Source organism: Arcticibacterium sp. GJ41-1, assembly GCF_055808875.1.
The window spans coordinates 1563751-1679093 of sequence record NZ_CM147888.1 but is presented as its reverse complement, the minus strand read 5'-3'; the positions used below and the strand labels follow the sequence as shown (position 1 = coordinate 1679093).

General features: G+C 37.5%; 102 protein-coding genes and 1 pseudogene (2 of these 103 only partly in view). 47 read left to right on the top strand and 56 right to left on the bottom strand.

All coding sequences use genetic code 11. The features are described 5' to 3' along the window. Together AC0L6O_RS06725 and AC0L6O_RS06720 are read left to right on the top strand one after the other, a co-directional pair. Nucleotides 1–680, top strand: partial view of an SMP-30/gluconolactonase/LRE family protein gene (locus tag AC0L6O_RS06725; RefSeq protein ID WP_473307277.1) — the 3' portion only. The gene continues 196 nt to the left of window position 1, outside the view; only the last 680 of its 876 coding nucleotides appear in the window; the start codon falls outside the window, past its left edge; its stop codon occupies nucleotides 678–680. 34 nt (nucleotides 681–714) lie between these two features. Next, on the top strand, nucleotides 715–2295 hold the full coding sequence (locus tag AC0L6O_RS06720) for a serine hydrolase domain-containing protein (protein WP_473307276.1): 1581 nt from the start codon (nucleotides 715–717) through the stop codon (nucleotides 2293–2295). 134 nt (nucleotides 2296–2429) lie between these two features. Here AC0L6O_RS06720 and AC0L6O_RS06715 read toward each other — a convergent pair whose 3' ends face one another. After that, nucleotides 2430–3491: a serine hydrolase domain-containing protein gene (locus AC0L6O_RS06715; RefSeq protein WP_473307274.1), complete on the bottom strand. Its 1062-nt coding sequence runs from the start codon at nucleotides 3489–3491 to the stop codon at nucleotides 2430–2432. 152 nt (nucleotides 3492–3643) lie between these two features. After that, nucleotides 3644–4753, bottom strand: a complete 1110-nt coding sequence (locus AC0L6O_RS06710) for a helix-turn-helix domain-containing protein (RefSeq protein WP_473307273.1) — start codon at nucleotides 4751–4753, stop codon at nucleotides 3644–3646. Nucleotides 4754–5008: 255 nt separating this feature from the next. On the opposite strand from AC0L6O_RS06710, the gene AC0L6O_RS06705 reads away from it, so the two are divergent. From AC0L6O_RS06705 to AC0L6O_RS06690, 4 genes are all read left to right on the top strand, one after another. Further along, nucleotides 5009–7612, top strand: a complete 2604-nt coding sequence (locus tag AC0L6O_RS06705; RefSeq protein WP_473307271.1) for a glycoside hydrolase family 3 C-terminal domain-containing protein — start codon at nucleotides 5009–5011, stop codon at nucleotides 7610–7612. Between the two features lie 298 nt (nucleotides 7613–7910). Continuing rightward, on the top strand, nucleotides 7911–8489 hold the full coding sequence (locus AC0L6O_RS06700; RefSeq protein WP_473307269.1) for an RNA polymerase sigma factor: 579 nt from the start codon (nucleotides 7911–7913) through the stop codon (nucleotides 8487–8489). Then, nucleotides 8479–8787 (top strand): hypothetical protein, encoded by a 309-nt coding sequence (locus tag AC0L6O_RS06695; RefSeq protein ID WP_473307268.1) that lies wholly within the window; start codon nucleotides 8479–8481, stop codon nucleotides 8785–8787. Before AC0L6O_RS06700 ends, AC0L6O_RS06695 begins: the two co-directional genes overlap by 11 nt. Nucleotides 8788–8842: 55 nt before the next feature. Further along, nucleotides 8843–9367: a hypothetical protein gene (locus AC0L6O_RS06690; RefSeq protein ID WP_473307266.1), complete on the top strand. Its 525-nt coding sequence runs from the start codon at nucleotides 8843–8845 to the stop codon at nucleotides 9365–9367. A gap of 2 nt (nucleotides 9368–9369) precedes the next feature. On the opposite strand, the gene AC0L6O_RS06685 is transcribed toward AC0L6O_RS06690, so the two are convergent. Together AC0L6O_RS06685 and AC0L6O_RS06680 are read right to left on the bottom strand one after the other, a co-directional pair. Beyond that, nucleotides 9370–9825, bottom strand: a complete 456-nt coding sequence (locus AC0L6O_RS06685; protein WP_473307265.1) for a tRNA (cytidine(34)-2'-O)-methyltransferase — start codon at nucleotides 9823–9825, stop codon at nucleotides 9370–9372. A gap of 33 nt (nucleotides 9826–9858) precedes the next feature. Beyond that, nucleotides 9859–10233 (bottom strand): hypothetical protein, encoded by a 375-nt coding sequence (locus tag AC0L6O_RS06680; RefSeq protein WP_473307263.1) that lies wholly within the window; start codon nucleotides 10231–10233, stop codon nucleotides 9859–9861. A 124-nt stretch (nucleotides 10234–10357) separates the two neighbouring features. Here AC0L6O_RS06680 and AC0L6O_RS06675 point away from each other — a divergent pair, with 124 nt between their 5' ends. The 3 genes from AC0L6O_RS06675 to nhaA all read left to right on the top strand — a co-directional run bounded on the left by AC0L6O_RS06675 (nucleotide 10358) and on the right by nhaA (nucleotide 13753). Continuing rightward, the gene (locus tag AC0L6O_RS06675) at nucleotides 10358–11791 is read left to right on the top strand and encodes a nucleoside hydrolase-like domain-containing protein (protein WP_473307262.1); all 1434 of its coding nucleotides are present in this window, start codon (nucleotides 10358–10360) and stop codon (nucleotides 11789–11791) included. Between the two features lie 49 nt (nucleotides 11792–11840). Continuing rightward, complete coding sequence (locus tag AC0L6O_RS06670; protein WP_473307261.1) at nucleotides 11841–12233, top strand: hypothetical protein; 393 nt, start codon at nucleotides 11841–11843, stop codon at nucleotides 12231–12233. A 215-nt stretch (nucleotides 12234–12448) separates the two neighbouring features. Beyond that, the gene (gene nhaA / locus AC0L6O_RS06665; protein WP_473307259.1) at nucleotides 12449–13753 is read left to right on the top strand and encodes a Na+/H+ antiporter NhaA; all 1305 of its coding nucleotides are present in this window, start codon (nucleotides 12449–12451) and stop codon (nucleotides 13751–13753) included. A gap of 19 nt (nucleotides 13754–13772) precedes the next feature. Here nhaA and AC0L6O_RS06660 read toward each other — a convergent pair whose 3' ends face one another. After that, entirely contained in the window at nucleotides 13773–14909 is a 1137-nt protein-coding gene (locus tag AC0L6O_RS06660) for an MFS transporter (protein ID WP_473307258.1), read from the bottom strand. A 111-nt stretch (nucleotides 14910–15020) separates the two neighbouring features. On the opposite strand from AC0L6O_RS06660, the gene AC0L6O_RS06655 reads away from it, so the two are divergent. From AC0L6O_RS06655 to AC0L6O_RS06640, 4 genes are all read left to right on the top strand, one after another. Further along, nucleotides 15021–15971: a ThuA domain-containing protein gene (locus tag AC0L6O_RS06655; RefSeq protein ID WP_473307257.1), complete on the top strand. Its 951-nt coding sequence runs from the start codon at nucleotides 15021–15023 to the stop codon at nucleotides 15969–15971. Between the two features lie 126 nt (nucleotides 15972–16097). Then, the gene (locus tag AC0L6O_RS06650) at nucleotides 16098–18503 is read left to right on the top strand and encodes a DUF1549 domain-containing protein (protein WP_473307255.1); all 2406 of its coding nucleotides are present in this window, start codon (nucleotides 16098–16100) and stop codon (nucleotides 18501–18503) included. A gap of 2 nt (nucleotides 18504–18505) precedes the next feature. Next, entirely contained in the window at nucleotides 18506–19936 is a 1431-nt protein-coding gene (locus tag AC0L6O_RS06645) for a DUF1501 domain-containing protein (protein WP_473307254.1), read from the top strand. A 138-nt stretch (nucleotides 19937–20074) separates the two neighbouring features. After that, nucleotides 20075–20758, top strand: coding sequence for a membrane or secreted protein (locus AC0L6O_RS06640; protein WP_473307253.1), 684 nt, complete (start codon nucleotides 20075–20077; stop codon nucleotides 20756–20758). A 195-nt stretch (nucleotides 20759–20953) separates the two neighbouring features. On the opposite strand, the gene AC0L6O_RS06635 is transcribed toward AC0L6O_RS06640, so the two are convergent. Next, on the bottom strand, nucleotides 20954–21364 hold the full coding sequence (locus AC0L6O_RS06635) for a GNAT family N-acetyltransferase (RefSeq protein ID WP_473307251.1): 411 nt from the start codon (nucleotides 21362–21364) through the stop codon (nucleotides 20954–20956). Nucleotides 21365–21370: 6 nt separating this feature from the next. Next, nucleotides 21371–22234, bottom strand: a complete 864-nt coding sequence (locus AC0L6O_RS06630) for a protein-glutamine glutaminase family protein (RefSeq protein ID WP_473307249.1) — start codon at nucleotides 22232–22234, stop codon at nucleotides 21371–21373. A 245-nt stretch (nucleotides 22235–22479) separates the two neighbouring features. Between AC0L6O_RS06630 and AC0L6O_RS06625 the strand changes: the two genes are divergently transcribed. After that, nucleotides 22480–22977, top strand: coding sequence for a UpxY family transcription antiterminator (locus AC0L6O_RS06625; protein WP_473307247.1), 498 nt, complete (start codon nucleotides 22480–22482; stop codon nucleotides 22975–22977). On the opposite strand, the gene flxY is transcribed toward AC0L6O_RS06625, so the two are convergent. Genes flxY through flxA form a run of 22 tightly spaced genes read right to left on the bottom strand, consistent with a single transcriptional unit; the run spans nucleotide 22960 to nucleotide 45901 of the window. Next, the gene (gene flxY / locus AC0L6O_RS06620) at nucleotides 22960–24255 is read right to left on the bottom strand and encodes a flexirubin biosynthesis putative acyl-CoA ligase FlxY (protein ID WP_473307245.1); all 1296 of its coding nucleotides are present in this window, start codon (nucleotides 24253–24255) and stop codon (nucleotides 22960–22962) included. The genes AC0L6O_RS06625 and flxY overlap by 18 nt on opposite strands. After that, nucleotides 24252–25925, bottom strand: coding sequence for a C45 family autoproteolytic acyltransferase/hydolase (locus tag AC0L6O_RS06615; protein ID WP_473307243.1), 1674 nt, complete (start codon nucleotides 25923–25925; stop codon nucleotides 24252–24254). Before AC0L6O_RS06615 ends, flxY begins: the two co-directional genes overlap by 4 nt. Beyond that, a complete protein-coding gene (locus AC0L6O_RS06610; RefSeq protein ID WP_473307241.1) occupies nucleotides 25922–27157 on the bottom strand; it encodes an NAD(P)/FAD-dependent oxidoreductase in 1236 nt (411 codons plus the stop codon). The genes AC0L6O_RS06615 and AC0L6O_RS06610 overlap by 4 nt, the downstream gene beginning before the upstream one ends. Further along, the gene (locus AC0L6O_RS06605; protein WP_473307239.1) at nucleotides 27151–28668 is read right to left on the bottom strand and encodes a phytoene desaturase family protein; all 1518 of its coding nucleotides are present in this window, start codon (nucleotides 28666–28668) and stop codon (nucleotides 27151–27153) included. The genes AC0L6O_RS06610 and AC0L6O_RS06605 overlap by 7 nt, the downstream gene beginning before the upstream one ends. Beyond that, complete coding sequence (locus AC0L6O_RS06600) at nucleotides 28669–32517, bottom strand: MMPL family transporter (RefSeq protein ID WP_473307237.1); 3849 nt, start codon at nucleotides 32515–32517, stop codon at nucleotides 28669–28671. Between the two features lie 7 nt (nucleotides 32518–32524). Next, nucleotides 32525–33691: a DUF2062 domain-containing protein gene (locus AC0L6O_RS06595; RefSeq protein WP_473307235.1), complete on the bottom strand. Its 1167-nt coding sequence runs from the start codon at nucleotides 33689–33691 to the stop codon at nucleotides 32525–32527. Continuing rightward, complete coding sequence (locus tag AC0L6O_RS06590; RefSeq protein ID WP_473307234.1) at nucleotides 33688–34053, bottom strand: ApeI family dehydratase; 366 nt, start codon at nucleotides 34051–34053, stop codon at nucleotides 33688–33690. Before AC0L6O_RS06590 ends, AC0L6O_RS06595 begins: the two co-directional genes overlap by 4 nt. Beyond that, complete coding sequence (gene lolB2 / locus AC0L6O_RS06585; RefSeq protein WP_473307233.1) at nucleotides 34054–34653, bottom strand: flexirubin biosynthesis protein LolB2; 600 nt, start codon at nucleotides 34651–34653, stop codon at nucleotides 34054–34056. A gap of 7 nt (nucleotides 34654–34660) precedes the next feature. Next, nucleotides 34661–35305, bottom strand: a complete 645-nt coding sequence (lolA2, locus tag AC0L6O_RS06580) for a flexirubin biosynthesis/transport protein LolA2 (RefSeq protein ID WP_473307231.1) — start codon at nucleotides 35303–35305, stop codon at nucleotides 34661–34663. Beyond that, a complete protein-coding gene (locus tag AC0L6O_RS06575) occupies nucleotides 35289–36077 on the bottom strand; it encodes a polysaccharide deacetylase family protein (RefSeq protein ID WP_473307229.1) in 789 nt (262 codons plus the stop codon). Before AC0L6O_RS06575 ends, lolA2 begins: the two co-directional genes overlap by 17 nt. Further along, a complete protein-coding gene (locus AC0L6O_RS06570) occupies nucleotides 36071–37129 on the bottom strand; it encodes a beta-ketoacyl synthase chain length factor (protein WP_473307227.1) in 1059 nt (352 codons plus the stop codon). Before AC0L6O_RS06570 ends, AC0L6O_RS06575 begins: the two co-directional genes overlap by 7 nt. Continuing rightward, nucleotides 37130–38329, bottom strand: a complete 1200-nt coding sequence (locus tag AC0L6O_RS06565) for a beta-ketoacyl-[acyl-carrier-protein] synthase family protein (protein ID WP_473307226.1) — start codon at nucleotides 38327–38329, stop codon at nucleotides 37130–37132. Nucleotide 38330: 1 nt separating this feature from the next. Then, nucleotides 38331–38591: a phosphopantetheine-binding protein gene (locus tag AC0L6O_RS06560; RefSeq protein ID WP_473307224.1), complete on the bottom strand. Its 261-nt coding sequence runs from the start codon at nucleotides 38589–38591 to the stop codon at nucleotides 38331–38333. A 24-nt stretch (nucleotides 38592–38615) separates the two neighbouring features. Beyond that, on the bottom strand, nucleotides 38616–39191 hold the full coding sequence (locus AC0L6O_RS06555; RefSeq protein WP_473307222.1) for a 3-oxoacyl-ACP synthase: 576 nt from the start codon (nucleotides 39189–39191) through the stop codon (nucleotides 38616–38618). Then, nucleotides 39184–40311 (bottom strand): beta-ketoacyl-[acyl-carrier-protein] synthase family protein, encoded by a 1128-nt coding sequence (locus AC0L6O_RS06550; RefSeq protein WP_473307220.1) that lies wholly within the window; start codon nucleotides 40309–40311, stop codon nucleotides 39184–39186. The genes AC0L6O_RS06555 and AC0L6O_RS06550 overlap by 8 nt, the downstream gene beginning before the upstream one ends. Next, nucleotides 40308–40727, bottom strand: a complete 420-nt coding sequence (locus tag AC0L6O_RS06545; protein ID WP_473307218.1) for an acyl-CoA thioesterase — start codon at nucleotides 40725–40727, stop codon at nucleotides 40308–40310. Before AC0L6O_RS06545 ends, AC0L6O_RS06550 begins: the two co-directional genes overlap by 4 nt. Further along, entirely contained in the window at nucleotides 40724–41188 is a 465-nt protein-coding gene (locus AC0L6O_RS06540) for a hotdog family protein (RefSeq protein WP_473307217.1), read from the bottom strand. Before AC0L6O_RS06540 ends, AC0L6O_RS06545 begins: the two co-directional genes overlap by 4 nt. Then, nucleotides 41173–42063 (bottom strand): LpxL/LpxP family acyltransferase, encoded by an 891-nt coding sequence (locus tag AC0L6O_RS06535; RefSeq protein ID WP_473307216.1) that lies wholly within the window; start codon nucleotides 42061–42063, stop codon nucleotides 41173–41175. The genes AC0L6O_RS06540 and AC0L6O_RS06535 overlap by 16 nt, the downstream gene beginning before the upstream one ends. A 6-nt stretch (nucleotides 42064–42069) precedes the next feature. Continuing rightward, a complete protein-coding gene (locus AC0L6O_RS06530) occupies nucleotides 42070–42327 on the bottom strand; it encodes an acyl carrier protein (RefSeq protein ID WP_473307214.1) in 258 nt (85 codons plus the stop codon). 5 nt (nucleotides 42328–42332) lie between these two features. Further along, nucleotides 42333–43559 carry a beta-ketoacyl-[acyl-carrier-protein] synthase family protein gene (locus AC0L6O_RS06525; protein WP_473307213.1) on the bottom strand — a complete coding sequence of 409 codons (1227 nt, stop codon included), beginning with the start codon at nucleotides 43557–43559 and terminating at the stop codon, nucleotides 42333–42335. Nucleotides 43560–43619: 60 nt separating this feature from the next. Next, a complete protein-coding gene (gene flxB / locus AC0L6O_RS06520; protein WP_111372368.1) occupies nucleotides 43620–44363 on the bottom strand; it encodes a flexirubin biosynthesis SDR family reductase FlxB in 744 nt (247 codons plus the stop codon). Continuing rightward, complete coding sequence (flxA, locus tag AC0L6O_RS06515) at nucleotides 44360–45901, bottom strand: flexirubin biosynthesis tyrosine ammonia-lyase FlxA (protein WP_473307211.1); 1542 nt, start codon at nucleotides 45899–45901, stop codon at nucleotides 44360–44362. Before flxA ends, flxB begins: the two co-directional genes overlap by 4 nt. Before the next feature lie 279 nt (nucleotides 45902–46180). Here flxA and AC0L6O_RS06510 point away from each other — a divergent pair, with 279 nt between their 5' ends. The 6 genes from AC0L6O_RS06510 to AC0L6O_RS06485 all read left to right on the top strand — a co-directional run bounded on the left by AC0L6O_RS06510 (nucleotide 46181) and on the right by AC0L6O_RS06485 (nucleotide 56768). Continuing rightward, nucleotides 46181–46777, top strand: coding sequence for a hypothetical protein (locus tag AC0L6O_RS06510; protein ID WP_473307209.1), 597 nt, complete (start codon nucleotides 46181–46183; stop codon nucleotides 46775–46777). Between the two features lie 181 nt (nucleotides 46778–46958). Continuing rightward, nucleotides 46959–48101, top strand: coding sequence for a 1-acyl-sn-glycerol-3-phosphate acyltransferase (locus tag AC0L6O_RS06505; RefSeq protein WP_473307207.1), 1143 nt, complete (start codon nucleotides 46959–46961; stop codon nucleotides 48099–48101). Then, nucleotides 48088–49161, top strand: coding sequence for a methyltransferase (locus tag AC0L6O_RS06500; protein WP_473307206.1), 1074 nt, complete (start codon nucleotides 48088–48090; stop codon nucleotides 49159–49161). The genes AC0L6O_RS06505 and AC0L6O_RS06500 overlap by 14 nt, the downstream gene beginning before the upstream one ends. Nucleotides 49162–49209: 48 nt before the next feature. After that, nucleotides 49210–51624: a DUF5686 and carboxypeptidase-like regulatory domain-containing protein gene (locus AC0L6O_RS06495; RefSeq protein ID WP_473307205.1), complete on the top strand. Its 2415-nt coding sequence runs from the start codon at nucleotides 49210–49212 to the stop codon at nucleotides 51622–51624. A gap of 420 nt (nucleotides 51625–52044) precedes the next feature. Further along, nucleotides 52045–54957 carry a M16 family metallopeptidase gene (locus AC0L6O_RS06490; RefSeq protein ID WP_473307204.1) on the top strand — a complete coding sequence of 971 codons (2913 nt, stop codon included), beginning with the start codon at nucleotides 52045–52047 and terminating at the stop codon, nucleotides 54955–54957. Nucleotides 54958–55187: 230 nt separating this feature from the next. Next, complete coding sequence (locus AC0L6O_RS06485; protein WP_473307203.1) at nucleotides 55188–56768, top strand: hypothetical protein; 1581 nt, start codon at nucleotides 55188–55190, stop codon at nucleotides 56766–56768. Nucleotides 56769–56972: 204 nt separating this feature from the next. On the opposite strand, the gene AC0L6O_RS06480 is transcribed toward AC0L6O_RS06485, so the two are convergent. From AC0L6O_RS06480 to AC0L6O_RS06450, 7 genes are all read right to left on the bottom strand, one after another. Then, complete coding sequence (locus AC0L6O_RS06480; RefSeq protein WP_473307202.1) at nucleotides 56973–57344, bottom strand: VOC family protein; 372 nt, start codon at nucleotides 57342–57344, stop codon at nucleotides 56973–56975. Between the two features lie 150 nt (nucleotides 57345–57494). Then, nucleotides 57495–57902 (bottom strand): hypothetical protein, encoded by a 408-nt coding sequence (locus tag AC0L6O_RS06475; protein ID WP_473307200.1) that lies wholly within the window; start codon nucleotides 57900–57902, stop codon nucleotides 57495–57497. Between the two features lie 263 nt (nucleotides 57903–58165). Then, entirely contained in the window at nucleotides 58166–59527 is a 1362-nt protein-coding gene (locus tag AC0L6O_RS06470) for a DNA recombination protein RmuC (RefSeq protein WP_473307199.1), read from the bottom strand. 312 nt (nucleotides 59528–59839) lie between these two features. Then, nucleotides 59840–61096 (bottom strand): DUF6161 domain-containing protein, encoded by a 1257-nt coding sequence (locus tag AC0L6O_RS06465; protein ID WP_473307198.1) that lies wholly within the window; start codon nucleotides 61094–61096, stop codon nucleotides 59840–59842. Nucleotides 61097–61381: 285 nt separating this feature from the next. After that, complete coding sequence (locus AC0L6O_RS06460) at nucleotides 61382–62371, bottom strand: MBL fold metallo-hydrolase (protein WP_473307197.1); 990 nt, start codon at nucleotides 62369–62371, stop codon at nucleotides 61382–61384. A gap of 389 nt (nucleotides 62372–62760) precedes the next feature. Then, a complete protein-coding gene (locus AC0L6O_RS06455) occupies nucleotides 62761–63438 on the bottom strand; it encodes a CPBP family intramembrane glutamic endopeptidase (protein WP_473307196.1) in 678 nt (225 codons plus the stop codon). Nucleotides 63439–63440: 2 nt separating this feature from the next. Then, entirely contained in the window at nucleotides 63441–64613 is a 1173-nt protein-coding gene (locus AC0L6O_RS06450; protein WP_473307194.1) for a metallophosphoesterase, read from the bottom strand. Between the two features lie 213 nt (nucleotides 64614–64826). Between AC0L6O_RS06450 and AC0L6O_RS06445 the strand changes: the two genes are divergently transcribed. After that, nucleotides 64827–65645, top strand: coding sequence for a sensor histidine kinase (locus AC0L6O_RS06445; protein WP_473307193.1), 819 nt, complete (start codon nucleotides 64827–64829; stop codon nucleotides 65643–65645). Then, nucleotides 65642–66334 (top strand): LytR/AlgR family response regulator transcription factor, encoded by a 693-nt coding sequence (locus tag AC0L6O_RS06440; protein ID WP_473307192.1) that lies wholly within the window; start codon nucleotides 65642–65644, stop codon nucleotides 66332–66334. Before AC0L6O_RS06445 ends, AC0L6O_RS06440 begins: the two co-directional genes overlap by 4 nt. Before the next feature lie 37 nt (nucleotides 66335–66371). On the opposite strand, the gene AC0L6O_RS06435 is transcribed toward AC0L6O_RS06440, so the two are convergent. The 3 genes and pseudogenes from AC0L6O_RS06435 to AC0L6O_RS06425 all read right to left on the bottom strand — a co-directional run bounded on the left by AC0L6O_RS06435 (nucleotide 66372) and on the right by AC0L6O_RS06425 (nucleotide 69093). Then, nucleotides 66372–67841, bottom strand: a complete 1470-nt coding sequence (locus tag AC0L6O_RS06435) for a M20 family peptidase (protein WP_473307191.1) — start codon at nucleotides 67839–67841, stop codon at nucleotides 66372–66374. Between the two features lie 69 nt (nucleotides 67842–67910). Next, nucleotides 67911–68072, bottom strand: a pseudogene (locus AC0L6O_RS06430) (LytTR family transcriptional regulator DNA-binding domain-containing protein); the annotation flags it as partial. 112 nt (nucleotides 68073–68184) lie between these two features. After that, the gene (locus AC0L6O_RS06425; RefSeq protein WP_473307190.1) at nucleotides 68185–69093 is read right to left on the bottom strand and encodes a TIGR01777 family oxidoreductase; all 909 of its coding nucleotides are present in this window, start codon (nucleotides 69091–69093) and stop codon (nucleotides 68185–68187) included. A gap of 158 nt (nucleotides 69094–69251) precedes the next feature. Here AC0L6O_RS06425 and panD point away from each other — a divergent pair, with 158 nt between their 5' ends. The 3 genes from panD (at nucleotide 69252) to AC0L6O_RS06410 (ending at nucleotide 71495) form a co-directional block, all read left to right on the top strand. After that, a complete protein-coding gene (panD, locus tag AC0L6O_RS06420) occupies nucleotides 69252–69602 on the top strand; it encodes an aspartate 1-decarboxylase (RefSeq protein WP_473307189.1) in 351 nt (116 codons plus the stop codon). A gap of 71 nt (nucleotides 69603–69673) precedes the next feature. Then, nucleotides 69674–70663 (top strand): lysylphosphatidylglycerol synthase transmembrane domain-containing protein, encoded by a 990-nt coding sequence (locus AC0L6O_RS06415; protein ID WP_473307188.1) that lies wholly within the window; start codon nucleotides 69674–69676, stop codon nucleotides 70661–70663. Nucleotides 70664–70787: 124 nt separating this feature from the next. After that, complete coding sequence (locus AC0L6O_RS06410; RefSeq protein WP_473307187.1) at nucleotides 70788–71495, top strand: zinc metallopeptidase; 708 nt, start codon at nucleotides 70788–70790, stop codon at nucleotides 71493–71495. A gap of 275 nt (nucleotides 71496–71770) precedes the next feature. Here the strand turns inward: AC0L6O_RS06410 and AC0L6O_RS06405 are convergent, their stop codons facing one another. The 3 genes from AC0L6O_RS06405 to AC0L6O_RS06395 form a co-directional block, all read right to left on the bottom strand. Continuing rightward, the gene (locus tag AC0L6O_RS06405) at nucleotides 71771–75652 is read right to left on the bottom strand and encodes a 3-coathanger stack domain-containing protein (protein WP_473307185.1); all 3882 of its coding nucleotides are present in this window, start codon (nucleotides 75650–75652) and stop codon (nucleotides 71771–71773) included. A gap of 319 nt (nucleotides 75653–75971) precedes the next feature. Continuing rightward, nucleotides 75972–76520 carry a CvpA family protein gene (locus tag AC0L6O_RS06400; protein WP_473307184.1) on the bottom strand — a complete coding sequence of 183 codons (549 nt, stop codon included), beginning with the start codon at nucleotides 76518–76520 and terminating at the stop codon, nucleotides 75972–75974. Nucleotides 76521–76594: 74 nt separating this feature from the next. Further along, the gene (locus AC0L6O_RS06395; RefSeq protein WP_473307183.1) at nucleotides 76595–77047 is read right to left on the bottom strand and encodes a GatB/YqeY domain-containing protein; all 453 of its coding nucleotides are present in this window, start codon (nucleotides 77045–77047) and stop codon (nucleotides 76595–76597) included. Between the two features lie 112 nt (nucleotides 77048–77159). On the opposite strand from AC0L6O_RS06395, the gene AC0L6O_RS06390 reads away from it, so the two are divergent. Then, nucleotides 77160–77879 (top strand): pyridoxine 5'-phosphate synthase, encoded by a 720-nt coding sequence (locus tag AC0L6O_RS06390; protein ID WP_473307182.1) that lies wholly within the window; start codon nucleotides 77160–77162, stop codon nucleotides 77877–77879. 13 nt (nucleotides 77880–77892) lie between these two features. On the opposite strand, the gene AC0L6O_RS06385 is transcribed toward AC0L6O_RS06390, so the two are convergent. Further along, a complete protein-coding gene (locus tag AC0L6O_RS06385; protein ID WP_473307180.1) occupies nucleotides 77893–78807 on the bottom strand; it encodes a glutaminase in 915 nt (304 codons plus the stop codon). Between the two features lie 323 nt (nucleotides 78808–79130). Here AC0L6O_RS06385 and AC0L6O_RS06380 point away from each other — a divergent pair, with 323 nt between their 5' ends. Further along, nucleotides 79131–80375 carry a hypothetical protein gene (locus AC0L6O_RS06380; protein WP_473307179.1) on the top strand — a complete coding sequence of 415 codons (1245 nt, stop codon included), beginning with the start codon at nucleotides 79131–79133 and terminating at the stop codon, nucleotides 80373–80375. 77 nt (nucleotides 80376–80452) lie between these two features. Here AC0L6O_RS06380 and AC0L6O_RS06375 read toward each other — a convergent pair whose 3' ends face one another. After that, nucleotides 80453–82222, bottom strand: a complete 1770-nt coding sequence (locus AC0L6O_RS06375) for an alkaline phosphatase (protein WP_473307178.1) — start codon at nucleotides 82220–82222, stop codon at nucleotides 80453–80455. Between the two features lie 199 nt (nucleotides 82223–82421). Between AC0L6O_RS06375 and AC0L6O_RS06370 the strand changes: the two genes are divergently transcribed. Together AC0L6O_RS06370 and AC0L6O_RS06365 are read left to right on the top strand one after the other, a co-directional pair. Beyond that, the gene (locus tag AC0L6O_RS06370; protein WP_473307177.1) at nucleotides 82422–83471 is read left to right on the top strand and encodes an alkaline phosphatase; all 1050 of its coding nucleotides are present in this window, start codon (nucleotides 82422–82424) and stop codon (nucleotides 83469–83471) included. A gap of 193 nt (nucleotides 83472–83664) precedes the next feature. After that, complete coding sequence (locus tag AC0L6O_RS06365) at nucleotides 83665–83940, top strand: hypothetical protein (protein WP_473307176.1); 276 nt, start codon at nucleotides 83665–83667, stop codon at nucleotides 83938–83940. 204 nt (nucleotides 83941–84144) lie between these two features. Here AC0L6O_RS06365 and AC0L6O_RS06360 read toward each other — a convergent pair whose 3' ends face one another. From AC0L6O_RS06360 to AC0L6O_RS06350, 3 genes are read right to left on the bottom strand one after another with little or no spacing between them, the layout of a single operon-like run. Beyond that, complete coding sequence (locus tag AC0L6O_RS06360) at nucleotides 84145–84540, bottom strand: response regulator (RefSeq protein ID WP_473307174.1); 396 nt, start codon at nucleotides 84538–84540, stop codon at nucleotides 84145–84147. A gap of 16 nt (nucleotides 84541–84556) precedes the next feature. Continuing rightward, nucleotides 84557–86065 carry an ATP-binding protein gene (locus AC0L6O_RS06355; RefSeq protein ID WP_473307173.1) on the bottom strand — a complete coding sequence of 503 codons (1509 nt, stop codon included), beginning with the start codon at nucleotides 86063–86065 and terminating at the stop codon, nucleotides 84557–84559. A 15-nt stretch (nucleotides 86066–86080) separates the two neighbouring features. Continuing rightward, nucleotides 86081–87238: an ABC transporter substrate-binding protein gene (locus AC0L6O_RS06350; RefSeq protein ID WP_473307172.1), complete on the bottom strand. Its 1158-nt coding sequence runs from the start codon at nucleotides 87236–87238 to the stop codon at nucleotides 86081–86083. Between the two features lie 740 nt (nucleotides 87239–87978). Here AC0L6O_RS06350 and AC0L6O_RS06345 point away from each other — a divergent pair. The 15 genes from AC0L6O_RS06345 to AC0L6O_RS06275 all read left to right on the top strand — a co-directional run bounded on the left by AC0L6O_RS06345 (nucleotide 87979) and on the right by AC0L6O_RS06275 (nucleotide 100158). After that, complete coding sequence (locus AC0L6O_RS06345; RefSeq protein WP_473307171.1) at nucleotides 87979–88206, top strand: hypothetical protein; 228 nt, start codon at nucleotides 87979–87981, stop codon at nucleotides 88204–88206. An 86-nt stretch (nucleotides 88207–88292) separates the two neighbouring features. Continuing rightward, the gene (locus AC0L6O_RS06340; protein WP_473307170.1) at nucleotides 88293–88697 is read left to right on the top strand and encodes a DoxX family protein; all 405 of its coding nucleotides are present in this window, start codon (nucleotides 88293–88295) and stop codon (nucleotides 88695–88697) included. Nucleotides 88698–88908: 211 nt separating this feature from the next. Further along, complete coding sequence (locus AC0L6O_RS06335; RefSeq protein WP_473307168.1) at nucleotides 88909–89349, top strand: thioredoxin family protein; 441 nt, start codon at nucleotides 88909–88911, stop codon at nucleotides 89347–89349. A gap of 1 nt (nucleotide 89350) precedes the next feature. Then, a complete protein-coding gene (locus AC0L6O_RS06330) occupies nucleotides 89351–90331 on the top strand; it encodes an FAD:protein FMN transferase (RefSeq protein ID WP_473307167.1) in 981 nt (326 codons plus the stop codon). Further along, complete coding sequence (locus AC0L6O_RS06325) at nucleotides 90328–90540, top strand: DUF4266 domain-containing protein (protein WP_473307165.1); 213 nt, start codon at nucleotides 90328–90330, stop codon at nucleotides 90538–90540. Before AC0L6O_RS06330 ends, AC0L6O_RS06325 begins: the two co-directional genes overlap by 4 nt. A gap of 10 nt (nucleotides 90541–90550) precedes the next feature. After that, nucleotides 90551–91864: a DUF3570 domain-containing protein gene (locus tag AC0L6O_RS06320; protein ID WP_473307164.1), complete on the top strand. Its 1314-nt coding sequence runs from the start codon at nucleotides 90551–90553 to the stop codon at nucleotides 91862–91864. Between the two features lie 16 nt (nucleotides 91865–91880). Beyond that, nucleotides 91881–92837, top strand: coding sequence for a VOC family protein (locus AC0L6O_RS06315; protein WP_473307163.1), 957 nt, complete (start codon nucleotides 91881–91883; stop codon nucleotides 92835–92837). A gap of 26 nt (nucleotides 92838–92863) precedes the next feature. Then, the gene (locus AC0L6O_RS06310; protein WP_473307161.1) at nucleotides 92864–93589 is read left to right on the top strand and encodes a siderophore-interacting protein; all 726 of its coding nucleotides are present in this window, start codon (nucleotides 92864–92866) and stop codon (nucleotides 93587–93589) included. Between the two features lie 269 nt (nucleotides 93590–93858). Further along, a complete protein-coding gene (locus AC0L6O_RS06305) occupies nucleotides 93859–95250 on the top strand; it encodes a fasciclin domain-containing protein (protein WP_473307159.1) in 1392 nt (463 codons plus the stop codon). Between the two features lie 280 nt (nucleotides 95251–95530). Then, nucleotides 95531–95992: a YceI family protein gene (locus tag AC0L6O_RS06300; protein ID WP_473307158.1), complete on the top strand. Its 462-nt coding sequence runs from the start codon at nucleotides 95531–95533 to the stop codon at nucleotides 95990–95992. Nucleotides 95993–96248: 256 nt separating this feature from the next. Then, nucleotides 96249–96695 (top strand): hypothetical protein, encoded by a 447-nt coding sequence (locus AC0L6O_RS06295; protein ID WP_473307156.1) that lies wholly within the window; start codon nucleotides 96249–96251, stop codon nucleotides 96693–96695. Nucleotides 96696–96927: 232 nt separating this feature from the next. After that, nucleotides 96928–97368, top strand: coding sequence for a hypothetical protein (locus AC0L6O_RS06290; protein WP_473307155.1), 441 nt, complete (start codon nucleotides 96928–96930; stop codon nucleotides 97366–97368). Between the two features lie 399 nt (nucleotides 97369–97767). Next, on the top strand, nucleotides 97768–98718 hold the full coding sequence (locus AC0L6O_RS06285; RefSeq protein ID WP_473307153.1) for an SDR family oxidoreductase: 951 nt from the start codon (nucleotides 97768–97770) through the stop codon (nucleotides 98716–98718). A gap of 9 nt (nucleotides 98719–98727) precedes the next feature. Beyond that, complete coding sequence (locus AC0L6O_RS06280; RefSeq protein WP_473307152.1) at nucleotides 98728–99639, top strand: helix-turn-helix domain-containing protein; 912 nt, start codon at nucleotides 98728–98730, stop codon at nucleotides 99637–99639. A gap of 3 nt (nucleotides 99640–99642) precedes the next feature. Further along, nucleotides 99643–100158: a hypothetical protein gene (locus tag AC0L6O_RS06275; protein WP_473307150.1), complete on the top strand. Its 516-nt coding sequence runs from the start codon at nucleotides 99643–99645 to the stop codon at nucleotides 100156–100158. 129 nt (nucleotides 100159–100287) lie between these two features. On the opposite strand, the gene AC0L6O_RS06270 is transcribed toward AC0L6O_RS06275, so the two are convergent. Continuing rightward, complete coding sequence (locus AC0L6O_RS06270) at nucleotides 100288–102648, bottom strand: ATP-dependent helicase (protein ID WP_473307149.1); 2361 nt, start codon at nucleotides 102646–102648, stop codon at nucleotides 100288–100290. A gap of 439 nt (nucleotides 102649–103087) precedes the next feature. Between AC0L6O_RS06270 and AC0L6O_RS06265 the strand changes: the two genes are divergently transcribed. Together AC0L6O_RS06265 and AC0L6O_RS06260 are read left to right on the top strand one after the other, a co-directional pair. Then, nucleotides 103088–104890, top strand: coding sequence for an asparagine synthase-related protein (locus tag AC0L6O_RS06265; RefSeq protein WP_473307148.1), 1803 nt, complete (start codon nucleotides 103088–103090; stop codon nucleotides 104888–104890). Beyond that, nucleotides 104863–105516, top strand: a complete 654-nt coding sequence (locus AC0L6O_RS06260; protein ID WP_473307147.1) for a hypothetical protein — start codon at nucleotides 104863–104865, stop codon at nucleotides 105514–105516. The genes AC0L6O_RS06265 and AC0L6O_RS06260 overlap by 28 nt, the downstream gene beginning before the upstream one ends. A 718-nt stretch (nucleotides 105517–106234) precedes the next feature. On the opposite strand, the gene porU2 is transcribed toward AC0L6O_RS06260, so the two are convergent. The 8 genes from porU2 to AC0L6O_RS06220 all read right to left on the bottom strand — a co-directional run bounded on the left by porU2 (nucleotide 106235) and on the right by AC0L6O_RS06220 (nucleotide 114810). Beyond that, nucleotides 106235–109429 carry a putative type IX secretion system sortase PorU2 gene (gene porU2 / locus AC0L6O_RS06255; RefSeq protein WP_473307145.1) on the bottom strand — a complete coding sequence of 1065 codons (3195 nt, stop codon included), beginning with the start codon at nucleotides 109427–109429 and terminating at the stop codon, nucleotides 106235–106237. Nucleotides 109430–109552: 123 nt separating this feature from the next. After that, entirely contained in the window at nucleotides 109553–110896 is a 1344-nt protein-coding gene (gene accC / locus AC0L6O_RS06250; protein ID WP_473307144.1) for an acetyl-CoA carboxylase biotin carboxylase subunit, read from the bottom strand. A gap of 21 nt (nucleotides 110897–110917) precedes the next feature. Then, a complete protein-coding gene (accB, locus tag AC0L6O_RS06245; protein WP_473307142.1) occupies nucleotides 110918–111388 on the bottom strand; it encodes an acetyl-CoA carboxylase biotin carboxyl carrier protein in 471 nt (156 codons plus the stop codon). A gap of 90 nt (nucleotides 111389–111478) precedes the next feature. Next, nucleotides 111479–112048 (bottom strand): elongation factor P, encoded by a 570-nt coding sequence (gene efp / locus AC0L6O_RS06240; protein WP_473307141.1) that lies wholly within the window; start codon nucleotides 112046–112048, stop codon nucleotides 111479–111481. A 23-nt stretch (nucleotides 112049–112071) separates the two neighbouring features. Beyond that, the gene (locus AC0L6O_RS06235) at nucleotides 112072–113058 is read right to left on the bottom strand and encodes a beta-ketoacyl-ACP synthase III (RefSeq protein WP_473307140.1); all 987 of its coding nucleotides are present in this window, start codon (nucleotides 113056–113058) and stop codon (nucleotides 112072–112074) included. A gap of 33 nt (nucleotides 113059–113091) precedes the next feature. Beyond that, a complete protein-coding gene (gene plsX / locus AC0L6O_RS06230) occupies nucleotides 113092–114033 on the bottom strand; it encodes a phosphate acyltransferase PlsX (RefSeq protein WP_473307138.1) in 942 nt (313 codons plus the stop codon). Between the two features lie 42 nt (nucleotides 114034–114075). Then, nucleotides 114076–114261: a 50S ribosomal protein L32 gene (rpmF, locus tag AC0L6O_RS06225; RefSeq protein WP_341226971.1), complete on the bottom strand. Its 186-nt coding sequence runs from the start codon at nucleotides 114259–114261 to the stop codon at nucleotides 114076–114078. A gap of 21 nt (nucleotides 114262–114282) precedes the next feature. Continuing rightward, nucleotides 114283–114810, bottom strand: a complete 528-nt coding sequence (locus AC0L6O_RS06220; RefSeq protein WP_473307136.1) for a YceD family protein — start codon at nucleotides 114808–114810, stop codon at nucleotides 114283–114285. 213 nt (nucleotides 114811–115023) lie between these two features. Between AC0L6O_RS06220 and AC0L6O_RS06215 the strand changes: the two genes are divergently transcribed. Next, nucleotides 115024–115343 carry the beginning of a type III pantothenate kinase gene (locus AC0L6O_RS06215; RefSeq protein ID WP_473307134.1) on the top strand. Its footprint extends 439 nt past the window's final position, so 320 of the gene's 759 nt are visible here — the first part of the coding sequence; the start codon lies at nucleotides 115024–115026; its stop codon lies off the right edge, out of view.

Genomic DNA, 115343 nt, shown 5'->3' with positions numbered 1-115343 from the left:
TAACCTGTATTGGTGTAGGTCGTGCGGCCGACTTTGACGGAGACGGCTATATTGCTAAAATTGGCCCAAATGGAGAAATTATTGACAATCATTGGGTTAAAAACCTAGACGACCCAAAAGGTTTAGCCTTAGTAGGTTCTACACTTTACGCTACAGACCTTAATAAGCTGGTATCAGTAGATGTTAACACTGGCGAAACCACCATAGAAATAGTAGAGGGTGCTCAATATTTGAATGATGCTGCCTCTACTCCAGATGGCGATATCCTTTTGACAGATTCTGATTTAAACATGGTGTTTCAAATATCTGATGGTGTAACTAAAGTAATCATTGCCGACACTACACTAGGTCGTCTTAACGGCGTATTCCATGAGAGCAACAGAAATTTATTAGCAGGTTTTAACTCTGGAAAAATCTACGCTCAAAACGGTTCAGAACTAAGTGTACTTGCAGACGGAATGCCAAAAGCAGATGGTATTGAAGCCATAGGTGATGGTTATTTCATTTCTTGTTGGAGTGGACATATCTATTATTTGGATAAAAACATGAATAAGACTTTACTAAAAGATACATCAGCCGAAGGAATTGGTGCAGCTGACCTTGACTATATTGCTGACAAAAAACTTATGGTAGTACCTACATTCTTTGGTAACAAAGTAATGGCTTATCACGTAAAATAGGCTTTAGCTCCCCTTTCAAAACCAACCCTATATAATGACTACAAGAAGAGAATTTCTTACTAAAGGCTCTTTAAGCCTTTTAGGACTAAGTGCTATGCCAGCTCTATTAAGTCAGTGCCAATCTTCGGATAGCAATGACTTAACAGATGCTTTCAGTTTTCCTAGAGTTAGCCCAGAGTCTGAAGGGATAGAATCCGAGGCTATTATAAACTTTCTTTCGGCTGCTCAGAAATCAGGTTTGGAATGGCATAGTTTTAAAATTCTTCGTCGTGGAAATGTATTGGCAGAAGGGCACTGGGCACCATTTAAAGAGGAATACAAGCACACCTTGTATTCCTTAAGTAAAGCTTTTACCAGTACGGCCATCGGTTTGGCTGTTAAAGAAGGACTTATTACCGTGGAAGATTCTGTTATTTCATTCTTCCCTGAAGAACTGCCAGATATTATTGATGCTAAACTTCAAAACATGAAAGTCAAGCATCTGCTCACTATGAATTCTGGTCATACCAATGGCACTATGGATAACATGAGAACCAAATCTGGAGAACAAACTTGGGTTAAGTCATTTTTGGAACAAACCCCTGTTCATGAACCAGGAACTCATTTCTTCTATAATACGGGAGCTACCTATATGCTAGGAGCTATTATTCATGCAAAAACGGGTCAAAATTTAGAAGAATACCTTAAACCAAGATTCTTTGACAAACTGGAAATAGTAGGGTACGATTGGGAAATTTCACCAGAAGGATTAAATACTGCCGGTTACGGACTTAGACTAAAAACAGAAGACATAGCCAAGCTTGGCCAGTTTTATCTTCAAAACGGAACATGGAACGGGGAAGAAATACTCTCTGCTGAATGGGTGGCTGAAGCCAGCAAAAAACATACAGAATCTCAAGAAGGTGACGGAGACTGGTCGCAGGGCTATGGCTACCAGTTTTGGCGATGCAAACCAGAGCCAGGATTTTATAGAGGTGACGGAGCCTTCGGTCAATATTGCATCATAATTCCTCAGTATGACATGACCATAGCGGTTACATCGGAGTCTTTTGACATGGGAAAATCTATGCAGGTGATTTGGGATACCATCTTGCCTGCGGTGGAAGGTGAGCCCTTAAGAGAAAACAAAACTGCTTTGCGAGAACTTAGGTCTTTATGCGAAAACCTAAGTATTACTACGCCTTCCGTTAATGCTAGTTCTGATAATGTTAGCGAGATAAACAAACAAGTTTTTAAAGCTACAGAGAATAATTATGGCATAAAAAGTATTCAATTTGATGTAGCTGACGACCAAGGTACCCTCAATTTTGACACCATAGATGGTAAAAACACCATGCATTTTGGTATAGAAAAATGGATAACCAATGATGTTTACACGGTCAATAATTTCCCCGTTGCTAACAGAATTCATATGCCATCACTTATAGCTGCCACAGCCACTTGGCTAGATGACAATACGCTTCAAATCACCCGGAAATTTGTAGAAGCGGTACATGGCGATACACTAATCTGTCATTTTGAGGATGATAAATTAGACATTAGCTTCAAAAACTCTATCTCTCAAAATACCCATAATGGAGAGGATGAACGAGCTAACTTAATTGGAACAATCTAACTGACTTAGTCATGTTATGATACGTAAATAGATTCCATAGGAAACAATCAATTCCAAAGTCCTAAAAGAAAAAGTGCACTATTTGATATTCTCAAACGGTGCACTTAAACTCCCACTTAAAATTTCCAAAATTTTTATTCATATAAAACAGAATACATCTCATTAAATATTCTGTTTCTTAGTTTACTATTTCGTTCATTTACAAAAATGATAATACCTAAGTCCTTTTCACGGTCATAGGCAAATACAGATGACTGCCCCATCGTATCCCCAGTTTTAGCAAAAAGCTTGCTTTCTTCGCTTCCTATAATATTAATTCCCAAACCGATTGACCTATTCTCATCTTCATAAAATACCTTTTCTTGTAATTTAGCTGCTTCACTTATTGATGTCTCGCTACTTAAAATAGCTAAAATATAAGTTATCATATCCTTAGTAGTTGACTTTACCAATCCCGCTGAGGCAACGCAATTCCATACAAATGGCTCTTGCTCCCCACCATCTGGGTTATAGCCTTGAACAATTTCTTTTGGGTCAAAGTCACTTAATCTTGTATCCTGTAAGTTAATCTTGTCAATAATCTTTTGGCGGAACAAAGACTCGTAAGAAACCCCATAAACCTCCTCAAGCATTTGACCAATTAAAACAAAACCAATGGTTGAATACCTATAATTTCCATAATCAATAAGCGAATCGCTACTATTCACTATCTCTGCTAAGAGTTCCGGTGTAACCTGAGCAGTAGGTTGTTGAGCATTTTCACTGATAAGGGCTGGAAAATTGATATCTACCAAGCCGGACTGGTGAGAAGCTAAATCAGACACTCTAATGGTATTAAGAATAGCATTTGGAAGCTTATAAGCCTTCGGTAAATATGTTTCTATATAGTCATCTAATTTTATTTTATCTTCCATGACAGCTTGAGCCAGAAGCTGGCCCGTAATTGCTTTAGTGATGGAAGCTATTTCCCATATAGACTCCTCCGTAACCTTTGGAGACTTTGCTTCTCGAGCGATTCCGCCAAAGTTAAAATATTCTGTATTCCCCTTTTGAACGAGACCCACACTTATAGAAACCTCAGGATTATCCTGATGAATAGTAGAGATTAAATCTTCAAACTGAGCTTTTGTACTTTGAGCACAAATAGAGAATGATACAAATAAAAGAGCGATGATAACCTTAATTGAACGTGACATTTGCTTGTTGTTAAATTGAAAACGGAATACGTTTCCGTTTGATGAAACAAATGTGCGAAATCAAAACAAAGCTCACGACCGAATGATAAAAGTCGAACGCATTTCTTAAAGTTCGATTAATTCACCACGCGTACGACTACTTACAAATCACTCTATATATGCAACTTACGATACAAAGTAGGCGTAGTACCTGTGTGTTTTTTAAATGCTGTATTAAAGGAAGATTTAGAATTAAATCCAACTTCGTATAGTATTTCAAGCACGGTCAGTTCCTTTTGAGAAGGATTTTGAAGTATTTTTTTTGCCTCGTCTATTCTGAACTCATTAATATAATCAAAGAAATGTTTTTTTAAGCTTTGATTTAAAAGCAAAGACAGCTCACGTCTTGGAATACCTACAGCCTCAGAAACATTCTTAATCGTAATGTTGGAATCTAAAAAAGGCTTTTTATTCTTCATATACCTCTCTAGTCTATCCAAATTCTCTATAGGTATATTACAATCTTGATTAGTATTTAAGATCTCCAAACTCGAATCTATACCCCTAAACAGAGATGGATACTTGAGAGCTTTAAACAAATACCAACAAATAACCACTAATTCAAATACTAATAGAACCACCCTCAACATTTCACTTACTTCAGGACTTGAGGAGAACTTAAAAATGTTCTTAATTAAAGCTACGCTAAAAAATAAGCTTAAAGAGAAGGTTAATTGAAACAACCAAGAATATGCTTGCAACTGCTCACCAGCATAATTTTCTACATACAAGCGTCGTGTTTTCAAAAGAATTCTGAAACAAGCAAAAAGATAAGCTGCAATCTGAACATGAAGGAGAACAGGAAATACTTGAAAAATATTTATTCCTTGGCTAGCATTTAAAGCCATTGCCTTTTCTTCAGTACTTAATATAAAATAGCTGGGAAAGAGAATCATAATTATACATAAGAAAGGCAAAAAATGGAAAAGGTCTTTTGTTTTTAGCCTAAAGTCTGACTGACAAACGGAGAGAATATAAAAATAAAAAACAGGAAGTTGCAAATAGATTAGCATAACTCTAAACATGCTTACATTCCTAAAAAAGTTGGTGTCAGGTAATCCTATTACTCCTGATACATCTATCGCTGTAAGGACAAGAAAAGTTGCAAAAAGTGAATTACTAAGCCTTTTCTCTGTTTTCAGAGTTAATAGAAATATCGCAAGTAATAAAGATATCGCTACGGTAAAGAGCGTTAAAGCACCAACTGTTACATTAAAATTCATTTAAACCAATTTGCATAAACGTAAAAATAGTTTTTTATGCACTTGATTCTATCCTAATTGGAAAAACAATACTATTCTGGTGCCAGACTACCTATAAAAATCCAGCAAGCATTTAACCCAAATTTTAAATAAGAGCCATTCACTATATTCATACTACTTTTCTTTAGTAGACTGGTCTGGAATACGAGTTGCATTATTGACGATAAAAAAAATACAAACATTTTTGTACTTTTACTTTTCAACCTTATACCTAATATGAAATCATTCAACCGATTGCAAGGCCTATTCTTGCTCTTTCTTGGACTTTTAGCTTGCCAAGAAAAAACAAATTATCAATTCCAATTTCAAGACCCCGATTTACCCATTGACCAGCGTGTTGATGATTTGGTGAGCCGAATGACTTTGGAACAAAAAGTCTCCCAAATGACCAACGCCTCCGTGGCGATTGACTCCTTAGGAATTCCAGCTTATAACTGGTGGTCTGAAGGTTTACATGGAATGGCACGTGCTGGAAAGGCTACCGTTTTCCCTCAAGCTATTGGCATGGCGGCTACTTGGAATGAAGATTTGATATTTGACGTAGCTACGGTTATTTCAAATGAAACAAGAGCCAAACACCACGATTTTGCTAGAAAAGGAAAACGCTTTCTTTACCAAGGTTTGACCCTTTGGTCGCCCAATATCAATATTTTCAGAGACCCACGCTGGGGACGAGGACAAGAGACCTATGGCGAAGACCCATTTTTGACAGGTTCATTAGCAGTACCTTTTATCAAAGGTTTACAAGGCGACAATCCTGATTATTTAAGAACCGTGGCTACCATAAAGCACTTTGCGGTACACAATGGTCCAGAACCAGACAGACATCTCTTTGACGCTAAAGTAAGTTTGAAAGACTTTAGAGAAACTTATTTACCACAATTTAGAATGGGCGTGCTAGAAGGCGGAGCCTACTCTGCCATGTGTGCTTATAACAGATTAAACGGCGAGCCATGCTGCGGTAGCAAAAGCCTTTTGACAGGAACACTAAAAGGTGAACTAGGTTTTGATGGTTTTATAGTTTCTGATTGCTGGGCAATAACAGACATCTGGAAGTATCATAAAGTGGTAGCATCTGAAGCCGAAGCGGCTGCGTTAGCCGTTAAAGCTGGAACTGATTTAAGCTGTGGAGAAGAGTATCTTTCCCTAGTAGATGCGGTGCAAAAAGGCTACATCACCGAAGAAGAAATTGACATATCTGTCAAACGACTTTTCAAAGCTCGTTTCAAACTCGGCATGTTTGACCCGATAGATAGAGTGGCTTATGCCCAAATCCCTTATGACATAGTTGACCAAAAAGAACACCAAGAATTGGCTCTTAAAACAGCTCAAGAAACAATGGTGCTTTTGAAAAACGAGAACAATACGCTTCCACTAAAAAAGGATTTAAAGAAAATAGCGGTGATAGGTCCAAATTCTGACCAATGGCTCATGCTACTTGGAAATTATAACGGTGTGCCGTCAAAAGCAGTAACACCACTAGAAGGTATCAAAAACAAACTGGGTGCTAACACTGAAGTGGCTTTTGCCCAAGGTTCTGAATATGCAGAGGGTCTACCAATGTTTTATACGGTACCTGAAGAAGCTATAAACGGAGACATAAAAGCCTCTTATTTCAATAATAGTAAACTAGAAGGCGAGGTTATTTATGAAGAAAACATAAAACACTTAGATGTAAACTGGAACGACAAAGCTCCTCGTGAAGATTTAGATGATGACAATTTTGGTGTGCGATGGGAAGGAAAAATCACCGCTCAAAAAACTGGTTACCATCAGTTAGGTGTGATTACTACTTGCAATACGCAACTCTATTTTGAAGGAAAAGAAGAGGCAAGAACGGTGTATCATTTCGGTGACGAATATGGCGACCCACGTTTAAGAAAGTCAGAGCCTATTTATTTAAAAGCAGGTCAGACGTATTCCTTTAAAGTAGATGCAGGAGAAAACTATGCTGACGCCATGGTGCAGTTAGTTTGGGCCGAGCCAAAACCAAACTTAATGAAAGATGCCATAGCAGCAGCCAGCAATGCAGATGCCGTTATTATGTGCATGGGACTTACGCCTAGAATGGAAGGTGAAGAAATGGACATTAAGGTAGATGGTTTTAACGGTGGCGACCGTACCAAATTAGGTTTGCCAGCAGCTCAGTTAAATTTGATAAAGAAAATTCAGGCTCTTGGAAAGCCAGTGGTTTTAGTCCTACTAAATGGCTCTGCTCTGTCTATTCCATGGGAAAATGAGCATGTGCCTGCTATTTTAGAAGCATGGTATCCTGGTCAAGCAGGTGGTACTGCCATAGCCGATGTTATTTTTGGCGATTATAATCCTTCTGGGAAATTGCCTGTAACTTTCTATAATTCGGTAAATGATTTGCCTGCTTTTGCAGATTATCAAATGACCACCCAAACTTACCGTTTTTTCAAAGGTGAAGCTCTTTACCCATTCGGGCATGGGCTAAGTTATACCACTTTTGACTTCTCAGATTTGACCATTCCTGTGACAAGTAAACCTGGTGAAGAGGTTGAAATTAAAGTTACTTTGACCAACGCAGGTAAAGTGGGCGGGGACGAAGTGGTGCAACTTTATGTGGCCAATAAAAACAGGCCAGCAGATGCTCCTATTAAGAATTTGGCAGCCTTTAAACGCGTTCATTTAAAAGTGGGTGAGAGTAAAATTGTCAATTTAATAATCAGAAAAGAGGCTTTTCAAACTTTTGACGCAGACTTTAATCTTGTCAATGTACCTGGTGACTTTGAAATTTCTATTGGTAACTCTTCTGCTACAGATGCTTTGAAAGGTGGGATTAGTGTAAAAATCTAAGTGGCTTATTCATATCATTGGAAAAATTATAAAGGGAATGGCATACGCCGTTCCCTTTTATATTGATTTAGAATTAGACCTTCGCTCATAGCCAAAAACAAGTCTTTTAAAATATATCAAAGAACACCGCAAGTTTTTTGAGTAACTTTCATCTAAGTATTAAACAAAGGATATTTAGTATGTGAGTTTGATGTCTGATACACGATGATAGGTGATACTTAATTTTGTTCGTGGAGAATAAAACATCGAGCATCCTACATCAGACAAACACATTAACTATCTAAAAAACGAGACTTTTTTGAACGAAAAAGACATTATACTTCAGCTCCAAAATGGGCAAGAAGCTGCTTTTCGACATGTTGTGGAATTGTACCAAGACCGTGTATATAATACCGTGGTCTCCATCACCCATAATACTGCCGAGGCTGAAGATATATGTCAAGAGGTTTTTATAGAAGTGTATCAGTCGGTGGCAAAGTTTAGGGGCGATGCCAAACTTAGCACATGGATTTATAGGATAGCATCAAATAAATCTTTAGAGTTTTTGCGAAAAAATAAGACACAGAAACGCTTCGCCTTTGTCAAAAGTATATTTGGAATAGATAACCAAGTGCAGCATCAATCTGTTGACTTTCAGCACCCAGGAGTGCAGTTAGAAGACAAAGAAAGAGCTAGTAAATTGTTTGAAGCTATTGGCAAACTGCCAGACAACCAACGTGTAGCGTATACCCTTCATAATATAGAAGGGCTTAGCTATCAGGACATTTGCGACACTATGGAGCTTTCAAAATCGTCTGTAGAATCATTACTCTTTAGAGCTAAACAAAACTTAAAGAAATTATTGGAGAAATTTTACGAAGAAGAATATGGAAACTAACAAGAACGAAGAAATAGAAAAAATACTAGCAGTGACAGACCACATGCAAGGGGCCGAAATGCCTGCCTTTTTCTATACTCGATTAAAGGCTAGAATGGAAAACGACTTGGTGGCTAATCCAAAATTCAACTGGATTTTGAAACCCTCTTTTAGTATTCCTCTTATAGCTGTGGTCTTAATGATTAATGTATTCACTGTGGGGCAGTTGCTTCAAAAAAACACTGATACACAGTCTTCTGTAGAGTCTTTCCAGTCGGAATATAACCTTAACTCCGATTACGGATTAGAAATATACTAGGCTAACCTTAAGCTTCATGGGGAGCTTGGTTTGTAAAAAAAAGAAATTTAGAAAAATGAAAAGAATAGATGTAAAATGGCTCTGGCTTTTAGGCTCTTTATTGGTCCTAAATCTAGCTCTACTTATTTACCTTTTGCTAGGTAATAGTAAACCGCCTTTAAGAGAAAATCATCCGCTTTTAGAACAAATCCTAAACTTTGATACTTCACAAACGGAACAATTTGAAGAGCTAAGGATGGTTCATCATGAAAAGGTAAGTAACAAAAATGAGCAAATTAAGACTTTGAAAGGGAGGCTTTTTAGTAAAATTGAGAATAGTAATGAAGAAGATGATACCGCTGCCATAGCTCAAAGAATAGGCAAATTAACCGGAGAAATTGATTTATTGACACGTCAGCATTTCCAAGAAATCAGAAAAATATGTAATGAGGAACAGCGAATTGCTTTTGACAATTTTTTAAAAGAAATCTTAAATGGCAATAGACCGCAAAATCCTCCTGCTTTAAATGGAGACAGACCGCAAGGGCCACCTCCAGGCGGAAGACCACCGATGGAAGGAATGCCACCTCCACCAAGATAGTTTTAGCTATTAACTTGCCTTAAACCTTCAAAAACAGCCACTGCCACGGCATTGGCCAGGTTTAAACTTCTAATATGCTCGCTGTATAAAGGTATTTTGTAAAGTTGCTCAGCGTGAGCGTCTGTAATCTCTTTCGCTAAGCCTACCGACTCTTTCCCGAAGACGAGAAAAGTATCATTTTCATAAGGCAAATCCCAATGGCTTTTTTCTCCATGTGACGAGAAGAGAGCCATTTTTTTATCTGCGTTCACTTTGAAAAATTCTGCCACATTTTCATAGTAAATCACCTCCAAATGCTCCCAATAATCTAAACCAGCTCTTTTCAATCGCTTATCAGAAATTTCAAAACCAAAAGGTTTTACTAGGTGCAATGTGGAACCCGTTCCTAAACATAGTCGCCCTATGTTTCCTGTGTTATTCGGAATTTCAGGTTCTATCAAAACTATATTGAATGCCATTTATAAATGTTTGAAGCTATAAAAGTATATAGATTACTTGAGCAATTTCCCAAAAAGTACCAAGCTAAAAAGTATGGCAAAAATTACATAGATAATTGTAAGAATTGCCAAGCCTCCAAATTCCTGCGATTTCACAACTAACTTAAGCAAAGCAATCCCTGCAATAGCAAAGTGTGAGAAGTTCCCCAAAGCCACAGGCCTGCCATAAATCCCGCCAATAAGACTTGATTTACCCATCCAGTTTACCATGGCAAAACCAAAGTAAAGAGCTCCTAAAATTTGAAGAATGATAGTGTTTCCCATTTCTAAGCCCAAGAAACCAACTATTTCACCAGGAAGAAAAGTAAAGACTATAGCAGCCAAACCTAAAAACATTGCCGAAGAAGTCATGATTAGTTTGGAATTCATATGCTTAATTAAATGATATAGAGCTCAAAGGTAGCACATAATAAATGTCATAAAAACACTTCATTTCGTGTTCAAATATTATCTTTAACCAGAAAATTTATTCAAACCTTTTAAAACTATTGAAATGCTAGATTCTAAACTTAAAAGCAAGGCTATCTTCTTGCTGGTCTTTTCCTTATGCCAAATAACACTGAGTTCTTTTGCTCAGGAAAAACCCAGGATATTGGTTCTTACAGACATTGAAAATGAACCAGATGATGCCATGTCTTTGGTAAGGTTCCTTACTTATGCTAATCAGTTTGACATTGAAGGTTTGGTGGCCACCACTTCTATTCATCAAAAAACAGAAATAGCTACTTGGCGAATAAAAGAGATAGTGAAAGCCTATGGTGAAGTAAGAGATAATCTTGAAAAACATGAAAAGGGCTACCCTACCGAAGCTTTTTTAAACACGCTCATTACGGAAGGTAAAAAAGCCTATGGCATGGATGCCGTAGGAAAAGGAATGGACTCTCCAGGTTCTGAATTAATTATAAAAGCTGTTGACAAAGCCGACGACAGACCGCTTTGGGTAACTGTATGGGGCGGACCAAACTGTTTGGCACAAGCCTTATGGAAAGTGCGTGAAACGCGTAGCTCCAAAGAATTAGCCAAATTCGTTTCAAAAATCAGAGTATACACCATATCAGACCAAGACAACAGCGGCCCGTGGATTAGAGAAAACTTCAAAGAGCTCTTTTACATAGCCAGCCCTGGCTTTCACTCATTTGGAGGTTACCATAACGCCACCTGGACAGGTATAAGTGGAGATAAATTCCATGGTCGATTTGCCGGGGCTGATTTTGAGATTGTGGACAACCCTTGGCTCGACACACATATTAGAACTAAAGGCCCTCTAGGTGCCCAATATCCTCACATGGATTACCTAATGGAAGGAGACTCTCCAAGCTTTATGTACTTAATAAACAATGGATTGGGTAGCTTAGAACACCCAAACTGGGGCAGCTGGGGTGGTAGATACGAGTTTTACCAACCACGTACAGAAAGATGGTTTATGCAGCCTGAAACACGTCCGCTATGGAACAATGCTCAAGATGAAGTATTTGGTAATGACGGAAGCTGGCATACTAACAATAAAGCAACTATTTGGCGATGGAGAACGGCTTATCAAAACGATTTTGTGGCCAGAATGGACTGGACTATTAAAGATTATAAAGACACCAATCACCCACCAGTGGCTAAGCTTAACTCACCTGCCAGAGTCACTGCAAAAAAAGGCGACAAGGTAATACTAAGTGCCACTGGCTCTACAGACCCAGATGGTGACCTACTTTCTTATAATTGGTTTTACTATCAAGAGCCGGGAGAATTCAATATTTCAACTGCCCGAACAGGCAACCCAATTAAAATTGAAAACCATAACCAAGAAAACGCTGCGATAGTCATTCCTCCTAAAGCTCAAAGATTAGGTGACCTTCACGTTATCTTAGAAGTAACCGATAATGGTACTCCTGCCCTAACTAGATATCAGCGAGTAATTATTAAGGTAGTGGAGTAAGATACAACCATTCTGAGAATTAAGACGTTATAGTATAAAGAGTCAGCTTATGAAAACTATTATCATCTTAATTCTCAGTTTAGGTTTTATAGAATCCTGTTCGGAAGAAACCATTTCATCTAAAACCAGTACAGATTTGGAAGGTAAATGGTCTTTAGAATCAGCAGTTTGCTTTTGCTACTTTGAAGATGATTTAGACTTTAGTGAGCACACTGTAAGTTTTAATAACAGTTCACAAAAACTCACCATCACTAATCCAGAAAATACTTTTTTCGTCTCTAAATCCGATGAATACAATTATAGCATAGATGGCAACCTAATTACCATCGAAACTGTTGGTGGCTATTTTTATGAGATAAAAGATGGCAAACTTATACTTACCAGAGACGACAATCCACAAATTGCAGATGATGAATTGACTTTAACTTATATTAAAGATTAGGTCATTATTTGCTATAATTCCTCCATACACAAAACTTGCTCCTAATCAAGTTTTCAATGTTTTAGGCTCTTCTTTTTTGCTCAAAAAATGATAAACTCCAGATAACCCTTTTTGGTCTTTTCTTGGCTCAAAATCATGCCGATTCCCGTGTAAATATCAACGTTTTACCCGAAATTAGGGATAAAGAGATTCATTGATAAACACGACAACAAAACATGATAAAAGAGATATTTCTCACACCCTTTCAGAAATTTGCAAAAATCCAGAGTGCCAGTGGTATTTTACTATTCACCGCCACCGCTATTGCCATGATTTGGGCAAACTCCGCATTTAGTGAAACCTATCAATCTCTGTGGGAATATAAAGTCGGAATTAGTTCAGAAGACTTTGAACTTAAAAAGCCGCTTATACTCTGGATAAACGACGGTCTCATGGCCATCTTCTTTTTTGTAATAGGCCTTGAAATAAAAAGAGAGCTTCTGGTAGGTGAGCTAAATTCTATTCGCAAAGCCACCTTTCCGCTCTTTGCAGCCATTGGTGGTATGGTCACGCCATTTGCCTTATTTTACTTTTTAAATGATTCTCCAGAAACTGCCAACGGTTGGGGTATTCCTATGGCCACCGACATTGCTTTTTCTTTAGCCATTATTAAATTATTAGGAGAAAGAGTACCACTTAGTTTAAAGATATTTCTGACCGCCTTTGCTATAATTGATGATTTAGGTGCGGTCTTGGTAATTGCCATTTTCTATAGTACAGGAATTGACTGGTATTTGATACTTTATACCCTAATTCCATTTTTACTTTTATCATACCTGTCTTTTAAAGGCTACTATTCTGGTATGATAACTTTAATCTTGGGTATCATCGTTTGGTATTTATTCTTAAAGTCAGGTATTCACCCTACTATCGCAGGTGTGCTTCTAGCTTTCACGGTGCCTATAAGTCAAAAAATCAACATCGCTTCTTTTAAGCATAGGTTGCTTCAGATTGTGAAACGTATCAGCAAATCTGAAGACCCAGATGTGCCAGTGCTGTCAAAAGAGCAAATAGTACAGATAGAAGAGCTACAAGAGGTAGCAAATAAATTTAACTCTCCACTTCAAAAGCTCGAACATCAATTGCATGGATGGGTAGCCTATTTTATTATGCCTGTTTTTGCTTTGGCCAATGCTGGAGTAATCTTCGGGTCCAACATGGTTTTAGATGTACCTCTAATTGTAAATCTTGCTCTAGCACTCTTCGTTGGTAAGTTCGTTGGTGTCTCTTTATTATCTTACATCAGTATTAAGCTGAAACTAGCAGAGCTGCCAGAAGATGTTAATTACTTCCAAATAATAGGGATTTCTATTTTAGCAGGTGTGGGTTTCACTATGTCAATATTCATAGCAAACCTGGCCTTTTCAGGTAGCCCAACCTACATGGACTCTGCAAAAGTGGGAATTATAGCAGGTTCTGTAATCTCAGGTATAGTTGGTTTCATTATTCTAAGAATTAGCAAAAAAACTACCTCAGAATAAATGACGGTCAAGCCTTAGACTATGCTTTTTCATCAATGAATTTCCAAACCAAATATAGCATTAGGCCGAAAAGTAACAACACTGCAGATAGGGCTAAGCGTAAACCAAAAACATCTGATAGAAAGCCGATGCTTGGAGGGCCTACAAAAAAACCTGTATAACCTATGCTGGTAGCCATGGCTATGCCTACCGCGGGTTTTACGCCTTTGGTGTTTCCTGCTAAAGAAAAGATAATAGGAACAGCTGTAGCAACGCCTAAACCTACCAAAAAGAAGCCTAAAAATGCGGTAAAGACTGAAACGTGAGCCAAAGCAATCCCTAGACCGATGATTGCACAAATGGCATCATATTTCAATAATTTTTTCCTGCCGTAGTGTGTGGTTAATTTGTCACCAAATAACCTACCAAGCGTCATTCCGCCAGCATAAACCCCAAACGCTATCGCACTAAAAGTAGGCTCTTGCCCCACTACTGTATTCATGTAAATAGCAGACCAATCGGTCATAGAACCCTCCCCTATCATGGAGCATAGAGCAATAATCCCTAAAGGAATAATGGCTTTTGACGGCCACCTAAAACCACTGGACTCTTCTGATTCGTCTGTAGCTTCTTTATCACTTATCAAATAAAAAGAGGCTAGCAATACAATGAAAAAACAAGCAACACATAAAACAGTTAAATGTGTTAAAAGACTAATACCAAAGTGTGAAAATATACCACCGCTACCAGCTCCTAAAGCCATTCCAATACTAAAAACGGCATGAAAAGAAGAAATAATAGGTTTGCCCCATAATCGCTCTACATAAACTGCCTGCCCATTAGCACATACGTCCATAGAGCCCGTGGCGGTGCCCAAAAGGAATAGAAAAACACCAGCAAAAGCTACATTGGGATATAGAACTATAAAAGGCGTAAAAACACAGAAAAGTATACCTGAAACCCTCGTAATACCATCAGAACCATATTTTGTAGTTAGCCACCCCGTAAAAGGCATAGCGGTCATGGCACCTGCAGCTACCAAAAAAAGTAGTGTTCCTAAAACGCTATTACTAATATTGAAAAAGGACTGTAACTCAGGGAGCCGAGCCATCAAATTGGCATATAAAAAGCCATTGACAAAAAAGAAGGCAGACACTGCCATTCTACTATTTCGCATCTCTGAAACCTTTGGGTTGTAATTTTGAAATGCCAAAATTAAGAGCATATCTCAGGAAAGAACATTATTTTTGATTAAGATATTCAACCAATCATATAATACCCTCTTAATATGAAATTTAAGCAAGCCATACTTAGCCTAGCATTACTTTTAATAGGCATTACTTCACAAGCTCAAATAAAAACGCTGATTGTAGATGGTCAAAATAATCATGAACAGTGGCCTAAAATCACGCACATGATGAAAAATTACCTGGAAGAAACCGGCAAATTCAAGGTAGATGTAAAAAGAAGTGCTTTCACTTGGCAAGGCGAAGAATTCATAAAAGCCTTTCCTATTCCTGGAACAGAAAACACCGAAGCTTTGCCAAAATCTAAAACAGACCCAAACTTCAAACCTAACTTCAAAGCATACGACCTCGTGATATGTAATTTCGGATGGAATGCCGCTCCATGGCCAGATGCTACACAAAAGGCATTTGAGAAATACATCAAATCTGGTGGTGGCTTAGTAGTCATTCATGCTGCCGACAATTCTTTTCCTGAATGGACCGCCTATAATGAAATGATAGCGATAGGTGGCTGGGGTGACCGTACCGAAAAAGACGGGCCTTATGTTTACTATGATAATGACGGCAAACTGCAAAAGGACATGACTCCTGGAAAAGCCGGCCATCATGGTGCACAGCATGAATATCAAATTCAAATTAGAGACACCGAGCATCCTATTACCAAAGGAATGCCCCTAAAATGGCTTCATACTAAAGACGAACTTTACGATAAATTAAGAGGGCCAGCAAAAAACATGAACGTACTGGCCACCGCATACTCCAGCAAAGATTTTAGTGGAACAGATAGACACGAGCCTATGCTAATGACTATTGATTACGGCAAAGGGCGTATTTTCCATACTCCTATGGGCCATGTAGATTATTCAGTTTCTTGCGTGGGCTTTATCACAAGCTTACTAAGAGGTTCTGAATGGGCTGCTACTGGGAAAGTGACTATTCCTATTCCAGCGGACTTCCCTACAGCAGACAAAACTAGCCAGAGAGCGGAATAAGTCTAGAACAGTTAAGGACGGTTTAATAAACTATTCAAACTAAGTTTGAATAAGGCATTTTATGCCCTAACCCTATTAAAAGACTATAGTATCTATGTTTGGTATTAAGAGTCTTCCTAGAAATTTATGTTGAATTTAATCTTACTTTTCTTAACAGAAAGTGCCGAATCATCAGAGCCTTTTTGGTTGTTTTCCTTTTTTGGAAGACTTCACCCCATGCTGGTTCATTTTCCCATAAGCCTTCTATTACTCGCTGCTCTTTTTGAACTCTTAAGTTTTAAGAATTTCCATTCAAAACTTAGACCTAGCATAAACCTAATTCTTATTTTGGGTGCTGCAAGTGCCATTGTATCCGCCGCTTTTGGTTTACTGTTGGCACAAAACGAAAACCTTGACGGTGAAGTTTTATTTATTCATCAATGGGCAGGAATTAGCACCAGTATTTTAAGTCTCGTGCTTTTGTTTTTAATGCATCAAATACTAAGAAAAAACGAAGTCAAATTCATTTTACCCTACCGTATAGTTTTATTCTTAACAGCTATTGGTGTTTCTGTAGCAGGACACTTTGGAGCCAGTATGACGCATGGAGAAACTTATTTGACGGAAGTATTACCTGGTCAAAATGCTCATTTAGCAAGCACTGGAAATCTTTTAGCTTATCAAGGCGATACCCTGAGCGAAGCAAATCAGCTTAAACTTACCAATGAAGTCAGAGCCATTTTTGCTCATAATTGTTATAAATGTCATGGCTCCGCCAAACAAAAAGGAGAATTACGTTTAGACGAAAAGGCTTTCGTTTTTGAAGGTGGTGAGTCTGGTAAGGTCATTATTCCAGGAAACGCCAAGAAAAGCGATTTATATCAACGAATCATATTACCAAAAGGACATGATGATGTAATGCCTTCAAAAGGTAAAACATTGACTGAAAACGAAATTGCACTCATAGAACTATGGATTAACAAAGGAGCTATTTGGCCCGATGGTGCTTTGCAATCCTCTATTTTCAGAGTGGCAGCATTAGCTCCAAGAAATCCAGCATTGCCAGTCAAATCAGAAAACCTTAGCAATCCTATAGACTTATGGGTGAATGAATATTTCGAAAAGAATAAAATTAAATGGGAACAGCCAGTAGATGATGGAACTTACCTAAGACGCTTATACCTAGATATAGTGGGGCTTATTCCTTCAAATGCCGACCTCAATGAATTTACAGCTGACACTCGCCCTAACAAGAGAGAGATTTGGGTTCAAAAACTGCTTGACAGAAAAGATAGCTATGCCCAGCACTGGCTCACCTTCTGGAATGATGCCCTCCGAAATGACTATTCAGGAACGGGCTACATAACTGGCGGGAGGTATAACCTAACCGATTGGCTTTATAAATCTTTACGTCAAAACAAGCCCTACGATGCATTTGTCAAAGAATTACTTAACCCAGATGATGCCTCAAAAGGCTTTATAGCCGGAATTCAGTGGCGAGGCACTGTCAATGCCAGTCAAAGAACAGAAATGCAAGCCGCTCAAAATGTAGGGCAAGTACTTCTTGGACTTAACCTTAAATGTGCCTCTTGTCATGACAGTTTTGTGAGCGACTGGAAACTGGAAGATGCTTATGCATTTGCCAATATCTTCTCTGAAGAACCTTTAGAAATTAATCGATGCGAAGTTCCTATGGGCAAATTTGCTCCTACTAGGCTTCTTTGGCCTAGCTTGGGAGAAATAGACGGAGAAGCTAGCCGAACAGAAAAACTAAAGCAGTTATCAGAAAAAATGGTGCAGCCTGCCAATGGTAGACTTTACCGAACCATAGTCAACAGAGTTTGGAAACAAATGCTAGGCAGAGGCATGGTAGAACCCGTAGACGAGATGGATAATGAACCTTGGAGTCAAGATCTATTAGACTGGCTTGCTGTTGATTTTGTAAATAAGGGTTATGATATCAAAAAGCTTATTTACCTCATTTCCACTTCCAAAGTTTATCAAATGCCATCTCAAGGTTTTGAAAACTCCACTTTAATGGTAGATGATGCCTATAAATTTAAAGGCATGGTCAGAAAAAGAATGACTGCCGAACAGTTTTCAGACGCTGTAAGTCAATTATTTGCTCCAGTTTTTAAGGTGGATGAGGTAAAATATGAACCCTTTGAATTAGTAGCTTACCTTCCAGAAGAAAAGAAAGCAAGAGCGTCTTTGGTTCAAAACAACACTTTCCTGACAGCCTTAGGTAGACCAAACAGAGAAGTGGTAAGCACCAGCAGAGATTCGCAAGGAAACCTGCTTCAAGCCTTAGAAATGACCAATGGAGAGCAATTAAACGAAGTACTAAAAGAAGGTGCCAAAAATTGGCAAGCGAAATACCCTGAAACAAATACGCTTATTTCTGAAATGTTTAAACAGGCTTTGGCCCGAGAGCCAAGTCAAAAAGAAAGGGAGATAGCCCAAACATCATTGGGGAGCAAACCAACAATAGAAAGCATTCAAGACTTTATGTGGTCGGTGGTTTTACTACCAGAATTTCAACTAGTTTATTAAGTATGAAAAAATATTGGGACAGACGAGATTTTATCAAGCAAAGTGCTGCAGCCGTGGCTACCATGGGCATGGCATCACCTATTTCCAGCTTACTATCCTCTTGTTCGCCAAATAAAGGATTGACCGCTACAGCGGATTCTGTCATATTACTTTTTATGGCTGGTGGCATGGCTCATACAGAAACCTTTGACCCAAAAAAGTACACCCCGTTTACCAAAGGCATGCAGTCAGACAGTGTATTGAGCACTTTCAAATCTGTACCCACCGCACTTGATGGCATCCACTTCTCCGAAGGTTTGGAGTCTATCGGGGGCATTATTGACAGAGGCAGCTTAATACGCTCTTACGTAGCAGCAGACTTAGGACATATTTTACATACACGTCATCAATATCATTTTCACACCTGTTACGAACCTCCGCAGTCTGTCACCGTGCCGCACATGGGCTCCTGGATTTCCAAGGAATTAGGACCTCTGAACAAAGTCATTCCTTCTTTTATTAATATTGGGCAACGTTTTGAAGTAGGCGAAGGCGAGGAACTGAAAGCCTTTCATAGTGCTGGTTTTTTGGGTAGTGAACATGGTCCATTTCTTATCCCCGACCCCACTTCAGGTTTGGATAGCGTGAGGCCACCCGTTGGCATGTCTACCAAAAGATTTGAAAGTAGAAACCAACTATACAATCAACTTTTAAGCGAATCTGCCATGGGTGAGTTTGGCAGCGATTATCAAAAAGAGTCTTTAAAAAGGTCTATGGAGCAGGCTTATATTCTGCTTAATTCTCCAGAAGCTAAAGCCTTTGACATCAATTTAGAACCTAAAGAAAGCTACGACACTTACAATACTGGGAAGTTTGGTTTAGGCTGCCTAATGGCGAAAAGATTGGTGGAAGAGGGAGCCAGATTTATAACGGTAACCTCAGAATATGAGCCTTTCATGAACTGGGACACTCATGACAATGGACACACCAGAATAGCAGAAATGAAAAAGCGAATTGACGCTCCTATTTCTCAACTCATTAAAGACTTAGAAAAAAGTGGCAAATTAGATAGCACTATTGTGATAGTGGCGAGTGAGTTTAGTAGAGATATGCTCACAGAAGGTAGACCAGACCTAAAGGTGAAAGACCAGGTGGAAGTTCCAGATATTATCAATGACATGAAAAACTATGGCATGCACCGCCATTTTACAGATGGCTGCTCTATGTTACTTTTTGGTGGTGGTATAAAAAAAGGACACGTTTACGGCAAAACAGCAGACGAAAGACCTTGTAAATCTATTGAAAAACCTATCAGAATTGACGGCGTTCATCAAACCATATATCATGCTTTGGGCATTTCTCCTGACACGAACTACGAAATAGAACAAAGGCCATTTTACACCACCCCAGATGGTAAAGGCTTGGCGGAGCTGGATTTATTGGCGAAGAAGTAAGTGGGTTCATTGGTATACACCCCCTAGGTATCTATGATTTTAATCCCCTACCCAAAGCATCTTAAATTTTATAGAAACAAAGCAGCATTTACTGTTTATCTTAGTCATATTATTCTTTAACTCTTAAAGACATTCATCATGACTACTTCTAAAACGTCAATTACTTTCAAACTAGCTTTAATGCTGCTTTTAGGAATTACGCCATTACTAAAAGCTCAAAAGGTTTATCAGTTTTCTACAGAAAATAAGCAAGGACAAGAAGAAATACATCGCCTTTTTGTGGATGACCATTACCTCATCGAGTCTGTCTTTATAGCTTCGCCAGCTACTTTTATAAGTACTAAAGGTGGTTTCTATAAAAAAGAGAAAAACACATACCTTGTCAATTTTGAATTCAACTCAGAGTTCGAAAAAGATGGACAGAAATCTCACTCTTATAAAGAAGACGCTTCATGGAAACTGCAAAAAGAAACAAATCTAGCCTTAAAAGGAAAATGGCTAATGGGTGGCAGAATAAATGAAGAAGGGCTTAGCAGAAGAGATACCAGCGGTACTCGGAAAACAATGAAAGTACTTTTCAACGACTATTTTCAATGGATAGCCTATGACACCAAATCCATGAAATTCTCTGGTACTGGTGGCGGTAAATACCTGATTGACAATGGAAAGTACGCGGAGAAAATAGAATATTTCTCACGTGATAACTCAAGAGTAGGAGCTGAACTTAGCTTTGATTATGAAATAATAAACGGAGAATGGCACCACAAAGGATTAAGCAGCAAAGGTGTTCCCTTTCATGAAATTTGGATAAAAAGAAGGTAAAATAGCAAATATTTTACGCTTTCAAGGACAGTCAAGGACGGTTCAAAAACTTTGATATATTACATTTGAACATCGAATTATGACAACAAGATATTTAAGATCTATAACATCAATTTGATTTATTCAACCCTATAAAATTTCGAGTAAAGGCATGGTTGTGGCGTTAAGTCATAGCCATGTTTTTTTTATTTAAGCTCAAAAAAGTTTTTCTAAAATCACAAAGTCAATACCTCCCTTTGTGTACCTCTTTTCTGTTTCTATCAAACCAAACTTCTGATAATATGCCGTCTTATCTACACGAGCATTGCACCATAGTTTTTCTATAGCCCGCTGTTTACATAATACCAGTATATGCTCCAAAATCTGTGTTCCGAAACCCTGCCCCTGTTCAGAAACCTTGGTGGCCAGTTTTCTAAATTGAACTTCATTCCCTTTAAAAAACAATGAAACCACTGTCACTAGGTCTTTATCTTTAAAAAGGCCTAAATGCATTCCATCTTTATCTTCCTCAAGTTTGACATAATCAAAAGGCATATTTGGCCACATGACGGTATGTCTCAAATCCCAAGTTTCGGATGCCTCTATTTCTTTAATTTTTATTTCCAAAGTCGCTCAATTGAATAATTCCCAAAGCCTGTTACTCCAGTGATTATACCTTTCGTTATAAAACTGCATTAAGGCATCATTAGTCTCGTCTGATAAATCTACTGGTTTGGGCAAAAAAGTATAGTTAACCAGCCAGTCAAAGTTAGTTAACAATTGCTCTAAGAAAACCCATTCTGTATCGTCAAAGCTACCTTTCCCTTCATGAATTTTCAAGGCTAAATCATTAATGGCAAGCCCTCTTTGAACGTAGTCGTCACCCACATTAAGATACCAGAAATTTCCCGTAATGATAGAAGGCAAATATGTAGGTGGATAATATTGCCCCAAGGGCTTCTCGGTATTTTCTTCTAAAAAACCATCTAGCGAGTTAAAAAGATAACAATCTACATCAGTCAAAAGATATAGCGATTTAGGACAATTTATTCTTTCTAACCATTCTTCTTGAAGCAAGAGTCCTTCGGGATTAAAAGATTGGTCAATAACCAAAGTCTCAACATTTCCCTCTTCATTATACGCTGTAAAATATGGAGCTACATGATAACCCCAGTCTGTAGTTTCTGAAATGCCAAATGGGTCTGGGATGTTAAATAACTCATCTGACAAGAGCGAATATCTAGCAGGAGCAAAATTCCATATTTTACCAGTAAAAATCCCCTCCTTTCTGAGCAGTAAACAGATAAAGTGAGCTCTATCTTCACAAGAACCATTAATGTAACGATACTCAATATTTTCAGACTTAACCATTTCAAAAATCTTCGCCCTCATTTCAAAAGGTAAAGGCTCTAAAAACGGAACATAGGGAGACGAAGCAAGAAGTGAGCTATAATCCTCTGGACTAATTAAATCGCGACCTTGGTCTGAAGTAAACATTTATTGTTAAAATATTTCGATGATTATCTAATTATGTAAAGCCTTGAAATTTGAATACGAAACTAAGACTTAAACAGATTATATACCCGAATCCTAAAACAATTAAACCAACATTTTTTCAGAATATAATGATTGCATTTATAAACTTGATTTTGACAAGATTTTAAATCATTTCAAATAAAGCCTCTGAACTTGTCTCTGTAAAATAAACCACTTAGATTGGTTCATTAAGATTAAAAACAGAAATGAACTGGTACGTATTATACACCAAACCGAGAAACGAAAAAGTGGTAGCCGAAAGGCTTCAAAACATTGGATTGGAAACATACTGCCCTGTTCTTAAAACAGAAAGAAAATGGTCTGATAGAAAGAAAGTGGTAGAAGAACCACTTTTTAGGTCTTACGTTTTTGTAAGACTAGAGGAACATTTACGGAATAAGGTTTTTGCAGTACCTGGAGTGGTACGTTACCTTTTTTGGCTAGAGAAACCTGCTATTGTAAAAGACAAAGAGATAGTCGCCATAAAAAACATGCTTAATGACTTTGAACACTCCGACATTGTCACTGAAGAATTTGAGGCTAACGACAGAATAAAGCTTAAATCTGGTCCGCTAATGAATATAGAGGGACGTGTAGAATATCAAAACGGACACAAAATTGAAGTACTATTGCCTAGCCTTCAACTCAAACTAGTGGTGGATACTCGCAGAACCAAGGTCAGTAAACTAGGCAAGGGTTCTTAAATCGTGAAATAGCACTGGTTTCCTGCTTAGTTTAGGATTTTTAAGTTTATCAATAAGCCCTACATCTTCAAACTTAATTTTGGGTGCTACCCTCAGTTTTGCTCTAAAATGGTCTTTGATTTCCTTTTCAAAACGTGGTGAATTGTCTTTACTACCTACTTTCACCACTATTTCGTCCGTTCCTAACTCATTGGTAAATACTTCAACCAAATAGTTTTGGATGCCATTAATGTCATTCAAAATATCATATAAAGCAGGCGGATACAGCGTGGTTCCTTTATACTTTATCATTTGTTTTTTACGCCCTATGATAGGCCCTAGTCTGATAGTTTTTCTGCCACAGCTACAGGCATCTTTATAATGGTAACATATATCGCCAGTTTTAAACCGTAAAAGCGGCATGCCTTCCACACCCAAAGTGGTAATCACCACTTCTCCTGCTTCGTCTTCTTTTACAGGCTGGTTCTGCTCATCTAAAAACTCAACAATAACCAACTCTGGATGGTGATGCCCTCCTAGGCCAGCTTCACACTCGGTAAAGGCTGTACTCATTTCTGTAGAGGCGTAAGTCGAGTAAAGTTTGATGTCCCATTTCTCCTTAATTTTTTCACCGAGCGTACTCAATGTAAAATCCTCATTTCGTAAAGATTCACCTATACAGATGGCCTTATTTATCTGCGTAGCTTTATAGTCAATGCCATTTGCCTCCGCATACTCAATAAGCTTTAAAAGGAAAGACGGAACCGTGACAAAAGCCGTAGGATTAATGCGTTTCAGGGTATCCCACTGTAATTCTGGAATGCCACCTCCTACCCTAACCACACCCGCTCCCAATTTACGGATGCCCATAAAATAGGCTAAACCTGCCATAAAACGCTTATCCATGGTGGTCATTAGTTGGTAAATATCGTCTGTGGAGCCCTGAGCACAGGCAAATGAAATGTACTCGTTATAGGCCAGTCGCTCTAAATCTTTATCGGTCAAAGGAAAGGTTACAGGGTCGCCCAGTGTACCAGAGGTAGTGATATAATCAATAATTTCACGGGGTGTAACACATACAAAATCCTGATTCCTAATTTGTAAATCTTCTTTATTAGTCACCGGAATACTTTGAAGAGCTTCTAAGCTATTGATGCTTTTAATATCAATATTGTGCTCCGCAAATAACTCTCTATAATAAACCGACTTCTCGCTTAAATATGCCAATAAGTCAGGAAGTTTTCGCTCTTGAAAAGCACGCTGTTCCTCCAATGATTTCAACTCTATTTCTGGAATCATTCCTCTTCTTTAATTTCTTTTATGGCTGCCAAAACCTTCTCTTTCTCATAGCCAGTGGCTATTTCTTTTGTCAATGCCTTATTATAATATGCCAAAGCTCTTTCTCCCTCCCCTCTTTTATTTAAATAATCTGCTATTAAAATATAGGTATCAAAATACTCGGGATTACTCGCCTCTAAAAGCTTAATTTCTTCTTCTGATATGTCAGTTCCGCTTTGCACTTTAGCCTTTAGCTTTTTGAAGGTTTTAAATTTTTGATATTGTTCTGATTTTAAAAATGGGTCTTCCGCAATATTCAAGGGCTTTTCATAAAGCTCAACTTTAGTTATCAAAGTATCTGCTAAAGCAAAAATCTTATTTAAATCATAACAAACGAATTCACCTAATTGATAAGGATTGGTAGAAACCCAAACCTGCAGTTTCTCTGGTTTAAAAACTACCGAATGGTGGGCTATCAATTGATTAATAGCCATTTCATTCCCCATGCCGAGGTTTTTACCCTTAATCCCTGTTTGATTTCTTAATATAGAAACGGCATCTGGAACCGTCAGTTTTGGACGTTCATTAACCAGTTCCGTCATTAAGTCAAATCTATAAGCTGATGAACTTTGGCTAATGTTGTTCAGGTTGATTTTATCATTTTTAAACACCTCACCTTGAAAGTGGTTAGAGCATATTTGATAGTCATTTGCCCTTCCTTCGTACAAATCTGTTTTTGTTGGGCTTACTTCAATAATCGCCGTTTTACCATCTTCTGCCGAACCTATCAAAATAGACTCCGAGACAAATACTTTTCTTTTTTGAGCGATAGCGTAGGCTTCTTTGATGTTCTTGGCATATTGCAATATTTCTCTTGCCACTAGAGATATTGGCGTAGCCGCCGTCGTAGGAATTTCAGATTCAGAGGCGTTTAAAGTAACCGTCAATCCTTTTTCATTCATGCCAGAAACCGCACCAATCATTCCGGCCCAAGAAACCATCATGAGCTTGTATCCTTTATTCGGATTGACAAAATTGACCACCTTGTTTTTGGCGAACTCTTCGCCCACAAAGAAATCAAAGTTTCTTCCTACCAATAATGTACTATCCGCTGTTCTATCTCCCCAAGCCGCAAAAGAAGTACAGCCTACTTTAAAGTTTTTGCCTTGCAAAGCATGCCCAATATCATGAGCGGCATGATAATTCAGCATTCTATGATACTTTGGAGCTATATAATCGTATTCGTCAGAGGCAAAAAGCGATTCTCCGTATATCTCTTCTTGATACTCTTGTGTAATATGATGGTCAAGGTCTTTATTAAAATAAGCAATGAAATATTTCATTTGACGCAGTAAAAACTGAGACGGAATCATTTTGTTTATTTGATTCACAAAGGCCTCTTCTTGCTGAGCTGCTAGTTCTTTTTGGAGCTTGCCCTCCATTACGCCACGCTCAAAACCACCACCTTTTACATATAATTCCCAAAGACCAGTCTCACTTTTCTTTAACCAGTTATCTCCTATTTTGTAAAAGTCTTTGTCTATTTTCTCTCTGTCTTTCTCTAAGTAATTTGAAAATTCTGGTTTGGGTTCATCTATTTTGACCCAAAAATAAAAGCATAGCATCAGCACCGCTAGTAAAGCAATCAAGCTCCCTAGTAGATAGGCTCCTATTTTCCAAAACTTCCTCATTTTGTAGGCTTATTTCGCATTTCTAAAAATGAAATTAGAGAGTTTAGTGCCCTCTTTGGTTTTCTAACAAAAGGGTTTTCCATATCCCATACGTACCCTGCCAAAACAGAACAAATCTGACGTTTTATATCAAAATCAGGTTCGGGAGCAAAAAAAACCTTTTGTAAATCGCCACTATACCAAGCGTCTACATAAGCTCTAAAAACCTCAATACCCTTCTTCATGTAAGTGCTATAATCTTCTTCCCAGTTCACCTTTTTCCCTTCTAAAAAGTCCGCAACCAAATCGCCTGCTAAATGACCAGACTCCACCGCAAATGTTACTCCAGATGAAAATATAGGGTCTAAAAACTCCGTGGCATTACCAACTAAGACAAAACCGTCCCCATATAGCTTTTTACAGGAAACAGCATATCCTCCTAATTTTTTAGGGTCAAAAATCAACTCAGCATCACCAAAACGAGCTTTCAAAAAATCATTGCTTTCTATGATTTCATGAAACTGTTTTAGAGGCTCTCCCGAAAACGAACTGAAATATTCTGCACCCGAAACTATACCTAAAGACGTGCTTCCATCTGAAAATGGTATAATCCAAGCCCAAGTATTATCTTTTAAAATAAGAGCTATGATTCTGGTTTCATCTGTTCTTTTCTCATCCTTAACATGAGCAAATAAACTTTGCTTTGGCAGTAGTGTAGATGCTTGTTCTAAATCAAGCATTCTTGGAATAACTCGTCCATAGCCACTAGCATCCACTATATACTTAGCCGCTATTTCAAACTGACTTCCATCAGCACAATCTACTTTTGTCACCGAGGCTGTTCCAGAAAACTCTATTTTTGATACCGCGGTTTCATAGAGCACATTTACACCCTTTCTTTCAATTTCGTCTGCCAGAGCTTTATCAAAATCGGCTCTCTTTACTTGCCATGTCCAATCCCAACCCGCTGTAAATTTCTCACTAAAGTTAAATTCACAAACTTCATCTCCATGAACAAATAGAGCACCATTTTTTTCTTGAAAACCAACTTCCTTAATAGCATCTAAAAGTTCTGCATCATCTAAATGCCCCATAATTCTAGGCAATAGACTCTCACCTATCACAAAACGTGGAAACTTCTGTTTTTCAACCACAGTAACCTCAAAACCACGCTTTTTAAGAATAGCTGCCGCCAAACAACCCGCTGGCCCTGCTCCTATTACCAGCACATCTGTCTGGATTTGGCTTAACATCTATTGATTTTCTTAATCAAATAATCTTGTCCTAAAATAGCTTCACAGGTTCTAACTGCTCCCACTGTCACACCTAAAATGCCATGCATATTTAAGTTTTGACCTGTAAAAAACAGGTTTGGTATTTTTGTGATTGGTGATATAAACGTTTTCAATGGTTCATTATAATCCTTAGAGATTCCATAAAGGCTACCATCATCTGTTCCTATATAATCTCTATAAGTTAGTGGAGTTCCTGCGGTAAATGATTTCACACAATTTCTAAGCTCGGGAATTCGCCTATAAATCACATTTAAGAGCTTTTCTGCCCTTTGTATTTTAAAGTCTTCATAACTCTGTCCTCTACTTTCGCGAGCATGAGGTATGGTACTAAAAGTATCTTGCCACGCTGCCACCTCTTCAAATTTCATATAACTCAGCACGGTCAAACTATCGGCATACTCTGTAGGTTTTGAAGACCTTGGCACAAACACACAGTAAGAGTCGGGCCACATTTCTCCCTTTACATTCACACTATGCCATACATCCTCTCTTGAGAAATGATAGTAGTTATAATTCTTATACTTAAAAGTGCCTGGCTTAAGCACCACATCTAAAACAAAAGCTGAAGATGAATTCTTCAAATTTTCAACCCTTCCTCTGTAAGCTTTTTTAATACGACTAGACACCAGCATTTTCATGGTATTAGCCGGATGAATATTAGAAATAAAGTTTTTCCCTTCTACCTTTTCTCCGTCTGCCAAGAGCACATATTGTACCTTACCATCTTTCTCTACTATTTCCGTTACATGGGCATAATTTCTAACCACCCCACCTAGCTTTTTGACGTTTTTGGTCAAATATCGTTCAATTTGTGAGCCACCATCTATGCATTTAAAAGAGCTTTCTATGTAGGTATTCACCACCAAAGCATGTACGTAAAGGGGTGTTTTCTCGCCATCTCCGGCGTAAAGCGGATTAGAACCCGCCAATACCATTTGAAGCTTTTTGTTTGCAGTAATTGACGCTATAAAATCCTTGGCATTTACATCCAAATACTTAATTCCTAAGCCTCCATCGATGTTCGCTTCTCTTAGCCTGTACATTGGAAAGTAATCACATACCTCCCTGATTTTCTTTGTATAAAGCTCTATGGATGCCCTTTCTTCAGGAAAGTCTACAGCTAGCTGCTCCACAAAGTTTTCATAACCCTGTGCATGTTTATATTCTTTAGGGTCATTATCAAACGAGATTCTGTCAAAGCCATTCTCATCCATTTTATGGAGATTAAGCTTATCCATTATCTCAAAATACTTGAAAAACTGGTTAAGATTTTGCCCTTCCTCTAATCCTCCTAGATAATGAACGCCTGTATCAAATATGGCCTTATCTCTCACAAATATCTGGAGGCTACCGCCAAATTGACGGTTCTTCTCTAAAACGCAAACGCTGAAACCTTCTTTACTTAAAATGTAGGCAGACTCTAAACCTCCTAAGCCGCTTCCTATTATTACGTAATCAAATTGTGCCATTTATTTTCTTAAAACGTAAATCACGTTTGAGGTTCTTTTGGTATTATCAATTCGCTCAAAAGTCAAATTGTTACGTTTTGCTATATCTTCAATAAATCTTCCAGACAAAAAATCTAATTTATTGCTCGTCTTATTAAAGCCAAAATTGGTGGAGAAAAACTCTGTCAACTTGGTTCCTTTATGTCTTTCTTCAAGGTCACTATCGCCATCTCTAATTAATATTAAACCATCAGGATTTAAATTTTCTATGGTTTTAGTCAACAGTTTTTCTTGTTCCGCATTTGGCAAATAATGCAGCATATCACTCAAAACAAAAGCATCACTTTTAGGAAATTCACTCGTGGTAGCGTCTGCCGTTTCAAATGTTATTTTGTCTGTTTTGGAGAAACAATTATTAGCTACCTCTATTTTACTTTCGTCATAATCGGTAGCATAAATTACCCGCTCGCTGCTCCTAAAGCCGAGCATTAAAGGCAAGAAACCATAACCACAGCCTATATCTGAAATCACGCCTTTCTTGGGTAAAATTTCATCAAAAAGCCTATAACTATCTTCCAGTCTCACTTTAATTTTCATGTACCATTCTAAAACTGGTCCTTTATAGATGTAGTTGGTTCGGAGTCTGTCAAAGAAATAATCGACGGTTTCTCTTTCCGCTCTTAAGTTAGCGTATTCTTCTTTAAAATAAGCACTTATGAGTTTTGTTCTTTGACCGTAACCTTTTCCGAACTGTTCATCATCAGGGCTTATTCTTGGTAAATACTTCACCGTAATTTCACCAGGTTTTAGTAAGAAATTGTCTTCTCTCCCTTGAACGTAGGCTGTCCCGTGAAAAATAATGGGAACAATGTCTAACTCTAATTTCTCTGCTAAGAAGAAAGCACCCTTATGAAATCTTCTCAGTTTTTCTGAAGGTGACCTAGAGCCTTCTGGAAAAATAGCAATGGAATAACCCTCGGCTATCAATTCACGAATTTGAACCAAGTTTTCGTCATATCCTGCCTCCTTCGGAATGAAACCGCCCATTCTAACAATTGGCCCCATGAAAGTATTATTCCAAACCCAGTCGTTCACCATCAAAATAAGCTTTGGACTTAATGACTGCATGAGCAATGAATCAATCACCGAGTGATGATTAGTAATCACCATGGCAGGTTTTTCAAAAGTCTCTTGTAAAGGGTTTACTTTTCTTTTGGCCACATGCACATTGACATAAATCATGGACTTGGCTCCCCAATGTCTAATTTGGTGAAACCAACGTTTTCTTACTTTGAGCGGAAGCGGTAAAAGCTTTAAAATGATTAAGCCGACCAACATCACTATGATACAGCCAACTGCGAAGTAAACAAATGCAAAAATGGAACGGATAAGACTTAAAAGTGTGATAGGAACACGCTTCTTATTGGTTCGTTTGGTAATCAAAAAATTATACAATGCTGGCTGAATGGTATTTGAAACCAACAGTACCGAGAACATCCCAAGTACCGCAATTAGACCTATCGATTTTAAAGCTGGATGCTGTGCAAAAGCCAAAACGCCAATACCTATAATGGTGGTAAAAGCAGATAAGAAAATAGAAGACTTATAGTTTGAGAGGTTCTTCTTACCCGTTTTATATTCATTGCTAAGTGCATCGGTAATGAAAATACTGTAATCATCTCCGAGCCCAAAAATAAAGGTGGAAATGATAATATTGATAATATTAAACTTCAAGCCAAAGAGCCCCATCAGACCCAAGATTATAAGCCAACTCATTATCATTGGAATGTATGTTATGAGAGCCAACTCTATTCGTCCGTAAGAAATCAGGAGAAACGCGAAAACTAGCAGCGAGGAAATACCTAAAATGAGATTAAAATTGTTCCTGATGCTTAACACAAAACTATTGGTCAAATACTTTTTGCTAAAAATCTCAATATCATTATTGCTTTCAAAGGCATCAATAATCTCTTTCTCATAAGCATTTGGAGCTTTAATAGTAGTAATTACAGCATTTCCATTAGAGATGTAGTTCTCTAAAATACCGCTACCAGAAGCCCCATAGGTATCTTGATTAATAGGTTCAACAGGATTATCTAATAATTGATAAAAGGAGTCAAAAGCATTTGAATTGAATTTGTATTTACTGCCTTCCGCTATTAAACTTTGTTTGACTTTCGCTTTCTTTTCTGAAGTCCAAAAGCCATTCCAACGGTCTATTCTTTTGAGTTGCTCCGTTTCAGAAAGTAAGAGAGCATCTACTTGGGTATATTTATTAATCTTTCCTTCTTCTTTTAGCTTTTGAAGAAGCGGCATACTGGCTTCGGTATGAAAAAGAGCTTGGTCGAGTTTATCTGCTTTGGCAACTAAATAAATGGTAGCTGTACCATAATCATGACTTAAACTGCTTAAATGCTTTTCGGCATTTCTAGTTTCTTCAGACATGTAATTCATCTTCATCATGTCTGATTCAAACGCCACCTTTTTAGAAGTAAAAAGAGACATAACTGTCAACAAGATAATAAGACCAATCAGCCATTTATTCTTCTCAAAAGGGTATTTACCAATCTTAGATATGAAGTTTTCTTTTAACTGAAAATGCTCACTTTTCTTATACTCGGTAAGCAAATGCGGATACAGCACCAAAATAAATAAGGCCGTCCCACCCAAGGTCAATGCCGCAAATATCCCAAAGTCCTGAAGAGCCTCTGAATCAACAAAAAGTAGGCTTAAAAATGCCCCAATGGTGGTAAAGCCACCCAATGTAAGCGGAAAAGCCAAGTCTTTAATGGTAGCTACCGCGGAATTAGTATGCTTAAAATGAGCATAAAAATGAATGGCAAAATCTACCGAAATACCTAGTACCACAGAACCCGCCCCAATAGCAATGACGGATACACTTTCACGCAGTAAATAGAGAATTCCAACTGAAAAAAGAACACCAAACAGTACTGGAATAAAAATCACAAAGAAAGAACTCCACCTTCTGAAAAAGTAGGTTATCAATACAAAGAGAGCAATTATAGTAATACTCAAAGTGACAACAATGTCTTGCTTTATTCTGCTAGCATTTCCTGTAGCCACCACTGCAGTTCCGAAATACTCTGTTTCGATACTCTCCTCCTGAAATTGACTTTGAGCAAAAGCAATGGCTTCATCAATATGCTCCATCAACTTCTTATTCTCCGCCGTGTTTTGAGAAAATACGTTTGGTTTAATAAAGCAAAGTAGGTTTCGCTTGTCTTTGGTAAAGACAAAACCTTCATCTAATTCAAAATTGTCTTCTACCTGGAGCGACTCTAATTTCTTTAAAACTGGCCCAGAAATGCCCAAAGGGTCTTTAAGAATATTCTGTTTTATTGCCATACCAGATGGCGACATCAAATTCTTGAAATTATTCCCCATTGACTGTGCAATGGCAGCGGGCTGAATTTGCTCTTCTAAATGAGCATAGTCCTCCTCTTCAAGGAAAACTGGAAGGTTATCAAGGTAAACTTCATTGACCGTCAGTAAGCTCTCATCTTCCATTTTGACCGACACTTCGGCAATCAAATTTTCTGAAGAATCAAGACTTAAAAGTTTCTCTGAAAAAACTTCGGCATACTCCTTTAAAATGTACTCTTGGTCTGTAATTGTAGAGTCAGAAAAGAAAATATTGACGGCTATATTATCTAAGCTTTTTAGATTTTTGAGCGTCTCATTGATGGTTCTTATTTTCCCTGTGGAAGGCATCATTTTGGTGATATCCTCTTCCAGTTTTATTTGCGAAGCATTATATGCTAAAAAGGCTGTCAGTAAACCACAGAATACAAACAAAAGACTTCGATGCCTTCTGAAATACTTAAATAAGGATGTAAAAAATAAACCCATGCTGAACTTATGACTTACTGCGTCTACTAACTTTTACCGCAATAAGCGTGGTGATACCAAACAAAAAAGCCATCAAAATAGCAAAAACAAAGCTACCAAAAATATAGGCAGGTAGCTGCTCTTTGACCGTATCTAAACTTAAGGCTGTACTAAAAATTGGTTTATTCTGACCTAGTAAGATTTGCCCTGTTTTTAGGCTCCCAATTAAAATGAGCGGAATGAAAGGCGGAATACTAATATTGGCCGCTAAAATCACAATGGCTTTATTGAGTTTTAATAAATGGGATAGGAAAATAGCAGTCATTAACTGATAACCCCATATTGGAATAATGCCCATAAAAACGCCGAAAGCCACGCTGAGTGCCTTCCTCATGGCCGTTTCCTCTTTATTCAGCAACTTCTCTTGAATAAACTTCCGTATAGTTTCTTTGTTCAGATTTTTAAAGAAACGTACTGGGATATACCAAAGAAAAGCCAGTGTTACCAAATATGTATTCAGTACACTTATTCTAAAGAAGTCTTTAAAAGGTCTAAAATGAGAAACACGCTCATCACCTTTGGCATAAAAAACTTTGATAGGAACGGGTAAAACAGGCACATTCTTCCAAGCCATTTTCACCATAATTTCAATTTCAAACTCGTACTTGGTGGTAAAAAGCTTCATACCCTCCAACTCCTTTAATGGATATAACCTGAAACCCGACTGCGTATCTGGCAAATCAATACCTGTTTCGAGATTAAACCAGAAATTTGAAAACTTGTTTCCAAAGGTATTTTTCTGAGGCATATTTTCCTCTTGCAAATTCCTAGCTCCCACCAGCATCGCATTAGGATGCTCTTCAATAGCCTCTAAAAAACGAGGAATATCATCAGCAAAATGCTGACCATCAGAATCTATAGAAATGGCATATTTAAAACCTCTCTCTTTTGCTCTTAACAAACCCGTTTTTAAAGCAAAGCCCTTGCCTTTGTTTGGACTGTATGAAATATTCTCTATCTCCGAAAATGTGTCTAATATAGCTCCAGTGCTATCTGTAGAGCCATCATTTATGACAATAATATTCGAGGTGTATAGTGAAACGTCTTGAATGACAGTGGCAAGCGTTTTCTCATTATTGTATGTTGGAATCAACACACAACAAGACAATTCCTCCATTTTTAAAGTATAATTCACTTTAGAGAATAGGTACTTTTGGTTGAAAAAAACTTTGTGCCGTTTGCCCTTAAAGTACCACTAGCTTTCAGCGAACCATCTTCTTGGCTGCTATACTTAAGTTCAAAACTTAAAACAGCATTTTCAAGCGGATTAAGCACCGACATGAATTTTAAGTTAACGTCTTTGACCAATTGTAATTTAGTCTCTGTCAAAACCTCCAACACCTCTTTAAACATTTGCACTTGACATACTCCAGGCACCACGGGCATATCAGGAAAATGCCCTTTATAAATATCGTGGTTAGGGTTTAATTCAATATCCACTACAGTGGTTTCACCCTTTGCGATGTTCTTAATTTGAAAAAAACTATCTAAAAGCATTTATGATTTCTTGAGATTAGTCAAATCTATTTTAAGCCTAAATCCATAATGTTGGATAGAAATATTTTCAGAAAAACCATTGATATGATTATCCAGTGTGAATACAATTTTCTGCTTGTTATTCTCCGTATGCTCTATTCGCATCAAATCCTCCTCTTGAAAATAGTAGTTCGCCTCTTCTCCGGTGCTAAACTTATGCACCAGCCTTCCTTCTTTATCTTTAAAAATTTCTGGTGTTTTATTTTTCAATCCGTTCATTAAGAGCAATTCCATGTCTTTCTGAATGGTCTTCATAAAAAGTGGTCTGTCAAACTGAGGAACAGAATAATGAACAATAGTCTCTTCTTGATTTATCTCAAAGTCAAAAAGCTTCATTCCCATTTCAGTGGTAAAAATCACGCGGTATGTTCCTTGTTCTGTTTGCTTAGTAAGTAGCAGTCCGCTGAAAGATTTGGTATAAAGTTTAATGTTTGCCTTAAAGAGGTAAGAGTTGTATCTATCCTCAAAAATAGGTTTCAAAACGGGCTCCTTATCGCCTTCATAAGGCTTTAGCCCATTATAATGTCCTACTCGGCAAGCCGTCAAAAGGAGTAAAAGCAAGATTTTATTAAACCTTAAACTTGGCATCCGATATTGGAACGTTGTTTTTTCTATTGATGAACTTAATATTGGTATAGTCTCCTCCCGGCTCTGTCATTCTTACATTTTCAATTTCGTAAGATGATTTATCTACCTTCATCTGAATAGTTTTCAGAAACTTTTGTGTGGTGCTATTTACTGGAGTGAGTTCTAGTAAATAAGCCGACGAACTGCTATAGTATTTGACCTGATACTCAGGATTCTCAAAGAGATTTCCATTAACCACGCTCATCATCATGTCATTAATGCCTTTAAACATCTTGTTAGAATTGACATTATAGCGGCTCACTTTGCCATCATTTTTGATGTACATTTTACCACCTGTAAGCACTATAACATACTTAAAAGGAGATGTGTATTCCCAGCGAAGTTCGTTTTGTTTTTTGAAAAAGAAACTGCCTTTACTCTCTATTTTTTCCGAAAGAACACTCAAATATTTTTCCTGAATGAAATCACTTTCGGTCGTGTTTATCTTCTTATTTTCGGTCAATAAGTTCTTTTTAAGACTACTTGGGTCTTTTAAAACATTAAAACCAGCAGGCACTTGGGCGGTAGCCGCTAGACTTATCAAAATCCAAAAACTTGAAAGGTATATTTTAATTTTTCTTGACATATGCTTTTTCAGCCAACATTTTATCCAAAGGTACGATTTCAACATTTTGATTCTGACAATAAATCAAGATGTTTTCTAAAACCTCCCTTGTTTTCAAAAACGTATCATGTAGCAGTATTATTTCTCCTCCTTTTATTTGACTCAAGACCCTTTCCGTAATTTTCTCTGCCGAATCAGACGTGGTATCTAAAGAACGAATGCTCCAACCTATGGTTTTAAAACCTAGTTTATTGGCAGCCTGAGCTATTCTTGGCGATGTTACACCAAAAGGTGGCCTAAAAAAAGCTGGTTCTTTTCCCGTGATTCCAGCTACTAAAAGGTTCGTGTGTTTTAACTCATTCTTAACAACTTTGACTGACTTAAAAGCAAAAGTATTGACATGCGAAAAGCTATGGTTTCCTATCAAATGCCCTTCCGAGTGTATCCTATCTAAGACTCTTGGATTTTCTGGAATGTTTTTACCGATGACAAAAAATGTGGCTTTGACTCCGTACTTTTTTAGCGTCTCTAAAATCAAAGGTGTTACCTCTGCATGTGGACCATCATCAAAAGTCAGGGCAATCTGCTTTTTGGAAGCATCTCCTTTACAGTAAATCTTCATAAAAAACTGCGAAGAAATATTTGAAGAGCCCCAAGCTATCATTCCTCCAAACAAAAAGAGCGGTAAAACCGCCCAAATCCATGCTAAACCCGTGTAAAAGTGCAAAGCCAATAAAAGCCCAGTCAACACTAAAAAGAAGGCTCTATAAAATTTAAAACCCAGACTTAGCATTTTTCTAAAAGGGTCAATGAATAATTTTCATTTCTAGAGCCATTTAAAATCAAAACTCTATTTAAAGACCTTGGCCTTATAGCCGATGTCAAAACATAATCAGGAACTAATTGCTTTTTAAGCATATTAGCCACCAAATACATAGCAAAACTAGTACTAGTGGCATATTCTCCAGAAAGGTGCTTAAAATATCCGCTGGCTTGTCTAGCAAATACAACTTCTTTTACTTCTTCAAAAATTGGGTCAAATCTACTATCCCCATTAATTCCATAAAGCACTAAATCAATTTCTGAAGGCTCTATATTTTTAGCATCTAAAAATGCTCTTACCCAGCTATTAATCTCGTCCGTATTCCTTGGCTTATAGAGCATGTCAACTCCCAAAACTTTAGCGTATGATGTGGAAGAACTTTTACTCGCTAAAGTAAAAAAAGCTGCTCCTTCTCCACTATAGGCTCCTTTTGATTTTGACATCAAAAGGTCTTCTCCTACCTCTTTTTTCCAATAGCCTAATCTATCATAAAGTGTATAAAATCCGCTTGTCATATCGTCATGTCCTCCTATGAGCACATTCTGGGCATCACCTTCCGACAGTTTCATCAAACCATCCAAAAGAGCATTTTCAAATGAAAAAGCTCGCTGAACATAAGTGAAATTATAGTTATGACAGGCTAAAAGCAGGGCTATTTGTGCCCCAAGCGTATTATGTGTCGATTGAATAAAGGCCGTTGGCGTGAGTAACTGTTCGTCGTTATCAATAATGGCATTCAGAAACTTCTCTGTGTCATCCAAACAGCCCATGGCCGTGCCCGTAATGATGGCATCTGGCATAGCAACCTCACTTTCTTGCAATGCTTTTAAAGCAGCAGTCACACCCATCTTCACCATTCGCGACATTCGTCTGGCTTTTCCTGGGTTTATGTAGTTTTTGTAAACTGGCTCTATGCACTTAACTTCAGAAGAATTGACCAAAACGGGCAAAGCTTCCACATTTAAACCATCAAGAGAATCTTGCGGAGAAATAGCACCAATACCGTTTATAAATACTTCCACTTATACTTTTGAAAATAATAGCGATGTGGTGTTTCCACCAAAGCCAAAAGAATTAGATAACACAAGATTCACCTCAGCATTCTCTACCAATTTAAGATTAGGCTTAAAGGTCAATTCCTCCATCTGGTTTTTATAATGCAAATTGGGATATATCAAACCATGTTTAATAGCCAATACCGAAAATACTGCTTCAATACCTCCACAAGCCCCTAAAGTATGTCCAGTAAATGATTTGGTAGAACTTATTGGCGGTACGTTTTCACCAAAAACTCGTTCAATGGCAGTACCCTCACTTAGGTCGTTTACAGCTGTTCCTGTTCCGTGAGCGTTAATATAACTTACATCGGAAGGTTTAACATTTGCCAATTTCAATGTTTCTGAAATGGCTAAATAAGCTCCTTCCCCCGTTGGAGAAGAGGCTGTTTGATGATAAGCGTCATTGGTATTGGCGTAGCCCACCAGTTCTGCTAATCTTTCTTTTCCGGCTGATGCTTTTTCTGATTCTAAAACCACAAAACCAGCACCTTCGCCCAGATTTAAACCCTTTCTATTTTGGTCAAATGGCTTGCAAAGTTCTTCATCCAAAATCATGAGGGTATTAAAACCATTCATGGTAAATTTGGAAAGAGCATCCGTTCCGCCTGCCACTACCCTATCCAAGAAACCACTTTTGATAAGTCTAGCTCCTAATAAAATGGCATTGGAAGAGGAGGAACAAGCTGTGCTTATGGTATTCAAATAGGCTTTGATACCCAAGCTATCTGCTATTTTCTCGGTGCTGTACCCTCCTTCGTGTGATTCAATTTCTGATAAGAATGCACCCGATTTAGATAAGTCTAGGTAGGCCTTCCAGTTTTGCTCGGTGGTGCTCATTCCGCCCACGCTAGTTCCAGATATTATGCCTGTTTTAAATGCAGAAACATCATCTATTCCTGCATGCTTAAGAGCTTCTTGTGCTGCAATAAGGCCTAATAAGTCTGTTCTAGAATGAGGGATTTCGGGAGAAACACCTGCTTTAACTTTTAGCTCTTCCGTAGTGAATTTGACTTCGCCTACGGGCATGTGAGCCAACTTTGTTTCTATGTTTTTAAGCGTTCCTATTCCAGTTTCACCTTGCAACAAACTGCTCAGTGACTCCGCCACATTGCTACCTATGGCAGAAATGGCTCCTAAACCAGTAATAAAAACTCTTTTTGACACGCTATGAATTTACCGCGTTTTCTTCAATGTATTTCGCCATCACATTGATAGACTCAAAAATGGCTCTTCCATCTTCTGGGTTTACCACCTTGATACCATAATTTCTTTCTAATAAAACTATCAACTCCAATGCGTCAATAGAATCAAGTCCTAAGCCATCACCAAAAAGAGGTGCATCATCTTGAATATCCGCTGGACTTAGGTCTTCTAGGTTTAAGGCTTCAATAATCTGAAGTTTCAGATTTACTTTTAAATCGCTCATATCTTACGTTTTATACTATCTTTTCTAAGAGGCCTTTTCTATGGTATAAAGAATAGCCTTATAATTATTTTCATAAATCTCAACCCAACCCGCTATAACACACTCTGCTTCGGAATTATCTAAAAGCCCATGGGCATAAGACTCCAAAAAGGTGGCGTCATAATCCTCAAAAATAAAGAAACTTTGCTCTCCTGTAAATTTAAATTTGATGGCAATTTCGCCCAAAACAATGTTGGCGAGGGTATAAACAAAAACCGCAGGACTCGGAAAATAGGCGTCCTTGTCACTTATAGACTCTTGGTGCTTCGTATCTGTTGACAGCGAAGAAGAACTGTTTGAAAGAATCAAGGCTACATCTTCTGGCTTATAGTTTTGGTCTATTGCTTTGCTACGCATCAAATACTCCGCAGCTAAAACACCCAATTTGCAAAGCTCATCCATCTTATAAAATTTAGGATAAGCCAAATCTAAGTCCTTGTAAATCTCTTTTAGAAAAACACTATTTTCTGGGGTGTCGTCAAATTGAAAAACTAACTCATTATTGACACGCACCTTTCCTTCTGCTATAATTACTTCCGCCGTTTTGATGTAATTACCCATTTTTTCTAAAAAGAATAGAGCCGTTAGAACCCCCAAAACCTGCACCTAATTTGATACATGTTTTTAGATCTCTTGATTCTGTTTTGCTAATGATATTTATTGGCTGAGAAACACCGTTTTCTTTATGCCTCAAAGTACCCACCAAAGTGTTTTCTTGCATAGAATGAAGCGTTATAACAGATTCTAAAACACCCGCAGCACCTAATGTATGTCCAAAGTAGCTTTTCAAACTATTCATAGGAACCGAAGAAAGTCCAGCCCTCGAAACTGCAAAAGATTCCATTTCATCATTATATGGCGTGGCGGTACCATGCCCAGAAACATAATCAATTTCTGAAACGGACACTCCTGACGATTTTAATGTTTTCTGAATACTCAACAATAGGCCTTCACCTGTTCTGGATGGGCCTGAAATATGGTTAGCGTCATTGGTAGAGCTTCCGCCCAATATCGCTAAATCGCCTTCTCCTTTTTTGAGAATTATGGTAGCACAGGCTTCCCCCAAGTTTATACCATCTCGGTTTTTATCATAAGGTTTGCAAATACCAGGGCTTAAAGCTTTAAAAGACTGAAAACCAGAAACTATAAAAGGTGAAAGTATATCAACCCCGACTACGACCACTTGCTCATATTGACCTGCTTTAATAAGACGCTTCGCCAAATTAAGAGCTAAAATACCTGAAACACAGGCGTTTGAAATAATGTACGTTTGATTCGGATTCTTGAAATATGATGCAAGCATTGCTCCAGTATTCCAGAGATATTTCTTTTCAGGAGCAAAACCTTTAGTGTTTTCCGTATCAAGGATATCTACATTTCCTTTGGTAGTAGAAAGTACAATCGCCGTCTGTTTACTGGTAATATCAATGCTGGTATCTTGACTTAAAGCTTCCTCAACAGAGAGGATTAATAGCTGCTCTAAAAAAGTATAATGCTCCGAATCTGTAATTTTCTCGGCTACAGCTGCTCTATCTATCTTCGCTCCGAAAAAAGGCTCTACATAAGGCTTTTCATCTACTAGCCTTACGCCAGATTTCCCTTGACAAATAGCATCAAAATTTGCTTTGCTAGTAAAACCTAAAGGTGAAATGATATTTTTAGCTGCTACAAAAACGCTCAAACCAAGCCGTGTTTAGTTTTCCATTCTTCAAAAAACGGAGGATTGGTAATATGTAACTGCCCTGCCTTCGTCATAAAAACCTGCGTAGAACTTCCGGTGGCCACTATTTCATCTGTATCCACTTTGAATATCTTAAAATCAAAAACGATTTTTGCCGCAGGCGTAGGTTTAAAAGTAGTTTCTATGCGAATACTTTCGCCATAACTTACCGTTTTCTTATAGTCTACGTTTAGTTTGACTATTGGCGTAGCAAAACCCTTTTCGTAAACATCCATATAACCTAAGCCATGCTCTGAGCCAAAGGCCTCTCTGCCATCTTCAAAAAACTTAACATAGTTGCCATGCCATACTATACCAAGAGAATCGACTTCGCTAAACCTTACCTTTACTTCTGTATTATTGACTAAGGTTTTCATTCCTCTTTTAAAAATATTTTCATCTCGCAAGACGCGACACATTTCTCTTTTGAAAACACTTTGCCTTCAATAATGCTAACACCAAAAACCACATTAACAACCTCCACAGTCGTTTGGAGCACCTCTCCTACTTCTGGTAATGCATCAATGCTTAGTTTTTTTATACCACCTATAAAACCAATGGGTGGCTTTACATCTTCACCATTTTTATTCTTTTCAGAAACTATATAACCCACTCTTAAAGCCGCTGTTTGGGCAATATTCTCAATCAAACCTGGCTCGGTAAAAAAGCCGTTTTCTACAAAAATGTTATTGGATGCTATCTTAAAACCTGAAACCGTTTTAGTATCATCATTATACCACAGCGTGTCCACCATTTCAATAGGCGGTTTCTGCGGAATAAGTTTTGACACCTGTTCTCCTTTTAGGATAGGATTTGAATTTATTAGTTCTGTTTCCAAAATGGGTAATAGTTAAACCACTGCGTGGGGTATTTTTTGACCATTTTCTCTAATTCTATGATGTAAGCTCCTAAAAGCTCATGAAGCACTGGACCGGGCTTCCTTTCTCTTTTTACCTCAATAGGTTTCGAGGCATAAAAATGATAATGTTTATTAGTCTCTTTCATGGAAAAGGCAAAAGTCACAGGAACACCAAATTTAGCAGCTAAGTAAAATGGCCCTTCAGGAAAATCGGCTTCCTGACTCATAAAAGTAGCATTTAACACTGGAGCACCTTCTCTAAACCTGTCGCCGTGCAGCACTAAAAGCTCATTATTTTTAAAGGCATTATTAAGAGCAATGATATGCCCCATATCACCATCTTTTATCGGAATAATATTGACATTTTTATTCTTCTGAACGCCGTCAAGATAGTTTTTGATATTCTCATGCTCATTTTCATACATCAGAATATTGAACTTGGTATCCAGCCTATTTAAAAGTTGCCCTGCAATTTCCCAGTTTCCTACATGAGCACTTATTAAAATGCCTCCTTTACCACCTGCTACAATTGCATCCAAGTTATCAACCCCGTCGTGGTCAATGCTAAAATTAGTTTTTACACCAGAAAGTAAAGCTACTTTATCAAGCAAGGTTTGACCAAAAACATAATAGTTTTGGTACATGCTAGAAAGTGTTTTAAGCTTCCCAAAGCTCAGAATCTTATGGAAATAAAAGAAGCTACTCCTATTTGATTTCCAAGCAAACAAGAAGTAGTAAAGAGCTACAAAACGAAGGATAAAATAAGCAAAACCAAGACCTACATTATTCAGTACGAATACAAAAATCTTAATCCCGAAAAGGTTAGCATTGGTTTTACCTTTCCACTGACTCATCTTTTATTAAGCTGCTTCTTTTTCAGCCACTTTAGACTGTGCGTAGGCGTAAAAATCTTGGAACGTAACAATGTTCATAAAGTCTTCTGGCACTACTTTAAAACCAAACGCATCTTCAATGACCACCACAAGGTCAACGTAATCTAAACTGTCTAAATCTAAGGTCTCTTTCAAATTTGCATCAGGCTGAATTTTCTCTTCTTCTACCTCAAATTCCTCCACTAAAAAACCATTAATCTTAACAATTATCTCCTTTTCGGTCATTTTTTCTATTGGTCTATTTTCTTAATTATCAAGGAGGAATTAGTTCCTCCGAAGCCAAAACTGTTGGACAAAAACAAATCTATGTTTCTTTCTGTGGTTTTGGTAACAATATTTAGTTTTTCTGATGCTTCATCAGGGTTTTCAAAGTTGATATTTGGAGCTATGAAGTTGTTTTGCATCATCAAAATAGAATAAACTATTTCGCTGGCTCCTGCCATCCAGCACTCATGCCCAGTCATAGATTTGGTAGAACTAACGGGTGTTTTATAGTCGCCAAAAACTGCCGCAATAGCTTCCGCCTCCGCATAGTCACCACCTGTGGTAGACGTAGCATGTGCATTTATGTAATCTATTTTTTCTGCAGAGATGCCGGCATCCTTTAATGCCATTTCTAAAGAACGAACTTGGCCGTCTACATTAGAATTAGAAATGTGCTGACCGTTTGAAGAGAAGCCATAGCCTACTACCTCCGCCAAAATAGGAGCACCACGTTTTACCGCACTGTCATAATCTTCCAAAATCAAGGTGGCCGCTCCTCCACTGGGCACTAAGCCGTCACGGTCTTTATCAAAAGGTCTTGAAGCTTTGGTAGGGTCATCTTCTCTTATGGAAAACGCACTCAAGCCATCAAAACTACCAAAAGCAAAAAGATTGACCTCTTGAGCACCTCCACAAACTATATGTTTCTGCAGCCCCCATTTAATCATTAAATAAGCAAGCCCTATTGAATGTGAACCACTGGCACAGGCTGCACTTATGGTAAAATTGATTCCTTTAAGTTTGAATATGGTAGACAGGTTCATGGTCACGGTACAGTTCATCGACTGAAAAATTGACCCAGAACCTACTAGCGTAGTATCTTTTTTCTCTCTTATAATATCAACTGCTTCTGTTACCGCTTTGGCGGAGCTATCATTTCCGTACAGAATCCCGACCTCGTTTTGGTCTAAGAAATCCATATCCATTTTAGCGTTTTCTAGAGCTTCTACGGTAGCCATGTACGCATACTCGGCTTCTTCCGAAAGGCCTTTTCTGGCTCTTCTGTCTAACAGCCCTTTGAGTTCAGGCTTTTTCACCACGCCTGTAAGACCAGACCTAAAACCCCATTCTTTTCGTTCTTGGTCTAATCCTATGCCTGATTTTCCCGCAAATAGCGATTCTTTAACCTCCTCAATATTGGTTCCTAGGCAAGACCAAGCTCCTATTCCCGTGATGACTACTCTGTTATTCATGACTGTTTGAAGATGAAATACTTATGCAAATTTATCAATAAAAACGGTTCTCTATCAAAATCAGCTATACAAACCACCATTTATCGACAATACCTGACCCGTTATATACGATGCTTTTGGAGATGCTAAAAAGCAAACAGCGTCTGCTACTTCTTCTGCTGTTCCAAATCTATTTAGCGGAATGAGCTTTTTGAAATCCTTTTCGTCAATATCTTCGGTCATGTCTGTTTTGATAAAACCAGGAGCTACCGAATTTACGGTAATTCCTCGTCTTCCCACTTCCTGAGAAAGGGCTTTGGCGGCAGCTATCATTCCTCCTTTGGCAGCTGAATAGTTGGTTTGGCCAGGCATTCCTTTTATTCCAGAAAGAGAAACCACGTTTACTATTCTACCATATCTATTCAGGTGCATGCCTTTTAAGACCAATCTGGTTACATTATAAAAGCCACCCATGCCTATATTAATGACAGAATCCCACTCTTCGCGGCTCATAAACATCATTAATTGGTCTTTTCTAATTCCAGCATTATTAATTAAAACTTCAATGCGTTTGTCCTTATTTTCTTCAATCCACTTCTCTAAAACTTGATTAACATCTTCTTGATTAGCCACATCAAATTTCATCAATTCTCCATCACTTCCTTTTTCTCTAACCAAGGCTAAGGTTTCTTTGGCAGCTTCTTCGTTTGATTGAAAATTTATTAAAACGTAATAGCCCATTTCAGCCAGCTGTACACTTACCGCTCTTCCTATTCCCCGAGAGGCTCCTGTTACCAAGGCATATTTTTGTTTCACTTCCGTCATATAATAGCTGGATTATTTACCTGAACAAATGATATAATTTTATTTAGTTTCTGATGCAAAGTACTGTCTTCAATGAATTTAGGCACCAAAGTCCTTACTTCGTCAAATACCTTTTTCGAATTTTCAGAAAGTTTATCTTCAATTTCTAAAGCGTCAATGGCTTGAGCAATGGAAAGCAACTCAATAGAAAGCACCTGCAGTGTATTATTTATAACCTTATTACATATCAAAGCCGAATTAGTCCCCATGCTAACCACATCTTGATTGTCGTTATTGCAAGATATGCTGTGCACGTACATCGGATTAGATAGTGTTTGATTTTCTGCTGTAGTTGAGGTAGCCGTAAATTGTGCTGCCTGCATCCCCAAGTTAAGTCCAAGCTTTCCTAGATTGACAAAAGGGGGTAAAATACCATTAAGGTTCTTATTAAACAGGAAGTTAAGCTGCCTTTCAGACAAAACACTGAGCTTGGTCAAAGCTATTTTCAGCTTGTCCATTTCTAGCGAAACATAGTCGCCGTGGAAATTACCTCCATGCCAGATATTTTGATTTTCTTTATCTACTATCGGGTTGTCATTGACCGAATTAGCTTCATTTTCAATGACCGTTTTGGCATACGAAAAAGTATCTAAAATAGGTCCTAAAATTTGAGGAATACATCTGATAGAATAGTATTCCTGCACCTTATCTTTTAGTACCTCTTGTTTTGTTATTTCTTTATTGAAAAGGTGTTCTTCTCTTTTTCTTATAAGCTTACTGCTGTCAAGGCTCTTTTGCATGGCAGCAGCTACGGCCTGCTGTCCTATATGTGGTTTTACGGCATTCAGTTCTGTAGAATAATGGTCGCTGTAAGACTCCACCATTTCTATTATTTGTAAGGAAGAAACCAAACTCCAATTAATAGCCCTTTGGGCCAAAATCAGATTAAGCATACCTATTCCCGTCATTACAGAGGTGCCGTTTATCAAAGCAAGCCCTTCTCTAAGATGAACAGAGATTGGTTTCAAACCGAGTTCATTATAAACCTCAGCCGTTGGTCTGAAAGTACCTTTATACTTTACTTCACCCTCTCCTATTAAGTTTAGGGCTAAATGAGCCAATTGCACTAAATCGCCACTGGCACCTACCCCACCATGTTCAAATATTTGAGGGTAAACCTCATTATTAATAAGGTCTTTAAGAAGAATAACCACTTCTGGATGTACACCAGAATAACCTTGAATTAAAGAGTTAAGGCGACATATCATGGCCGACTTCACCTTTAAATCATCCAATGGCTCACCCATTCCTGCACAGTGACTCCTTATAAGATTGTACTGAAGGTCTAAAAGGTTTTCTTCGTCCACCTTATATTGTGCCATTGGCCCAAAACCTGTATTTATACCATAAATGAGCTTATCTTTTGAAAACCCTTTTAAAAACTCATGGCTTTCATTGACTTTCAGGATTGCTTTTTCATCCAATTCAATTTTTTCATTCTCGAATAATATGGATTCAAAATCCTTTAAAGTCAGCTTTCTAAAACCTATTTTAATCATATATTATTTTGGGCATTTGGCATGGCTTCGCCCGGTCAGTCACATTATTTTTTTTTGACTTACGCGTAAAATGCGAATCTAAATAAAAACTAAAGTATCACATTAGGAAATCGGCATTTTATAAACCTTAAGCATTTCCAAAAAGAAGATAATCAGACAGGAAACAGCCCTTTAAACCCTTATAATATGACCATTAACCGTAAAATAGATAACTCCGCCCCGTCTACCTCTTTTCAAGAGTAATTTGTACTTTTGACTCAAACGAACCAAACTTATCAAATGAAAAAAATCGCACTGTTTTTGTTATTAACAAGCTTTGTAGGCTTTACTGCTCTAGCCCAAACTCCAGCAAAAAAGGGTAAATACAACTTCCTCAAAGGAGAGAAAACACTGAACTTGGAATTTGAATATGACAACATGAATGTTGGCAAAAAACTAACTGAGGAGGAGTATGTAGCTAAAAAAGTGGCAGAATATAATGAAGACGAGGCTGGAAGGGGTGAAAAATGGAAGGCAAGCTGGTTTGACTCAAGAGAAGAACGTTATGAGCCTAAATTTGTGGAGTTAATTAATAAATATCTATTAAAGGTTAATCTAGAGGCCGATAAAGGTCTGGATGCCAAATATACGCTCATTGTAAAATCTGTTTTTACAGAGCCTGGTTTTAATGTTGGCGTAGCAAAAAAGCCAGCTTATGTAGATTATGAAATGACATTTGTGGAAACAGCGACCCAAAAAGTGGTTGCCTCTTATTCCCTTTTAAAGATACCTGGCTCTCAAATGATGGGCTTTGATTTTGATGCTGGAAGCAGAATAGCGGAGTCTTATGCTAAAAGCGGAAAAATGATGGGTGCTTATATTTCAAAAGCTCTTTAGTAGAAATACTAACAAATTTAGTCTAAAGTATGATTTCCAATGGCTTCTAAAACAAGCTTTTGGAGATCATACTTTTTTATTTAAATAAGGCTAGCATGCTGTTTATTCAAGAAGACTGTCGTTTTTTTGTAAAAACGAAGAGATTAGATCTAATTTGAAACAAAATATTTTCCAATAATACATGGATTTCGACTTAAAAGAAATGAGCCCTTATACCGATAAGGATGTTTCTGAAGTATTGCCAAAAATACTGAGCGATCCTTTGTTTGCCCTTATTTCAAACTACCTATGGCCAGAAACTAGTCTGGAAGCACAACAAGCCAAAGGGCAGAAGATAAAAACTGTGCTTGATTTTCAAAAAGAGTTTATGCACTCGGCTATCAGAACTATTACTAATCGTTCTTCTGATGGTTTGACGTATAGCGGCATTGAAAACCTAAAGCCTGATGAGTCTTATTTATTCATAGCTAATCACCGCGATATCCTTTTAGACTCCGCTATTCTTCAAACTATTTTGGTTGAAAATGGTTTTGACACCACAGAAATAACCTTTGGAAACAACCTTATGAAGGAAGGTTTCATTACTGAGTTAGGAAAGTTAAATAGGATGTTTACGGTAGAAAGAGAAGGTACAGCCAGAGAGCTTTATCAAATATCTCAAAAACTATCTGCCTACATCAGAAACGCCTTGCAAAAAAAGAAAGCCTCTGTTTGGATTGCACAGCGTGCTGGAAGAACTAAAGACGGCGATGACTTAACTCAAACGGGACTTTTGAAAATGTTAAACATCAGCGGAAGTGGCACATTTGAAGAAAAAATGGCTCAGCTTAATATAGTGCCACTTAGCATTTCTTATGAGTACGAACCCTGTGTTGACCTAAAAGTACAAGAAACGTATCTATCCTCTTTACATGCCAAATATATCAAAGCTCCAGATGAAGACCTACACAGTATAGCCTCTGGTGTGATAGAGAATAAAGGTAGAATTCACCTAGCATTTGGTAACAAAATCTCTTCTAGAGAACTCGCTTTTGAAACCACAAAAGAGAACGAAAAAATTAAAATACTGGCCAACAAAATAGACCGCCAAATATATACTAACTATCAACTTTGGCCTGTTCATTACATAGCGTATGACACCTTATTAGACCAAAACACGTATAGTAATAAATACTCCGTTGCTCAAAAGAAGGATTTCTTGAGCTATGCCGAAGAAAAATTAGACAAACTTGAAGGGGAGAAGAGCTCTTTGAGAAATATTTTTTACGCTCTGTATGCTAACCCTCTTATAAACCAATTAAAAATAAAGAATGGACTTTTTTAAGGAAGACAAACTAAGTGCCTTAGAATCTATAGAATACGCCCAGTGGATAGCTTTTGCTCCCATGGTTTTTCAAGCTAGTAGACTTCTCCGAGATAAGGGTATTTTGGAAGTGATTCAAAAAAACAAAAAAGCAGGACTTAGCCTGGAAGACATCTGCGAGAAACTCTCTTTAAAGGTTTATCCAGTTAGAGTGCTATTAGAATCAGGCTTAGGAATAGGTTTAGTGACCAGAAATGAAGGAAAATATAACCTTACCAAAACAGGTCATTTTATGCTAAACGACGGACTGACAAAGGCCAATATGGATTTCACACATGACGTGTGCTACCAAGCTCTTTTTCACCTCGATGAATCTTTAGAAACTGGAAAACCTGAAGGTTTAAAAGTACTGGGAGACTGGCCAACCGTGTATGAAGGTCTTTCAGAATTACCTGAAAAAGTGGCAAATAGTTGGTTTGCTTTTGACCATTTCTACTCTGACAATGCTTTTTCAAAAGTATTACCATTGGTATTTAAAGAGAAACCGAAAAAGTTAATGGACATTGGTGGAAACACTGGAAAGTGGGCCATAAGCTGTGGAAACTATGACAGTGATGTAAATGTAACCATTGTGGACTTGCCTGGGCAAGTGACCATGGCAAAGAAAAACATAGCCGCCAATGGCCTTTCTGACAGAATATCTTTTCATCAAACTAACTTATTAAATCCTGCTAACGCTTTGCCAGAAGGGCATGATGCTATCTGGATGAGTCAGTTTTTAGACTGTTTCTCTGATGAAGAAATAGTTTCAATCTTAACCAGATGCCATGAGGCAATAACAGATGACGGTTTTGTGTTTATCATGGAACCTTTCTGGGACAAACAGAAATTTAAAGCAAGTGCATTTTCACTGCAACAGACCTCCCTTTACTTTACTGCCGTCGCCAACGGAAACAGCCAAATGTATGATTCGGTAGTGTTTCTTGACTTTATAAAAGCAGCAGGTTTAGAAGTGGTGGAGCAGATTGACAATATTGGTGTTTGTCAAACTTTATTAAAGTGTAAAAAACAGAAAGCTTAATGGACTTAGGTCTAATATAAGTGCTGCTGAATAAGGTATCTTTGCAAAATGAGGCATTTTTTAGTCCTACTTCTTTTACTTTCAAACATGGCCCTTGGTCAGTCGCTATATCTTAGCGGGAAAGTAATGGAAGTAGGTTCTCAGAAACCTCTTCAGTATGTGAATGTAACCATTCCAGGCACAACCATAGGTACCGCTACAGACAGTTTAGGTCGTTTCTCTATTGACATAGATGGCTTTCAAAATAAAAAGCTACGTTTTTCCATCATAGGACATCAGACTCGGAATTTAAACATAGCTGACTTACTTAGTCCTGTCAATGTTTATATGCTGCTCAGTAGCACTGCACTTAATGAATTTATAGTGCGACCAGATGAAAACCCTGCATGGGCATTGCTCCGAAAAGTACATAAGAATGCGGACGCCAATAATCCTCTAAAATACAGGACTTTCAAAGCCGACTTTTATGCAAAAACTAAAATGCATATTACGGACATAGAAAGAAATCCGGAAAAGCCTAAAAAAGACAGCACAAAAAAAGGCTACATGAACCTACTGATGTTAGAAAACATTGGAGGATTTTATGCCAAAAATGGGCAGCAAAAAGAGGTGGTAAAGCATACCATTTCTAATTTACCTAAGATGTTTCCCGTAAACCTAGTTTTTATCAATTCGCTCAACCCTTTAGGCTTTTATGAACCTTATTACCGTTTCAGGCCTACGTTTAGCTCTTCATCTGGTAACAAACCAGTTTTTGAAAGAAACTACGTTAATCCTATTAAACCCGGTGTTTTCAATCAATATGATTTTCAATTGACCGATACCCTTATCACAGGTCAAGACAGCACTTTCTTAGTGAAATTTCAACCAAACCAAGGCAAGGCTTTAGATGCCTTAAAAGGTTATTTAAAGATAAATTCTGACGGTTACGCCCTAAGTTACATAGAAGCTCAGCCTGCCGATACTATACAGGCTCTTCAGTTTAAAATCACCCAAGCTTATAGCAAAGCAGGCGACAAATGGTATCCGACTACTAGGAAAATAGATTTGGACTACCCTTATGAAGACAAGGGAAGAACCGCCATGCTTCGTATGGACTTCTCTACTTACTTCTCTAATATTTCTGACAACATCCCAAATGGTGAAGTATACTTTGACGGAACAACAAGGCAAATTGGTAATACTGCTCACGAAATAAGCAAGAAAGAATTTGACGAAATTAGACCAAAGGAGCTCAACGAAAAAGAGAAAACAACCTATGCTAAATGGAGCTTTGACAATAAACCAAAGCTAAAAAAGACGGTAGAGATTATGGAGTGGCCGTATAAACTCATAGCTCCTACTGGCCCCGTGATGCTGATGTTTGACCAGTTTGGTATAAACTATCATGAAAAACTAAGGCTTGGTCTAGGTATTCAAAACAATCTCACTAAAAACCCAAGGATTGGCTTAAGAGCCAGTGCTGGCTACGGTTTCGGTGATAAATCTTGGAAATACAGAACCTCCGCTTCTTTTCATATCACAAAAGACAGGTATAATAAAGTCACGGTTTACAAAAGGAAAGACATCAGCCCTCCGGGCCAGCAGACCTATCTTGGTCATAATTATCTAAGTCCATCTGCTAGGTATATCTATTTTAACCGCGATGGCTATTTGGTAGACCAATTTGTAAAAACAGGCGTAGCCGTTTACACCAGACCTGTACGCTGGACATGGATTAGATTTTATGCTGAAAACGACGATAAAAAAGCTCTGAATTATCAAATTGACGAGAATACAAGTACCGAAACCAATTACAGAACATACGGTTTTATGCTCCGCTTTGCTCCAAGAGAAAGCTATGTAAGACAAGGTATTTTTGAAACTTTAGGTAACAGAAACTATCCTGTAATAAACATCAATGCTCAAAAATCCTTTGACCGGAACGGCAACTCTTCTTTCATAAAAGCCGACTTTGGTATCACGCAGCAGTTTCGCTGGAAAAAAATTGGAACAGATATTCTTACCCTTTCGGCTGGCTATGCTACGGGTCAAATCCCATACTCCTACCTTTTTAATAATCAGGGAGTGGAAAGAAAGTTGTTTGGAGGAAACACCAATAGTTTTGAAGCTGGTGACTTAACACAATACGCTTACGATCAATCTATCACACTAAACTGGATTCATAGTTTTGGTAAGAATATTTTCCGTTTAAAAACCAAATGGTCGCAGCCTGAAATAGCCATAGGCCACAGATTTGCCTGGAGCAGATTAACCACCGAAACTAGCTCTTCTGAAATTGACCTTAAAGACTTCTCCAATGGAAATTTTGAGGCAAACCTCTACCTCTACAACCTAGTTCGTTTAAAAGTATTCGGCGTTTATTTCGGCTTGGGAGCTAAAACAGCTTATAACTACTCACAAGACTTTATAGGCACTAGAAGGTTTGTGGTAAGGCCTACTTTTAGTTTAGCTTTATTTTAAGAGGAATTTGACACAAAGCACGAATCTCTGGATAGGTAAAATATGGAATAATTTCTAAGATATATTTGTCACAATTTTGGCTTTGAATGGCCAAAAATCCGCCAAATGAAGAGTTAATCTAAACCTGTTTTCTATTCATATTATAGCCCGCTGGGGTATGAAAGAATACTTTTCATATCAAACTCACCTAAATTTAGGTTTACTTCTATTGATAGTACTCGGCAAGCTTTATCTAGAAAATCGCCCGTTTAACATTTTTTAGACCTATTTAAAGCTTTGATTTCCTAAATTTATCACCTTTCGAGCTTCAGAAGCTTTAGACTCTTATTAAAAAGGCATCTAGAAAAACTTGAAAAACCTTAAACGACATCGAGACTGATGATTATCTTTAGACTATTAAAAACAATTAACCTTTATTAAATGAAAAAAGAACCGACACAATTTAAAAAAATGAGTGTCTTGTTTACCGCTTTACTCCTCAGTGGTTTGAGCGTGGTACAGGCACAAAGCAAACAAGAACTAAAAATATCTAAGCTTCAAGCTAAGATTGACAAGATTCAGGCTACCATGCCTGCTGCTCCTGAAGAAATTAAGGTAGAAATGCCTAAGGCTAAGAAGGTAGTGATTCCAGCACCTGTCAAAGGAGCATCTGTAGAAGGTATTACAGAATACACTTTAGGCAATGGCATGAAGGTTTTACTTTTTCCAGACCAAACCCAGCAAACCGTTACCGTAAATATTACTTATATGGTGGGTAGCCGTCATGAAGGATATGGCGAAACTGGTATGGCTCACCTTTTAGAGCACATGGTTTTTAAGGGCTCTCCAAGACACACGGATATTCCAAAAGAACTATCAGACCATGGTGCTAGGCCAAACGGAACCACGTCTGTAGATAGAACGAATTACTACGAGACATTTAACGCCACTGAAGAGAATTTAAAGTGGGCCTTGGATTTAGAATCTGACAGAATGGTGAATTCTTTCATCAAAAAAGAAGATTTAGAGTCGGAATATTCGGTAGTGAGAAACGAGTTTGAAATGGGTGAAAACAACCCAAACAGTGTACTTTCTCAAAGAATAGTTTCTGCGGGTTTTGTATGGCATAACTATGGTAACTCGACCATTGGTTCGCGTGAAGATTTGGAGCGAGTGCCGATTGACAAACTTCAAGATTTTTACAAAAAGTATTATCAGCCAGACAATGCTATTTTGATAGTAGCCGGAAAAATCGACCCAGAAGCTACTTTGAAAATGGTCAATGAGTATTTTGGAGGCATCCCAAGACCTACCAGAGTACTGAGCGACACCTATACCAAAGAACCTGCTCAGGATACAGAGCGTAACATTACACTAAGACGTGCAGGTGATGTACAGTTTTTAGGTGCTATGTACCATGTACCTCCAGGAACACATGAAGATTATGCTGCAATTGATGTTATTTCTGACGCACTGGCTTCTGCTCCGTCAGGTCCTTTATATAAAGCGATGGTAGACACCAAATTAGCCTCCCAAATTTTTGGCTATGCAAGGTCACTTAAAGAGCCAGGTTACAGTTATTTTGGTGCGGTAGTACCTAAAGATAATGACATTGCGGAAGCTAGAGAAGCATTCTTATCGGCTATTGACAAAGCGGTAGAAACAGGCTTCACACAAGAAGATGTGGACAGAGCTAAATCTCAAACCGCAAGGTACTTGGGTCAAGTAACTAGAGATTCGGAAGCTTTTTCTAAAATGTTGACAGAGTTTATTGCCAAAGGCGACTGGAGAACTTTCTTCCTTTTTAGAGATGCGGTAGAAAATGTAACGCTAGAAGATGTAAACAGAATAGCTAAGAAGTATTTTAAAAGCTCTAACAGAACGGTGGGTCAGTTTATTCCGACTACAGCACCAGATAGAGTAAATGTGCCTGAAGCTCCAAATGTGGCTGCTTTAGTAAAAGACTATAAAGGAAAAGAAGTAGAAGAAATTACAGAGGTTTTTGAGGCTACACCTGATAATATTGACAGCAGAAACACCACCGGAAAATTAAGCAACGGCATGGAATACGCATTGCTTTCAAAAGGAACTAGAGGTAATGTAGTGTCTGCCAGTATGACCATAAGAGTGGGTACTAAAGAAAGCTTAACCGGCATAGGTATGACAGATAACCTTACGGCATCTATGCTGATGCGAGGCTCTAAAAGCTTAAATCGCCAAGCTATCAAAGACAAACTAGGCGAAATGGAAAGTTCGGTAAGTATTGGCGGTGGAGCAAATACCATTTCAGTAGGTATTAATACCACCAAGGCTCATTTATCTGAAGTACTGGCTATAGTAGAAGATGTGCTTAAAAACCCAGCTTTTGACGAAACTGAATTTAGTAATCTTAAAACAGAGATGAAAACGGGTTTAGAGTCGCAGCAAAATGAACCGATGCCATTGGCACAGTTGGTTTTCAGAAAAACTATGAATCCTTATCCTAAAGGGGATGTACGCTACGTACCGTCAATTCCTGAGCAATTAGAAATGCTGGATGATGTAACTATAGATGGCATGAAGGATTTGCACAGCAAACTATACGGTATGTCTAACGCTACAGTTTCTATTGTTGGAGATTTTGACCAAGAACAAACTTTGAAAGAATTAGAAACACGTTTTGGTACTTGGAATAACGCAACGCCTTTTGTACGAATTGCGAACGACTATATTCCCAACCCATCTGGTGGCACTAAAATAGAAACACCAGACAAAGCGAACTCGCTTATGCTAGCTGGTATCAATCTTAAAATGAATGATGCCTCGCCAGACTACCCTGCCCTTTACATAGGAAACTACCTTTTAGGTGGTGGGTTCTTAAACAGTAGACTGGCCATGAGACTGCGTCAAAAAGATGGAATATCTTATGGTGTAGGTTCTCAGTTTTCAGCTTCACCTTTAGATGAGACGGGCTCTTTTATGACATACGCCATATTAGCCCCAGAAAACTCTGAAAAAGCAGAAGCTGCCATCAGAGAAGAAATAAACAAAGTAAGAAACGAGGGTTTCACCGCAGAAGAACTGGAAAAAGCGAAAGAAGGACTGTTACAAAGTCGTCAGTTATCAAGGTCTAAAGACGGAGAGCTGGCAGGTAAACTAAACGGCTACCTATACCTAGACAGAACCATGAATTATGATGCAGGTTTTGAAGCTAAATTAAATGCTCTTACGCTAGACCAAGTAAATAATGCTTTCAGAAAGCATATAGACCCATCAAAGCTTACGCTAGTTAAAGCAGGTGATTTTGAGAAGAAATTTGCAGAAAAATCAGCCGAAGAGTCTGCACCAGCAGGTAAGGTTTCTGGAGCGGAGTAAGGTTTAATATTTTATAGATTTTAAGAGAGACTGCCTTTGGGTGGTCTCTTTTTTTGGGTAATGCTGTCATATTCTGAGTTACTGAGGCCCGCCTGTTCTCCATTAGGCCAACAAACCGGTACACAGGGAGACTTCGAAATAGAAAAAGTATTAATTCCCATGCCTTTACCGTAAAATAAAACATTCTTTACACGAGTCTGTTTTTATATTAGTTTGCAAAAAAAGTCATTATGAAAACAATACTTACCTCCTTTTTTCTATTTGTCATCATAAGTTCAATAGCCCAGAATGTCACCATTACCCCAAATGGGATTACTCCTGCTTCTGGTGGAATTCAAAAAATGACTTACGAGCAGATACTAGCTATATCAGACCCTGAAATTGGTGATATCGTGATTGATATTAGTAATAAAACGCTAAGGATGTGGAATGGTACAGAATGGTCATATTTTCTATCAGCATTAAGTCAGAATAATGTGATATTAACAGGCTCTAGTGTTGCAGGTGACAGCCTTGAATATATAACAACCATAGATTTCGATTCTAACAATAATAGATATATCACAGGAGTTTATAATGGCTCCGTAATTTTCGGAACAGATACGATTTATCACTCTGGAGGACCGTACACTACTTATCTGGTTAAGCAAGACTCCCAGGGTGTAATACAATGGGTTAAAACCTCTACAGGTACTGGAAGCTTAATTCCTTGGGAAATGACAATAGATTCAAATGATAATATATTCATTGCTGGTGATTTGAAGGGCGGAATAAATCTATGGGATGCAGGTGGTACGCTCATCAGTGATGGATCCAACGAAGATGTAGCTGTTATTAAACTAGATAAGGATGGCATTCCATTATGGAATAAAGTTTTTGGCGGCAGTGATGAAGACAATGTAAAAGCCATAGATTTAGATGGCCTTGAAGACCTGGTTATAACAGGGTGGTTTCAAGACAAGGCAGACTTCGATGGTAATAGTTTAACCAGTTTGGGAGGTCGGGATACTTTTATTGCCAAACTTAGTAATAGTACGGGTAGTGTTTCCTTCTTAAAACAGCTAGGAAATGCGTATAATGTAGGTGTTTATGATTTAAAAGTAAACTCGGAGGGACACTATGTAATAGCTGGAGAATATGGAGACGTTTTGAGTGCAGGCAGTTTTACCTTACCAGCCCCAAGCTTATATAATAACAACTTCTTTTTACTAAAGTTAAACCCGGTACTGAATAGCTACCTTGAAGGTGAAGGCTTTGGAAACAGTCATGGCAGTGAAGGTTCATTAGTTATTGACGATGAAGATAATATTTATTTTAGCGGAGTTACAGAAGATTCTTTAAAAACAGGAAATTATCAAACTAATATTCCATCGAGTTCAAATACTAAGACCGAGCCTGAAATTGCTTTTATACTAAAACTAGCAAGTAATTTTGAACATCAAGACATATTTTACTATGAAGGTGCTTCACTTTCATCCATTCGTATGACAATGAATAATGAAGGAAATATCATGACGGGATTTCTGACTAGTTCTTTTATAAGGCTGGGTAACAGTTCTTATTTTTCAAATAAATCGGCTAAATCTATACTAGGAGAAATAGATCCAAATCAAGGCATATTACTTTGGTCAGATGAAATAATTGGTCAGTCAAACACGCTCGATCTAAAAATAGATACCGATGGGAATGCATGGGCAGTGGGAATAAATGGTGGAGACCTGAGGTTTGGGAATACTCATTTAATTGCACCACAAAACTATTTTGAAGACCCTAATCAGATTGATGGTTTTATAATTAAGGTAGTGAAATAAATAGCAATCTTGGTATATGTCTAAGCTATACCACAGTGCTGATGTTCACTACACTGTTATAAGATTTCTTAAGGTGTGTTCGCTTATCGTTTTTTGAAGAAAGTTGGTAGGCAATTTTAGAATGCATGAAACCTGTATATACACCATTCGGTAGAAAAAATCAGGAAATGGAGTTTCCATTCCCCTAAAAAGCTAAAAATCTCCCTACCTATGCTGGTCTATCAGAATATTGTTTCCGTCTGGGTCTGTTAAAGTGATATGAGCTGGACCTGTGGTATTTTCATCAGCTTCCCCAGTAAGTGCTATACCGTGTTCTTTGAGTTGTTTTTGTATAAGTCTAACATCGTCAAACTCCTCTAAATTTTGTGCATCGCTATCCCAGCCGGGATTAAATGTGATGATATTGTCTTTAAACATGCCTTGAAAAAGACCTATGACCGCATGCTCATTTCTGAGAACAATCCAATTCTGGTCTATGTTTCCGCCCTTATAGGTAAACCCTAGTTTCTCATAAAAGGCCTTAGATTTATGAATGTCTTTTACGGCAAGACTTATTGAAAATGCTCCTAATTTCATGGTGTTTTTATTTATGATGGTAAACCTATTATGGCTCAGGAAGTACTGAGCTTTAGCTATACAAATTCACCACTTTATTTGGGTTTTGCAAGTTGGGGATTGGGTGTTACCCTCGGAGTCCGTAACGGAGACTCCGAAAGAGGGAAGCAGTTATCTTGAGCTCGGAGAAAGAGTTATTGAAAAAAAAGGCTCACGCATTATATATTCTAATTGAATTTTATAAATCCTTCCATTTTCATAGTTTCTCCATTCCACGTCTGAAATAATAACAAAATCCTTATTAAACAATTTCACAAACTCATTCGCTCCATTTTCCATTTCCGGTATAAGTGTTTGTCTGAAAACTTTATCATTAGCATCTAACATCCATATCATTTGATATTGATTTTCATATAGTACTGATATTCGGCTTGTAGAGTCCGTTAGTTCAGATTCAGTAAATTCTGTATTATTACTTTTTAAACCAGATATTACGTTTTCTTTAGTATCTCCAACAGAGAATTGAGAATAACCAAAAGTGAATTTGATTAAACAAAAAAATAGAATTGTCAACCTCATTTTATTGATCGTTTTTTTAATCTCATTACTCCCACCGTCTGATATATGACAAATACGACAGTAAAAATGAGAAAATTTTCAATTTTTACTATGCCCGGCTATGTCTCTTATGTAGAACTACAAAAAGGAAAACCCTTGGTTTAAATCCTCTTTAATGCGAGCCTTTCTTAAACCTACTATCAATCTAAAGATTGACAGACATTCCTATAAATTCAAAAAGACTTCGTAGAGCGAGATTGAACTTTCGTTCTACATCTCAATATTTAGTTTTCATCCTCAAAGTCTATAATACCTTCTTTCAATTCTGGAAAAATTTGTGTTGTGCTAATTTCATCCAAAGTTTCAACATCTTTTAATTTTCTTTGAATAGCCCTTGTCCTTTTACCCATTACGTCATCTAATTGGTTTAAACCTGTTCTAATATTGTTTTGAGCTTTAGACATCATACCCCCAAAATTTTCAAATTCTTTTTTAACCGCTCCTAAAACGTGCCAAACCTCACTACTTCGTTTCTGTATGGCAAGTGTTTTAAAACCCATTTGTAGGCTATTTAAAATGGCTGCCAATGTTGTCGGACCTGTTACTATAATTTTATAATCTTTCTGTAAAGTTTCAAGCAAAGATGCCTTTCTTACGACTTCTGCATAAATTCCCTCAAATGGTAAAAACATAATTCCAAAATCAGTTGTATTTGGTGGGTCTATATATTTTTCGCTAATATCTTTAGCCATTTTTTTTATCGTATTGTCCAATTCCTTTTGAGCAAATTGAATTTTGTCCAAGTCTCCATCTTCATATGCATCTTGAAGTTTTTCGTATACATCCTTTGGGAATTTTGCATCTACTGGCAGCCAAACTACAGAATCATCTTCATTTTTCCCTGGCAACTTTATAGCAAATTCAACTGTTGCTGAACTTCCTTTTTTTGTTTTCACATTGGCTTCATATTGGTCTGGTGCAAGTATTTGTTCTAAAAGCATCGCAAGTTGAACTTCTCCAATTCCTCCACGCATTTTCACATTGCTAAGTACTTTTTTAAGTCCACCAACATCAGTCGCAAGGTTTTTCATTTCTCCCAAACCTTCCTGCACAGATTTCAACTGTTTCCCTACTGTTTCAAATGATTGAGTTAAGCGTTCATTTAATGTCTTTTGAAGCTTTTCGTCAACTGTCTTTCTTACTTCGTTAAGTTGTTTGGTATTATCTTCTCTAATCTCTTTAAGTTGATTTTCAACAGTTTCTTTTACTTCTTTAATCCTTTTTTCTGATTCGTGGTTTATTTCGGTTTGTTGCTTGCTAAAAGCATCAAATCTATCTTTTAATAAGTCGTTAAGTCTTTTTGTATTTGTTTCAAACCCTTCCTTAAAACCATCTAAAGATTTTGATAATTCTTCTCTTTGATTTTTTGACAACGAACTTGACTCTTCTCTGTTTCTTTGGAATTCATCTTTCATTGACCTATCTGTTCTATCCAATGATGAATCAAATTTCACAAGTGTTTTTTTTGTTTCATTGAAGTTTCCCTCAATATCAAAATCAAGTTTTGTCCTTTTAAAAAAAGTGACAATCAGATTTACGGCTAGTAAGGTTATCAGTATTATAAGTAGAATTATTTCTGTCGTCATATTTAATTTTTCATATTAAGCTAACCAAATAGCTTCATTTCATATTATCGGCAATTGTTAGACGTCTTTCAGACTTTTGAAAACGATTAAATCAATGATTAGGAAGTTGCTTCAAAGCACAAATTCAAAACTTAATCCCACTAAAACAATACCCATTTATTATACGGTCATTATGGTAGTAGAGATATTGAGAAAAAGAGCAAGTTAGGCCGGCAGTAGATTTTTAAAACCCAACGTCAATCTTAAGAGACTCAACAAATGAACCGAAGCCTTACTTCGCTGCATTCGAGCCTAATTGTTGGCAACTGGCTTTTAATTCCCTCCGAATATTTTGTTACTTATATCGTTCGGCATTGCTGGTCCAGAATCTCCTTTTAATAAACCAGTCTCTGCTCTACTAAACAGCGACTGCATAATTAAAGATTTTTCCTTTTCATCTACTGCAGAATCTTTAATTAGTGATAAATAAACATATGTCAGTTGCTCTCTTTCTTCTGCATCTCTCGCAAGGTGAAATGAACTAAAAGCAACCTTATTTAATGCCCGTATTCCAAATGCTAAAAACGAAATAAAAGTTACATAGATAATAGACCATTTAATAGCACTTGCCTGTCCTTTTATAAAGCTCAACAACATTCCATCTGGTGTTAACCACAGTAAAAAATACAAAGTGAGACAAGCAAAAGCAACCAATCCAACAAGCCAATAAATAGCTTTCCACCCTTCTTTATTGAGTTTTGTAGCTCTTTGATTCCAATATTCAGCAGGCTTTTTAAGTCTCAATAATTCCTCATAAGTATGCTCTAAATCTGCAATTTTTTCCTTTGATGAATTATCGAATTCAGTAAATTCTTTTTTAGAATTACCAAACCAGTCCTCAAAATTAGTTTCTTTTTCACTTTTTAAATCGTCAATTTTGTGTGTGTAATTATCGAATTCAACATTCGCAGATTTTAGGTGTTCCGATAATTGAGTCTCGCTTTCTGATAGTTGACTTCTAAGGTCATTTCTTAAACGACCGATTGAAGACTTCTCTTTGTTTCTACGCTTTGTTAATTCCGAATAATCTTTTAGTTCAAATTCATAAGCTAAAAGATGTCCAATCATAGAATCTTTATTGGAAATACTGTAATTTCCCAATACAAAATTATAGGCTCCAGCATAATATTTAGGAACTTCTCTGTAAATTTCAATTAAAAAATCAGTTTGTGGTGCGTCGTAAACGAAAAGATTTTTATTGTTTTGAATTTGATTTTTTTCAGAATTCCAATAGCTGTTTAATTGACTTTCGTTATAACTCGAGTTAATAACGTAAGTGTTAATATAGTTTTCAAGTCTTGTTTTAAATGTTGAAAACTGTTTTTTAGAAGCTTTTAATTCAGTTGGAATATTTTCTCCAAACTTTTCCCAACCATTAATTTGTTGTTCTAAAAATTTAAAAACACTACTAAATCCAGTCAAAGTTTGGTCAAAGTCCAAATGTGGATATTCAATTTGTACGTTTACTGCATTTAACCAATCAGAATATTCGGAATCAGCAATTATCTTTCTTATTTCGGTTGTTGTCATTCAGTTAGTGTTGTTTTTCAGCTTGTTGCCAACATTAGTATATATCTAGCCTTTACCTAAAAAGTGCGTCTATTTCTTTTATCTCGGCAATACTAACCAGATTGTAAATGCTTGTAATTGGTTATTCATTTGCTATGCAGCCACAAATTCAAAACTTTATACCACTAAAACAAACCCATTTATTATACGGTCATTTGGGTTGTGGAGATACATCGTAACAGTTTATTCCAGACTTTCTACTACATCACTTTTTTGATGATTTTTATCTTCCTTTAGCTAACTAAATCACCACCACATTCTTTCTGGCAACCAGCTATAGCCTTTTCCTTTTTTATTGATATAACCTAGCCCCGGCCAGGGAATATGAAAGCCAAAACATCGCATCCTTTTTTCTGCTGCCATAGAAAATATTCTTTCTCTGGACGCAATAGCCACCGCTGGGGAGTGGTCTAACTTAATGGACCAAGCAGGGTTTTCAAACATTAAAACACCATTATGAGATAAATCCACTATATGAAGTAAGGAGTCTTCACCAGAGCTTATTTTATAAACAGCATGGCCGGGCGTATGCCCAAAACCATTCTCTACGGTTACCAAATTATCAAATAAAACACTTCCTGTTTTTACTGTTTGTATTTGGGGAGCGAGTATTTCAAATTGCTTTTTAGCATGCTTAACCATGCCAGGAATCCAAGATGGGTTTCTGTTGGACTTAGAAAAATCTGGATTTTTTTGTCGCCAAAAGTTAAATTCTTCTTGTGTGGTAAAAATAGCGGCATTAGGAAACATGGGTTTATCATCTGGCCCTACAAAACCATCAATATGGTCTCCATGGGCATGACTTAAAAAACCTGCCGTTACATCATTTTTATCAATGCCAATAGCACTTAATCCTTCCTGGAACCAGCCTCTTTCAGCATTGTTTACTATGCCATATCCCGCATCAAAGATGATGACCTCTTTTCCCTTTCTAATGACCAAAATATTAATGTACATGGGCAAAAAACTAGGGTCTTCATGGTTTGAGAGCATGGCTTCCCGCATTTGGCTATGAGAACTGGTAGGCTCCATAAGGTCTAAACCCGCATCAAAAAGCATAAAACCATCACTGATAGACCATGCTTCCAATTCACCTATCCGAAAAGAATAAATGTAAGGGTTACGCTTAATTTCCAAACCATTACTCGCCAAAACAGGAGCCGTTCCCATGGCCATACCTCCGGCGGTAAGTCCTATTTTCTTTAATAGATTCCTTCTTGAGATATCTTTATTCATAGTGTTTAATTCTTGATTAAGCTTTAAGCAAGATACCTATTATGTAAGCGATGTCAAATTTGTAAGACTAATTTGAGAGCTAGCAGCAGATTTTATGACAAGCAGTATTATAAGTAGAATTAGCTCTGTGGTCATATTAAGTTCAACAAGTATTCCCATTTCCAACTATCAGCCATTGTTAAACGCCTTTACGGCTTTTGAAAACCATTATATAAGTAAATAGCAAGTTGCTTTGCAGCCAAAAAATCAAACTTTACGCAGTAAAACAAACCCATTTATTATACGGTCATTTGGCTTGGGTAGAAAAAGCAAAACATATATAGCCAAAGAGCCCGCAGTTATACGGGTTCTTTCTATTTAAACTTTGCAGCATTTACTTTGGATAGCTCTTATAGCATCTGCTGTACCCAGTCTGAAATCATACTTCCTTTATCAAGGTAAATTAGGGTTATGCCTATACTGTCTGTAATACCATGTACTAGCACTAGCAAGAAAAGATTGTTCCTATTCCTGTTAAATATCAAAGAAACGCAGAGCGACCATATAGTGACAGATATGACTCCTGACAAACCTTGGTAAGCATGCGACACGCCAAAGTAAACCGACACTAAAACCGCAGAAAGTAGCCAGCTTCTTTGACTATTGCCGAGTAGTTCTGCCAAGCTTTTCATGTAATACCCTCTAAAAAGTAATTCTTCGCCAAAGGCAGCAAAAAACCACATAATAATCATGAGGATAATATAGCCTACCAGATTTCCTTTAATATCTTCCACAGATGATAAATCAAAGGCACCAAAATGTTTCTCCAAAATAGGGTCAATCACAGAAAACAATAGGAACAAAAGGAGGCTTATTACTAAGGCTTTGCATACCGTTTTAAGGCTAAGTTTTTCTCCAAAACCAAACTTGGGCCAGTCATACCTACTTCTTTTCAGGAGCAAGAAAACCACGCCCAGGCCACAAAAGAAAACGAAATTCCGGTCTATAAATCCTAGAAGGGGTGTTAAGAGCATCACCCAAACTACGGCGTATGGCTTCTCTAAAAGCCTGTATATTTTTTCCATCATGACTAAAGTTCTATCTTATTTCCATTTGCCAATACCCTATAATACTTCCCTCCTGCTATCAGAAGACCTTCGGAGCTTTTATTTGGCCAGTTTTTATTATAATCTTTTGGGTGTTTTACATCAATGGCAAACACTTTTCCATCATAAAGTTTTTTAACCCTCCCTTTCATGGTATGGCCTACCACCACGGCTTTTCCATTAAATTTATCAATACCTTTTTCTACCTCGGCTTGTGATAAATCATCTTTAAAGTAACCTCTGTACCAGCAAATCCCCTTTTTATTAGAGATGATGAGCTGCTCCAGCGTTTCTTCTGGTTTTGGAAAATAAGATTTGTAATAGTTTGCTCGGTTAATAGCATTGACCTCGGCTATGCTGACGTCATAATTAGCGATATCAGGATGAATGCCACCATGTGTAAATAGGTTTCCGTTAATCAGCTCCAAGGTGTTTTTAGAAGCCATCCATTTGCCTATAAATGAGTTTTGGTTATATAGATCGTGATGCTGTTTTCCCAGAATGGAGGCCACGCCATAATACTTATAAGAGGCAGATTTGAATTTGCCTTGCATATTATACAGCTCATGATTTCCTATAATAAAGTGTACCGTACCGCCATGTTTTGCCGCCTCTTGCTCTAATTTATAAATAAACCAAAGCACCTGTGTGGTAGAAAAACCTCTGTCTACAAAATCGCCCACTAAAACCAAGTGGCCCTTGCCAAATGTCCAATTCAGCTTGCTATCTATCACCTTACTCTGAATAAGGAAATCTCTAAACGTGCTGTAGGCACTCTCTATGTCAGAAATGGCGAGCACAGGCTGCCCGTCGTCATAACTTGCCGCAGGAATTTCAAAACTCGGCTTTATGCTAAAGTCAAAACTTGTGGAATCTAGCGGAAAATAACAATAGGCAGGAATGCTGTCATCGGCTTGGTATTCCTGTTTATCCAGATAAAAACCGTCTGTTTTATTTCCTCTAATATAATTGACATTTAAAGTACTGTCATTTTCATAAAACACATAAGGCCCTTCTTTCTCTAGGTTTATGTTCTGAGGATTCTCCCCGTATTCCACGCTTCCATTCAGCGATAATAAGACAATAATTCCAATGCCCAGTAAAACACCGATGGTGCCAAAAATGTGTTTTAAATAGCGGTATACTCTTTTCTTCATATTATATAGCTTTTTTGTTTATGATGAAGGCAAAACTATGCTGCGGTTTATAGCGTCCTAAATTATTGTGACGGCCTTCAGCTATTTCATGGCATAAAACCTTTCTGCAGCTATAAAGTCATTTTGACCAGTTTTGGTGACTTTATAAACCCAAAACTGACCTGTTCATCACTTTTATTTAAGGGCTAGCCTAGTATCCCCTATTTTTGGGCTATGAGTTCAATTTTTAAAAGAAACCACTGGTTGCTCACCAAAGTATTGGTACTAATCAGCATTATTATTCCCGTGGGAATTACCGTTTATGAGTCCATCATAAATGGTCAAAATTCGGTGGTCTTCTTGGCAGATTATCCTTCTGCTGTCGGCATTGTCATCGTTATTTATTATGCCTTCCTGCTAGTTGCAGGCATAATCTGGGTTATTGTTCAGCTGAAGTCGCTACTGGTTTTGAGAAATGAGAAAATGAAAAGCGAATTGCTGCATTTGCAAAGCCAAGTAAACCCTCATTTCTTCTTTAATATGCTAAACAACCTTTACGGCATGGTGGGCAAAGATGTTGAAAAATCGAAGGCTCTTATTTTAAAACTCTCGGATTTAATGCGATACAGCATTTATGAGGGCGAAAAAACAGAAGTATCTTTAAAAGAAGAAGTAGCCTATTTGAAAAACTATATAGAACTGCATCAAATGCGTTATCAAAAAAAGATAGACGTAAGCTTTCAGGTCTATTTAGAAGACGACAGCCTTAAAATACTCCCCCTTTTATTTATCATTTTATTAGAAAATGCCTTTAAACATGGGGTAGAAAACCTAAGAGAAGATGCTTATATTCACATCAACTTAAATGCTACGAAGGAGGCTATTGATTTTGAAATTGAAAACAATTTTGACACCAGCCAGCTTCCAGCACAAAAAGGAATTGGGTTAAAAAATCTAAAACGTAGACTAGCATTAAGGTACCCGAAAAAGCATACGCTTGAAATCACGAATAGCAATGCTATTTTCAAGGTCAAATTACAGCTTCTAAAATGACAAAATACCTCATCATAGACGACGAGCCCATCGCTCATGATATCATAAAAGACTATTGTGATTTGTTACCTAATATGAAGTTAATGAAGCATTGTTATGATGCTTTGGAAGCTTTAGATTATTTGAGAGGTGCTTCTGTCAACTTGATTTTCTTGGATATTAATATGCCAAAACTAAAGGGCTTCGATTTCTTAAAAACCTTACGAAATCCGCCCAGCGTTATAGTCACCACAGCCTATCAAGAATACGCTTTAGAAGGCTATGAATTAGAAGTAACCGACTATCTTTTAAAGCCATTCAGCTTTGAACGTTTTTTGAAGGCTGTCAATAAAGCTTTTCAAGTTCAAACAAACATTTCCACAGAAAACCCTGTGAGCAGCTCTGGCCATGTTTTCTTTTATAGCGACAAAAAATACGTTCAGGTAAAGCTAGACGACATTCTCTATGTGGAAGCCGCCGGAAATTATGCCAAAGTGGTTTTAAAAGATAACACGCTGCTGGTCAGAGATAAAATTTCTGATGTGCTAGAAAAGCTCTCGTCCGACAGCTTCCTTCAAGTACATAAATCTTTTGTGGTAGCTAAACAGCATATTTCTAGTGTAGATGGCAACAGAATTTTTATAGCTAAAAATACCATTCCGATAGGAAAGCTCTATAAAATGAACGTTAGTGCTTTGGTAAAAAGTTGAACTTGTCAATCATGATTGCTAGCTCTCCACAGAGTCACTACTCCGAAACATTCTGAATTAGCTGATGATAAAAACGGATGGCGTTTTCAAATTCACTTACCGGAAGGGCCTCATTTATTCCATGAAAAGACTTGATGTTTTGCTTATGAAGTTTGACCGAACCAAACCTATAAATATCTTCTGTAATGTCTCCATAATGGCGGGAGTCTGTTCCGCCTATCACCAAATAAGGGCTTACCACCGTACCCGGAAAAACCTCTAAGATAGTTTTCTGGATGGCCTGAAAACCCATGGTTTCTGTACCCGAAATTTTTGATGGCTCTGTCCCGAAATTCCCGCCTATTTCTATTTTGATTCGCTCGTCGTTAACCGTTTCTTTTACTCTTTCCAGCACAGAAGTTGAGCTTTCACCAGGAAGTATCCTAAAATTGACAGAGGCATTTGCCACGGGTGGTATCACATTCTCTTTCACTCCACTATGAAATATGGTGGGGGCTGTGGTGGTTCGCACGTTTGCATTACCCTGAGGTGTACTTTCAGAAGCCGCTATAAACAAAAAGCCTAAAAGCTTCTGATTAGCAGCTACCATTCTGGTGGTAAACGGAAATTCAGACCCTAAATATTCCAGCATCTTACCCACCACACTGGGAATTTTAGCAGGAAAAGGGTTATTTTTTAGTTTCACAATAGCATTTGCCAGTACATCAATATTGGTTTCTTTATCAGGCTGAGATGAATGCCCCCCTTCCAAATCAACCGATAATTCTACGGTAACAAAACCTTTCTCTGCCGTACCTATCAAAGCCACATCTTTATCTATACCAGCTACTAAACCTTGTGAGATGGTTCCTCCCTCATCCATCACAAATTCCAAAGAAACGCCTTGCTCTTTTAAATACTGGGCAATGAACGTAGCACCATTAGGTCCGCCAATTTCTTCATCATGACCAAAACCTAAGTAAATGGTTCTTTTGGGCGTATAATTACTTTTCAGTAAAAGCTCCACCGACTCCATTAAGCCTACCACACCAATTTTGTCATCAATAGTGCCTCGTCCCCAAATGGTATCATTCACTATTTCGCCTCCAAAAGGAGCATGCTTCCAGTTTGGCAAATTTTCTTCCGCCACAGGCACCACATCTAAATGGGCTATAAACAAAGCGGGTTTTAAACTTTTATCTGAGCCCTCCCATTTGTAAAGATGACTATAGCTGTTAAAGATTTTCTCTTCTAAAAGTGAGTCAACAAAAGGATACGTTTTTTGAAGAAAAACATTGAATTTGTCAAAAGCCAAAGAGTCAAAATCAGCCGCATTTTCAGGTGAAATGGTCTTTATTTTTATGGCATTTGAAAAGTTCGTTTTTGACATTGGGTCTACCTCTATTTGTTCAATAGCATCAAAACTGAGTTGTTTAGATTTGAGCGTTAAGGTATTGAAAACCAAAAATGCGATGAAGAGTAGGCATACTGCCAATAAGCCTAGAAGTGTCTTTTTAAATAGTTTCATGGAGAACAATGTTAATTGATTAATCAATACATTCTAAAAATACTATTTAAAACTAAATGCAGAACTATCTCAGGCCAACAAAGCTCTTATGCTAGTTAATTTCCTGCGTGGTACTGCCAGTTCTTTTTGATTACTGAGTTTGACAAATGTAATTCCCGAGCGAGAATCTATGCCTTTGATATAAGAAATGTGTACTAGATGTGAGCAGTCTATTCTGATGAAATCACTATTGGCGAATAGCTCTGCAAAAAATGATTATTCCTTTTTCCTACGCTTATCCCACAGGATATAAAGCCAAATTAAACCTCCAAGAAAAAACAATAAAACTGGCCAAGACATAGACTTAAGATTTATAAATTTCGGTTAATGCGTCCTCCAAGATAGAGAATTTGAAACTGAAACCAGTAGCTTCTATCTTAGATGCACTCACTTTATTTCCTCCCAGCACCAGCTGTGCCCGTTCTCCTAGTATTAGCTTCAATACAAAACTTGGTACTTTAGGAGCCCAGATGGGTCTGTGCAATACTCTACCTAATACTCTCACCATTTCCTTATTTGTTACCGGATTAGGAGCTACGGCATTATAAGCACCTTGCTTACTTTCATCTAAAGAGCACTGATAAAAGAGTTGGCATAAATCTTTGGTGTGAATCCATGAAAGCCACTGCTCGCCATCACCCAAAGCAGAACCTACGCCTAATTTTACAGGTAAAGCCAATTGTGGCAATGCTCCACCGTTTTTATCTAAGACGATGCCTATTCGTAGTTTTACGGCTCTACTCTTTGTCAAAGCAGCAAAATCATTCACCGCTTTTTCCCATTTTATGACCACTTCAGAAATGTAGTCTTTCCCTTTTCCATCATCTTCCGTAAGGTTTTTGTTACCTGTATCAAAGCCATAAATACCAACGGCAGATGCCGAGACAATGCTTTTAGGAAACACACCTATCTCCTTAAATTTTTGGGCCAGTAATGTCAAAGGCTGCACCCTAGAGTTAATAATAGCTTCTTTTCTTTCATCAGTCCATTTTTCATCAGCTATGCCTGCACCTGCAAGATGAATCAGGCAATCTACCTTTTGTAAAGCTTCCGTTTCAATCTCTCCTTTTTTAATATCCCATTGATAGAACTTAACCTGAGAGTCTTCTCTTTCGCTTCTTGTCAAAATGGCAACCTTATGGCCATTAGCAAGCAACAATTTTGAAAGTTGCTTTCCTAAAAGTCCTGTTCCGCCAGTAATTAGATAATTCATATTTAAATATACGCCATACGGCTCAAAGAGATTCCAAAAAATAATAAGCCAAAGCAGCTTCCATACACATCTGAATTAATTCTACCTATTTGTGGTTATGAATTCAGTCAAGGATTGCTAATTTTGTAGTCCTTTTGGAGTAAACAAAACCATAGATAATGTTAGTCAACGTTTTCAAATCTAAAATTCACAGAGTAAAAGTTACTCAGGCCGAGCTAAATTATGTCGGAAGTGTCACTATTGACGAAGACATGCTGGACGCGGCCGGAATTAAAGAAAATGAGAAAGTGCAGATTGTAAACAATCACAACGGCGAACGCCTTGAAACTTATGCCATCAAAGGCAAAAGAGGTTCTGGAATTATCTGCCTTAACGGAGCTGCTGCCAGAAAAGCACAGCCTGGTGATATAGTGATAATCATTTCTTATGCTTGGATGACTCCAGAAGAAGCCGCAGCACACAAACCGATTGTGGTTTTCCCTGATGAAAACAACCGCGTTGTTAAATAATATAGGCATTCTTTTTGAAGGTCAATTTCGTGTACATTTGTACAGAAATTGACCTTTTTACTTTCCTGATAATGAACATCAAAAGCATTCTTAAATATCTTATTTCTATTTCAATAGCAGGTTTCTTGCTATGGTTTGTTTTAAAAGGAATTGATATCAATATTCTCTGGGAAACCATCAAAAACGCCAACTACTTTTGGGTAGCACTTTCGGCTGTTATGGCTATTTTGGCTCACTGGAGCCGTGCCTACCGCTGGAAACTCATGCTACAGCCGCTAGGTTATGACCCATCAGCTTTTAAAAGTACCATTGCTGTTTTGATAGGTTACGTTACTAATTTGGTTTTGCCTCGTGCAGGTGAATTTGCCCGTTCGGCTAGTTTAAAAGATTTAGAAGATATTCCTTTTGAAAAGTCCTTTGGTGCTGTGGTGGCAGAAAGAGTCATTGATGTTTTTGTCCTATTATTCTTGATTTGCCTAAACCTCATCCTAGAATTTGACCGACTTAAAGAGTTTTTTATAGAGTTGGTTGGAGACAAAATTGGCAATCCTTCTGTCATTATAGGTGTCTTAGCATTCCTAGCTTTAGGAGCTTTCTTAGCATGGAGATGGATTCTTAGAAACGACACTATTTTAGAAAGCAAGTTTCCTATTTATGCCAAAATAAGAAAAGTATTTTTAGGTTTATGGGCTGGCTTCACGAGCATTAAAGACCTTAAAAACCCAAAGGCATTTATAGCTCACACCGTACTCATCTGGACGCTGTATTACTTCATGACTTACTTCCTTTGTTTCGCCATTCCGCAAACAGCGAGTATTAGTCCTCTAGCAGGTTTAACCATTTTAGTGATGGGAACTATTGGTATGGCTGCTCCTACTATTGGTGGCATTGGTTCTTACCACTTCTTGGTTGGGAAAATAGTTGGGCTTTATGGCCTTAACCCACAAGACGGTATCACCTTGGCTACTTTCTTGCACACCATGCAAGGCATAATTTTCGTTCTAATTTTCGGTTTGACAGCTCTTGCTATCTCTTTTTTCATCAGGAGAAAAGCCCAATAATCCTGATTTTAAACCATTAGCCATCAATTAATATATCAAAGGGAATTTCATGATTAAGATTTTCGTTATCTTCATGTAAAATAGAATAAAATTATACTATCAATAAATTATTAAAAGAACGCACATGCACCCAATTATCATTTTAAGTTTTGTCTTTATGGGAATTAGCTGGTTAGTCTCTAGAAGGCTAAAAAGTAAATTCAAGAAGTACTCAAAAGTAGGTCTGAGCAATGGACTCAGCGGAGCTGAAATAGCTCAAAAAATGCTTAACGACAATGGTATTCATGATGTAAGAATAACACAGGTTAATGGTCAGCTGACAGACCACTATAACCCTCAAAATAAAACAGTGAACCTGAGTACCGACGTTTATAACGGGCGAAGCACTGCATCTGCCGCGGTGGCTGCCCATGAGGTAGGTCATGCTGTTCAACACGCGACGGCTTATGCCGCTCTTAGGTTAAGGTCTACCCTAGTTCCTGCTGCTAGTGTGGCTGGTAAAGTAATGGGCATGTTAAACATGTTTTTATTTATGGGAGGTTTTTATATGATTACGCAAGGTTCAGCCATGGGTAATATCCTTTTGATGGTGCTTATAGTGGCCAACTTAGCTATTACGGCATTTTCTTTAATCACACTTCCTGTAGAGTTTGATGCCAGTAACAGGGCATTAAAATGGATGGAGAGTAGAAACATAGTAAACCAACAAGAACACGCTCAAGCCAAAGACGCTCTTAAATGGGCCGCTATGACTTATGTAGTCGGAGCTTTAGCTGCTGTGGCCAACCTAGCTTACTATGTAATGATTTTCTTAGGTAGAAGTGATGACTAAATAGCATTTCATTTCTGATAATTAAAGGAAGGCTTCGGCCTTCCTTTTTTTGTGATTCGTTTATTTTTTTACTTCAGCATTTATATTTCCGTCGCGTTCTTAGCTACACTTTTACGCATGCAGATTACTATTTAAACAATCTGTAGATCCCCTACTATTTCGTAGTTCACTCGAAGTGTCAATTTTAATGATGGTACTAGTCTTTTTTGGATTTGTGTAAAAGCCTACACTTTACTGCGTAACGTCATCCTAAGTGCTAAACCTCTTAAAATAAATCAATCGTTACAGTCTTTTATTTCAGTTTTAAAGACCCCTTCAATTTCAATTTTTGTCTCAAAACCAGGCTCTAACAAAATAGATTTTCCGGCTTCCCATTGATTAATTGTTTTATCATTCTGAATATTTGAAGCAGTAATAAAATCGACAGATTTTACGTAGGAAGATTGACCACTGTATAAATCAAAACTAGGAGAAACCAAACTCACCATAGATTGACATGGATTACTTGGATTAAAAACGATCTTTGAAAAAACTCCATTCCCATCGTCATTTGCAGCTATTTCATTTAATTCACTATCATAAAGTGTCATATAAGTATCCGAAGTCAAGCCTCCTGAAAACACATCGGTTTGTAAAGTAATCTGCCCTCCTGATTGTGTTTTGCTAAATTTATATGAACGCTCTCCTATACTAGTACCAGAAGAATATGGCCTTATTTCTACAAAATATGCTCTCCCATTCTCAACAAATTTAAACCAGTCAGAATCTGTGCTATTGATAAAACATAAAGGAGAACTTACATAGTTTAAACTATCTATAAGCCCACTTTCTGCTGGTAAATTATTAGGTTCATAAATATCCGTACATAAAAAATCTACCGCTTTGACAATCTCTTTACTCACACAGCCATCAAAAGACTGACAGTAAGCTCTAAATGTACTTCCAGGATAAGAGTAAGTAGAAAAACTATTTTGAGAATACCCATTAGACCAAATCGCGTGACTTGAACCACAACCTGATAATGAGACATTCACCACTTCCGAACCCGCTATAGCGGGAGGAGTAATAGCTATAGTTGGATTTTGTGCAATAGCCTGTGGTAAAATTTCCAAAGTGCTTTGAGAATCAAAAGTTTGAGAAGTATTTTCTACCAACATTCTCACTCTGTATTCTCCTGCAGGAATAGACATAGGCAACGTAACAGTAGATGTTCTATCACGCCAATAATTATCCAATATGCTATTAAATAAATCAGATTCTACTACAGCACCGTTTGATACATTTACTAGCTGAAACTTCAAAGTATCATCAAACTCACCGTGATATTTTAGGACTAAAGAGCCCCCTGTGCATATTTTTTGAAATTCTAAATCAATACCTCTATTGCAATAAAACTCTTCCATTAACTCACACCCTAGTTTTTCCGACTTCAAAAGATAATAACCTCTTTGACTTGGTGTATGAGAAAAGGCATTCGCACCGTTAATTTGTTCGTATCCAAATCCACTTTCGGCAAAGTACCATTGGTATCCCGAAGAATATTGAAAATAACTGGTAATCGTATTTAAATCACAAAGATTAGAATTCCTTTGTTCATAAAGACCTGTTGATTCCCTTTGAGCTACAGTTATAGCATTAGATAGTGAATTATACGTGCCTATTTTTTCAACTCTTGCCGTAAGTTGACCTGATGCCGAGCCACCAAAACTAGTATAAAGAATAGGGCTTGAAGTTGTTTGGATAAAAGAGCCATTGTAATACCATTTATAAGCAGCACCATCCACACTAGGGTAAACTTCGTAATAGGAAGAATTAGAGCATTTGTCTCTAACCCCCTTAAATTCTAACCTAGCTGTAGGCAGCGAGCAGCCACTACTAGATACATTGATTTTAAAAGTACTTTTAACATGATTAAGTAAATAAGGAGATGATGTATAAAAATTGAGATAATAACTACCAGGGCTTATATTGTTCCGTATTTCATAGTTCAAATAACTAGACGACCCAGGATAAATCCTCCTCTCAGAATTATTTATGTAATTGCCATTCTCGTCTGTAAGGTAAGCGAAAAAAAGTCTTTCACTTCCCCATGTTCCAAAAGTGGTATATGGTACAATTACCCTGCCTCCAGGGCAGTAGTTAAGGTTTGATGGTTCCACTATATCAAAGCTAGTAGATGCTCCCACATTAACTTTGTAGTACTGATAATCACTTTCAACACCACAACCAGTCGACAACAAACGAAATTCATAGTTTTTGGTGTGCTCAGGAGAGATAGCCAAAGTGTATTCCGGTTGATCTGTATTTATATATTTTCTTATATCATTCTGAATATAGTAAAGAAAGTAAGGAGCCTCCCCTTGAAATTTAATCTTCAAATATGCCGTTCCTCCAGGGTTTATAGTTGAACTTGATTCACCTGAAGAAGCATCAGTAATTTGAATGCCGCCTGACTCTAAAATCTCTATAGTATTTGATTCGGTGATGCACCCATCAGCGGTACTAGTTCTAAGCTTAAAAAAACCACTAACGTTCGCAGTATAAGTAGACGAATTTGCATTTGGTATTTCAAATGGTGTTCCGTATGAATAAGGACTATAAAGCCATTCATATTTCAAAACCGGTGAAACACTCGGTGTGCTTTCTATTAATGCTCCAGCTGTGGCTGAACAGAGCGAAGGATTTAAACTCTCAATCGTAGGAGCTCCACCTTTTATCACTATTGGGTAATTAATTGATGTCTGATAATAACTTTCTCCTTGATTAGAAACTTGTACTTTGTAATTACCTGTTTCTAGAGCATCATACTGTGAGGCGTTTGCTCCACTTATTATATTATTATTTTTATACCATTGATAAACATTTCCTGTACGTGACTCTGTAATCAGCCTAACCGCACCACAAGATTCATTAGAAGGACTCACGACAATAGTGGGCCTTGCTGTACAACCCTCCGAAGTTACATTTAGAAATACATTTACAGATTGACTTGCTATAGCCGGATATTGAACACTTAGGTATAACCTATAGCTTTTTCCTAATTCAAGATCATTTGGCATTTTTATTTCTAAAGGACTATTGTAAAGACCATTCTTCCCTGTAATATAGGAACCTGAATTCTTCTCATAGATAGAATAATAAATGCTTCTAGTATTACCCCATTCACCTTCTAATGTAAAAGGAATCTCTAGCAATTGTCCAGAACAAACATTCGAATTCAAAGGTATCTGATACTGAATATCTAAGTCTTCATCCACAATTGCCTTAATCTGACCCTGAAAGTTATAACTCAAGCCACATTCCGATTCACTTCTTGTTAGATAGATATTGACGTTTTGATAGACAGGAACTTTAATTTTAAAGGGGCTCACTTGAGAAGCAAATTCGAAGTCGTCAAGCCCTACCCTAAGTCTAACACTCAAGGGGCCCGTTTGGCCCAATGCTTCTACATTTAGCTCCACCGAGTCTCCAGAAGTAACATTTAATGTGGAATATAAAGAGCCGTTTAAGTCTGTCAACCTTGTAATAACTTGTGAAGAGACACTGAAAGGGGATGAGACACCTGGTGCATCTACTCCGTCCTCAATCATAACTTTGTAATAACCTGTTTGATTTACTGAAATAGAATCGCTGGTGGAATCTATAATAGTTTCATATACCCCCGAATTGGTAGAACTATAATACCATTTATAAGAATACTCTGTTCCTTTTGGCGAAGCATTAAGTACTACCGAACTAAGTTCACCACATAGGGCATATCCTTTACTACTTATACTAGCGTTAATGAGATTGATATTGTCAGAGTTATCATTTTTGGAAAGGGAAGAAACGTCTAAGTCACATTTAGAAATGAGAATGGTGTTGGTTCTTACTTCAGTATCACCTAAATCGACTATTGCGAAATAATTCCCAGGTAAGAATACTTCGGTTTCACTGCTAGTTACCTCTAAGTACAGTTCATTATTCCTTACCAGTCGAAAAGAATAATCTTTGTCCGATTTTTTAATAGATAGAACCACTGGATTTCCTTCACAAGAAATCGTAGTCTCATTATTTAACGCATACAGTTCAAAGGAGGGCTTTTCATGTTGCTGTGCTATGGAAAAAATTGGAATAAAAAACAATAAGATCCACAGACTTTTAAAGCTAGTTTTCATTGGTTATGGTTGTGTAATGGCTGTATGCTTGAATAATTTCTACAAGAATATTGCTTTTTTTATAAAACACCATTCTTTTTATTGTAAAATTAATTTACACGTAATTTAACCAAGATTCCACCTTTTTAAGTTTGATCTCGTCTCCGAAAGTATTCTGACTGAGGATTTCTAAAAAGATTTTATAGCAAAAAAACTTCCGTCTTGTTTCCAAAAACTAAATAGTTCTAGTTGTAAATCTACCTCATAAAAAAGATCAATCACTTTTTATAAGTTTCTATCTGAAAGACTTTTACGCATGACTAATTAGCATAACCTCACTCTACTCAGTTTGATTTCTATACCGCTCCCCCAACTCATTAAACTTCTCAAAAACCTCTCCTATGGAAGGTAAGTAGTCGCTAATTTTGTCCACCAAACTTGGAGCAAAGCCTTTTAGAAAGGGATAAACTTCTGACTCAGCAAGAAACCTCTCTGGAATATTAATACCAATGGCAGAAGCCAACCAAAATAAAACACTCAAACCAAAAATCCAGAGAACAGCACCAAGTGCCGCACCGCCAAGTCCGTCCAATACACCTAAAAAAGTTAGTCGGAGAGCCTTTCTGAAAATCCAGCCGATTTTATTAATAGCGAAAACGGTAGGAAAAAAGATGAGCAAGAAACTCATATAGGGTAGCATTCTTCCTGTTAAATCATCGCCTAAAAGGTCTGACACGAAAGCCATACCTAAACCCAAAAATCTAAAACCAAAAATTATGGCCAACACAAAAGCCACGATTCCAATAACCTCCACCAAGAGTCCTCTCTTATAACCGTTAAAAGCCCCCATTACTATGGGAATAAGAAGTAAAAGGTCTGTGGTAGACATGTGTTGATACGATTTAAAATGAAAATTGGCTGAACCCTTACGAATTCAACCAATCTTAAATAAGGATTATTGTTTTAGCTAGCCAAAAGCTTCTTTACCATGGTAGAGATAGCTCTTCCGTCTGCTTTTCCTGCCAGTTTTTTAGTGGCCGAACCCATCACTTTACCCATATCAGAAGGCTCCTTAGCTCCTACTTGTTGGATAATTTCTGTAATGATTTTTTGAAGTTCTTCTTCAGACATCGCTTCTGGAAGATAAGCCTCAATCACAGCTATTTCTGCTTCCTCTTTAGAAAGAAGGTCTGCTCTGCTTTGTTGTTTAAATATCTCGGCCGAATCTCTTCTTTGCTTCACAGCTTTTTGAAGAATCTTCATTTCGTCCGTTTCGCTAAGTTCGTCTGGAGCTCCCGGCTTAGACTCTTCTATAAGAATAGCCTTTTTTATATCTCTCAAAGCCAATAATTTGACTTTGTCTTTGGCCATCATGGCTGCTTTAATATCAGCGTCAATTGTAGATTTTAATGACATGTTTATCTTTTATTTGGGCATAATCAAAGTATCAAAAACTCTTTGATGAATTGAAATGCGGAATTCTTAAATTGCAAAAAACAAAAAGCCCTATAGGCTTCTGAGAGCAAAAATGACGAAATTATCTGTCAATATCAATAAAATAGCCACCTTACGAAATTCAAGAGGGCATGACATGCCGAACCTGGTAAACACGGCTTTAGACTGTGAACGTTTTGGTGCTGAGGGAATCACGATTCATCCAAGGCCAGACGAAAGGCATATAAAATATCAAGACGTTTTTGACTTAAAGAAAATAGTTACCACCGAATATAACATTGAGGGTAACCCTACCGAAGGACGTTTTGAAGAAGTGGTTTTGACCAACTTACCTACGCAAGCTACTTTGGTGCCTGACACATTAAGTGCCATCACCTCCAATGCAGGCTGGGATACCATTACGCATAAAGACCGACTAAAAGAATTGGTCAAAAAATACCAAGACGCTGGTATCAGAGTATCCATTTTTGTGGACCCAGATATTAAAATGGTAGAAGGTGCTGCCGAAATAGGCACCGACAGAATAGAACTTTATACGGAAAGCTACGCGAGCGAATATGCGGCCAATAAGGAAGCGGCGATTGCCCCTTTTGTGAAAGCTGCAGAAAGAGCACAAGAGTTAGGCATTGGGCTCAATGCAGGACACGATTTGAGCCTTGACAATTTGGCTTATTTTCATAACAATATCCCCGGATTATTGGAAGTATCTATTGGTCATGCTTTAATATGCGATGCTCTTTATTTAGGATTGGAAAACACTATCCAACTTTATCTAAGACAGTTGAATAAGTAAGTAGGTTTAAGTATTAGAATATAGAAGCTTCTGTTTCCGTCGTAAACATTTCCAAAAACATCATGCCTTTATAGGAGTTTCCTTTTGGATTTAGTTTAGGACTCCAAACCGCTATGCTATAGTTATTTGGATAAACAGCCACTATTCCGCCTCCTACGCCACTTTTACCTGGAAGTCCTACCTCAAAAGCGAATTCGCCGGACTCGTCATAAAAGCCACAAGTCTGCATTAATGCATTAATCCTTTTTGTCTCACTTTTAGTTAGCATCTCTTTTCCGTCCGACACTTTTTTCCCGCCATTGGCTAAAAACAAGAAAGCTTTGGCTAACTCTTGACAAGTCATTTCTAAGGAACACAGACAGAAATAGAAGTCTAAAACCTCCTCTGGTTTGTTTTCAATATTTCCCAGCGACTTGATAAAATTACAAAGGGCTACATTTCTGTAACCAATTGACTTTTCAGAATCGGCTATTTTTTGACAAAATTCTAATTTCGGATTATCAGAAACGTCTCTCACAAAAGCTAAAAAATCTGCTTTTGGTGTTTCAAGCTTACTTATCAAAATATCACAAATCACAATAGCCCCAGCATTGATAAATGGATTTCGAGGAATACCATTATCAGCCTCTAACTGTACCAGCGAATTAAAAGGATTGCCGGAAGGCTCCACATCTACCCTTTTCCAAATAGACTCACCCACCATTTTATAAGCTAAGCAGAGCGAGAAAACCTTCGCAATACTCTGAATAGAAAGCTTCTCTTGATTATCTCCAATACCTAAATCAAAATTATTTACCGTAGCTAAATGGACACCCAGTTTATCAGGATTGACATTCCCCAATTCTGGAATATAAGTTGCCAGTTTCCCTAAACTTTCCTCCGCCCTTACACGCTGCATCACCTTTTCTAATATCTCCTTATAATTCATGCTAAGAAATTTATTCGACCGCAAAAATCTACTAAATCATTGACCTTTCAGGCATAAAAAGCGAAAGTCTCTTAAGAAAACAAATCTTCATTAATTTCAATATATTCTGAACTTTCAATATTAAAAACTATCACTTAACTAGTATTTAAACGCTCCAATCTTAAGATAATTTAATAATTCTAGGTTTTGTCCAAATTTTGAACCTCGAAATTCCCTGATATGCCTATTGAATAGTATACTTGGCGGATTCTATAAGTCCTGCCCCACTTAGAACACTTACCTTTAAACCTTTATGTCAGGTGCTAACCGAAAAAAAATCATTGATGCGAAGCAAATATCTCATTGTCCTATTCTTAATAACAATTTCGTCTGCTCTAAAAGCACAAGATAAACCAAAATTATACATTAACTGTCAGCAGGCTAGGTGCTTTACTACCTACCTACTTACCGAGCTAAGCTACTTTACATTTACAAGAGACCAAGCTCTGGCAGATATACAAATATTGATTACCGACCAAGGTAATGCTAGTGGTGGAAGAAATTATCAATTGAACTTCATGGGGCAGCATGCCTTACAAGGATGTGACGCTTTGGTAGAGTTTAAAACTGGACAAAATGATTCAGAAGCCATTGCTAGAAAAAAAGTCCTGAATAAAGTAAGCCAAGGTTTACTAGTTTACATAGCCAATACAGAAATGGCAAAAGATGTCAAAATTAGTTTCCCAAAAGGTGTTCAACAAGCTTCGCAAGACCCTAACTCAGAAAAAGACCCGTGGAATAACTGGATTTTTGGTGTTGGTGGCTCAGGAAGTTTTAGAGGAGAGAGTAATAAAAAATCAGTGCGATTGGCTGGAAACCTCAGAGGCGGCCGTACCACAGAAGATTCTAAGTTTAGTTTCTACACGTACCTCAACCAAAATAACAGTTCTGTTACCTTAGAGGAAGAAACGGAGCATGTAAAAGTTAATAGTTACGGTTTTAATATGCTCTATGTTTCCACTTTTGCGAAAAACTGGAGCGTAGGAGGTTTAATGAAAGGTTTTCACTCTGTTTACTCCAATATTGATTTTTCTGGAAGTTTAGCTCCTGCATTGGAATACTCAATTTTCCCGATTGAAGACTTTAACAAAGAGCAGTTTAGGTGGATATACCAGGCTGGCTACAGAAGATTAGATTATTTAGAAAGAACCATTTTTCAACAAACTTTAGAAACAAAGCCATACCACCAAGTCACCGGAATTTTGGGTTATACCAAACCTTGGGGCAACTTCTCTGCCGAACTTAACGGTTATCAATATTTAGATGACCCAAGTAAATATAGATTAAGCATGGAGGTGGAATTAAGCTGGCGTGTGATTCAGGGAGTATCTCTTCGTCTTTATGGTTACGGTGCTCAAATAAAAAACCAAATCTCACTAGCTGAGTCAGCGAGTAGTAATGAAGAAATTTTATTAGGAGGGCAGCAGCTTCCTACCACGTTTAATTATTACACCTCTTTTGGCTTGAACTTCACTTTTGGTTCAGTTAATAACAGTATTGTTAATCCTAGATTTTCTGGTGTAAACTAGAAATACAGCAAGATAAAACCAAAAGGGCTTCGCAATTTTTGCGAAGCCCTTTTTTTAATTTTCTACAAGCCACCCTCCTATTTATGATCATTAATGAATTCTAGCATTCGCTGATACACCTCTGTGTTTTCATAAATACCTTGCAGCTTTTCAGCACCTTTGCCGTAAGCGAATAGCGGTACCAGAATGCCCGTATGGTCATTTGAATGAAACTGTATTTCCATTTCTTCACCTGTGCCATGAGGTAACGTAACACCCCCCGTTTCATGGTCTGCCGTGATGATTAATAAGGTTTCAGGATGGCTGTCTACATATTGCATTACAAGTCCAATGGCCTTGTCAAAGTCCCGCACCTCTGCCGCCAAAGCTTTTGCCTTATTGGCATGCCCAGAACCATCTATGTGCCCGTTTTCTATCAACAAGGCAAATGGCTTATTCTTCTTCTCTAAAAAGTTTAAAGCCTCCATAGTAGCTGTAGGCAGATAATCTCCCCTACCTTCTGTAATAAATGGCATGCCGCCATCAGCTCCGAAAAAGCCAACTTTCTTATTAGAAACAGTTCCTATTTCTGACAAACTCTTTACTATTTTTCTATTATCCCAGGTTGTGTTTTTAAAAGCTTTACCTCCGCCAGCTACAAAAATATCTAGTTGGCTTTTGGTTAAATATTCCCCTATCTTTTTTGAGCTATCTCTATCTGCCACATGAGCATAAAAAGAAGATGGCGTAGCTCCAGCAATACCATCGGTGGTTACTATTCCTGTGCTAAAGTTTGCGTTTTCGGCTGCATCAAAAATGGTTTGTAGCTCCTTTCCATTAGCATCTAGGCCTATATATCTATTGTTGGTTTTCTTCCCTGTGGCTAAAGCGGTTCCGCCTGCGGCAGAATCTGTGGTAAAATCATCGGCAGATGCAGTTTTGATAAGTCCTAAGCTCTTTATTCTTGCCAAGTTTAGCGGAGCCTTCTGGCTCAATATCCCTGCTGAAATCTGTGCCAAGCCTGTTCCATCTCCCACCATTAATATCACAGCAGGCTGTTGATATTTGGCCGTAGGCATTCTCACTGAGCTCTCGTCATTTTCTACTATTTCTACCAATCTTTCAGACAACGTTTCCAAATACGCATTACATGCAAATGGTTCGTCGGTATTAATAAAATCTATGCCCAATTGGGAAAGGGTAAACCAAGCTGTTTTTGAATCGGGCGTAGCCCAAAACCTTACTTTTTTTCCTTTGGCGTGAATTTGGTCAATAACTGTTTTAAGTTTCGCCTCATCCCCACTTGTCAACCTTCCTTTTCCGTTCCAGCGGGTATATCTATAAAAAGGCAAACTTACCAAAGCCACCTTATCCATATTTGCTGGCCATACATCTACTGTTTGATAGTCGAAATTGATATAGCTTGGGTAATTTCCGTATTGCTCTGCATCAGGTCTGTTTCCAGAAATAACAAAGGACACTTTCTTTGCCGTATTCTTTCCATTTATAAGCTCAGGATATTTTTCGAGCTGAGCCATCAAAACCTTTAAGGTAGGTTCTGCTGCAGTTTTTAGGTCTATCAATATTTGTAAATCAAAAGCCTTATACTGCTCGGAGTTCATAATCACCTGCAGCGGTTTCAAATAAAGGTTTTCGAAAGTATTGCTCTCCTTAATATCTGGCACATTATGAGCCACCATAAGTTTACCTTTTTGCAATATTAAATCAGACTCAATGGAACCACAACCAGCCGAGAAGGCCTTCCAAAAAGGTACATCTTGAGCATAATCATTGTGCGAATGCACTTGAAAATCTTGGCCATAAGAAAGCCCCGAAATAAGAAGAAAAAATAGTAAAAATTTGTTCATGTACAATTTTAATAATTTTCACGAAGATAAACCTTCATTTCCACCCTACTTGTACCTGTAACATTAAAATAACATCAATTTTTCTAAGCATTGCTCTCCTAATCTCTAGCCATATTATGTTACCGTTAAGAAACTATTTCCCTTCTGTTCTAAATATTTCATATCTTAGTTTTGCAGCATCATTCTAAAAACCAACAAAATGAAAACTTTAAAAATATTGACCCTTCTGCTAGCTAGTAGCAGCCTTTTTGCCCAAGAAAAACCTAAAAATGTAATCTTACTAATAGGAGACGGCATGGGTTTAAGCCAAATTTCAACAGCCTTTTACTATAAAGATGGCCCTTCTAACTTTGAGCAATTCAAAAGCATTGGCTTTATCAAAACTTCCTCTACCAGCAGTAAAGTAACCGACTCTGCAGCAGGCGCTACTGCATTTGCCAGTGGTCATAAAACATATAACGGAGCTATTGGCGTAGATGCCGACACGCTTTCCATACCAACTATCGTAGAAGAGCTAGACGTCAAAAATTACAAAACTGGATTAATAAGCCTAAGCACCATTACGCACGCTACACCGGCCTGCTTTTACGCTCATGTTAAAAGCAGAAACATGCATGAAGAAATAGCAGAACAGCTAGCCAATTCAGAAGTTGATTTCTTTGCAGGTGCAGGCCTCAAATATTTCACAAACCGTTCGGATAATAAAAACCTTTTTGAGGACATGAAATTAAAGGGATTTGAAATGGACTCTATCAGCCTTAGCTCTACTGTTGACATTAATAAAAAGTATGGCTTTCTTTTAGCAAAAGAGGCCATGCCAGCAAAACATATTAGCCGTGACGATTTCCATTCAAGAGCTACGCAACTGGCCTTAGATTATCTTAGTCAATCAAAAGATGGATTCTTTTTAATGTCTGAAGGTTCTTTTATAGACTGGGCAGGACATCAAAACAATGCTGAAATGCTAGTGGCTGAGCAATTAGATTTTGACGAAGTTCTAGGTGTCGTTTTAGATTTTGCTAAAAAAGACAAAAACACCTTAGTGGTGGTAACAGCCGACCATGAAACAGGTGGAGTGGCTCTTACAGGGGGAGAAACACCGGACAAACTAAGCCTCAAGTTTAACACCAAACACCATACTGCAGCCCTAATTCCTATTTTCGCCTATGGTCCAGGCTCTGAAACATTCCAAGGAATTTATGAGAACAATGAGGTTTACCATAAGATTAAGCAGCTTTTAGCTCATTAAAGACACTTTTAATAACCTATCTATGGAGACGTGGGTAGGTTATTTTTTGAGCACTCTTTTATTTTTCATTTATTTCTGAATATCCAATAAATAAAATACCACCTAAAATTGTAGAGTAATTACCACAGTTTCATTCCAAAAGACTTGGAACAATTATTTAAGACTTTCAATTACAAATCAAACAAATACTGCGATGAAAGACTTACAAGTGATTAACAAGAAAATCAATGATTTAACGCTAGAAATAGAACAAAACTACCCCGAGTTATATCAGTATTTAGAGGAAAACCCAATTACTTTACCTTCTCCTGATACCGAGGGATTGAGTACTAAAGCTTTTCAAGAATACCTAGAAAGCTTAGAAGAGCTATTAGCAAATCATAAGGAGAATAAACTATATTCAACTATTTCTGAAACTTCAAAACATTCAAGCACTAACGAATTTAGGATACTGACAGATAAAAACTAAGTATTGAGCAGCACTATGTGCTGCATCCTATATAATTCCTGAATCATCTGAAATTGAAAAGGCCAATCAAAAGGTGTTTCTGAGAACTTGAGAAGAAGTTTATTAAGAAGGAAAATGGCAAAAGCTATTGGCACCTTGATTAGAAGCCATTAATAGCGATACTTTTCGCCTTATATCACTTTCGAAAAATATGAAGAAGTGAAACTAAAAGTACCGCCCTATTACATCTACTAGGCCTTGCTTTGTCAATGGCTTGGTAATAAATTCCAATACCTGCCCAGTCGCCATTGCTCTCTCCTTATCAGACTCGTTATCGGAGGTAGTCAGCATGATAATTTTAGTTTTATCACGCTCTTGTTGCTCTTTGTATTCTTTTAAAAAGCCCCAACCATCCATGCCTGGCATGTTTATATCAAGAAAAATAAGCTCTGGAACAGAAAACTCTGGAGAGCTATCAGTAGTTAAATAATCAATAGCCATTTGACCATTCATCATGGTAATAACATTATCTACAACATCAGCCTTTTTTATGACATACTTATGAATATAATTGACCGCGATGTCATCGTCAATTAACAGGATAGTTCTCAATTTTTTCATCACCTAGGTATTAAAATTATACTGGTATTGTAAAATAAAATGAGCTTCCTTCGTTTTCTTCGGATTCTACCCAAATATTACCATTATGAATTTCCACAATTTTCCTACAATGTGCAAGTCCTATCCCAGTCCCTTCATACTTCTCTTTCGCATGAAGACGCTGAAAGATAACAAATATTTTTTCTAGATACGCTTTATGTATTCCAATTCCATTATCATTTACACAGAAAACCCAATGGTCAGATTCCAAAGTAGCGGATATTTTCACAAAAGAACTGACACCTACTTTTCTAAACTTTATGGCATTAGATATTAAATTTTGAAATAGTACCCTAAGACCTATCTCAGTGCCTTTTACCTTGGGCAAATCACCCACTTCTATTACTACTTCAGAATCACTAATAATTAAAGACAAGTCGTCCAAACAACTTTTCACCACCACGTTAAGGTCTAACTCTTGAAACTCTTTGGTCTTACCTAGCTTAGAATAATCTAATAAAGCTGATATAAGGTTTCGCATTCTAATGGCGGCCTCAAATATAAAATTGACATACACCTCGCCATTACCTTCAAGCTCTTTTTCGTATTCTTCTTTTAAGATATCAATAAAGCTTGTGACTGTTCTTAGTGGCTCCTGTAAATCGTGTGAAGCGATATAAGCAAACTCTTCGAGCTCTTTATTCTTTAAATTAATCTCAATATTATTTTCTTCAATTTCTTTAAAACTTTCATTTAAAGAATTCGCCATCATATTAAACGATGAAGCCAATCGTGCTATCTCATCTTTGCTATCTATATTTACAGACACCTCATAATTTCCTGCACTAATTTCAAGTGCTGCATCTTTCAATTCCTCAATAGGTTTTGAAATGGATTGGATAACCTGAAAAGCCACAAGCAAACCAAACAGTACTCCCAAAATACCCGTTATCAAAATAATATTGGACAGCCACTTTAAGCCTTCTGTAAATTCATTCTGGTAAATTTCTAACAATTCATTATAGTGAATTAATAGCTTCACTATTTCGGTGCTTAAATCAGAATAAAAGGCTGGAATTCCTTCATCATAAATGTTTTTTGCCTGAGCCATTTTAGACGCATTCGTATAATCCTTTTTGGTAAGAAGTAGACTATTAATTCTATTAGCCTTCTGTATTATTCCATCAGAAATTTCTATAATCTTATTAATGCTTGTGAGCTCAGATTGAGCGTTAGAACTGCTTCTTTTCAATAGTGCAATTTCACTTTTTAAATACGGCAACTCTACATCCAATATTCCATTCAGACGATTCTGCTCTTCAAAACTCGTTGTGCTATTGAAAGTCTTTGTTGAAATTAAAAGAAACAACTCTCTATTTATGGCTTCATACTTTTCAAGCGTTTTCATTGCCGGAAAAGCTTCTTCCTTTAGTTTTTGATAAGTTTTAGCGGCATCATTACTTATGAGTTGGTTCAAAGTAATTTCAACAACTAAAATTCCAATTAGTAGCCCAAAACTTAAGATTAACTTATTCCTTATACTCATATTTCAGCTTATCTATTATCGCTTTACTTTCAAAAGCTTCCCTTTCTCCTTCAGGCGATATAGAGAAAAGTATATACCACGCGATGAACCATCTTCTGTAATTGACAAATTGCCACATATACCTTGAAAATGCCTCACGCCATAGAGCCTTCTTCTAAGCCAATCCACAAATGGCTCATCAACACTGTTTTCTACATTCGCCATTTTGATTTCATTCAAAACTAAATTCATGGCATCATAAGCTTGCATGGGTGGCCATACGGAGAATGGCTCTTCGCCAAATTTCTCTTGAAAATCCTTCATAAATTGATGTGCTAAAACATAATTACCATCTGCCTCCATAAAAAATGGACATTCGGTATTCACGATAGCTCCTTCTGAATTATCAAAAAACTCAGGGTCTAATAATGTAGTAGAGCCATAAAAAGGAGCAGTAATACCCATGTCTCTTGCCTCTTTCATTGCATAACCAAATTCTTTATAACCGAAGAAAACGTAGGCATCCACCTCCTCACTTTTCAAATTTTCGAGAATTTCTTTAAAATCAGTTTGGTCTGCTTCCACAGTGATTACCTTATTTTTCACATCCCTATCAGATAGTAACTCACTTACCGCCTTACTAGCAGTAGTCATGAAATCATTAGGATAATGAAGAATAGCTACATTTTTAAGCCCCAGCTCAATAATTCTTACTCCTATGACCTGATTAGCCTCCTCTGTTAACTTCGCTATTTTAAAGGTATTTTCGTTCAAATTCGACAGCGTCGCGTCATTATTCAATGGATTTACTACAAGCACATTATCTTTTAACACTTGTTCTTGAACAGCCACTGTTCCATCTGTATTACTGATGAAAAGAACATCAATCTCATGCTCTGCTTTTAATTTCATGTAAGCAGGTAAAGCTTTATCCTTTTCCCACTGGTCATCTTCAATATAAAGATTAACCATAGGTTCATCAGCCTCTTTATTAGCATTATACTGTTCCACCGCAAGTTGCATGGCTTGAGACGGTGCAATGCCTAAATCAGTAGCTCTACCAGAGAGTGGTAAGATGGCTCCTATGTTTATTACATCCACTTTGGGAGTATTACAGCCCAAAAGCACGCCCATCAAAAGCACTAGCATGAGGCTTCTATGACGTTTTATTAAAAATTTTATATTCAATATCATTGTATTATCAGTCTCAAGTTTTCGCATTCGGCATTCCTAAAAACGACCCGACCATAAAACCTCTAAAATAAAGTCTTTTTTCTCTTCATTGCTTATTCTGCAATGATAATATGTTCTCAAAACTGAAGTTTTTTTTTCGTAGGGAGCATTTTGTTCAAATAAACAAGGCTGCCAGGGACAAGTCCTCTCTAATATACTAACAATTAGATTATTGATACCAATTTTAAGTACGCTTGACTTCACTGGCGTTATTAGGGTAAATTCCTCATGAATGTAACTGGTCAAATCATACCATAATAGATGATTTACCTGGTGGCAAATAGAATAAAAATGTCTTAACACGTAGTCTTTAATTTTGATGAAGTATGAATTTTATACACCTCAAGAAAGGTTGTCAAGAATTAATGGTGAAAGAATCAAAATCACCTTCAAAACTATTTTCCTTGATTTTACTAATGTATTTTGACAATAAAAATCCCAAGAACCCTGCCATACTACGTAAAAAACACGATTATACACCAACAACGGGAATACCTATTCGTAATACCGATTCTCTCTTTACCAAAAAGGCGTTTTCAAACACTAATTCTTAGTTCCGAACCCCTTATTCATCTAAATACTCGTTTTAGACATCAAGCTTAATCAAACCTAAAACAACATAGGTTCACTTATTATTTTTACATAACTAAACTACAAAAACCCTACATCAAATCTCGTTTATTATCAGTATCTTAGACACTATGAAAAGGATACAAGTAATTACCAACGAAATAAATAAGCTCACACTAAAAATAGAGGAAGAGTACCCTGAGCTTTACAAATACCTAGACGAAAATCCTATCACGATGCCAAACGCCGAGCATCCTGACATGGGGAACAAAGTCTTTGCAGAATACTTAGCCAGTTTAAAAGACCTTTTAGAGCATCATATAGAGACCCATCAGAATGAAAACAATAAACCTAAGTAATGATATCCCCCTCATTTCTTAAGGTATCTTATTTTTCGTCGTTTTCTAATACCCGAATTTTGTAGTCTAATTTAAACACTAATAAAATGACAACACAAAACAACAAAGCAATCAACATAGGACTTTGGATTGCTCAAGTATTACTAGCACTAATGTTTCTAATGGCTGGAATCATGAAAGCTTCACAACCTGTAGAAGCATTGGCCGAATCTCTTCCGTGGGTTACCTCTACTCCTATTGCCCTAGTAAGGTTTATCGGAATTAGTGAGATTTTAGGTGGCTTAGGTCTTTTACTTCCTTCTATACTTCGTATCAAACCCTTCTTAACTGTTTGGGCTGCTCTAGGCCTAGTAGCCGTTATGATACTAGCAGCTATTTTCCATGCTTCAAGAGGTGAATTTTCAGCTATCGGAATGAATGTAGTTCTTATCGCTATCGCTGCGTTTATAGCTTGGGGTAGAAGCAAGAAAGCACCTATCCTTTCAAAGTAAGTATACTTAATCTTGTCAAAGATGCGTTTGGTTTACACCTATCACCAGCATCTTTGACAATTTGAATTCAAATATGGTTTAAACCATTCGTCTTTCAGTAAATATGAAAGGCCAGCGAATGCATAAAAAATAATTCAAATTGCCCAATCCGAGTAGATTCACATGAAACTGCTCTTCTTAGATAGTTGGTATTAAAAAACTAAACACTACAGTGAAAAAAAGCATCATCTTAGTATTACTGGCGTTAGCTAGTTTCAACGCAGTATTTGCCCAAGATTGGCAAACCGACTTTTCTAAAGCAAAAGAAATAGCTACGCAAGAGAATAAACCAATCATTTTGGTCTTTCAGGGTTCTGACTGGTGTGCACCGTGTATCAAGTTATACAGAGAAATTTGGACCACAGAAACTTTCCAGAGCTATGCAAAAGATAATTTTGTTATGCTTCAGGCAGATTTCCCTAGAAAAAAAGCCAATGCATTGTCTGAAACCCAGACCAAAGCGAACGCTGAATTGGCGGAAGCCTTTAACAAAAACGGCATTTTCCCTTTTGTAGTTATTTTAGATAGTAAAGGAAATGTACTAGGTGAAACAGGCTACAAGAAAACTACACCTACGGCTTACATTGATGAATTAAATAGTTTTATCGAATAACATGAAAAGGCTATTCACCATAGTTTTAGTATTACTTGTTCATGTATGTTCTGCTCAGCAGCCTTATAAACGAACCTTAAAATTAATGGGGAGTCGTTTTGACATTACGGTAGTGGCTGAAGATTCTAGCAGAGCAAATAATTATATCGACGCGGCAGTATCCGAAATAAGTAGAATAGAAAAACTAATCTCTTCTTGGGACGAAAACTCCCAAACGTCTGAAATAAATAGAAATGCGGGCATTAAGCCTGTCAGGGTAGACCATGAACTTTTTCAGCTTATAGAAAGAGCCATAAGTTTATCAAAACTGACCGATGGAGCCTTTGACATTAGTTATGCTTCTATGGATAAAATCTGGAAATTTGACGGCAGCATGACCGTCATGCCTTCAGCAGAAAACATAAGAAATTCAGTAGCCAAAGTTGGTTATCAAAACATTGAACTAGATAAGAAAAATAGCACCGTTTTTCTCAGAGTCATAGGAATGAAAATTGGCTTTGGAGCCATAGGAAAAGGTTATGCAGCAGATAAAGCAAAAGATTTACTCCAGTCTAAAGGTGTTTCTTCGGGTATAATAAATGCCTCTGGCGACATGAACACCTGGGGAAAACAAGCCAACGGTACCGACTGGAAAGTAGCTATCACTAATCCACTAAATAAAGATAAGGTTTTTGCCTTATTACCCATTAATAATGCTGCCGTAGTCACTTCTGGCAATTATGAAAAGTATGTAAACTTAAACGGTAAACGATACACCCACATTATTGACCCGCGTACGGGCTACCCTTCCTCTGGTATTATCAGTGTTACAGTTTTTGCACCAAAAGCAGAATTAGCCGATGCACTAGCCACCTCGGTTTTTGTCATGGGAAAAGAAGCTGGTTTAGACCGTATAAATCAACTGCCTAACATTGAATGTATCATTATTGATGAAGAAGGCAACATCACAAAATCTAATCATATAGCGATAGATAAATTATGAAAAAGACAATTTTAATAGTCGTATTAATCACTGGCTTTTTAAGCAGCTGCGTAGTAGTGAAAGAGTACGAAAAAGTAAACATTAATGACCCTGACATGGCACTTTCTGATAAGAAATATGACCGGAATGTGAGCACCATGCATGCTTACAGGGAAGCTGCTGTGGGAGCAAATGGAGGAAAAACAGGAGGAGGCTGTGGCTGTAATTAAAACTCAGATTATGAAAACTTTAATAAATATTCTTTTAGCTGCATTCTTCCTTTCTAGCCTTGGCAGTTTTGCTCAAGAAAGTCCAAAGCCTTACAAAAAACGAGTTCTTGAAACCACTGAAATAGACATACTTACAAGCTACTTCAGTCAAGATGGTGATAACGCTGCCGTGAGTGGTGGAATTGGCACCGAAGAGTTAACAGACTTTACCGCCACATACATTATTTCTATTCCACTAAATGATGATGATGTACTTAGCATAGATGCGGGCATATCCGCTTACACATCTGCCTCTTCTAGCAATGTAGACCCGTTTGACCAAGGTACGGCAGATGCTTTCCAAGCTTCTTCTGGTGCTTCTAGCGGTGATGTTTGGGTGAATCTGACCGGTACCTATAGCCATAGCTCTGACGACCGAAACACCGTTTGGTCTACCAAGGCTTCTGTGTCTAACGAATACGACTATTTTTCTCTTGGCCTTGGTGGCTCGTTCACTAAACTCTTCAATGAAAAAAACACCGAATTTAGCATCAATGGGAATGTATACTTTGACCAGTGGAAGCCCATTTACCCTTCAGAGTTAAGACCTTTTGAGAATGGCGGAAATGGCCTAAACAGTGGTTTCTTTAGAAGTAACACCATTACCGTAAACGCAAATTACAGTCCTATCTTTAGCGAATTTGATAGCAAAGTGCGAAACTCTTATGCTCTAGGGTTCGGCTTTTCTCAAATTCTTCACAAGAACTTACAAGGCTCTTTGGCTTTAGACTTTGTGCAGCAGCAAGGTTTACTTTCTACTCCTTTTCAAAGAGTCTATTTTAGCGATGTGGCAGACTCGTATATAGATAACTTTCAGTTGGCCGATGCCATTGAAACACTGCCTGACAGTAGATTTAAAGTAGCTGTGGGAGGAAGACTAAATTGGTATTTGAATGAGGTATTTACCCTGAGAACTTTCTATAGATACTATTCTGACAATTGGGGCATTTCTTCTCATACTGCCAGCATTGAAGTGCCTATCAAAATCACTGATAAGTTTACATTATATCCTTCTTACAGGTTTTATAATCAAACAGCTGCCGATTATTTTAGACCACACGAAACGGCACTATCAACAGATACTTTTTATACCTCTGATTATGACTTGTCTGAATTCTCAGCAAATCAGTTTGGCTTTGGCGTATCATATACCGACATTTTCACCAAAGCTCACATTTTGAAATATGGCTTAAAGAGCATTGATTTGAAATTTTATCAATATGACCGAAGTACTACTTTCAGTTCTAGTATGATTTCGGCTGGTTTTAAGTTTGTAAAAGATTGATTTAAAACTTAATCAGATGGAACGAAACCAATTTATTAAAACAATTTTAGGCACCACAATTTTAACAACAATGGACGGATTTTCTTCTTTGGCAAACGCTATTTCTCAGGATGACGCTGGTAAGTTTGCCTCCTTTGGGGCTATACACCTTAATAATACCAGTTTAGAGAAATCTACCCTTTTCTGGACCAAAATAGTAGGCATGAAACTGAGAAAAAGCTCAGCCACTATTGCCGAATTTGGAACTGAAACTAAAACACTGGTGGTGGTTCATGAAACGGCTAAAAAGAATTTTCAGAAAGGTTATAGCGGATTATACCATTTTGCCATTCATTCACCTAATAAAGAGGAGTTTGCCAGCATGGTGCACCGTGTGGCGGCTCACAGATATCCTTTCTCTCCGGTAGACCATACCATGTCAAAATCTATTTATTTAGACGACCCAGACGGTATCAATATTGAGTTTACTTTAGAAACTCCAGAAAGATTTAAAAGGGTAGTTACTACTGGTGGACTCAAAATTGAAGATGCCGACGGTAATGTGCGAAGTGCCTCTGACTACCTGAATATAAACGAGGTATTGAACGACCTAAAAAACAATGACGTCAATAAAATCATTGACGAAGGCACTTATATAGGTCATTTGCATTTGTATGCCAATAATGTTCAAAACTCGAATGAATTTTATCAGGAGATTGGCTTTAATTCATTCAACTATTTGCCACAGTATATGTACGCTGATTTAGGTGCAGGAGGTGCTTACCAGCACCGTATAGCTCTAAACTCATGGCATGGCATAAACAAACCTTTAGCTCCCAGCGAAAATGCAGGAATGAAATATTTCCATATACATTTTAATACGCCTCAAAAGTTAAAAGAAGCCCTAAATAATGTGGCTGAGTATGAAGAGAAAGATGATGGCTTCTGGTTTAAAGACCCTACGGGCAATAATATACTTTTAACCTCCTCATAATTTTAAGAACGCATAATTTACACAAAATGGGAATTTTAGATAACCTGGTGAAACGCTTTTTAGAGCAGGCCACCATTATACTTAAAGCTAAACTTTCTGATGCCGCTTATCATATCCGATTACAATCAGAAGGTATTAAATCTGCCGAATTTACGCCTGGCTACTTTTTACGTTTAGGCGTAGGCGTGGGGAATAATGAAGCATCTTTAAAAGACAAAGTGAGAAGCTATACTGTTTGGGATATTGACAAGGCAAATGGTATCTTAGATATTGCGATAGCTACACACAGTAATGGTATTGGTGCCAACTGGGTTAAAAACTGTGCAGTTGGTACTACTGTTTCACTCACTTGGAAGAAAGGGAAGTTTCTTATTGATAATTCTGCCGATAGTTATTTGATGATTGGCGATTTATCGGCTTTATCTCACCTCTATATTATTAACCGTCATTTAAATACAGACAAACAGCTTGAAAGCATTATTTACAGTCAGGCTAAAGCTGAACTATTTCCAGATGTAGATGGCAAAAGTCCTTTCCATTTTTATGAATTGCCACAAAACCCTTATGAAAGCATCATAGAAAAAGTAGCCGAAATATTGCCCAAAATGAATGGCAATAAGATGGTGTACATAGCTGGCGATAGCCGATTATGTGTTGCTTTGAACCAATATTTCAGGAAAGAACTGAACTGGAATAGCACACAAATCAAAACAAAACCTTTCTGGAATCCAGAAAAGAAAGGATTAGAATAAAATAAAAACCTGTCTGAAATAATTATTTCTTAAGACCTTTTCACCGACAAACTACACCTTAGCATTAGGCCTAAATACGGCATTAAACAAGAGAGATACACTTTTTTCTCATTATCCCCTTTCTCATTCCTTGCTGCTGCACCAGCAAACTAAGGCTTGTTCAAATATTCTTTGACAACTATTTGTTTAAACAAAGTGAACTTTAATTAAACAGAAATGATTTACTGTTTAACTATCCTATAATTTTGTTAAACAAAAATCAATTAACGATGAACAGTTTCAAAACCTTAAAAAAATTTGCAGCCATAATATTTTTAGCTGCCGTAGGATTCTCCTGTAACGAAGACGACGAACCCGTGGTCATCTCAGGTCCTCAAACAATTGTAGAAACGGCAGTGGCCGCCCCGAACCTTACGAGCCTAGTGGCAGCCCTTCAAGCCGCCGATGGTAATTTAGTAGGTGTGCTTAGTGGTACAGGACCATTCACCGTTTTGGCTCCTACTAACACCGCCTTTGAAGCATTTTTAAACGCTAAAGGATTTGCCAGCTTAAGCGACGTACCTACAGATGTGTTAAGTCAGATACTTTTAAATCATGTAATTAGCGGAACCGTAAATTCTACCGACCTTGCTTCTGCAGGCTCGGGCTATGCCAAAACAAATGCCGATGGAGCTGGAAATCAAAAAGTAGACATTTTCTTTAACACAGCTAGTGCCGTAACGTTTAACGGTGTTTCAAATGTGGTAACGGCTGATGTAGCTGCTTCTAATGGTGTGGTACACATTGTTGATAATGTAATTGACTTGCCTACTATTGCCACGCATGCCGTAGCTAATCCAGGCTTATCAAGCTTAGTAGGTGCTTTAACAGCAGGCGGAAATACCACCTTCACAGACCTACTTTCAACGCCAGGAAACTTCACAGTATTTGCTCCAGATAATGCTGCTTTTGCAGATTTCACTAATGCCAATAATAATGATTTGACCAGTATCCTTGCCAATCATGTTATAGTGGGGGCTACTGCTCTTTCTACCGATTTGAGTAATACTTATGTAAAAACTGCGGCTACATTTAAAGGAACCGACAGTGCTTTAAGTCTTTACATTAATACGGATGATGGTGTAACTTTAAATGGAATGTCTGATGTGGTAGCAGCAGATATAGTGGCTACTAACGGTGTGGTTCATGTGGTCAATAAAATTATTGACTTACCTACTGTGGTAGACTTTGCTTTGGCAGACCCTAACTTTCAGACGCTGGTAAGTGCTTTGACGCGAAGCGACTTGACCTTTGATTATGTCACTACACTTTCAGGTCAATCTGAATCTTCTGCAGCACCATTTACTGTTTTTGCTCCTATTAACGCAGCTTTTGGAGACCTACTTACAGAGCTAGGAGCTGGTTCATTAGCAGATATTGACGAGCCTACTTTAAGAGCCACACTAAACCAACATGCGGTGGCTGGTGCTAATGTACTTTCGTCGGCACTTACAGATGGCATGACCGTAACTACGCTTGGTGGTGATATAACTGCTAATGTTTCTGGTGGGGCAACCCTCACCGATTCAAACAACAGAGTAAGTAACATAATGGCGGTGGATGTACAAGCTGTGAATGGCGTAATTCATGCCATTGACAAAGTACTTTTACCAACTTTATAAGAGAAGAAATTTGGCCGACAAATTTTTATAAATCTACCTAGAAAAGAAGCCTCTCAATTCATTTTGAGGGGCTTTCTTGTTAATAAGCCTTATTCCGTCCTGAAATAGTTTTGCAAAAAAAGTGTCTTTAAATTAAACTACCGGCTCCTCATTTCTTAAGGTATCTTATTTTTCATGGCAACTTAATAGCCGAATTTTGTCCTATTCTTTTACAAGTTGTAATTGAAATAGATTTTAGAAAAACAGCTACTTTAAATAAGAGCCATTAAACATTAAGAATATGATTATTGATACTTCAAACTCGACCGTAAACTTCGCTATTAAAAAACTATTTTTCCTGACCGTGAACGGCACGCTACCCGAAGTTAAAGGAGAAGTAAAGTTCGATGTAGATACGCTTTCAGAAGCTAGCATAGCATTAAGAATTCCTGTGGCTGGATTAGACACAAAAAATGCAAAAAGAGACGAGCACTTAATGCAGGCAGACTTTTTTGATGTTGAGCAATACCCAGAAATACAGTTTATAGGAAATGCCATCAAAAACGAAAACAAAGCCTTTTTAGTGAAAGGAGACTTAAGTATTGCGGGCAATACAAAGACCGTAGAAATCCCTTTTCAATTCAATAACAACAGAGCCACAGGCAGCTTTAGCCTAAATAGAGCTGACTTTAATTTTGGAAAGATTCCGACTTTTGTAGCAGCAAATATTGTAGACATCAGTTTCGATATTACATTGAAATAAGTCTTAACTAAACAAGACCACACATTCCTAATAAATGCATTCTCTAGCTAATCTTTCAGTATGCTAAGAAAGATGGTGGAGCAAATGCATTTATTCGTGTAATGCTTTTACAGATTTATAGGGTTTATAAAGAGTGATTTGCAAAGTGAGGGTGTAATTTTAGATCATTTTGCTGAGCGTATTTCTTTCAAAATAAATGATACCAAGAATCGTTTGAATAATAGAATCGGCAAAATAGACTAAAATTCCATCTCTTATGAAAGCACTAGTATCTATTCTAATTATTCTCGCTTTTACTTCATGTAAAAAAGAAGAAGAGGAGCCTATTCTTCCTGATAACAGCTATATCAACTTTGAATTAACGGCCGCATCTGATTGGCAAAAAGTGCAAGAGCAAGGTTATGATACCAGTGTGGGATACTTCCAAAAAGATGATTATAAGATTAATTATGACTTCGGCCACTTTGCCTTTGGCAGTTTAGAAAGCATTCAAAATACTTCCGATTTACTGTATTACGAAGAGCTAGAAATAGATGGCAACAAGGCGAAAATTATAGAGAAAAATAATGAAGGTGAGCCTGTTTTATTAGCATACATCATAAAAGAAGATGGAATTAACAAAAACAGACTTTACACTTATAATACATCTAAGCATCAATTATTTATCGACATAGTAAAGAGCCATAAATTTGTGAAGAAATAAACTTATACGAATCACATCTTAAAAGTGGTAAGCTAAACACTTCTCCAAAGGTGGCTCCTCAATTTCAACATTGATATCTTCCCCTACATTAACAGTAATTGCGGGATGTAATGGTTCTGAAAAATCATCTTTTTCAAGTGCTGTTACTGCGAAAAACTCTACTTCCTTTGATTACGACAAGGTCTTTCTTGAATCTTACAAACCCCTACTTGATTCATAATTTCGATATTTAATGGCTCATAATATGGCTAGAAAAGCTCTGGAGGATACTGTAAATAAGTCTATTGCTAATAGGACAGATTTCACATACGAGACAAACTTCAATTCTACCCCACTTCATTGGCCAGAAAAATTCAAAAAAGCTGGGTTTAACTTGAGACTAATATTTTTCTGCTTAAATACAATTGACGAAGCAAAGAGACGTGCTCAAATCAGAGTAGAAAATGGAGGTCATTATGTTCCTGATTCAGAAATTACAGAAAGGTACAAGTTGGGCTATAAGCATCTTAATAAACATTGGCAATTCTTTAATGAAGTCTACCTTTTTGACACAAGTGCTTACAAAGAAAAACCTCGCTTTGTTCTTTCAATTCTCAATAAAAAACTTTCAGAGAAGAAAGATTTCCCAAAATACTTAACCTCACTAATTCCAAGCATCGGTATTTTAGAATAATTCAAATTATTAGCCCATAAAACTTCCCTAAACTTCTAACCTAAATTCTCCTTTTCATACCACTCACATCCGCCACCCCAACCTACCAAAAAACAAATACCTTTAGCTGTACCAAACCACTTCTTAAACTTCACTTATTAAATCTTATACTAAAGCGAAGAATAATTAAAACTTAGGCATTTAGCTTATAATTAGGTAGTTACAGCAAACTAACTAAAACTATCATCCAGGCACAGACAGTATCTTTTAACGTTAACCAAACTCTAGCAGCCTAGATTTTGGCATTTCCTTAATAATCAACCAAAAAGTATACGACATTCGAAAATGCGTATAAGCTGTATGACCTACCATAGACCGACCTTTGTCTTATTCTTTTCAACAATAAAAACATAGGCAATAATGAATACAAATCAGTTTGGTAAAAAAGGTTGGACACCAGATAGAATTGAAAATTTAAAGAGTAAAACTTTCGTCATTACAGGTACCACCAGCGGAACTGGTTTTGAAGCAGCTAAAATTTTACTTTCGAAAGGTGCTAAAGTGGTAATGCTTAATAGAAACCCAAAAAAAGCCGAAGACGCCATTAACATCCTAAAAGAAGAACTAGGAAATGATATAGATGTATTAGCCATAAAAATGGACTTGGCATCACAATCTTCTGTAAAAAAAGCTGCCGAAGAAGTTTTACAAACAGTTTCTCAAATAGATGCACTTATCTGTAATGCGGCCATAGCCCAAGTTCCTAAACAAACACTAACAGTAGATGGCTGGGAAAGCCAAATGGGAACTAACTATTACGGAAATTTTACACTTCAAGCATTGTTATTTCCGCTAATAGAAAAATCTAAAGGCCGAATAGTAACGGTAGGAAGTTTGGGCTATGACATGGGTATCAAAACCATCAAATTTGATGATTTAAACTGGGATAAAGATTACACCCCTAATAACGCCTATAGCCAAAGCAAACTGGCACAGATCATGACTATTTATGAGCTGCAAGATAAATTAGCTACAGCCGGCAAAACAGACGTTAAAGCATATGCCTGTCATCCTGGCTCTTCTAGAACCAACCTTATCAATACAAGTGGTAGTTTTATGATGAAGCTTATCTTTAATCTTATGAAATTATCGCCATTGACACAATCTGCCGAAAAAGGGGCCTACCCACAGTTGATGTGTGCTACAGAACCAAACTTAGACCAAAATGATTTTTACGGCCCTACAGGCAGAAACTTCTGGACTGGCCCAGTAGGAGCTCACAAATTGGAGGCACACGCAAAAGACAAAACTGTAGCTAAAAGACTGTGGGAAGTTTCAGAAAAAGAAACGGGAGTAAAATGGAATATTTAATTTAGAGCTATGCAACACTTTAAAACATTGTCGTCTTATTTAGACTACCTAGAACTTCCTAGCCCTGAGCATCCTATGCTTAGTGTGTTTAATTCAAAAGGCGATGGGTATTTGCCTTGTCCAAGAGAAAGCTCTCCGCCAATTACAAATGACTGCTACTCCATTAGTTTAAAAAAATATGTGGAGGGAGATTTAAACTACGGACGTACAAAATATGATTTCGCCAATGGAGCCTTAATCTTCATTGCACCAAGACAAGTCTTGCAATGGGACAACAGCGTAGTGTTTGAACAAAAAGGATTTTCAATAAACTTTCACGAAGACTTTTTGAAGGGAACCGAATTAGCCCATCAAATAAAGAAATATGGGTTCTTTTCGTATTCGGTAAATGAAGCCTTGCACCTTTCTCCAAAAGAAGAAAAGCAAATAGAATCAATAGTAGAAAACATTGAGATTGAATATCAAAATAATCAAGATGTCTTTAGTAAAGAGATTATTATTTCTCAGCTAAACACCTTGTTAAAATATGCTAATCGTTTTTATGAGAGGCAGTTTTTACATAGAAAAGAAATAGCCAACGATTTATTACAACAATTTAACCTACACCTAAACGGTTATTTTGAGTCAGGACAATTGCAAGAAAAAGGTATTCCAAGCATAGAACAAATTGCCGATAAAATGTCGGTTTCTAAACGTTATTTAAGTGATACCCTGAAAAAAGAAACGGGTAAAACCACCACGGAGCATTTACAATTACTTTTAATTGATGAAGCAAAGAATATTCTATTGCAACCCAGCAAGAGTATTTCAGAAGTGGCCTATGAATTAGGATTTGAGTACCCCCCTTATTTTTCAAGATTATTCAAAAAGAAAGAAGGCATAAGCCCTACCGAATTCAGAGAAAAATATAAATTAAATTAAACAATGGAACTATTAAAACTAGCCACAGAGTGGGCAAAAGCCGAAGTATTCTCAACACGTTTTTTCATCATTTTTGCCCTATTCTTTTTAATTGCAAGCATCGGTTTTTGGCAGTTAGGAAAAACAGATTTAGCCAAGTCATACATTATTCCAACCTTGGTAGCAGGTATACTACTTATGACCATTGGGCTGGGTCTTTTTTATACCAATAAATCTAGAGTCACCCAATTTGAAAAAGCGTTTAATGTAGATACACCTGCCTTTTATCAGTCAGAAATGGAACGAACCGAAAGTACCCTAAAAGAGTACTCCGTGGTATTTAAGGTCATACCAATTCTAATAATCATAGCAGCCTTACTAATTCTTTTTGTTCATGCCCCTCTATGGAGAGCCATTAGCATTACTTCCATTGCTATGTTGATAGTAATTTTACTGGTTGACGGCACTGCACACGGAAGAATGGAAGTTTATCAAAAAGAATTGAAATTGGTGAATTTAGAGGCTGAAATTAATAAGTAAAGCACTCCAAAAAATAGCATCTCTATCTCATCTGCAACTCTCTGGAGCTTTTGGTTTCGGAGTTTTGTTTTTATACCGCTAGCTTGAAATGATAGTAAAGGCTAAAAATTATTAAAAGAGCCAGAACCCCTACTCCACCGCCCTCAACTTAGCAAAGCTAAGCAGAAGCGTTTTCTCACCTACTGTATCAAAAACCACAGTGGCCTTATGGCTATTGCCCATCATATCCATGGCGGTTATTCTTCCAAAGCCAAATTTGGCATGTTCCACTTTTATACCTGCCTTTAACTCAGAAGGGTTACTCGGCACAAAGTTGCTAGAAGGCTTATGCTCCACCTGTGGCACTGCTCTGCTCACAGGTTTTAACTTATTAATTACCTGCTCTCGCTTTGAGGCTGCTGAGGTATTGCTACTTAATGGCCTTGTGGCTGGCATCTTATTGCCAGTATCTGCTTTTGTTCCAGTATTGGTGTTAGACTGAAAAGAGCGTAACACATCACTATCGTTACTAAAATGCTTTACCGTAGGCTTATTTTCCTTTGGCATGTCTAGGTATTCCTCGTCAATTTCTAACAAGAAACGGCTAGGCTCGCAGTAAGTCAGTCGTCCCCAGTTATAGCGGCTTTCGGCATAACTGAGTGTTAGGTCTTGCTCGGCTCTGGTAATGGCCACGTAAAACAGACGGCGTTCTTCTTCTAAATCTGCTCGGTTATTAAGCATCATCTGCGACGGGAAAAGGTTTTCCTCTAAACCCACCACAAAAACGTGCGAAAACTCCAAACCCTTACTCCCATGAATAGTCATCATGGTTACTTTGTCGCTATCGCCATCTTCGTCATCGGCATCTGCAGTACTGTATAAAGACACCGTTTGCAAGAAAGCAGTAAGACTTTTATCTTCCGTTTCGTCACTGTCTACAAACTGCTTTATGGAGTTAAGCAACTCCTGAATATTCTCATACCTCGCTAGCCCTTCCACCGTTTTGTCGGCATAGAGTTCACGTAAAATCCCTGTAGTTTTAGCTATATGCGTGGCTAAACTATGTGCATCTTGGTCTTTTTCCAGTTCTAAAGTATAACTCTGAATTAACTCACCAAAACCTAATAATTTAGGCACCACAGCACCCGTCATAAACTCATTTGCATGACATATCACCTCCCAAAAAGACTTTCCTGACTCGGCAGCGGCCACCATTACTTTGGCTACGGAGGTAGCTCCTATCCCTCTTTTTGGTAAGTTTATAATACGTTTAAATGCTTCTTCGTCTTGCTGATTGACCGTAAAACGGAGATAGGCCAAAAGGTCTTTAATTTCCTTTCTTTGATAGAAAGATAAGCCACCAATTATCCTATACTTGATATTTATCTTTCGCAGAGCTTCCTCAAAAGCCCTCGACTGAGCATTGGTTCTGTAAAGGATTGCAAAGTCTTCGTTTTTTAAACCATTGGTAAGTTTTGAATCAAAAATCTTATTAGCAATGATTCTTCCCTCCTCATTATCAGAAGCGGCTTTTAAAACCTCAATCTTCTTTCCTGAGTCATTATCTGTAAATACATTTTTATCTAGCTGCTCGGTATTCTTTTTAATAAGCGAGTTGGCAGCATTCACAATGTTCTTAGTAGAACGGTAATTCTGCTCCAGTTTCACCGTAACCAGTTCTGGATAATCCTTCTTAAAGTTCAGGATATTCTGAATATTGGCACCACGGAAAGCATAAATACTCTGGGCATCATCACCCACCACACAGATGTTTTGATGCACCGCAGACAGCTTTCTGGTAATCAAATACTGCGACACGTTCGTATCTTGAAACTCGTCTACCAGCACATGCTTAAACTTATGCTGATACTTGTTTAATATATCTAAATGGTCTCTAAAAAGTACATTGGTATTATACAGTAAATCGTCAAAATCCATGGCATTTGCCTGAAAACAACGCAATACGTATGTTCTATAGATTCTCCCTATTTCGGGCATTCTAGCTCCTGCATCTTCCTCTCTAAAAATAGGGCTCTCATTATACATTTCATGCGACACCAAAGAGTTTTTGGCATTCGAAATCCTATTCAAAATAGGCCTAGGCTTATACACCTTATCGTCAAGTCCAAACTCCTTTACAATGGTTTTCACCAGTGATTTGGAGTCGTCAGAATCATAAATAGAAAAGTTAGACGTATAGCCCAATACCTTTCCTTCGTACCTCAAAATTTTAGCAAAAACAGAGTGAAAAGTACCCGACCATAGGTTTCTGGCATTTGGTCCAATGATTTTTTCAATCCTTTTTTTCATCTCTTCGGCGGCCTTATTAGTAAAGGTCAAAGACAAAATATTAAAAGGGTCTACACCTTGCTCAATAAGCCAGGCAATCCTGTAAGTCAAAACACGAGTTTTTCCTGAGCCAGCACCTGCTATTATCATCAGAGGTCCATTAGGATGGACAACGGCTTGCTTTTGAGGCGGATTAAGTTCTTCTAGGTATTTATTATTCACTGCAGTCTAAAAAATGACGAATTACAAAGATAATAATGATTGACGATTCCCGTCATCTGATAAAAATATAAACATCATAATTTCATTATATCAATTCTAGTTCATAAAGTATAAACAAATAGACTAGTCATACGCTATCTTTTTACTCGGCTCGCCTTCCGGCGGGGAGTTCATTTTTTTTCGAAAAAATATGAACAAAAAAAAACAGCACCCTGTAAACTCGCACACTCAAAATCCTAATTATAAATTTGATTTATAACATCATGAGAACGCATTTTGACTGTACTCAAACAGTACAGGGCGATATAAAGAAGTCATATCATATACTTTTCTTACACAGGTGATAATAGTTTAAAATCAATTACCCTAATTATGCAACCAAAGCCAAAACCCATATATTGCATATACATCTTAAAGCATAGATAAAGCTTAAATCAATTTGTCAAAATACCTCCATATACAGCAGTTTAATGGTCCTTTAACGCATCCAGACCTTCAGCCGATGCTTCGCAAACTGGGTTATACCATGCTGGGCAATGGACAATCTTTTCAGCAGTTTGGTCAAAAACCAAAAGTGGTAGACAGGGCAAAAGAAAGTTGGCTTTTAGATATTTACCCCGAAAGAAATTTCTTTAGTATTGACAATCTAGACGAAATAGAAGGCGACTTCTCAGGCCTTTATTTTCATAAAATGAAATATTCGGTAGACCTCTTCCGAGATGTTTTTGGGGTCAAATGCCTTTACTATTATTTCAAAGATGATTTATTAATAGCCTCCAATGAGCTAAGAGCAGTTTTGGCGAGTTTGCCAAAAATGCCCGATATCAACAACAGCGAAATAGCCGCTTATTTTGACCCAAATACCAACGATGACTTCATCAAAGAAAACACCTTCTTTGAAAACATTAAAAGAGTTTTACCCGGTCAAAGATTACACTTTAGAGCAGGACGGATAGAAAGCAGTTTTTTCTGGCAACCAAACTTCAACAGAACAGAAAGCCCAGAAGAGCTAGTGAAAGCATTTAAAAATCGCCTTCAAAAAATCACCTTACAGCGAACCGAAAAGCAAGAAAAAGTTGCAGCCAATTTGAGTGGCGGTTTAGACTCCTCTTCCCTTTGCTCCATCATCAGCAAAAAATCAAACGCTAACCTTAAAGGCATATTCTTTGACAGCGAAGGCTCAGCTTCTTTTGAAAAGAAATATGCGAAAGAAGTCGCAGATTCCGGAGCGTTTAGCATGACCGAAGTGGTATTGACAGAAAACATGTATGATGCCATCAAAAAAATCACACGACTGACTTGTAAACCCGAAAGCATGATTATTCCGTCTGCCATATTTTTACCCATAATGAATGCTGCAGCTTTGCACGGCAGTCAAATCTTGGTTTCGGGACATGGCGGCGATAGTACCGTGGGTTATGGCCACGTGTATTTAAAGAAGTTAATTAGCCAGAACAAGTTCAAAAAAGTAAGAGAAGTACTTTTAAAGAAATGGCTATTAAAAGACGAAAACGATGCCGAGCCTTTTGAGGAATATTTGATTCAGCAAGTTTTTACTCACTCCGCAGCATCAAAACCATTTTTGACATTAAAAATGCTTTTGTCAAATGCTTTTAGCAGGCATATTTTATGGGAAAAGATAAAAAAGAACCTTCAAAAAAAGGCTAAAAACGAGGCTACTATTCCAGCTATTCTAACAGATTTTGATAAGGTCAATACCAAATCAGACGAACTAAGAACTTGGTATAAAAGCGTAAAAGACCCGCATCATTTCAGCTATATCAAAAATAGCTTATTGGGTTTAGGAACGCATTCCATGGAAACTTTAGATGCCGTAGGCAGGCAGTTTGATTTAATTTCTACCTACCCATTTTTAGACAGAGAACTCTTAAGCCTAGCGGCCAATGTTCCGCCAGAAACCAACTTCCAAAATGGCTACTTACGAGGTACGCTTAGAGACGCCATGGAAGGCATTTTACCCGAAAATGTAAGATTAAGAACGCGTAAAGCAGCTTTTAACGACTTTGCTTATAAGAACTTTAAGGCCTTAGAAGAAGCCAGCACACCCATTTTCATGGAACAACATATACTTTGGAAGTACGTTAAAAAGGATGCGTATCAGAAACATTTAGAAAGAATTAAAAACGAAAACATTCCACTTAATGAAAAAGGCGAAGACCTTTGGAAAAGCTTTAAAGTGATATATCTTGGCATATGGTTAAACGAATTTTATACGTCTTAGGCATTTTATTTATTTACGCTTGTAGTGATAATACAGAAAGTGTGCAGTCTGCCAATTACTTACCGTTAGAAGATGGTATGTTTTGGGAATATGAAATAACAAATGTGCAATACTCTCTCACAGAAGCACCTAAGTCAAACACTTCCTTTTTAAAAGAGAAGCTAAGTCAGTTAACTGAAGATGAGTATAAAATAGAACAATACATTAAAGCTAGTCAAAGTGATAACTGGACACTTCAGGCCACAGCTGTTTATAGCGTTAATGCCAATAAACTTATAAGAACAGACAACGGAATTTCTAAAATCGTTTTGTTTACTAATCCGAGTGAAGGAATGTCTTGGAATGAAAATGAATTAAACGGCCTAACCGAGAAAACGCTTTACACAGAAGGCTTAAAAGCGAATTTTCAGAACTACGCAAATACTGTACAGGTGGTAGCAAGAAAGTATTCATCGCTAATTAGTAAAGACTGCATCTACTCCGTGTATGCCAACAAAGTAGGCTTAATCTACCAAGAAAACACCAATATAGAATATTGCCAAGCTTCTTCAGACTGTATTGGTAGTAGTCAAATTGATTCTGGTTTTAGTCATAAAGCCATTTTAATTAATTCTGGAAAAGAATAAAGCCCCGTAGGAACGAAAAATAGGTAAAAATACATCAAACCCTATATCACCATTTGTCATGATTTTGGTTAAAAACACCAAAATCTCGCCAAATTACTAACACTCCCAAATTGTAATGGCGGCTTCCCTTTAATATCTATTCATCTTAAGGCCCTCTAGGGCTTAACTACTCTTTGATATTTACACGGCCATATACATAAGAATAAGTCCGATAGGGACGAAACATCGGTAAAAAGAAAAAGATAAACACCGAAAAAGAGTTCCGTAGAGACGATACATCGGTAAAAATGCACCAAACCCTATATCACCATTTGTCATGATTTTGGTTAAAAACACCAAAATCCCGCCAAATTACTAACACTCCCAAATTGTAATGCCGGCTTCCCTTTAATATCTATTCATCTTAAGCCCCTCCAGGGCTTTATTACTCTTTGATTTTTACACATCTATATACATATAAACCTAGAGTGAAGGAGTCCCATCGGGACGAAACATCATTAGAAAGAAAACGAAAAGGCAATGAAAAGAGTCCCGGTAGGGACGAGACATCGGTAGAAAGAAAAAAAATAAAACACCAAAAAAAGTCCCGTAGGGACGAAACATCAGTAAAAAGAATAAAAGATAAACACCGAAAAAGAGTCCCGTAGGGACGAAATATAGGTAAAAGACCCTCGTCTATCTATCGCCTTTTTGCCAAAAAAAAGACAAAACTTATCGATTAAGGTATCACAAACCTACTGCTCAGCGTTTCCTCTTTTTGTAGCCAAACCAACTCCAATTTCACTGTATAAACTCCAGCTGAAAAGCTTTGAACTCCCAGTGTTTCGGTGTTCTTGCCAACTGTGGGAGTCACCTTTTTGGCATACATTAAACGCCCTTGATTATTATAGACATGAAGCATGCCTTCTTTAGGACTTTCTGGTGACACTAACTGATAAACAACATAGGCTTCATTGCTATTCACCACAGGATTAGGATACGTCACTATGGTACTTTCAGCCTCCTTAGCAGCTACCACAAAACTCGCGGTATAAGTAGCAGCCTGATTCCCAGAAAGGTCTTGTCCTGTTATTTGTAATTGATAATTACCCGGCTGTAAATTTAAAAGAGCATTGGCAATTAATTCATTCCCATTATTAAAATCAACAGAATTCAGGACGACGGACGTTTCCTCACCAGAAGACGAAATCAAATTAACCGTCAAAAGCTCAAACTGCGAATTAGCTAAAGAGTTTTCATCAATTAACTTCACCTCCAAACCAGAAGAAGCGGCGATATAATCACCACTTTCTAAACGCTTGTTATTCACTCTAACCAAAATCAGTGGAGCCACATTATCAGCAACAATCTGTGCAGGGTAAACACTAGAAGTTCCAGCCGCCTGCCAATTGTCAAAAACTAAGCTATAGTCATTATTTGCAAAACTAAGCTCATTTAATCTAGCTGCTGCATTATTAAGTGATAAACCAATTTTGGTAATGCCTGACAGATTCGGAATTTTGAACATTAAAGTGTCTTTTCTACCAATGGCTGGAGTCGGGAAGTCATAACTATTAGACTCCTCCCCTCTTTCTACGATAAGTCTGGTATTAAATACTGTATTCTCATCATACCTTCCATAATTACTTACAACCGCTTTTATGTATATCGAGTCACTTTCATTGATGCTTTTTGAGGAGTCTTCTGAGTTAATTGAAAAACCATCATCGTCCAAAGCAAAATCCGGTGCTTCCATAGCAAACATCTTAATGGCAGGGTCACCCTGCAAAATCATTTGATGCATATTGGCTTTGATAAAAGTATTTCCTTTTAAAACATCTAAATCTCTATTGACAGCCTGTTGAATTTCTCCCAAAGTCAATCCAATAGTCTTTGAATCTACAAATAGCTTATCATAAAGTCTATTTAGATATAATTGGGTTGGTAAAAGGTAACTCCAAAAAGAATTAGCAAAGACCGCGATAGCTCCTTTATTTGGCGTAAGTAACCAATCAGTAGTCAAAGGGTCGTATCGGTAAAAAACATTCCCTACACCACAGCCATTAAAAAACATCAGTGGGTATTTTCCCTTATTATCAAAGTTTCGAGTTACGTCTGAGCAATAACCAATGTTTAGGTCTATTACATTTGCGGAACCGTGCCCTGCAAAAGTTATCATTCCTACACCTTCATTAAGTTCCTCTGAAATATCAATATCTTCTACCTCTTCTAAGCTTTGCTTCCTTGCTGATGAAATATCTGCAGCCCAAAACTTATCCTTTGCTTGCTGTTTAATATTATCCAAGGTTCTGGCCAAAGAGCTTATTTCAAAAGCATCTTTACCTCCTGATAAATGCAGAATATTTTTTTTCCAAGGTTGTCCTCTAGGGGCAGCTTCTGTTTCTTTTACCTTATCGAGGTAAGTCAATATTTGAGCGTTAGTAGTTACATTTAGTCGCCCAGTAGGCATTCCAGCCACATCTTCCGACTCCCCACCCGTACCTGCGGTCAATAAAATATCTGAACCTGGGTAACCGAAAGTAGGCACTAAATCTAAATCCTTGTTTGCTTTAAGTACATCGGGAAAAGAAACTCCACGTCCTAAAAGAAACAGAAATTTAGGAGCTGAACTACCCTGTAAAACTAAATCTGCCATCCGTGTGATAGCAACAGGGCTTCTTAAACCGTAAGTAAATTGATTAAAAAGTTCGGCAGGACTTATCACCAATGTTTTATAAGCTCCACCTTCCGCACTTCCCCTATAGACGGCATACGCCTCAGCTCCTTCTCCTAGACTTTCAGGACTTAGAATAATGTAGTTATAATTACTCCCTATTATTTCCTTGAAATTTATAGCCTCTATTTTATCTACACTTTTTGAACTGGTAGCATAATAATTGACAGCATCTTTTTCCGAAGAAAATACTCCCTCCTTACTTTCATATGTACCAACATTCCACAAGTCTGTTATATTCCAAATGCCATTTTTAACGGGATAATTAAAGCCTGATTGGCTTTTAAAGCTTACCTCACTTTTCACAAAGGCTATTTCACGGGGATAGTAAAAGTCTAAATAGGTTACCGAATACCAGTCAAAATCACCTTGAACTATAGGATAAAAATCTATTGTCAAATCCCCTTCAAAAACCTCGGTAGAAGCAAACTCGATTTCTTTGCTTACTTCTTCAAAGGAATCAAATATTAAGGTATCTGATTGTATAACTCCATTAAGAGCATAAAGTATTTTATGTGGCGTTCTTGAGCGACCGTTTAATTTAAAACTAAGTTTTGGGGCATGATTCGTCCCTTGAAAAAAGCCACTAAGCGGAATATTAAAAGACGAGCTAGAATCAGCACTCATAATAGGACCCGACCAACCCTCACCTGACTCAAAATAACTTTGCTGTAAAACAGGAAGTAAACCAAGGCTATTATTAAAAGAATACTGCTCTTCAAAGGAAATCAACGCTCGCTTTATGTAATAGTTGGCGTTTAGGTTTTCAGAGTAGCCAAGTACCTCCATACGTTTCCCATTGTTTCCCCCTAAGGTCAAAAAATAAGACGATTCGTCAGAGAACAAACTTTGATTTGGATTCATTCTAGCATCTGAAGGTCGATAAACCAAGGCATCTAAATCTCCTTTATTCCGTTCGCCATAAAAAACAATCTTTTCAGACGAACTACCTTCTGCTTCTACCACCTGAATAGCCATTTCTTTACCCATATAAAACAGCTGAACATTAGCTAGATTTACATTAGCATCAAACCCATTAGCCACTAAGTCCTCCACCGGCAACTCATAAACGCCATCAGCAGAAACTGTAATTTTCCAATATTCTTGGTTATAGTTTATCCAGTCATTACCAAACTGGCTTTGACCGAAAGAAGATAAAACAGGAAGTATTAGAAGTAGGAAAGTTTTTCTTAGGTACATAGATTCGTTGAAAGCTTGGTACTAAGATACGAGTATTTCAAAAAAATAGCTTTGTTAGATGTCTAACTTGTGCTTTGGTAAATACATAAACAAAAAAAGAGCCCTTTGGAGGGCTCTTTACTCTTATAAATCAGAGAAATCAAATGTGTCTAAGAAACTGGTAGTAAATATACCCGACTTAAATGTTTCATCCTCCATCAATTTCTGATGGAATGGAATAGTGGTTTTTACACCCTCTATATAAAACTCATCTAAGGCTCGTTTCATTCTCACAATTACCTCTTCGCGGCTTTGTGCAGTCACAATAACCTTTGCTATCATAGAGTCATAATGTGGTGGAATAGTATAACCTACATATACGTGGCTATCTACTCTTACACCATGTCCACCAGGAAAATGCATTGATTTTATAGTCCCAGGGCATGGTCTAAAACCATTCTTTGGGTCTTCCGCATTAATACGGCACTCCATTGAAAATTTCTTTGGCTCATAGTTTTTACCAGAGATAGGAATACCAGCGGCTACTTTTATTTGCTCTTTTATAAGGTCAAAGTCAGTAACTTCTTCCGTAATAGGATGCTCCACTTGGATTCTAGTATTCATTTCCATGAAATAAAAGTCACCATGTTTGTCTACCAAAAACTCAACCGTACCAGCACCTTCGTACTTAATGGCCGTAGCTCCTTTAATGGCAGCTTCTCCCATTTTCTTACGTAATTCAGAATTAACTACAGGAGAAGGCGTTTCTTCCAGAAGCTTTTGATGTCTTCTTTGGATAGAACAATCTCTTTCAGAAAGATGGCAAACTTTACCATAGCTATCTCCTACTATTTGAATCTCAATATGGCGAGGATCTTCTACAAATTTTTCAAGATAAAGGCCGTCATTTCCAAAAGCAGCTCCTGATTCCATTTTGGCATCATCCCACATCTTTTGAAATTCAGAATCCTTTCTGATAATTCTCATTCCTCTTCCACCACCACCTGCCGTAGCTTTCACTATTACAGGATAGCCCATTTTATTGGCAAGAACAATACCTTCTTCTACAGACTCTAAAAGACCATCAGAACCAGGTATTACAGGAACACCAGCTTTTTGCATGGTTTTCTTGGCCGTAGCCTTGTCTCCCATTTGGTTAATTTGTTCTGATGTAGCACCAATGAATTTGATACCGTAATCTTCACAAATTTTCGAGAATTCCGCATTCTCAGAAAGGAAACCATAACCTGGATGAATAGCATCCGCGTTAGTAATTTCTGCTGCTGAAAGGATGTTTGGAATACTTAAATATGATTTGGCACTTTGAGGAGGCCCAATACAAACCGCTTCGTCAGCAAATCTCACATGCAAACTATCTCTGTCTGCCGTAGAATAAACTGCCACAGTTTTAATGCCCATCTCACGACAGGTCCTCATTATCCTAAGGGCTATTTCTCCTCTATTGGCTATTAATAATTTCTTAAACATAGATATTATTTTAATAGAACATTAAGAAGGGTCAACTAAGAATAGTGGCTGGTCAAACTCTACAGGAGTAGCGTCATCCACTAATACTTTTACAATTTTTCCGGTAACTTCAGCTTCAATCTCATTGAAAAGCTTCATTGCCTCTACTATACAGATAACATCACCCTCTGCCATGTTATCACCTATTTCTTTAAAATTTGGTTTTCCAGGGCCGGCTGAACGGTAAAAAGTCCCAATCATAGGAGATTTCACTTCAATCAGACCTGCATTGGCATCTACTGCCGGTGCAGCGGCTGCTTCTGGTGCGGCTGCCGCAGGGGCTGCAGCTGGTAATGCGGCTGGAGCTGGTGCGGCTACTAACTGCGTTGTTTGTACCGTTGCTCCTGTATTTCTTTTGATATGTAATTTCAATTCGGAAGTTTCGATATTCACTTCATCCAAATCCGATTTTGAAATATAATCTATTAGTTTCTGAATCTCTTTTGTCTCCATTTCTGTGAAAAGGTATTTTTTGAGTGTTACAAATGTAAAAAGAAAAAGATATCGTCAAAATTAGGAAAATCGCCCGAATAGGCGATTTCTCTAGTTTTCTTTGACGCGTGAGTCATACTCGTAGGTCCCAGTATTGACTTTAATTAATTCGTCGTTTTCAATAAAAAGAGGCACTTTAATAGTAGCACCTGTTTCCACCTCTGCAGGTTTCATTGGGCTGTTAGCAGTATCGCCTTTAAGACCTGGCTCTGTGTAACTTACCCTTAATTCTACATACATAGGAAGTTCTACCATTAAAGGTGTTTCTTCTTCTGCATGAATTAAAATGTCTACATTCTCCCCTTCTTTCAAAAGGTCGTTTGAAGGCACCATATCAGCAGGTAGATTTATCTGCTCAAAAGTCTCTGTATTCATAAAGTGAAAACCCATGTCGTCACTATAAATAAATTGATGCTTTCTTCTTTCAACCCTTGCTGTTACTACAGAAACACCTGCCGTAAAAGTATTGTCTAATACTTTACCAGTTCTGATGTTTTTAAGTTTAGTTCTTACGAAAGCAGGGCCTTTCCCCGGTTTAACGTGCTGAAATTCAGTAATAATACAAAGACCGTTATTGTATTCTATTACCAGTCCGTTTCTAAAATCTGACGTAGTAGCCATATTATAATATTATTTATTTCAATTTAATAAGCCCATTTGATATAGACCGAGCCCCAAGTAAACCCTCCACCAAAAGCTGCTAAAACTATATTGTCACCTTTCTTAAGTTTTGACTCAAAATCAAAAAGACATAAAGGAATAGTAGCTGCGGTAGTGTTTCCGTATCGGTCAATATTCATCATGACTTTTTCAGAACCTATATCCATTCTTCTGGCAGTAGCGTCTATAATTCTCTTATTGGCCTGATGAGGCACTAAAAAAGCTATATCGTCACCAGTTAAATTATTATCTTTCATTATTTCGGCAGCGGCATCAGCCATTTTGGTGACAGCAAATTTAAATACTGCTTGTCCCTCTTGACGAATATAATGTAAATCTTGGGCTACACTCTCTAAAGAGGCTGGAATTTTACTTCCACCACCTTTCATTATCAAATGATTTTCGCCTGTACCGTCAGAATGTAGTTTAAAATCCAATATGCCTTCACCATCTTCATTTGGTTCTAACATAACTGCTCCTGCACCATCTCCAAACAGTATACAGGTAGTACGATCTTTCCAATCGACAATAGCCGACATCTTATCAGCACCTACCACAATAACTTTCTTGTATTTTCCAGTTTCAATGAACTGGCTACCCGTAGAAAGGGCATATATAAAGCCCGAGCAAGCAGCCATGATATCAAAACTACCAATAGAGCCAATGCCCGTTTGTGTACAAACTAAATTAGCTGTAGATGGGAAAAAGTAATCTGGCGTAACCGTAGCTACAATAACCAAATCAACTTCAGAAGCGTCTGTATTAGTTTTTTTCAGGAGTCCTCTAACAGCTTCTGCTGCCATGTATGAGGTTCCTAAACCTTCTCCCTTTAAAATTCTTCTTTCTTTGATTCCTGTTCTACTAACAATCCATTCATCGTTAGTGTCAACCAATTTTTCTAAGTCAGCATTGGTCAGAACATCTTCTGGAAGGTAACCATGTACCCCCGTAATTGCGGCTTTCAAGCTCATAAAAGATTTTAGGTTCTTTTGATTAATAGCAGATTAGTCTCCGAAGACTTCTGCAATTTTAGCATTTACTCCGGATTCTACCTGCCTTTGAGCAAGTAAAATCATATTTTTTATTGCCACCGGCGAAGAAATACCGTGTGCTACAATAACATTCCCTTTCACTCCAATAATAGGGCTCCCACCTACTACTTCATAATTCATTCTGTCAATAAGAGGGTCTTTTATATTTTTACTATTAGCGTATTCATAAAATGATTCGCCCATTTTAAAAATCACATTTCCAGTAAAACCTTCCGTAACTACTACGTCGGCCACACCTTCAAAAAGATCTCTACCCTCAATATTACCAACAAAATTAATCTTATCGTTTACCTTAAGTAATTGATGCGTAGCTAATGCTACAGCAGAACCCTTGGTTTCCTCTTCTCCTATATTAAGAAGAGCCACCTTAGGACTTTCAATCCCAAAATAGAGTTTTGCATAAAGAGAACCAAGCTCAGCAAACTGCACCAAAACTTCTGGTTTACAGTCGGCATTGGCACCAATATCTAACATCAAACTTGACTTACCATCCTTCATAGGAAAAAAACCAGCTATAGGTGGTCTTTGGATGTTTCCGTAAGTTTTTAAGATAAAAAGTGAGTTCACCATCATAGCTCCAGTATTACCGGCACTACATATGGCGTCAACTTGCCCAGCTTTTAAAAGCTTAAACCCAACACTAATACTAGAGTTGGGTTTCTGTGAAAAGGCTTTTGTAGGATGCTCATGCATCTCCACAACATCCTGAGCATGCTGTATAATAATTCTATCATCAGAAACACCTCTTTCATTAAGTGCTGCTGAAATTTCATCTTCTCTGCCTACCAAAGTCAACTTAACAGAAGATGGAAGTTCTGACAAAGCCAAAAGTACGCCTTCGATGGCAACTTTTGGGGCATAGTCTCCTCCCATTACGTCTACTGCAATATTCATTTGGTTAGCGAGCCCTGAAGTAGTTAAGAAACTGATAAGATATTACTTATAGTCTTCTGCCACCAATTTACCTTTGTAAAAAAGGTTGCCTTCATAAACGTGAGCACGGTGACGTACATGAATTTCACCTGTAGTAGCATCTACAGACAAAGTCTTTGTTGCCAAGTTATCATGCGTTCTACGCTTATCTCTTCTCGTTTTCGAAATTTTTCGTTTCGGATGTGCCATTACTTACCTATTTAATAAAACTTATAAATCTTTTTTCAAACTTTGAAGTGCTGCCCACCTTGGGTCAATCGCTTCGCTTTTGGGAGTATCTTCTTTTTCTTCAGAATCAGAAAAAACAAACCCGCCCTCATCATCATCGCTTCTTAAGCTCGGATGAAGCCTTTTCATTGGCAAGGCTAAACCAATATACTCAAAGATGTTTCTAGCCAGATTAATTTCGGCAGTTCCAAATGGAATCACTTCCATATCTTCAGATACTACTTCATAATCGTCACCAAATTTATACACGTATTTCTCGTATATTTCAAATGGCTCTTCAAACTCCTCTAAGCTTCTATCACATACTAAGGTTAAAGAACCCGTTATATGTAAGTCTAGCCTAATCATTGTCAAAGACTTGTCAAGCTTTACATCAGCTTTAAAGTTCCCTTTTTCAATGAGTTCTTGCTCAAAAGACTCAAAAAAGGCATCATCTCCCTCAAAGTCAAATTCATGTCTTTTATTCTCAAGACCTTGAATATTTATCTGATATTTTGAATGCTCTTTCATTTCCTCGTTCTCAACAAGGCTGCAAAGGTACAACCTTTTTTAATTAAAGGGAAATTTTGATAATATATTTCTAACTAACCAAAGCCCCTTCCCTTCCCTTTCTAAACACAATGTAATAAACTAAAGTGCCCCAGCCAAAAGTTTGTCGACGAAGTGTGGGTTATTTTTATTCTGATTTAATGCTTAATTTTCACAAAAAAAACTAACCTGTCTATGCTTGTAGCAGATATTGGCAATACCGACATTCTTTTTGGGATATTTGAAGGCGACCACCTAAAACATACTTATCGGATTCCTTCTAAAAAAGATGAAGGAACTATGTTCTTTGAATATGGTTTGCATAATTTCTTTTTGGAAAATAATATTTCAGCCAGCCAATTCCAGAAAACCGTCTTAAGCAGCGTAGTACCAGAGTTAACTCATCTTATTGAAGATATTTTAAACAGATTAAGTACTGCCAAAACTATTGTGGTAAAGCCGGGGATTCATCCTGAAGTTTCTGTCGATATTGAAAACCCAGATGAACTTGGTTC

What these genes read in the sequence shown, in the direction of transcription:
- AC0L6O_RS06720 (WP_473307276.1), top strand. Translation starts at nt 715, where the DNA reads ATGACTACAAGAAGAGAATTTCTTACTAAAGGCTCTTTAAGCCTTTTA.
- AC0L6O_RS06715 (WP_473307274.1), bottom strand. Translation starts at nt 3,491, where the DNA reads ATGTCACGTTCAATTAAGGTTATCATCGCTCTTTTATTTGTATCATTC.
- AC0L6O_RS06710 (WP_473307273.1), bottom strand. Translation starts at nt 4,753, where the DNA reads ATGAATTTTAATGTAACAGTTGGTGCTTTAACGCTCTTTACCGTAGCG.
- AC0L6O_RS06705 (WP_473307271.1), top strand. Translation starts at nt 5,009, where the DNA reads ATGAAATCATTCAACCGATTGCAAGGCCTATTCTTGCTCTTTCTTGGA.
- AC0L6O_RS06695 (WP_473307268.1), top strand. Translation starts at nt 8,479, where the DNA reads ATGGAAACTAACAAGAACGAAGAAATAGAAAAAATACTAGCAGTGACA.
- AC0L6O_RS06690 (WP_473307266.1), top strand. Translation starts at nt 8,843, where the DNA reads ATGAAAAGAATAGATGTAAAATGGCTCTGGCTTTTAGGCTCTTTATTG.
- AC0L6O_RS06685 (WP_473307265.1), bottom strand. Translation starts at nt 9,825, where the DNA reads ATGGCATTCAATATAGTTTTGATAGAACCTGAAATTCCGAATAACACA.
- AC0L6O_RS06680 (WP_473307263.1), bottom strand. Translation starts at nt 10,233, where the DNA reads ATGAATTCCAAACTAATCATGACTTCTTCGGCAATGTTTTTAGGTTTG.
- AC0L6O_RS06675 (WP_473307262.1), top strand. Translation starts at nt 10,358, where the DNA reads ATGCTAGATTCTAAACTTAAAAGCAAGGCTATCTTCTTGCTGGTCTTT.
- AC0L6O_RS06670 (WP_473307261.1), top strand. Translation starts at nt 11,841, where the DNA reads ATGAAAACTATTATCATCTTAATTCTCAGTTTAGGTTTTATAGAATCC.
- nhaA (WP_473307259.1), top strand. Translation starts at nt 12,449, where the DNA reads ATGATAAAAGAGATATTTCTCACACCCTTTCAGAAATTTGCAAAAATC.
- AC0L6O_RS06660 (WP_473307258.1), bottom strand. Translation starts at nt 14,909, where the DNA reads ATGCGAAATAGTAGAATGGCAGTGTCTGCCTTCTTTTTTGTCAATGGC.
- AC0L6O_RS06655 (WP_473307257.1), top strand. Translation starts at nt 15,021, where the DNA reads ATGAAATTTAAGCAAGCCATACTTAGCCTAGCATTACTTTTAATAGGC.
- AC0L6O_RS06650 (WP_473307255.1), top strand. Translation starts at nt 16,098, where the DNA reads ATGTTGAATTTAATCTTACTTTTCTTAACAGAAAGTGCCGAATCATCA.
- AC0L6O_RS06645 (WP_473307254.1), top strand. Translation starts at nt 18,506, where the DNA reads ATGAAAAAATATTGGGACAGACGAGATTTTATCAAGCAAAGTGCTGCA.
- AC0L6O_RS06640 (WP_473307253.1), top strand. Translation starts at nt 20,075, where the DNA reads ATGACTACTTCTAAAACGTCAATTACTTTCAAACTAGCTTTAATGCTG.
- AC0L6O_RS06630 (WP_473307249.1), bottom strand. Translation starts at nt 22,234, where the DNA reads ATGTTTACTTCAGACCAAGGTCGCGATTTAATTAGTCCAGAGGATTAT.
- AC0L6O_RS06625 (WP_473307247.1), top strand. Translation starts at nt 22,480, where the DNA reads ATGAACTGGTACGTATTATACACCAAACCGAGAAACGAAAAAGTGGTA.
- flxY (WP_473307245.1), bottom strand. Translation starts at nt 24,255, where the DNA reads ATGATTCCAGAAATAGAGTTGAAATCATTGGAGGAACAGCGTGCTTTT.
- AC0L6O_RS06615 (WP_473307243.1), bottom strand. Translation starts at nt 25,925, where the DNA reads ATGAGGAAGTTTTGGAAAATAGGAGCCTATCTACTAGGGAGCTTGATT.
- AC0L6O_RS06610 (WP_473307241.1), bottom strand. Translation starts at nt 27,157, where the DNA reads ATGTTAAGCCAAATCCAGACAGATGTGCTGGTAATAGGAGCAGGGCCA.
- AC0L6O_RS06605 (WP_473307239.1), bottom strand. Translation starts at nt 28,668, where the DNA reads ATGGCACAATTTGATTACGTAATAATAGGAAGCGGCTTAGGAGGTTTA.
- AC0L6O_RS06600 (WP_473307237.1), bottom strand. Translation starts at nt 32,517, where the DNA reads ATGGGTTTATTTTTTACATCCTTATTTAAGTATTTCAGAAGGCATCGA.
- AC0L6O_RS06590 (WP_473307234.1), bottom strand. Translation starts at nt 34,053, where the DNA reads ATGCTTTTAGATAGTTTTTTTCAAATTAAGAACATCGCAAAGGGTGAA.
- lolA2 (WP_473307231.1), bottom strand. Translation starts at nt 35,305, where the DNA reads ATGTCAAGAAAAATTAAAATATACCTTTCAAGTTTTTGGATTTTGATA.
- AC0L6O_RS06575 (WP_473307229.1), bottom strand. Translation starts at nt 36,077, where the DNA reads ATGCTAAGTCTGGGTTTTAAATTTTATAGAGCCTTCTTTTTAGTGTTG.
- AC0L6O_RS06560 (WP_473307224.1), bottom strand. Translation starts at nt 38,591, where the DNA reads ATGAGCGATTTAAAAGTAAATCTGAAACTTCAGATTATTGAAGCCTTA.
- AC0L6O_RS06555 (WP_473307222.1), bottom strand. Translation starts at nt 39,191, where the DNA reads ATGGGTAATTACATCAAAACGGCGGAAGTAATTATAGCAGAAGGAAAG.
- AC0L6O_RS06545 (WP_473307218.1), bottom strand. Translation starts at nt 40,727, where the DNA reads ATGAAAACCTTAGTCAATAATACAGAAGTAAAGGTAAGGTTTAGCGAA.
- AC0L6O_RS06535 (WP_473307216.1), bottom strand. Translation starts at nt 42,063, where the DNA reads ATGAGTCAGTGGAAAGGTAAAACCAATGCTAACCTTTTCGGGATTAAG.
- AC0L6O_RS06530 (WP_473307214.1), bottom strand. Translation starts at nt 42,327, where the DNA reads ATGACCGAAAAGGAGATAATTGTTAAGATTAATGGTTTTTTAGTGGAG.
- AC0L6O_RS06525 (WP_473307213.1), bottom strand. Translation starts at nt 43,559, where the DNA reads ATGAATAACAGAGTAGTCATCACGGGAATAGGAGCTTGGTCTTGCCTA.
- flxB (WP_111372368.1), bottom strand. Translation starts at nt 44,363, where the DNA reads ATGACGGAAGTGAAACAAAAATATGCCTTGGTAACAGGAGCCTCTCGG.
- flxA (WP_473307211.1), bottom strand. Translation starts at nt 45,901, where the DNA reads ATGATTAAAATAGGTTTTAGAAAGCTGACTTTAAAGGATTTTGAATCC.
- AC0L6O_RS06510 (WP_473307209.1), top strand. Translation starts at nt 46,181, where the DNA reads ATGAAAAAAATCGCACTGTTTTTGTTATTAACAAGCTTTGTAGGCTTT.
- AC0L6O_RS06505 (WP_473307207.1), top strand. Translation starts at nt 46,959, where the DNA reads ATGGATTTCGACTTAAAAGAAATGAGCCCTTATACCGATAAGGATGTT.
- AC0L6O_RS06500 (WP_473307206.1), top strand. Translation starts at nt 48,088, where the DNA reads ATGGACTTTTTTAAGGAAGACAAACTAAGTGCCTTAGAATCTATAGAA.
- AC0L6O_RS06495 (WP_473307205.1), top strand. Translation starts at nt 49,210, where the DNA reads ATGAGGCATTTTTTAGTCCTACTTCTTTTACTTTCAAACATGGCCCTT.
- AC0L6O_RS06490 (WP_473307204.1), top strand. Translation starts at nt 52,045, where the DNA reads ATGAAAAAAGAACCGACACAATTTAAAAAAATGAGTGTCTTGTTTACC.
- AC0L6O_RS06485 (WP_473307203.1), top strand. Translation starts at nt 55,188, where the DNA reads ATGAAAACAATACTTACCTCCTTTTTTCTATTTGTCATCATAAGTTCA.
- AC0L6O_RS06480 (WP_473307202.1), bottom strand. Translation starts at nt 57,344, where the DNA reads ATGAAATTAGGAGCATTTTCAATAAGTCTTGCCGTAAAAGACATTCAT.
- AC0L6O_RS06475 (WP_473307200.1), bottom strand. Translation starts at nt 57,902, where the DNA reads ATGAGGTTGACAATTCTATTTTTTTGTTTAATCAAATTCACTTTTGGT.
- AC0L6O_RS06470 (WP_473307199.1), bottom strand. Translation starts at nt 59,527, where the DNA reads ATGACGACAGAAATAATTCTACTTATAATACTGATAACCTTACTAGCC.
- AC0L6O_RS06465 (WP_473307198.1), bottom strand. Translation starts at nt 61,096, where the DNA reads ATGACAACAACCGAAATAAGAAAGATAATTGCTGATTCCGAATATTCT.
- AC0L6O_RS06460 (WP_473307197.1), bottom strand. Translation starts at nt 62,371, where the DNA reads ATGAATAAAGATATCTCAAGAAGGAATCTATTAAAGAAAATAGGACTT.
- AC0L6O_RS06455 (WP_473307196.1), bottom strand. Translation starts at nt 63,438, where the DNA reads ATGATGGAAAAAATATACAGGCTTTTAGAGAAGCCATACGCCGTAGTT.
- AC0L6O_RS06450 (WP_473307194.1), bottom strand. Translation starts at nt 64,613, where the DNA reads ATGAAGAAAAGAGTATACCGCTATTTAAAACACATTTTTGGCACCATC.
- AC0L6O_RS06445 (WP_473307193.1), top strand. Translation starts at nt 64,827, where the DNA reads ATGAGTTCAATTTTTAAAAGAAACCACTGGTTGCTCACCAAAGTATTG.
- AC0L6O_RS06440 (WP_473307192.1), top strand. Translation starts at nt 65,642, where the DNA reads ATGACAAAATACCTCATCATAGACGACGAGCCCATCGCTCATGATATC.
- AC0L6O_RS06435 (WP_473307191.1), bottom strand. Translation starts at nt 67,841, where the DNA reads ATGAAACTATTTAAAAAGACACTTCTAGGCTTATTGGCAGTATGCCTA.
- AC0L6O_RS06425 (WP_473307190.1), bottom strand. Translation starts at nt 69,093, where the DNA reads ATGAATTATCTAATTACTGGCGGAACAGGACTTTTAGGAAAGCAACTT.
- panD (WP_473307189.1), top strand. Translation starts at nt 69,252, where the DNA reads ATGTTAGTCAACGTTTTCAAATCTAAAATTCACAGAGTAAAAGTTACT.
- AC0L6O_RS06415 (WP_473307188.1), top strand. Translation starts at nt 69,674, where the DNA reads ATGAACATCAAAAGCATTCTTAAATATCTTATTTCTATTTCAATAGCA.
- AC0L6O_RS06410 (WP_473307187.1), top strand. Translation starts at nt 70,788, where the DNA reads ATGCACCCAATTATCATTTTAAGTTTTGTCTTTATGGGAATTAGCTGG.
- AC0L6O_RS06405 (WP_473307185.1), bottom strand. Translation starts at nt 75,652, where the DNA reads ATGAAAACTAGCTTTAAAAGTCTGTGGATCTTATTGTTTTTTATTCCA.
- AC0L6O_RS06400 (WP_473307184.1), bottom strand. Translation starts at nt 76,520, where the DNA reads ATGTCTACCACAGACCTTTTACTTCTTATTCCCATAGTAATGGGGGCT.
- AC0L6O_RS06395 (WP_473307183.1), bottom strand. Translation starts at nt 77,047, where the DNA reads ATGTCATTAAAATCTACAATTGACGCTGATATTAAAGCAGCCATGATG.
- AC0L6O_RS06390 (WP_473307182.1), top strand. Translation starts at nt 77,160, where the DNA reads ATGACGAAATTATCTGTCAATATCAATAAAATAGCCACCTTACGAAAT.
- AC0L6O_RS06385 (WP_473307180.1), bottom strand. Translation starts at nt 78,807, where the DNA reads ATGAATTATAAGGAGATATTAGAAAAGGTGATGCAGCGTGTAAGGGCG.
- AC0L6O_RS06380 (WP_473307179.1), top strand. Translation starts at nt 79,131, where the DNA reads ATGCGAAGCAAATATCTCATTGTCCTATTCTTAATAACAATTTCGTCT.
- AC0L6O_RS06375 (WP_473307178.1), bottom strand. Translation starts at nt 82,222, where the DNA reads ATGAACAAATTTTTACTATTTTTTCTTCTTATTTCGGGGCTTTCTTAT.
- AC0L6O_RS06370 (WP_473307177.1), top strand. Translation starts at nt 82,422, where the DNA reads ATGAAAACTTTAAAAATATTGACCCTTCTGCTAGCTAGTAGCAGCCTT.
- AC0L6O_RS06365 (WP_473307176.1), top strand. Translation starts at nt 83,665, where the DNA reads ATGAAAGACTTACAAGTGATTAACAAGAAAATCAATGATTTAACGCTA.
- AC0L6O_RS06360 (WP_473307174.1), bottom strand. Translation starts at nt 84,540, where the DNA reads ATGAAAAAATTGAGAACTATCCTGTTAATTGACGATGACATCGCGGTC.
- AC0L6O_RS06355 (WP_473307173.1), bottom strand. Translation starts at nt 86,065, where the DNA reads ATGAGTATAAGGAATAAGTTAATCTTAAGTTTTGGGCTACTAATTGGA.
- AC0L6O_RS06350 (WP_473307172.1), bottom strand. Translation starts at nt 87,238, where the DNA reads ATGATATTGAATATAAAATTTTTAATAAAACGTCATAGAAGCCTCATG.
- AC0L6O_RS06345 (WP_473307171.1), top strand. Translation starts at nt 87,979, where the DNA reads ATGAAAAGGATACAAGTAATTACCAACGAAATAAATAAGCTCACACTA.
- AC0L6O_RS06340 (WP_473307170.1), top strand. Translation starts at nt 88,293, where the DNA reads ATGACAACACAAAACAACAAAGCAATCAACATAGGACTTTGGATTGCT.
- AC0L6O_RS06330 (WP_473307167.1), top strand. Translation starts at nt 89,351, where the DNA reads ATGAAAAGGCTATTCACCATAGTTTTAGTATTACTTGTTCATGTATGT.
- AC0L6O_RS06325 (WP_473307165.1), top strand. Translation starts at nt 90,328, where the DNA reads ATGAAAAAGACAATTTTAATAGTCGTATTAATCACTGGCTTTTTAAGC.
- AC0L6O_RS06320 (WP_473307164.1), top strand. Translation starts at nt 90,551, where the DNA reads ATGAAAACTTTAATAAATATTCTTTTAGCTGCATTCTTCCTTTCTAGC.
- AC0L6O_RS06315 (WP_473307163.1), top strand. Translation starts at nt 91,881, where the DNA reads ATGGAACGAAACCAATTTATTAAAACAATTTTAGGCACCACAATTTTA.
- AC0L6O_RS06310 (WP_473307161.1), top strand. Translation starts at nt 92,864, where the DNA reads ATGGGAATTTTAGATAACCTGGTGAAACGCTTTTTAGAGCAGGCCACC.
- AC0L6O_RS06305 (WP_473307159.1), top strand. Translation starts at nt 93,859, where the DNA reads ATGAACAGTTTCAAAACCTTAAAAAAATTTGCAGCCATAATATTTTTA.
- AC0L6O_RS06300 (WP_473307158.1), top strand. Translation starts at nt 95,531, where the DNA reads ATGATTATTGATACTTCAAACTCGACCGTAAACTTCGCTATTAAAAAA.
- AC0L6O_RS06295 (WP_473307156.1), top strand. Translation starts at nt 96,249, where the DNA reads ATGAAAGCACTAGTATCTATTCTAATTATTCTCGCTTTTACTTCATGT.
- AC0L6O_RS06290 (WP_473307155.1), top strand. Translation starts at nt 96,928, where the DNA reads ATGGCTCATAATATGGCTAGAAAAGCTCTGGAGGATACTGTAAATAAG.
- AC0L6O_RS06285 (WP_473307153.1), top strand. Translation starts at nt 97,768, where the DNA reads ATGAATACAAATCAGTTTGGTAAAAAAGGTTGGACACCAGATAGAATT.
- AC0L6O_RS06280 (WP_473307152.1), top strand. Translation starts at nt 98,728, where the DNA reads ATGCAACACTTTAAAACATTGTCGTCTTATTTAGACTACCTAGAACTT.
- AC0L6O_RS06275 (WP_473307150.1), top strand. Translation starts at nt 99,643, where the DNA reads ATGGAACTATTAAAACTAGCCACAGAGTGGGCAAAAGCCGAAGTATTC.
- AC0L6O_RS06260 (WP_473307147.1), top strand. Translation starts at nt 104,863, where the DNA reads ATGGTTAAACGAATTTTATACGTCTTAGGCATTTTATTTATTTACGCT.
- porU2 (WP_473307145.1), bottom strand. Translation starts at nt 109,429, where the DNA reads ATGTACCTAAGAAAAACTTTCCTACTTCTAATACTTCCTGTTTTATCT.
- accC (WP_473307144.1), bottom strand. Translation starts at nt 110,896, where the DNA reads ATGTTTAAGAAATTATTAATAGCCAATAGAGGAGAAATAGCCCTTAGG.
- accB (WP_473307142.1), bottom strand. Translation starts at nt 111,388, where the DNA reads ATGGAGACAAAAGAGATTCAGAAACTAATAGATTATATTTCAAAATCG.
- efp (WP_473307141.1), bottom strand. Translation starts at nt 112,048, where the DNA reads ATGGCTACTACGTCAGATTTTAGAAACGGACTGGTAATAGAATACAAT.
- AC0L6O_RS06235 (WP_473307140.1), bottom strand. Translation starts at nt 113,058, where the DNA reads ATGAGCTTGAAAGCCGCAATTACGGGGGTACATGGTTACCTTCCAGAA.
- plsX (WP_473307138.1), bottom strand. Translation starts at nt 114,033, where the DNA reads ATGAATATTGCAGTAGACGTAATGGGAGGAGACTATGCCCCAAAAGTT.
- rpmF (WP_341226971.1), bottom strand. Translation starts at nt 114,261, where the DNA reads ATGGCACATCCGAAACGAAAAATTTCGAAAACGAGAAGAGATAAGCGT.
- AC0L6O_RS06220 (WP_473307136.1), bottom strand. Translation starts at nt 114,810, where the DNA reads ATGAAAGAGCATTCAAAATATCAGATAAATATTCAAGGTCTTGAGAAT.